Genomic DNA, 113,044 nt, shown 5'->3' with positions numbered 1-113,044 from the left:
ACGCAACAGGAGGCCGTCGCGCTCGACTACGCGGCGAACATCGCGGCCGGCGTGAACATCCTGATCGAGAAGTGGAACCAGACCCGTGCCGACGGGATCGTCATCAACGACGGCCACCCGAAGTACATCGAGAACTGGTTCGCGGCCCTCTGGTCGTACAACACCGGCTATCACCCGAAGTCGGAAGCGGGCAGCAACTCCGGCAAGTGGGGCCTGGGTTGGACGAACAACCCGGCCAACCCGCTGTGGAAGGAGAACCGCACTCCCTTCCTGGAGGACGCCGCCGGCGCCGACGACTACAGCCATGCCGCGCACCCGCAGGACTGGCCCTACCAGGAGAAGGTCATCGGCTGGTCCGCACGCCCCCTGTCGGCGATGTTCGCGCCCGGCGACTTCCAGGCGGGCTACCGCCAGGCGTGGTGGAACAGCAACGCCTATCGCACCGCGTCCAAGCCCCCGATCGGCCTGTTCTGCGACAGCAGCAACGACTGCGACCCGTCGAAGATCAGCACGGGTGCGAACAACAACACCGGCGGCGGCCCCTGCCTGCTGCCGGGCGACCCGAGCGAGTCGGATCCGCTGTACCTGAAGTGCTGGTACACGAAGGCGGCCACGTGGAAGAGCTGCACGACCGCCGCCCAGTGCGGCAACGCCATCCACCGGTTCGACGCGACCTATCCCGAGCAGGCGGACGCCAATTCCTACCCGCCGAAATGCTCGGCCGACTTGCCCTCGGGGACGTACATCGTCGATGACCTGGCCGATGGGACGGTGCCGGCCGGTTCCGATCTCCGCTCCTGCGGCAGCGTGTCCTCGGCGGGCTCGTTCGACCTGGACTTCGGTTCCGCCTCGGCACGTATCGACCTGCACCAGCTGGGTGCCGCCTACGACAACCACTTCTGGTTCACCCACACCAACAAGGAAGGCACCACCGACGGCAGCCGTCTGAAGACCACCGGCACATGGACCCTGAACAAGTCGGACCGGGGCTGGATGCGTGTCTGGGTGCACCTGCCCGACCATGGCGCGCACACCCGCCAGGCCATGTACAAGGTCGGCGGTACGAACTCCACGAGCCCGAACCGCGCGCTGCCGCAGCGGGTGGGGGCCAACACCTGGGTGCCGATCGGCGTCTTCAACTTCACCGGCACGCCCACCGTTTCCCTGTCGAACGCGACGGCCGACGGCACGGGCACCGAGGACGTCGCATGGGACTCGGTCGGGTTCCAGCCGATGTCGGGCAAGCCGCAGAACCAGGTGGTCGCCATGGGCGACTCCTACTCCTCGGGTGAGGGCGCGTCGACGAACGGCGGCGACGACTACTACCCGGAGTCCGACTTCTACGACTCGACCCAGCCCGACACCGAGAACAAGTGCCACCGTTCGAAGTTCGCCTGGGCGCGTCAGGCCACGCTGCCGGGCGGGTCGAAGTCGATGGGAGCACTGGCGGACAGCCGCGACTCCGACATGGACTTCCAGTTCATCGCATGCGGGGGTGCCCGCTACTTCCAGGTCCTGTGCAACACCCAGTACGGCGAACTCGCCCAGCTGGACAAGGGGTACCTCGACCAGAACACCACCCTGGTCACCCTGTCGGTCGGTGGCAACGACATGCGGTTCACCGACGTCTTCCGGAACTGCATCCTGGGCGTGACGGGGTTATGCAACGACGACTCCCTCCCCAACGAGAATCCGGACACCGGGGAAGCGGCCAGCGGGGAGACAGGTCCGGTCGACCAGTGGGCGCCGGTGTGGGCGCGCGACACGGTCAGGCCGCGTCTGGTCACCACGCTCAACGAGATCCACAAGCGGGCGCCCAACGCGAAGATCGTGCTCATGGGCTATCCGAGGCTGCTGGACGGCAACGGCCAGTGCATCCCCGGTATCGGGACCCTCGGAGGCTCCCTGGCTGAACGAGATGGCCGACGACGTGGCCGCGGAGATGGGGAACGCGGTCGACGACGCCAACAGCCGGTACAGCGCGAACGCCGTATTCAGCGACCCGCGTGACGAGTTCGCCGGCAAGGCGATCTGCGGTGATCCCGAATCGATCCACGGCATCGTGCTGTCCGGGCACTCAAGGGCGGACAACCGCGACGTGAAGTGGCTGCCGGGCAACGTGGCACCCTCCATGAAGTCGTTCCATCCGAAGGTGGCCGGGGCCAGGCTGTTCGCCGACTCCCTGGAGCACACGCTCGCCGGGAACTGACCGATCGCGCAATGCTCTGAGGACGCGGGCCCGAGTAGTCGTACTCGGGCCCGCGTCCGCTCCCTGTGAAACGGTGAGGCCATGACGAAGGCCAGGGTCTTCCGCGGGGTGAAAGGCACACTCGTGTCGGCACTGGCGGCTGCCGTCTGCTACTGGATGTGGACCTCTCTCTGGGAGTGGTCGGACGACGTGTCCCGGGCCAGCGGCGACGCCATGGGCGCGGGGTGGCTGGAGGGCCTGCTGGCGGGTCTTCTCGGTCTGCTGTCGATGCCGGTACTGCTGTGGGCGGGCATGCGGCTGCTGAGGGAACGCGGCAACCATCTGCTCGTCGTGGCCGGCTTCGTGGCCTGGTGGATCATCGGCGGCAAAATCGTCGAGGAAGGCAACGTCGGCGACATGGCCACGGGCTTGTACATTGCCCTGTTCGCGGGGCTGGGCGGTTTGGCTTCCCTCGCCGAGATGCCGAAGACGCGTTCCTGACGTGCGCTAAAATGCGCTTCCTGGCAGTTCGCGGAGAAGAGGGCATTGTGAAGATAGTGCGTATATGTCTCGCGGTGGTGGCATGTGCCTTTATGGCCACCTCCTGCGGGGGAGGTGACACGTCTGTCGACACATCCCGTCTGACGGGCCATGAAAAGGAATGGATCGAGTTCTCCTACGCGCACGAGAAGAGCGACGAGGTCAAGCGGTCGCTGGAAGAGCTGACCGCTGAAGGCGTCAAGTCCTACCTTGATCGGCAGCGTCTCCGCCTGTGCGGCGACACAGTGTCACTGATGCAGAGCCTCAAGGAAGCGAACTACACGGCGGACGAGATGCAGGAGTACAAGGAGAAGTCCGATGAGCTCATGTGCTGACTCCGGTGGAGCACGCACGGAGTGAAGGTCCCCGCTGACGAAAGCGGGGACCTTCGCATTCCGGGGCAAGGTGACGCTTTACGTGACCGCGCCTCCGAGAATTCTCAGTGAATACTTGTCGTACGCCCGGTGCAGAACCATCGTCACCGGCCCTGAGACGAATACGCCGCTGACAATGTACTCCTTCTTGTTACCCGTTTTGGCGACCTCCTTTTCGTACAGGGCATCGGTCTCCTTCTTCGCCTGCTTGAGCCACGAAGAGGCCTTGCCGTGGTCGACTCCCGTCACATCGATTCCCGTACAGGAAGCGAGGAAGTCAAAGCCACCGGACTGCTTTGTTCCGGTTCTGCACAGAAGAGATGACATGTCCTTGTGATCGGCGTATCCGGCCGAAACCGTCAGCCCGTTCGCGCCGCGTCCGTGGACATACGTCCTTTTCTTCCCGTCGGGCATTTCCTGCTCGACGGGCTTGTCCAGTTTCAGTTTCCAGTCCTTCGACAGACCGGCGAGGAAGTCCTTGCCTGTGTAGCCGGTGGTCATCGTGTCGGCCGCGCCGAAGCTGGGCCGCTTGTCTCCGGGCACCGCGTGCTTCGGCAGATCGGAGGCGCGGGGCACAGCCGGTGTCGTGGACGGCTGAGGACGGGACGCCGCGGTCTTCGAACGGGAGGGCGCTGCCGCCCCGGGGTCGCTCCGGCTGCAGGAGACGGCTCCTGCCGAGCCGATGACGACAGTCATCAGCAGGGCGGGAACGCGGATGGCGGCGCGTGTCACAGGCCACCGTCGTTGAGGTTGCAGGCGCCGGGATCGGAGGAGCTGAACGGCACGAAGGCGATGGCGTCGAACACCACGTTGTCGTCTCCGGTGCCGGCGTCGTGGAGGTTGTCCGCCTCGATCCGGCCGCCCTTCCAGAAGGAGAAGGTGCCCATCTCGAACCAGGTGTCCTTGCCGGCGCTGCGGGTTCCCTGGTTGACCCGGCAGTAGTCGGATTCGGCGCCGGCCACGTTGTCGCCCGGGATGAAGTTGTACCGGACGATCGCTTCCGCGCCATGGCTGGGCAGGTGGATGTAGACCTTGTAACGCTCGCCGCCGATGTCGTCTCCGGAGGGGAGCTTTTCCTGGTTGACCTGCCAACGGCCGGTGACCTTGTGGAAGTAGTCGGTGTCCGGGTAGTTGTGGGTGAAGTAGACGTGGTGGTCGTACCCGGCGCCGAGCTGGTGAAGGTCGATGGGCGCGATGTAGGGCGTCGCGCGGAACGTGCCGTCGTCCCTCAGTGTGGTGATGTTGTCACCGGTCTGGAGGGTGAACTTGCCGTCATCGGCGGCCTCGAAGTCCCCGCAGCCGTAGGTGTTCTCGTGCTGACCGAGGTCGTCGACGATGATGGCGTTGGTGTAGACGCTCGGATGGTCGATGCACGGGCCGTGACCGTACTTGCTCTTCAGCTCCGGCTCTCCCGAGCCGAGCGAGTAGTTGAGCTTCTCGGTGCTGGAGTTCCCGGTGCTCTGCGAGCCCATCCAGTCCACGCTGCCGCTCCAGTAGCAGCTCGCGTCCCAGCTCGGGCACGGGTCGGCCGCGTCCGGGTTGCACGCGTTGGACGAGTTGCAGAACAGGTCGCGCGGGGCGGCCTTGACACCGCCGAGCGGCATGTCCGGCTCGGAATACGACTCTTCTCCGTCCCAGGTCATCTGCGGGACCTCGGCCCAGCCGAGGATCTTCTCCGGGTAGTTCCAGTCGCCGGGGTGGGAGGCGTCGTCGTAGCTGTAGCGCAGGAACGGCTGCCGGTCGGCGGGGTAGCGCGGGTTGATCGGGTTGTTGAAGAAGCCCAGGCCGACCGAACCAGAGGTGTAGACACCGGAGTTGTAGCCCCAGAGCGCCGTGTACCAGTTCTCGATGTAGGCCGGGTTGCCGCCGTTGGTGTTCATGCCCAGCGCTTTGAGCTGGTTCCACTTCTCGGCCAGGATGCTGAGACCGGAGGCGATGTTCGCCGCGTAGTCGGTGGTGACGGCTCCCGCGCGCAGGGTGTCGAGTCGCGGGGAGTCCTTCTCGGACATGCCGGTCGTGACCTGGGCGATGCCGTAGCCGCAGTCGGCCTTCTCCCGGTTGGGGTAGCCGTGGATGCCGTTCTCGTTGCCGTACCAGTCCGACTTGGTGACGTTGCCCGAGTCGCCGTTCACGGAGTGCCAGGACGCCTGCTTGAAGTTGGACTCCTGGGCGAGGATACCCAGCATGACCTGAGCGGGAATGTCGCCTCCGCCGTTCAGCCCCGGCTTGGGGAACAGACCCTGCGGGGTGTACGCGGCGAGGCCGGTGGAGTGCCAGTCCTGCGGGCGGGACACCTTCAGTTCGCCGTGCACGGCCTGGTCGACCGCCCACTCGACCATGTTCGCGCTGGGCTGGAGCGCCTGGCGCTTGGGGTCGTTGCGCTTGACTATGCAGGGAGTTTCCATCGTCCCGACCTTGCCCCAGACGGGAGCGCCGGACCCGGACAGGCACTGCGATTCCGGCCCGCCCTCACCGCAGGTGAGAGGGTCCTCGTCATCGCCTCCGGCCAGCACGAAAGCGGCCGGGTCCATCGACCTCGAGGAATCCGACGTCGAGGAATCCGACGTCGAGGAATCCGACGTCGGCTCCGGCCGCTTGCGGTCGGCGTCCACGAGCGTGGTGGCCTTCGCGCCGGTCTTCAGCGCGGTCGCCTTGACGGTCAGAGTTCCGGCGTCCTTGTCCGAGGACGCGCCGATACGGGTGGTGATGCCCTTCATCTGCTCGGAGAACACCGAGTTGGTCACCAGGTGACCCTGGCGGGAGATCCCGGCCACGCGGCCGTCCACCGCGTGCTCGGAAAGCCCCGGGGCGTCGCTGGTGTCGATTCCCGTCACGTCGCCGACGACCGCGGCGCCGCCGGCGACGGGAAGCAGTTTGACCTTCCCCTTCGGGGCGCGGCCCAGTTCGGTGAAGCCCTTGCCGTCGAAGCGGGAGATGACGCTGCTCTTGCCGTCGACCGTACCGACGTCCACGGTGCCGTTCTTACCGGCGGTCAGCGCGAACATCGGGCCGGGCACGGCGGCGAGCTTGCGGGCGGACAGCTTCTTGCCGCTGTCCTTGAGGTCGACGAGGTTTCCGCCGAGCACGCCGACGGTGCCCTGCTGGGTGGGGGTGACGTGCGTCAGGTAGCCGTCGACCGTGCGGCGGGAGGACACCGATCCCGTGGGCGCGTCGACCGAGGTCACCGTCGTCGCGCCGGCGGACTTGTCGGTGGCCGTACTGGAGGTGAACGCCACCTCGTCGCCCGTTCCACAGCCCGGCGTGAAGTACGCGAGTTGTACGCGGTCGGGAACCTCGGTGACCTTGCCGTCGGAGAGCCGGATCACCGCGGCGAAGGCACCGTTCTCGTACGCGCCGGGCTGGTTGGACCAGGTCGACGGCGCGTAGACCGCTGCCGCGTAGTTCCCTGATCCCGTGGTGCAGACGTAGCCGGTCCACGGGCCGACTTCGGAGAGGTCCTTGCGGTTGAGGCGGGCGATCTCGTAGAAGGAGAACCCGTCGTCCTCCTTCGCCGCGAGGATGTGAAGTCCCTCGGCATCACCGGTGGCCTGCACGATCGCGTCCGACGACGAGGTGTAGTCCGATCCCAGATCCTTGCCGGGCGCGGAGAACAGGCGGGGTGTCGTACCGTCCGCGGCGGTGGCGGCCGTCTGCACCGCGTTGTCCGGAGAAGCGAGCGGGACCAGAGCGGCGGAGGCCGCCACCACGCTCATGACTAACAGTGGGTTCGCGGAGAAATATCTCCTGAGACCTCTTCTGCGCATTGTCTTCCTTACATCCAGTCCGTACAAAGACCGTGCACGAGCGGGAGACTCGCGTTGTTGTTGTTCTTGATGTATTGCAGCGGCGCAGGGTCGTACTGGGCGTTGACGTCGTTCCAACACGCTTTCGCGGTCGTGGCCTTCCAGTTCTGCATCTTGGTGTAGGCGCCTGCGACACCGTCGGTGAGAAGTCCCGTGGTGTCGTAGTCCTGGACGCCACCGTCGGGATCACGTGTTGTCCACAGCGTTCCGAACACGTAGTCGGGGGACGTGTCGAGATCGCGTGAGAGCTTCAGCCACACGCTCTGGCAATCCGGTGACCACATCAGCCGCACCGCGACCGATTCATCGGCCTCGGTCACCTGTTGAAGAATTTCGGCGTCGTCGTCGCATCCCGTCTGAATGGGATCCTTGCCCGAACAAGTGGCTCGCCAGCAGTCGGCTGGGGCTGCCGGGGAGGCCCCAATTCCCTGTAAGGCTCCGGCCAGCAGTGTTATTGCGGCCACCGCCGGCCCGTATCTGCGTACACGATGCACGCACATCACCTCAGATCTTTCGTTCGCCGTACCGCGTCGAACGCGGCATATATGACCGCGGTCATCCCTGTTGTCCCTTTCCGACTCGGGCGTCGGAAAGAACGCACGCAGTTTACGTGAACACGACAGCCGTGCAAGGGGGTTATATGCGGCTTACATGCACCTGATCCGGGCTGGGTGCGTACGGCACGCACTTCCGCGTCGCCACTGTCGAGGAGGGCATGGACGCGCTGGTCATCGCCGCGAGGAGGTCGCGCGAGAAGGTGCCGGGCTTTGGCGGAGTTCGGCCACGTGCCGGGGAATCCGTGGCCTGAAATCGCACCCGCCGCCGGTCGCCTCGTACGGCACGGGTTTCCGTGTCCCGGCGATCTGGGACGCCGTCTTAAAACCTATGAAGCAAAAGCTTTGGGAAGGAATTGCATCGGCACCGGCACCGGCATCGGGTGGGAGCCCGGGAGCTGCCGACGGGTATCGCACCAAACCGGCCGATCCCGCCGACAGCACACCTTGCCGACGGGTGCCCCGCCCGCGGACGCCCGGTCGTTGGGCGCCCGCCCTCGGACGTCCGGCCCTCAGATGTTCGGCCTTGGACGTCCGGCCCTCAGGTGTTGGCCCTCAGATGTCCCGGAAGAGACCAGCGAGCGCGGTGACCTGCCGCGATGAGTGGCTGATGGTGGCTGACCTGTGCGAATGACCTTTCAGCTGTTTCACGTTCGTGCCGTTTGATGGGGCCGGAAGTCCCAGAAAAGTCCCAGAGGGCTCCCACTGCTGACGGGCGTCTTTCGGCTTTATACGGCAGTACGGGCTCGTCCAACGCCCCGTGGGTTCCTGATGATCGACGACGACTGTGCGGTCGTCGATAGCACTGAGGATGTTCCACCGTACTGGGAGTGCGGCGGCATCTTGAAGGTGGGTGGTTCGGACAGGCGTTCTCAGCGAGGCGGTAGCGATCACCAAGGGGTGCCAGGTCTTCATCGTGATCGGCAACAGCCTCCAGGCGCAGCCCGCTGGCAGTGTGGCCGTCGACCGCGGTGCACGGCTGTCAGCGTCAACGTCAAGGCGACGCCATACGATGATCGGGCCGACAGAGTGATGGGGGAGCCGATCGGCACGGCGCTGCCGGAGCTGTCGCGGTGAGTGCAGGTGTCGTTCGCCGCGGGCTCATCCCGTCGCGCTGCCGGGATTGTCTGATTCATCGCGCTCGATTCGGAGCGATATCTGTGGGCGGCGATGCACGTAGCCGTAACGTCGAGGATCTTCATAGAGGGCTTCGGCCAAAGCCGGAAGGAGGAGCAGGAGACCCTCGATCTCGCTTTCCAAGGCTCCATGCCGACGCTCGAAGTCGGCGGGCCGCCTCTTGCCCGGGTTGCATTCGTACAGCTCCAAAACCTCGATCAGTCGACCCATGGCCTCACGGGCACTTCGCAGGTTCTTGGTGACCCCAGCGACGAGACTACGGAGCGCGTCGTCCTCGGGCTTCTTCTCCTGGCGCGATAACTCACCTGACAGTCTGCCCTTGCACGCCGTTGCCGAATTTCGTACAGAACCCGATGAACGGCCTTCATTGGAGGGGACTGTCGGTCGCCCGACGCCTTGCCGCTGTCAGGCCCGCCTGGACGTGGCCCTCACATGTACGCCTCCTCCGGCTGTGTGTACGGCCCGCCATGCATTCGGCGGAGGAGCGGCGTTCGACGGGCAACTGCAATGCAGCGGGGCTACGTCAGGGTGGCGAGTGAGTGTCACTGTCTGTGATGTGCCTCAGGAGTGGCGACGCCACACGGGTAGCGCCGAACAGGAAGCCAGTCGGGCTCCTTGTGGGCGGCGTAAGGCATGGGCTGCCATTCGTTTCCCCCCCCGGATTCTCCCCAGCCTTCGCTCACGCCCAAAGCGCCTGGTCAGGGGGTCGTCGGAGGCAGGACGAGGAGATCACCCGCATCACTTCTCCCCAGAGACTCCCCACGGCCGATTCTGACTCGAACCGTGAATGATGCGAGGGCAAAGAGCGAAGAGCGACGGATCGTGGTGCGACGAGTTCAGAGCCAGTCCCGCCGCTTGAAAATCACGTACAGACTCGCGCAGACAACCCCCATCAGGCCCATCGCGAAGGGGTACCCGAAGCTCCAGCCCAGCTCCGGCATGTCCTCGAAGTTCATGCCGTAGATCGTCCCGACGAGGGTCGGGGCGAACAGAATCGCCGCCCACGACGAGATCTTCTTGATCTCCTCGTTCTGTTCGAAGCCCGCCTCGGCCAGGGCCCGCATCTCCGCGTTCTGCTGCTGGGTGACCAGGGTCGCGTTCACCGTGAGGATGTCCGTGAGGGCCTGGCGGAAGCCGTCCACGCGTTCGCTGGTGTGGGTGACGTGGTCGGCGACGTCGCGGAGGTAGCGCTGGAGTTCCTCGTCGGTGCCGTACTTGGCGAAGCCGGCCATCAGGCCGTGCAGCATGCCGACCAGGGGGCGGGTGGCGCGTTGGAACTCGACCATCTCGCGGGAGAGTTCGTAGATACGGCGGGACACCCAGGGGTCGCCGCCGAATACCTCGGTCTCGATCTCGTCGATGTCGTTCTGGACACCGGAGACGACTGGGGCGTAACCGTCCACGACGGCGTCGAGGATCGCGTACAGGACCGCCTCGGGGCCGAGTTTCAGCAGCTCCGGCGTCTCCTCCATGCGGCGGCGCACGGCCGACAGGTCGGGGGCGGCGCCGTGCCGGACCGTGATCAGGAAGTCGGGGCCGATGAAGACGTGCAGCTCCCCGAAGTCGACCTCCTCCGACGCGTCGAGGTACCGGGCGGCGCGCAGCACTACGAAGAGCGTCTCGCCGTAGCGCTCCAGCTTCGGCCGCTGATGGGCCTCCATCGCGTCCTCGACCGCGAGCGGGTGGAGGTCGAACTCGGCCGCCAGGGAGAGGATCTCCTCCTCCGTCGGACGAGCCAGGCCGATCCATGCCATGCCGTCCGGCTGCTCCCGCAGCTCACGGAACGTGTCCGCGAGGGTGGCGGGGTTCGCGACCCGCGTCCCGTCGCGGTAGAGCGCCGCCTGTACGACGCTGCCGACCTCCGCGGGAGCCGCCGGCTCGGCCGGGGCCTGACGCGGCGCCGGAGGATCCGCGGGCGGTGGCGTCGCCTCAGGTACGGCACGCCGCCACACCGGCTTCCGGCCGCCACCCGAAGGCGGCACGGGGCGGCGGGCTCGGCGGTCTGACATCGCGGCAGCCTCCCAGTTGATGTGTCGCGTCTGCCGAGCATGTCGAACGAGTCGAGCATGTCGAACGTGCGTCCAGGCGATCACCGAGCAGGATATACGGGTCAAATGGCGTGAGCGGGTGCGCGGGGTAGTGGATCGGCAAGGGTTGCGGACAGAACTTGTCCGCAAGCCCCGCTAACGTGCGGAGCATGACGAAGACGACCTCGACCGCCCCCGTGCTGAGCGCCCGTGAGCTGAACCGCGCGACCCTGGACCGGCAGCTGCTCCTGCGCCGGGCCACCCTGTCCGCGACGGACGCCGTCGAACACCTCGTCGGCCTCCAGGCGCAGAACGTGAAGCCCCCGTACCACGCCCTCGCCGCCCGCCTGGAGGGATTCGCGCCCGAGGAACTCTCGGCCGCCATGGAGAAGCGCGAGGTCGTGCGCATCGTGACCATGCGCTCCACCATCCACACCCACACCGCCGACGACTGCCTCACCCTGCGGCCACTCGTGCAGGCCGCGCGCGAGCGGGAGCTGTACGGCTTCCGCCACGGGCTCGCCGGTGTGGACCTCGACCGGCTCACCGCGATCAGCCGGGAACTCGTCGAGACCGAGCCGCGCACCCTGAAGCAGCTGCGCGAGGCACTGCTCCTCGAATGGCCGGACGCCGACCCGCTCGCCCTCGCCATCGCGGCCCGCTGCCGGCTGCCCCTCGTCCAGGTCACCCCGCGCGGCCTGTGGGGCCGCAGCGGACAGGTCGCGCTCACCACCGCCGAGCACTGGCTCGGCCGGGCCTCAGAACCCGCGCCCGCCCCCGACGCCACCGTCCTGCGCTATCTCGCCGCCTTCGGCCCCGCCTCCGTCAAGGACATGCAGACCTGGGCCGGTCTCACCCGGCTGCGCGAGGTCTTCGAACGGCTGCGGCCCCAGCTGGTCACCTTCCGCGACGAGCACGGCGTCGAGCTCTTCGACCTGCCGGACGCGCCCCGCCCGGACGCGGACACACCGGCCCCGCCGCGGCTGCTGCCCGAGTTCGACAACCTGCTCCTCTCGCACGCCGACCGTTCCAGGGTCGTGTCCCCCGACTACAAGGGCCGCTCCTGGCAGGGCAACCAGGCCTACTGCACGCTCCTCGTCGACGGCTTCCTGGAGGGTGTTTGGCGGCTGGAGGAGTCCCCCGACGAGGCCGTGATCACCATCGAGTCCTTCGGCACTCTCAGCAGGAGGCAGCGCGACGAAGTGACCGAGGAAGCGACACGGATGCTGTCGGTGCTGAGCACGTCGTCCTCGTACGACATCCGGTTCGGGACCGTCGTACGGGGCTGACCGCGGAGACGGGACCGAACTGGACGAGACCGGTGCGGGGAGGGAGCGCTCGGCGGTGTCAGTCCGCGCGGCCCGTTGTCGCGACCGTCACGCCGAGGCCGACCATCGTGAGGCCGCCCGCACCGCCGATCATCGACAGGCGGCGGTCCGAGCGGGCGAACCAGCCGCGGGCGGTGGCCGCGGTCAGACCCCACAAGGTGTCCGTGACCAGGCCGATGGTTATCGGGATCAGGCCCAACAGCAGCATCTGCAGGGGCACTTGACCGGCCGAGTGGTCGACGAACTGGGGGAGCACCGCGGCGAAGAAGACGATGCCCTTCGGGTTGGTGACGCCGACGAGGGCGCCGTCCAGGACCGTCCGCAGATCGCCTCGGGCGGGCGCGTTGGCCCGCTCCGCGATGTCCGAGGCCCGCATCTCCTTGCGGTGCCGGAACGCCTGGACGCCGAGGAAGACCAGATAGGCGGCCCCCGCCAGCTTCACCGCCAGGTAGACGGTGACCGATCGCTCCACTATCGAGCCGACGCCCACGGCGACCGCCACGACCAGCAGATACGAACCGAGGACGTTCCCCAGCGCCGTCGCCACCGCCGTGCGCCGGCCGTGGGCGAGCGCCCTGCCGATCACGAACAGCACGCTCGGCCCCGGAATCATGACCACCAGCAGCGACATCGCCGCGAAGGCCAGGAACCGATCCGTCGACACCATGCCCGTCACCCCCACCTCACCTGTCACCACGCCCGTCACCGGCCACGGTCGCCACCCGCACCGAAATCCATTGAAACAGGCGCTACTGACAACGCACCCCGGACCGGTCCGGGCGCAGGAACAGGCACATGGAAAGGGGGCGTTGCGGGCCGCTCGTGGAGGCCCGCAACGCCCCCTGGCTCAACCTGAGTCGTGCTCAGGAAGTCATCGGGACGGCACCGCGTGAGTGCGACGGCACTGCGTGAGTACTAGGAGTTGACCTGCGTCGTCACCAGGCTGGAGAACGTGGTCAGGCGGGTGTAGACGCCGGGGTAGGCGGCGTCGGCGCAGCCGTAGCCCCACGAGGTGATGCCGGCGAGCTTGCCGCCGATGATCAGCGGGCCGCCGCTGTCGCCCTGGCAGGTGTCCACGCCACCGGAGGTGTAGCCGGCGCAGACCATGTCGGAGGAGATGTAGGACGAGCCGTACGCCGAGGAGCAGGTGGCGTTCGAGACGGTCGGGACCGTGGCGGTGCGCAGCTGGTTGGAGGAGGAGCCGCCCGAGCTGGTGGTGCCCCAGCCGAGGATGCGGGCGGTGGCGCCGGCCGCGTACACGCTGGTCTCGGAGGAGGAGACGTAGCTGATGGGCGTGTACGGCATGGAGGTCGACAGGGTCAGGACGGCGACGTCGTCACCCTGCTCGGCGTCCACGTAGCTCGGGTGGATCCATATGTTGCTGACCCGGCTGACCGTGCCGTTGGTGCCGTTGCGGTAGGTGCGGCCGCCGACGACTCTGACGCTGCTCGTGGTCTCGTCGACCATGCAGTGCGCGGCGGTGACGACCTTGGTCGCCGACACCAGGGTGCCGCCGCAGAACTGGTTCTGCGAGGAGTCGGTGATCTGCATGACGTACGGGTACGTGGCCGCCGTGGTGGTCGAGCCGCCGACGATGGGCTGGGGAGCGGCGCTCGCTGTGGTCGCGCCGAGCAGACAGGTCGTCGCGGCGGCGGCGACCGCCGCGGTGACGGCGGCGGCCTTCTTGGCAAGGGTGAGCCCGAACATGGTTCTCCTCAGGAGTGCCGGTGGGGGGTGCACTGTGGGGGTGGAGCGACAGCCTGCGGGGCGGGTCCCACGCTAGAAGCGGACCGGCTCTCTCCCCAATGAGGGAACTCCCTGCGGGAGTTGACGAGGGAAAACCCTCGGTCACGACCTGGCCCGCCCCTCCGGGCCGAGGATCGGGGGCAGTTGGCGGGGTCCGGGTGCGCCGACGAAGCGCGACGGTGGCCGTCCGGCACCCGCCCCCCGCACGCTCGCCGCGTACACACCCGCCCACACCCGGCAGGCACCGCTTCCCGGCGACCGCCCACACCCCGGCGACCGCCCACACCCCAGTGGCCATCCGGCCCGGCTCAGGCCATCAGCCTCAACCCCCGTACACGAACAGCGAGTTCACTCCCCCCGCCGCTGCCCCGCAGCCAACCGCACGATGTCGACCCGTGACCGGATACCCAACTTCCGGTACACCCGGGTGAGTGTCGCCTCGACCGTCTTCACGCTGATGAACAGGTGGGCGGCGATCTCGCGGTTCGTGGCGCCCTCCAGGACGAGTCCCGCGACCTGGCGTTCCGTGGAGGCCAGTCGGTCGAGGTGTGGCAGGAGGGACTCGGGGGCCACCGCCGAGGCGTCGGCGGGAGGGTCGGCGGCCACGGAGGCCGTCTCCAACTGTCTGAGCCAGGGCACCGCCTTGCAGCGTCGGAACAGCCGCGCCGCCTCGTCGTACGAGCCGTGCCCCGACTGCTCCGCCCGCAGCCGGGCCAGCGCCAGGGCGGCCCGGGCCTCCTCCAACCCGTATCCCAGCTGGGCCAGTCGGTCCTGTGCCGAGGTCAACTGCTGTGCGGCAGCCTCGTATTGACCGGCCGCGGCCTTCACCAGGGCCTCGGCCCGGTCCAGTACGGCGAGGACGCCCGCCCGCCGGAGCCGTACCGCGTGTTCGCGTGTGGCGGTGATGACGTCCTGGGCCTCCGCCGGTTCGCCGATCAGGACGAGCGCCTCGGCGAGGTCGCCGTGCCAGCGGCCCCGCGCGGGGTCGAAGATGCCGAGCCCCTGCTCCAACTCCCGTGCCCTGCGCAGGGACTGGACCGTCCCGGCGGCGTCGCCGGCCACGAGCTGGGCGTGCCCGAGCGCGCCCAGCGCACGCGAGAGGTAGATCAGGTCGCCGTCGTCCTCGGCGCGGCGCACCGCGTCGCCGGCGAGTACGAGTGCCCGGTGTACGTCGCCGCCCGCGGCCTCGGCGAGCGAGGTGAACATGTTGCCCGCGGCCTCGCCGATACCGGTGTCCCGGGCGAGCCGCAGGCTCTCGTGGGCGAGGTCCAGGGCGCGGGCGCAGTGCCCGGAGCGCAGTTCGGTCTCGGCGAGTCCGCGCAGGAAGTGCACCTCGCTCTCGACCATGCCGCGCCGCCGAACCTCGCCGAGGAGCCGGGTGATCGTCGTACGGGCTTCGGTGAGCTGGTCGCTCATGATCTGCCAGCGGAACCGGGTGGCGCCGGCGCCGTTGTGGTCGCAGGCCACCCGAAGGTCCTGCGGTTCCGCGAGGGCCTTCTCCAGGGTCGCCGGAGCCGCGGGGTGACCCATCAGGGTCTCCATCTGGGCCTGGAAGGACAGGGCCATCAGCTCGGTGCTCCGGTCACCGGCGACGGCCGCGAGCCGGGCCGCGTGCGCGGCCTCCTCGCGGCCCTTGGCCGTCTCGCCCTCCACGAGCAGCGCCCGCCACGCCAGTTGGTAGCGGACCAGGGCGAGCAGCCGCGGGTCCTCGCCCGCGTCCGCGAGGGCCTGCGGGAACACGGCCTCGACGTCGGCCATCGCCTGCCCCGCCGAGTCGATCACCACCATCCAGGCCCGTACCCGGACCGCCGCGTCGGTCGCCCGGTCCAGGATGTCGCGGGCCACCTCGCGGGCGAGGTCGATCTCGCCCGAGGTCAGCGCGTCCTCGGCGGACTTCAGGCGCCGTTCGTCCGCGCCCGGCCCGCCGTCCGGCGGGGTGTGCCGGGCGGCGAGCAGCCCGAGCTGGGCCGCGACCGAGGGCGCGCCGCGGTCCCGGGCGAGCGCGGCCGCCTCGGAGAGCCGCGCGGCGACCCGCTCGTCGGTGCCGGTGGTGGCCAGCGCGAGATGGCGGGCCCGCTCGATCGGGTCGGAGGCCACCGTGGACAGCGCGGCGTGGGCGGCCCGTCGCTCCTGGGGGGTCGCCTGCGCGTACAGCGCGGCCGAGACGAGCGGGTGCGCGAATCGGACCGCGCCCTCCTGCCCGTCCGGGCCCTGGGTGTCGGGACCTGGGGCCGCCACCAGACCGAGCGAGGCCGCGAGGGCGACCTCCGCCTCCGCGTTCGTACGGCCCGCGGACCCGAGCAGAGTCTGTGTGGGGCGGGCTCCCGCGCTCGCGACCAGCAGTGTCTGCCGGGCCTCGGTGGACAGCAGCTCCAGGCGGCTGAGGACGAGGGCACGCAGCGAGGTCGGCACCGGCAGCGGCTCGCCGGGGCGGGGCGGTGTCGGGCTCTCGGCCAGGGCGCGGGCGAGCTCCAGCGCGAACAGCGGGTTGCCGCCGCTGGTGTGGTGGATGTCCCGCAGTGTCGACCGGCGCAGACCGGTGTAACCGCGTACGACCAGCAGCTCGGACACCTGCGGCCGGGACAGCGGGGTCAGCCGCAGGGCCAGCGCCTCCGGCGGATACGCGCGTAGATACGGGTCGTGTTCTTGCTCCTTCGGTTCGGTGCCGGTACGCACCGCGCCGAGCATCCGCACCGGCATCCCGCCGAGACGGCGGGCCGCGAAACCGAGCAGTTCGGCGCTGGGCGCGTCCAGCCACTGCAGGTCGTCGGCGACGAGGAGGACGGGGCCCTTGGCCGCCAGGGCGCGCAGCACCGACAGCACCGCGAGCCGCAGCGCGAGACCGTCCTGGTGCAGGGACGATTCGGCGCGGCCGGTGAGCGCCGCTTCGAGCGCCGCCTGCTGTGGGGCGGGCAGCGCGTTCGCGACCTCGTCCGCGACCAGACCGAGCAGATCGACCAGGGCGAGGAACGGGAGATGGGATTCCGACTCGGTTGCCGAACAGCGCAACACAGTTCGGGCTGATTCGGCATATTCCGCTGCCATTGCCCGCAGGACGGTCGACTTTCCTATTCCGGGCGGACCGTGCAAGAGAAGGCTGCCCCCTCGGGAGAGCTGCTCACGGGCTCGCCTGAGCAGCTCGTCCCGCCCGACGACCTGCTCGGAACGGGGTCTGACAGGCTCCTCGAAATCCCGTCGCACGCGCACCGCTCCCCTCAGTCGTGTTCGGCTCAATATTAAGCAAAGAGCCCTTGAATTTCGGAGGGTTGCGCCGTGAGGGAAATAACAGAGATCCGGTATACGGGATTTCAGCGTGACCGTGCATGTATAGAGCGCGCCGGGAGGTACGGACCTTCGGGCGGTGGTCCGGGGAGGTACGGACCTTCGAGGCGGCAGGCAAGGGCGGATCTCAGGGCAGCAGCCCCGCCCGCCGGGCCGCCACCACCGCCTCCAGCCGCGTGTGCGCGCCCAGCTTTCGCATCGCGGAGCGCAGATAGGCCTTCACCGTCTCCGGACGCAGCCCGAGCCGTTCCCCGGCGGCCGCGTTGGTCGTACCGGTCGACACACAGGCAAGAACGTCCAGCTCACGCGGGGTGAGCCGGACCCGCCGGGCCGTCGGCACCGGGCCGGGCGAGGCGGCCAGCGTGGCGCAGACCGCCAGCAGCTCCGCCCGCAGCGCCGGGTCCACGACGCGCGGGGCCAGCGCGCGCAGCGCCCCGTGCGCCTCCCGGACCCGCTCCCACGCCGCGCCCCCGGTGACGTCCCGCGTCACCTCCGACTCGCGCACCGCCGTCAGCAGGCCCCGCGCCTCGTCCCGTACGACCAGGGACTGCTCCACGTCCCGCGCCGCCTCCACCGCCGCGGCCAGCGTCCGGTCGCCGAGGGGCTGGGCCGTGCGCAGAGCGCCGTACAGGACACCGCGCACCCGGCGGCGTACGACGACCGGCACCGCGAGGATGGCCCGCAGGCCCTCCGCGGCGACCGCGGCGTCGTACTCGTGGCTGATCCGCCGGGAGGAGGAGTAGTCCAGGACGGCGCACGGCCGGGCGAGGGCGACCGCCTTGCCGCCGAGGCCGTTGCCCGACGACACCGCGAGCGCGCTGAGCGCCGCCGTCGCCGTACCGTTGAGCTCGCTGATCCGCACCTGATGGCGGCCCGGCTCGACCAGGCCGCCGAAGGCCACGGGCAGCCCCGTCGTCCGGCGCAGCCGCATCAGCGCGCCGCGCAGCTCCACCGCTTCGGTCGCGCCAGTTGCCACGTGCTCGTCCCTTCACCGCGGCGCACCCCCCGTTCGGGGGTAGTGAGACCCGCATCACGGATTACACGATGTGAGTGAGCCGCCCGGCAATGGTCCGGGTCCGAGGAGGACAGATGACTACGACGCCGACGGAGCACTTCCGCAGCGCGCGGGACTTCCTGCTGGAGCACCGCGAGGACTACGCCACGGCCTACGAGGGCTTCGTCTGGCCCCGCCCCGAACACTTCAACTGGGCCCTCGACTGGTTCGACCACATCGCCCACGGCAACGCCAGGACCGCGCTGCACATCGTCGAGGAGGACGGCCGCGAGACCAAGCTGTCCTTCGGGGAGCTGTCCGTACGCTCCGACGACGTCGCCGGCTGGCTGCGCGAGCTGGGCGTACGCGCCGGGGACCGCATCCTCGTCATGCTCGGCAACCAGGCCGAGCTGTGGGTGACCGCGCTCGCCGCGATGAAGCTGCGCGCCGTGGTCATTCCGGCCACCCCGCTGCTCGGCCCCGCCGACCTGCGCGACCGCGTCGAGCGGGGCCGCGTCCGGCACGTGATCGTGCGCGCCGAGGACACCGGCAAGTTCGACGAGGTGCCCGGCGACTACACCCGCGTCGTGGTCGGCGGCGAGCACACGGGCTGGCGGTCGTACGAGGACGTGTACGACCGCGAGTCCGGCCTCTTCCTGCCCGACGGACCGACCCGGGCCGACGACCCGCTGATGCTCTACTTCACCTCGGGCACCACCGCCCGCCCCAAGCTCGTCGAGCACACCCACACGTCGTACCCGATCGGCCACCTGGCGACCATGTACTGGATCGGCCTCAAGCCGGGTGACGTGCACCTGAACATCTCCTCACCCGGCTGGGCCAAGCACGCCTGGTCGAACCTCTTCGCGCCCTGGAACGCCGAGGCGACCGTCTTCCTGCACAACTACACGCGCTTCGACGCGGCCCGCCTGATGGCCGAGATGGACCGCGCGGGAGTGACGACCTTCTGTGCCCCGCCCACCGTCTGGCGCATGCTCATCCAGGCCGACCTGACCCAGCTGCGTACGCCCCCGCGCGAGGCCGTCGCCGCGGGTGAGCCGCTGAATCCCGAGGTCATCGAGCAGGTGCGGCGCGCTTGGGGCGTCACGATCCGCGACGGCTTCGGGCAGACCGAGACGGCCGTGCAGGTGTCCAACAGCCCGGGCCAGCCGCTGAAGACGGGCTCCATGGGGCGGCCGAGCCCCGGCTTCGAGGTCGAACTGCTCGACCCGGTCACGGGCACGCCCGGCGCCACGGAGGGCGAGATCGCGCTCGACCTGTCGGCCCGCCCCGTCGGCCTGATGACCGGCTACCACGGCGACCCCGACCGTACGGCCGAGGCGATGGCGGACGGCTACTACCGCACCGGCGACATCGGTTCGCGCGACGCCGAGGGCTACATCACGTACGTGGGCCGCAGCGACGACGTCTTCAAGGCCAGCGACTACAAGATCAGCCCCTTCGAGCTGGAGAGCGCGCTCCTGGAGCACGAGGCCGTCGCCGAGGCGGCCGTCGTGCCCGCCCCGGACGAACTGCGGCTCGCGGTCCCGAAGGCGTACGTCGTGCTGGCGGACGGCTGGGAGCCGGGACCCGACACGGCGAAGGTCCTCTTCGAGCACTCGCGCACGGCCCTCGCCCCGTACAAGCGCATCCGCCGCCTGGAGTTCGGCGACCTGCCCAAGACGGTGTCCGGCAAGATCCGCCGGATCGAGCTGCGCGAGGCGACGGCCGCGGGGTCGGACGCCGAGTACCGCGAGGAGGACTTCCGGTGAGCGAGGTGACTGAGGTGGGCGGGACAGGCGAGCTGTCGTACGCGCACGGGACGAGCGGGACGTCGCTGGTCGACGACACCATCGGCGCCAACCTGGACCGGGCCGTCGCGGCCTGGCCGGACCGCGAGGCGCTCGTCGACGTACCGTCCGGACGGCGCTGGACGTACGCCCAATTCGCCGCGGACGCCGACCGGTTGGCCCGCGCGCTGCTCGCCGACGGGGTCGCCAAGGGCGACCGGGTGGGCATCTGGGCGGTCAACTGCCCGGAGTGGGTGCTCGTCCAGTACGCCACCGCCCGCATCGGCGCGGTCATGGTGAACATCAACCCGGCCTACCGCACCCACGAGGTCGAGTACGTCCTCAAACAGGCGGGCATCTCAGTCCTGTTCGCCTCGCTCAGTCACAGGACGAGCGACTACCGGGCCATGGTCGAGCAAGTGCACGGCAAATGCCCGCAGTTGAGGGAGACCGTCTACATCGGCGACCCGAGCTGGGACGCGCTGATCGCCCGGGGCACCCCCGACCTGGACGAGGAGTTCCGGACGCGCCGGAGCGAGCTGTCCTGCGACGACCCGGTCAACATCCAGTACACCTCGGGCACCACGGGATTCCCCAAGGGCGCGACCCTCTCCCACCACAACATCCTCAACAACGGCTATTTCGTGGGGGAGTTGATCGCCTACACCGAGCAGGACCGGGTCTGTGTCCCCGTGCCCTTCTACCACTGCTTCGGCATGGTGATGGGCAACCTCGCCGCCACCTCGCACGGCGCGTGCGTCGTGATCCCGGCCCCGTCCTTCGACCCGACGGCGACCCTGCGCGCGGTCCAGGACGAGCGCTGCACGTCCCTCTACGGCGTACCGACCATGTTCATCGCGGAGTTGAACCTCCCCGACTTCGCGACGTACGACCTGTCCTCCCTGCGGACCGGCATCATGGCGGGCTCGCCCTGCCCGGTCGAGGTGATGAAGCGGGTGGTCTCCGAGATACACATGGCGGAGGTCTCCATCTGCTACGGCATGACCGAGACCTCGCCCGTGTCCCTCCAGACCCGCCGCGACGACGACCTGGAGCACCGCACCGGCACGGTCGGTCGCGTCCTGCCGCACATCGAGGTCAAGGTCGTCGACCCGGCGACCGGCACGACCCTGCCGCGCGGTTCGGCGGGCGAGCTGTGCACCCGCGGTTACAGCGTGATGCTCGGCTACTGGGACGAGCCCGAGCGGACCGCCGAGGCCGTCGACGCCGGGCGGTGGATGCACACCGGGGACCTGGCCGTGATGCTCGACGACGGGTACGTGCAGATCGTCGGCCGGATCAAGGACATGATCATCCGGGGTGGCGAGAACATCTACCCGCGCGAGATCGAGGAGTTCCTGTACGCGCACCCGAAGATCGCCGACGTGCAGGTGGTGGGTGTGCCGCACGAACGGTACGGCGAGGAGGTGCTCGCCTGTGTCATTCCGCGCGACGCCGGGGATCCGCCGACGTTGGGGGACGTGCGGGCCTTCTGTGAGGGGCGGCTGGCGCACTACAAGGTGCCGAGCCGGGTGCGGATCATGGATGCCTTCCCGATGACGGTGTCCGGGAAGGTGCGGAAGGTCGAGCTGCGGGAGCGGTTCTCCGGGAGCGTGTGACGACCGCGGGCCGGTCCCGCCCACGTGGCGGAGCCGCACATGTCACAGCCCCGCGCTCCTTCGGGACGCTCAGGCCGTGGCCCTGTGCATGCAGACGCGCGGCCAGCGGTCGAGGCCGTGCTCGGCCTCCGAGGCGCGGATCTTGCGCAGGCCCGGGGTGAGTTCGGGATCGGTCAGGGCGCGGAAGCCGATGCGCTCGTAGTAGGGCGCGTTCCAGGGGACCTCCGTGAAGGTGGTCAGTGTGAGACCGGTCAGGCCCTGGTCGCGTGCGCGGTCGGCGGCGTACGCGATCAGGGCCCGGCCCACGCCCCGGTGTGAGGCGTCCGGGTGGACGGAGACCTGCTCGATGTGGAAGGCGCCGTCCACGAGCTCGCCGATCAGATACGCGACGGGCCGGCCGTCAGCGCCGTCGCCCTCGGCCTCGTCGCCTTCGGCGATCCAGGCGTGGCCCGCCTCCCGGAAGCGCTCCAGCAGTTCCAGCGCGGGTGGTTCGTCGTCGGCGATCTCCTTCATGCCCAGGGTGCGGAAGGGCTCGCCCGCGGCCCGCTCGATGTCCTGCAGCAGCGGGAGGTCGGCGGGAGTCGCCGGTCGGATGCGCATGACGTCAAGTATGCGTTCGTTTCCGGGAGTCGGGCCACTCAGTCTCCCGTGGCGATCAGGTCGTCGGCGAGGCTGTTCACCGGCTGTGGGGTGCCGGTGAGGTCCAGTACGAACAGCGGGATGCCGAGGGAGTCGGCGCAGACGCGGGCGTCCTCCTCGTAGCCGGCCAGCGAGAAGTACACGCAGCCCGCCGACTCCGTCATCGCCGTCAGCCACAGGCACTCCACGTCCCGCAGTGAGGCCGGTCGCACGGTCGGGTCGACCTGGGCCAGGATCCCGCGGGCCGCCAGACCTATCCCGGAGGGCGGCCGCTGGTCGGCCCGCCGGATGTCCCGGTACCCGAGCCAGCGCAGATACAGCGCGGCGGCGGTCACCGCGTCCCGCGCCGTGCGGATGACCACCGGCTGGAACGCGGGGCGGGGCGACGTGGCGGTACGGGGGAGCGGGATGGCGGCGGCGGGGAGACGGCTTGCCCGGCCGGTCCCGTCGGCCCGGGATTTCCGGGGCGGGCGGCCGGAGTGCTCGCGTGAGCCCTCGTACGACCCTTCGTGCGAGCTCTCATGGGAGCCACCCTCGGGGCTCTCGCAGGTGTCCGTGCCCGAGGAGTGCGCCGCGTCGGCGCCCGGGGCTCCCGCCTCGCCCTCGGCACCCGGCCCCGTCACCGGTACCCGTAACACCACCCCGCAGGGGCACCCCAGCTCCGGCCGGGGCCAGTGGTCCGCCCGCCCGCAGGCCTCGCAGCGGATCGTCACCCAGCCCTCGTCCCAGGTGTGGTGCGTGACGGGCTCCGGGGGCGCGCTCCGGTCGAGGACGGGCGCGACAGGCGCTCCGCACACACACGGGTACGACGGCGCCGCATAGACATGCTCGCGCCGACAGGCCGGACACCTCACCGGCACGCTCTCGGACATAGCCCTCTCCAGAACACCGCGACACCACATCGGCACATCGCCGTATCGAACACATCGCCACAACGCCCCATCGGGACAGCAACCTCCATCGTGCTCCGGAACCCCCGCTTCCGGCAGCGAAACGATCCGACGTCCCGTGATTCCGCGCCGACCGACCGCCGGCCGACCACCTGTCGACGGGTCGGCTCCTGTCCGCCGACCGGCCTCCGGCTGCCCGCCGAACCCTTGACGCCTCCTGGCCGCCCATCTACATTGTTTCCAGATAGCAGAAGTTAGTTTCCGTAATACGGAATTTGAAGCTCTCCGCGGGGCGCGACGGGAGCCCGAATCCGACAGCCGAAGCAGGAGTACGCAATGGCTCGTATGACCGCTGCCCGCGCGGCAGTTGAGATCCTCAAGCGTGAGGGCGTCACCAGCGCGTTCGGTGTCCCGGGCGCGGCGATCAACCCCTTCTACGCGGCGCTCAAGGCCTCCGGCGGAATCAGCCACACCCTCGCCCGCCATGTCGAGGGCGCCTCCCACATGGCGGAGGGCTACACCCGCACCGCACCCGGCAACATCGGCGTCTGCATCGGTACGTCAGGGCCCGCGGGCACCGACATGATCACCGGTCTGTACTCCGCGACCGGCGACTCCATCCCGATCCTGTGCATCACGGGCCAGGCCCCGACCGCCGTGATCCACAAGGAGGACTTCCAGGCCGTCGACATCGCCTCGATCGCCAAGCCGGTCGCCAAGATGGCGGTCACCGTGCTGGAGGCCGCCCAGGTCCCGGGCGTCTTCCAGCAGGCCTTCCACCTGATGCGCTCGGCCCGCCCGGGGCCGGTCCTCATCGACCTCCCCATCGACGTCCAGCTGACGGAGATCGAGTTCGACCCCGAGACGTACGAGCCGCTGCCGGTCTACAAGCCGTCCGCGACCCGCGCCCAGGTCGAGAAGGCGATCACGCTCCTGAACGAGTCGGAGCGCCCGCTGATCGTCGCGGGCGGAGGCGTCATCAACGCCGACGCCTCCGAACTCCTCGTGGAGTTCGCCGAGTTGACCGGTACGCCCGTCGTCCCCACCCTCATGGGCTGGGGCATCCTGCCCGACGACCACGAGCTGAACGCCGGCATGGTCGGCCTGCAGACCTCGCACCGCTACGGCAACGCGACCTTCCTGGAGTCCGACTTCGTCCTCGGCATCGGCAACCGCTGGGCCAACCGCCACACCGGCAAGCTGGACGTCTACACGGCGGGCCGGAAGTTCGTGCACGTCGACATCGAGCCCACCCAGATCGGCAAGATCTTCGCCCCGGACTACGGAATCGCCTCCGACGCGAAGGCCGCCCTTGAGCTGTTCGTCGAGGTGGCACGGGAGTTGAAGGCCGCGGGCAGGCTGCCCGACCGCTCCGCGTGGGCCCAGGCCGCGCAGGACAAGAAGGCGACCCTCCAGCGCCGTACGCACTTCGACGACATCCCCATCAAGCCGCAGCGCGTCTACGAGGAGATGAACAAGGCCTTCGGCCCCGAGACCCGGTACGTCACCACCATCGGCCTCTCGCAGATCGCCGGCGCCCAGATGCTGCACGTCTACCGGCCGCGGCACTGGATCAACTGCGGTCAGGCGGGCCCCCTCGGCTGGACCGTCCCGGCCGCGCTGGGTGTGGCCAAGGCCGACCCGGAGGCGCAGGTGGTCGCGCTCTCCGGCGACTACGACTTCCAGTTCATGATCGAGGAGCTGGCCGTCGGGGCCCAGCACCGGATCCCGTACGTCCATGTGCTCGTGAACAACGCCTACTTGGGCCTCATCCGGCAGGCCCAGCGAGGGTTCGACATCGACTTCCAGGTCAACCTGGAGTTCGAGAACCTCAACTCGCCCGAGCTGGGCGTCTACGGCGTCGACCACGTCAAGGTCGTCGAGGGCCTCGGCTGCAAGGCGATCCGCGTCACCGACCCGAACGAGTTGGGTGCCGCCCTCGAACAGGCGAAGAAGCTCGCCGTCGAGTTCCGGGTCCCGGTCGTCGTCGAGGCGATCCTGGAGCGCGTCACCAACATCTCGATGTCCACGACCAACGACATCAGCAACATAGTGGAGTTCGAGGAGATCGCGACCGAGCCGGGCCACGCGCCCACGTCCATCAAGACCCTCAAGGTCTGACCGACCCCTGGGAGAGAGCGGCTCAAGGGGAAGAACCGAGGCCCCCGTCCTGAGGATCCAGGACGGGGGCCTCTCGGCGTGTTCAGTTCGAGCAGCCCCCGCCGCCGCCCGAACGGAATCCGCCGCCCCCGTGCTTCCCCCCGTCTCCGGACGCCCCCGACGTCCGAAGTGCCGTGCGGGACCGGCCGGACCGGGCGACGCCCCGGAGCGGCATCAACGCGAACTTTTCTCGCCCACGCGTTGAAATCAACGTGCTCATACGTCTCACCCCCGTCTCAGGCCAGGCCCGCTGTTCTCCGTACGGGGCCCGCCGCCCCCGTGCCGGCGGGCCCCATGTGCTGAGAATGTGCCCTGAAGCACAGTGAGTTGAAGCCCCCGGAGGCATATTCAGAGGTTGATTTGAGGGTTCCGTATCCGATGTACGCACACAGACGTACACACGCGGACGTTTGTACGGACGTCAGTCGGCCCCGTGGTGCTCCGACAGACCCGGCCAGTCGTCGGGACCCCCGCCCTGCCAGTCGATGATGTCGCTCTCCTCCACCTCGATCTCGTCCAGGTCGGCGAGGCGCAGGATCTCGACGACGTCGTCGAGGTGGTAGGCGACGCCGAGGGTCTCGCTGCCCGCGGTGACCCGGCGCGAGCCGTCCAGCGCCGGAGGGTGCACGACGATGCTGGGAAGGTCCATGCCTCCAGGCTGCTGCGCGGCCGGGGAATCCGCACCCCGAAGGCGACGGGTGTTTCCGCGGACGGCGAAGACTGCCGGGCACGGACGGTCAAGCGCGCCGGGCGCAGACAGAGGACAGCGTGGGTCACGGACGGCGAAGAGCGCCGGGTACGGGACCGTCCGTACCCGGCGCTCTACGCCGTGTGTCTTCGCCGTGTCGAGGTGTTGTCCGGGACCGCGGCGGTCGTGACGGGCCGGGGCCTTCCTTCCCTCAGGTCGGGAAGGGGGCTCCGGGACCTTCACCACCGCACTGGCTCACGTACCGCCGCGGTCCTCGGTCCGCCCGCTCCGCCCGTTGGCAACCCCTCATCCGGGTCCACGGGCTTCGCGGGCGACGCGCCTGGGGTCCGACTCTCCGTCAGACCCGGGGCGCAGCTCGGGAGTTGAACTGGGTGTGGTTCCGGGCGGCGCCACCGCTTGGGCGCGACAGGACAGGTGTCAGCGGTGGCGCCGCCCGGAGGTCTTTGTGGGGCCGGGCGGTCAGACCTGCGCGCCGGAGAGGCGCTCGACCGCGCGCAGCAGCGCGGAGTGGTCCAGGCCGCCGTCGCCCTGGGTCCGCAGCGAGGCGACGAGCTGGGCGACCACGGCACCGACGGGCAGCGCGGCACCGACGTTGCGGGCGGCGTCCGTGACGATGCCCATGTCCTTGTGGTGCAGGTCGATGCGGAAGCCCGGCTTGAAGTCGCGGTTCAGGAAGTTGTCCTTCTTGCGCGTCAGGACGGTGGAGCCGGCGAGGCCGCCGTTCAGGACGTCGAGGGCCGCCTTCAGGTCGACGCCCGACTTCTCCAGGAAGACCACGGCCTCGGCGCACGCCTGGATGTTCACGGCGACGATCAGCTGGTTCGCGGCCTTCACGGTCTGGCCGGAGCCGTGCGGGCCGCACAGCACGATGGTCTTACCGAGCGCTTCGAAGATCGGCTCGGCCTGGTCGAAGTCGGAGTGTTCGCCGCCGACCATGATGGAGAGCACGGCCTCGACCGCCCCGGCCTCACCGCCGGACACCGGTGCGTCCAGGACCCGTATGCCCTTGTCCTTCGCGGCCTTCGCCAGGTCCACGGAGGTCTGCGGGGTGATGGAGGACATGTCGATCAGGAGCGCGCCGGACCTCGCGTTCTCCAGGATCCCGTCGGGCCCGTACGCGATGGCCTCGACCTGCGGGGAGGCGGGCACCATCGTGACCACCACGTCGGCGTCCCGCGCGGCCTCGGCGATCGAGCCGGCCGCGGTGCCGCCGGCGGCGGTGAGCCGGTCCAGCTTGTCCTGCTCCAGGGTGAACCCGGTGACGTCGTAACCGGCCTTGATCAGGTTCTCGGACATGGGGGAGCCCATGATGCCGAGGCCGACCCAGGCGACCTTGGGGAGTGTGCTGCTCATGCGGGTGCCTCTCTGAAAGCTCTTGGTACGTCGATGAGTTGGCGCTCAGCGCGCCGCGCGGGCCTCGGCGGGCAGCCACTCGAAGGCCTCGGCGCTCGGGCGGTCGCCCGGCTTGTACTCCAGGCCGACCCAGCCCTCGTACCCCTGCTTGCGGAGCCGTCCGAGCAGCTCCTCCAGGGGGAGCGAGCCGGTGCCCGGGGCGCCGCGGCCCGGGTTGTCGGCGATCTGGACGTGGCCGGTCTTCGCCGCGTACCGGTCGATCACCGACGGCAGGTCCTCGCCGTTCATCGACAGGTGGTAAAGGTCCATCAGGAACTTGGCGTTGCCGAGCCCGGTCGCCTCGTTGACCTTGTCGACGACGGCGACTCCGGCCGGGGCGGTCACCAGCGGATAGAGCGGCGACTCCGGCTTGTTCAGGGTCTCGATCAGCAGGACCGCGCCGACGCGGTCGGCCGCGCGGGCCGCCAACACCAGGTTCTCCAGGGCGAGTTCGTCCTGCACGGCCGGGTCCACGCCGTCGACGCGGTTGCCGTACAGCGCGTTGAGCGCCTTGCAGCCCAGCGACCGCGCGAAGTCCGCGGCCACGTCGATGTTCGCGCGGAACCGCTCGGACTCCTCGCCGGGGATCGACAGCGCGCCCCGGTCCGGGCCCGGCAGCTGCCCCGCGTAGAAGTTCAGGCCCGTGAGCTGTACGCCCGCGTCCTCGATCGCCTTCTTCAGGGCGTCGAGCTCGGCGCGCTCGGGGGTGGGGGAGTCGACCCAGGGCCACCACAGCTCGACCGCGGTGAAGCCCGCCGCGGCCGCGGCCGCGGGGCGCTCCAGGAGCGGGAGCTCGGTGAAGAGGATCGACAGGTTGACGTTGAAGCGCTGCTCAGCGGCTGCATCCATCGAGAAACCGGGCATGTGGGTCGGCGCTCCCTTCCGTGTCCGAGTAGTTCCGTAATGCGGAAGTTAGTTTCTGCTTTATGGAAAGGCTGCCTGGATCCGGGGGCCTTGTCAAGAGGTGCCGCCGGGAAAAGCGCCCGGACGCGAGGAGGGCCCCGGGCGAATCCGCCCGGGGCCCTCCTCGCGGTGGCGCGGCTGTCAGCCGACGTTCACCGAGTAACTGCTGGAGCTCAGCTTGCCCTTGCCCGTGAACACCTCGGTACCCGCCTCGACGCTGGTCAGGTAGTCGGTGTTCGCCATGAGCCTGCGCTGCACCAGGGCGTTCGCCAGCCCGGTGAGGTCGGTCGAGGCCGCGTTGGTGTTGGTGGCCCGGACGAACGAGAAGACGTTCCAGCTGCTCGTCACCTTGCCGCTGCCGTCCTTGTTGACGATCTTCCCGACGTACAGGTCCCAGGCCGTGCCGCCGACCGTCAGGCGCTCACGCTTGGTGCCCAGCGGCCCGGCGCCGTTCTGCCGGTTGAGCCAGACCATCATCTCGTCGTGCGGCTGGTCCTTCCAGTCGGGGTTGGGCTTCTGGTGGAACCAGAGGTCGTACGAGACGTTCATGACCGTCGGGGTGTTCTGGGTGATGGTGAAGTTCCAGTCCGACGTCACCTTGCGACCGCTGTTGAGCCGGACCGGGAGCCTGGTCTTCGTGTCCTTCCAGCCCCAGTGCCAGCCGAGCACGGCGCTGCCGTACGCCTTGACGCTGGTCCTGTCGCCGGTCCAGTCGAAGGAAGTCTCCCAGTTGACCTTGCCGTTCCGGTAGGAGTTGAGCCAGGTGCACTGCTTGCCGGAGGCGTTCTTCGCGCCCCAGACGTTGTTGTTGAGGTAGTACGGCGAAATGGCGACCGTGTTGAAGGCCGTGCAGGAGTCCGCGGCGCGGGCGGTGGCCGACGGGCGGGCGGTGGTCTCAGGGCGGGCGGTGGCCGCCGGGGCCGTGAGCAGCGGGACCGTCATTGCGGCCGCTCCCGCCAGCGCGACGAGCGGTGTGCGGTACCGGCGTTCGAGTCCGAGCACTGTCTCTCTCCCTTACCTGTAAGTGACGTCGGACGTCCGGTAGATGCAGCTCCTGCCGTCCGGCCCCGAGCCGATCTTGGCCGGCTCCCCGGAGGTCACCCCGCGGAACTTCTGGCAGACCACGATCTTGCGCCCCGGGTCACCCTGGACGGTGATCCGAGTGAGCCGGGCCGTGTCCCCGTACGGGGTGGGGTTGATGCCGACCACGTCCAGGCCGGGGGCCGTGATGGTGACGTTGTCCAGGACGACGTGGCGCTGGTACTGGGTCTTGCAGTTGCCGCAGGAGCGGTAGAGCTTGCCGAAGTTCTCGACCTTGAAGTTGCGGATGACGAACGTGCCGGGGCCGTTGTGCTGGAACACCTTGTCGGCCGCCCTGCGGGCGCCGCCCCCGTCGATCGTCATCGTCTGCGAGCCCTTGGTGCCCTTGAAAGTGGCCGCGTCCTCGCCGACGTCCTCCCACCACACGTTCTTGAGCGTGCAGGTGCCCCGGCAGTGGATGCCGTCGGCGGCCGGGGTGCCGATGATGACGTTGGAGATCGTGGCCCCGTCGGCCAGCTCCAGGACGGGCGGCTGGTTCTCGGCCTGGTCGCCGCCGGCGAGGGCGCCGGTGCCCACGAAGCGCGTGAAGTCGTAGTCCTTGCTGCCGGCGGGGACCTTGATCGTGGCGGGCACCCGCTGGACGCGCTTGGCGGCGGGCCAGTCGGCCGCCGCGGCCGGGGAGGGCCCCGCGACCAGGGTGACGGTGTTCAGTGCGGCGGCCAGCGCGAGGGCGGCGCCGAGCAGGGGGCGGAGTCGTCCCATGGCGCTCTTCACCGTCCCTTCCCTGTGACGTGGAGGGACGCCGGGGCTGACGCGGCCGGGCCGTTCGGCGGCACAAGGGTGCCTGTGCGGAGAATGCGGAGATTCATGGACGAATCGTTATGTGAAGCCGGTCGTCCGCGCACGGCCAGGAGGCCGAACGTGTGTCCCGTGGATCGTCCGGACATTCGACCGGATGTGCCGCGTGGACCGAGTGCGGGTCGGCTAGGGTCGCTTGCGCGCCCACGCTGCCCCCGGATCAGGTGGGCCGGGGAAACGTACAGGCCGGAGCCGATGCCATGGGGGCACAGTGCGACTGAGAGTGGAGTTCACGACCGAGCCCTTCGACCTCGACGAGGCACCGCGGCACGCGCTGGTCGCCCGCGAGGTCATCGAGGCGGCCGAGCTGGACGCCGTGGACGTCGGCCCGTTCGGCAACACCGCGGAGGGCGGCGCGGACTCGGTGCTCACCGCGGTCGACGCGCTGCTGCGCCAGGCCCTGGAGGCCGGCGCCACCCGGGTCTCGCTCCAGGTCAACGTGATCGGGGAGGGGGGCGAGTGACCGGTACCGGGGACGACCCCTTCGTCACGGCCGTGAAGCCACTGGTCGACGCCATGGGCGGCGAGATGCTGCCGCCCGGCCAGGCCGGACCCGACGACGTCGTGCTCTCCTGGGAGGGCGCCGACGTCGTCGCCGTACGGCTGCCCCAGCTCGCCGACTCGCTGGACCACATCCTGGCCGCCCTGGAGCGCAAGCGCGGCAAGCCGCTGGCCGAGCTGGACCGCAAGGCCAAGCAGGAGGTCGTACGGATACTCGAGGCGCGCGGCGCCTTCTCCGTGCGGCACGGCGTGGAGACCGTCGCGAGCGCGCTCGGCGTCAGCCGGTTCACCGTCTACAACTACCTGAACCGCGACAAGGGCGCCTGAGGCGGACGCCAGGGGCGGGAGTCGGGCGCCCGAAGGGAGAGCGGGGCGTCTGACTCGTCATCTGTCGGTGGCGCGCTGTCGATGAGCCTCTGACCTGGTGTGACGTGGTCACGGGCAACCGCCGGGGGTGTCGGCGGAGCACGGCTCGGAGCCCCCTGCTCTCCGCCGCTGTCCGGCATGCGGGCGGCGGTTTCCGCTTCCCGGATTTGTTACCCGGATTTTTCAACAAAGTGTTGACGTAAAGTTTCCGAGGGCGTTAGCTGATCCGCAGCCCGTCCAGCACAAGGCCACGGAGGCTTCCCGTGACTTCGAGTACGACATCCGGCGGCCTCGCCCGTTTCAACGCCCTTGAGGAGCACGCCGCCTACGCCGCCCTCCACGAGGTCTGCGCCTCGGCGGCCTGGGCGCACCGGCTGCTCAGCCGCCGCCCATACAGCACCACCGACCACCTCTTCGTGGAGAGCGACGCCGCCACGGCCGGCCTGACCGACCCGGACCTCGACGAGGCGATGGCGGGCCACCCGCCGATCGGACGCCCGAAGCCCGGGGACCCGACCTCCTCGCGCGAACAGCGCGGCATGGCCGGCGCCTCCGAGGAACTGAAGGCGGAGATGCTCGAACTGAACCTGGCCTACCAGGAGAAGTTCGGCCATGTCTTCCTGATCTGCGCGACCGGCCGCACCGGCGAGCAGATGCGCGACGCGGTCAGGGAACGGATCGGCAACGCGCCCGGGCGGGAGCGCGAGATCGTGCGCACCGAACTGGGAAAGATCAACCGCATCCGGCTCGCCCGACTCGTCGAAGAGGACGCCTGACCATGAGCACGAGCACCACCGCTTCCGTGTCCACGCACATCCTGGACACCAGCGTCGGCCGCCCCGCCGAGGGTGTCGCCGTCCAGCTGGCGGCCCGCACCGGCCGGTCCGGCCACTACGGACAAGGGGGCGACTGGCAGGCGCTCGGCGGCTCCGCGACCGACGCGGACGGCCGGTGCAAGGACCTGCCGGCGCTGCCGGAGGGCACCACACACGTACGGCTCGACTTCGCGGTCGAGGCGTATTTCCTGAAATTCGAGAAGCAGCAAGCCGATGCGCAGCAGGACGCCCCCGCGAACCGGGACAGCGGCAGCGTGGGAGCGTTCTTCCCGGAGGTGGCGATCACGTTCGCCGTCGTGCCGGGCGAGCACTTCCACGTACCGCTGCTGCTCAACCCGTTCGGCTACTCCGTATACCGAGGGAGCTAGCAGACAATGGCAGACAATTCCCGCCCGGCCCGCCCTGTGATGCTGGGACAGAACCAGTACGGCAAGGCCGAGAACCGAGTCGTCAAGATCACGCGGGACGGCGCCACCCACCACATCAAGGACCTGAACGTCTCCGTCGCGCTCTCCGGCGACATGGACGAGGTCCACCTCTCCGGCTCGAACGCCAACGTGCTGCCGACGGACACCACCAAGAACACGGTGTACGCGTTCGCCAAGGAACACGGCATCGAGTCCGCCGAGCAGTTCGGCATCCACCTCGCCCGGCACTTCGTGACGAGCCAGGAGCCGATCAGGACGGCCCGGATCCGCATCGAGGAGTACGCCTGGGAGCGGATCGGGACCTCGGACGCCGACTCCGAGGCCGGCGGCGCCGACGAGGCCAAGCACTCCTTCGTCCGCCAGGGCCAGGAGACCCGCGTCACGCAGATCACGTACGACGGTTCGTCGTGGGAGGTCGTCTCCGGCCTCAAGGACCTGGTCGTGATGAACTCGACCGACTCCGAGTTCTGGGGCTACGTCAAGGACAAGTACACGACGCTCCCCGAGGCGTACGACCGCATCCTGGCCACCCAGGTCTCCGCCCGCTGGCGCTTCAACTGGACCGACGACGAGCAGCGGACGCCCGACTGGGAGAAGTCATACGAGCAGGTGAAGAAGCACATGCTCCAGGCCTTCGCCGAGACGTACTCGCTGTCGCTCCAGCAGACCCTGTACCAGATGGGTGCGCGGATCATCGAGAACCGCAGCGAGATCGACGAGGTCCGTTTCTCCCTCCCCAACAAGCACCATTTCCTTGTGGACCTGGAGCCGTTCGGGCTGAAGAACGAGAACGAGGTGTACTTCGCCGCCGACCGGCCCTACGGGCTGATCGAGGCGACGATCCTGCGGGACGGCTGCGAGCCGAAGATCCCGGTGGACCTCACCAACCTCTGAGCAACTCCCTTTGCGGCACCCGTGGTCCGCCCTCCGGCGCGGGCCACGGTACTCAAATCCCGGGGTCCTGCCGTGCCCATTCCACACAGCGAACAGGACGAACCATGGCAGCAACTCAGCGCATCGTCATCGAGAACTGTTCGATCGCGACCGTCGACGCCGACGACACCGAGTACGCCACGGGTCACCTCGTCGTCGCCGGCAACCGCATCGAGTCGCTCGGCGCGGGCCGGGCCCCCGAGGGCCTGGAGAACGTCGTACGCCGCATCGACGCCTCCGGCCACCTCGTGACCCCCGGCCTCGTCAACACCCACCACCACTTCTACCAGTGGATCACCAGGGGCCTGGCCACCGACCACAACCTCTTCGACTGGCTCGTCGCCCTGTACCCGACCTGGGCGCGCATCGACGAACGCATGACGTACGCGGCCGCCCAGGGCTCGCTCGGCATGATGGCCCGCGGCGGAGTCACCACCGCCATGGACCACCACTACGTCTTCCCGCAGGGTTCCGGCGACCTGTCCGGCTCGATCATCCGGGCCGCGCGCGAGATGGGCGTCCGCTTCACCCTCGCCCGCGGTTCGATGGACCGCAGCGAGAAGGACGGCGGGCTGCCCCCGGACTTCGCCGTCGAGACCCTCGAAGGGGCCCTCGCCGCCACCGAGGCGACGGTCGACGAACACCACGACGCGTCCTTCGGCGCGATGACACAGGTGGCGGTGGCCCCCTGCTCGCCCTTCTCGGTGTCGACCGAACTCCTCAGGCAGGGCGCCGAGTTGGCCCGTCGCAAGGGCGTACGCCTGCACACCCACGGCTCGGAGACGGTCGAGGAGGAGCAGTTCTGCAAGGAGCTGTTCGGGATGGGCCCGACCGACTACTTCGAGTCGACCGGCTGGCTCGGCGAGGACGTGTGGATGGCGCACTGCGTCCACATGAACGACTCCGACATCGCCGCCTTCGCCCGTACGAAGACCGGGGTGGCCCACTGCCCGTCCTCCAACGCCCGTCTGGCGGCCGGGATCGCACGCGTCCCCGACATGCTGGCGGCCGGCGTCCCGGTCGGCCTCGGCGTCGACGGCACCGCGTCGAACGAGTCGGGCGAACTCCACACCGAACTGCGCAACGCCCTGCTGATCAACCGCCTCGGCGCCCACCGCGAGGCCGCGCTCAACGCCCGGCAGGCGCTGCGGCTCGGCACGTACGGCGGCGCCCAAGTCCTGGGCAGGGCAGGGGAGATCGGCTCCCTCGAGGCCGGCAAGCTGGCCGACCTCGTGCTGTGGAACCTGGACACCCTGGCCCACGCGTCGATCGCCGACCCCGTCACCGCCCTCGTCTTCGGCGCCGCGGCGCCGGTCACCGCCTCCTTCGTCAACGGCGAGCAGATCGTGGAGAACAACCGACTGCTGCACGTCGACGAGGACGCCATCGCCCGCTCCACGCGGGCCGAGGCCCAGCGCCTCGCGCGAATCGCCGCGCAGGCCTGACAACCGGCCCGACAGCCGGCCCGACATCTGAAGATCTCCGGTTGAGGGGGACGGCCCTCGGCCGGTGGCCGTGGACCCGAGCGGGGCCCACGGCGACCGTCTCCGGGGCACGCGCATGGACGTGCGCGCGCCCCGGAACGGTCCCCCGCCACGCCCCCGTGACGGGCATCGTCCCGGTCCCTCCCCCACTCTCGGCTTGCCTAATTTTCCTCCCCGGGGGGTACGCTGGTGACGCAGGACCACCACGTCACCAGGGGGGACCATGGCCACCGCAACCGCCACACTCACCGCCCGCGAGATCCTGAGGGTCAGCCAGGACAAGTCCGGTACCGAGCGCAGCATCGACGAGCAGCACGAGGCGAACGGGGCCGCGCTTACCGTCCACGGCATCGCCCTGACGGGCACGCCGTACAGCGACGTAGGCAGCGCGTCCGACTACGCCGGGAAGGCCCGCGACGGCTTCGGGCAGCTTCTGGCCGACCTGGAGTCCGGCGCGTTCGGTGCGGACTGCCTCGCCATGTGGGAGAACTCGCGGGCCTCCCGGCAACCCCGAGAGTGGGTCAAGGTTGCCGACGCATGCCGTGACCGGGGCATCCTGATCTTCATCACCACGCAGCGGCGCAACCCGATGTTCGACCCCCGGGACCCGCGCGACTACGCGGACTTGATCGAAGAAAGCCTGAAGGCCATGCGCGCTTCGGCCGAGACCAGCGAAAGGGTGCTGAGGGCGTTGAACGCGAACCTCAACGACAAGGACGGCGCCAAGCCCCAGGGGCAGATCCCGTTCGGGTACGAGCGCAAGTACGCGATGACCAAGGTCAACGGCAAGACCGCCATGCGGCCGACCGGCCAGAAGTCGGACCCCGAGAAGGCCGCGCTCGTCATCGAGCTGTTCCAGCGGCTCCGGCGGGGGCATGCGTTCCTGGCCATCGCGAGGGACTGGAAGGAGCGCGGCATCAAGAGCCGTCGCGGCAACTTCCTGTCGGCGCAGAACCTCCGCGCGGTGGCCGCGCGGAAGGCGTACATCGGCATCAGGGTCCACGGGGGCGAGGAGTTCCGCGCCGCGTGGCCGAGCATCGCGGACTACCCGGACAGCCCGATGACGCCGGACGAGTTCGAGACGCTCTTCAAGGAGGTTCAGGTCATCCTGGCGGACCCGGGTCGCCAGACCCGGAAGCCGGGCGCCGGACAGCACGCGTACACCGGAACCCTGGTGTGCGATCCCTGCTCGGGACCGCTGAAGGTGGTCAAGGCGGTCAGCTACGAGTGCCGGAACAAGGGCTGCGTGTCCATCAGCAAGGACGACGTGGACCGCTTCCTGACCCGCTTCATCGTCGGTGCCCTCGCCCTGCCGGACACGTACGAGGGACTCTCCCCCGCCGACACCGCAGACGAGGGGCTGAAGGGGGTACGCGGCCAACTGAGCGCGAAGCGGGCGGCCCTGGCGACGTGGGAGGCGGAGGACCCGGAGACCCCCGCAGAGGCACGGCTGATCGGCCGGAAGATCACGAAGCTGGAAGGCGAGATCAAGGTCTTGGAGGTGGAGGAGTCCACGATGGTCCGCCCGAACCCGCTCAGCTCGATGTTCCCGGCGGGGCCGGACGTCGAGGCACGGTGGGCCGCCGCCGACGTGGCCGTCAAGCGGCAGGTGGCCGCGCTGCTGTTGGTCCCCGAGCGGCTCGGAGAGATCCGCGTCCAGCGGAGTCCCAGGCCCGGAGAGAAGGTGCCCGCAGCGGAGCGGCTGACGAGGCGGATGGCCTGACAGGAAAGTTTGTAGGAATACACAAGGGAATTCCACCCCCGATCGGGGGAGAAACGATCAAATTCACCTCTGTGCCACACGTACAGTGGAGTGAAGACCGGCACCCGGACCGCTTATGCGGCTCCGGGTTCCGTGCTTTAGGCCACCTTTTACAAATCAGCAAAGGAGCGGGTGATGGCTAAGAGGCCCATCAGCCTGAAGGACGCCGAATTGCAGCGCCTCCGCGCGGCGGTCGCGCGGAAGGACTGCCCGGAGACGCGGGCCGCGTACCTGCGGGGCCTGGCGGTCCACGCACGGCGCGAGGCCGACCGGCTCGACCGCGAGGCGGATGAATTGCAGCCTGCCTGACACACCCGCGTGGAAGAGGGGCCGGGGGGCCTCATTACCTCGTCCGCGCGGTGCACAACCAACCGAAGAAAAAGGAAGACCACCATGACGCGAGAGATCCGGCATGGACCGAAAGAAAGTCCGCCCCGTGACCAGCGAGGCGGACCAGAAAGCCGAACATGAACCGTACGACCAGAATAGCGCGGAGGCGCGGAAGCTGGCCGAATGGCTGGCCGACACACGGCCGCTCGACGGCGCGACCCTGGCGAAGCTGCGGGCGCTGCTCCCTCGGGAGCGGCGATGACCGCCGAGGGTGCGCCCCTGAAGGGCGCTCTGTGGGCCGCCGAGCGGGGCATGTACGTCCACCCGCTCGACCACCCCGACACTCCTGAGTGCACCGGTGCCCACTCGGAGAAGTTCCCGTGCGACGGACAGCGGGGCAAGCACCCCCGGACCAGGTGGAAGGACGCCTCCACCACGGACCCCGAGCAGATCAAAGCGTGGGCCGCCGACGGGCCGACCAACTTCGGTATCGACACCGGCAAGTCCGGCAAGACCGTGTTCGACGAGGACAAGGCCGGTGAGCTTCAGCGGTACATCGAGGATCATCCCGAGGGCTTCGCGGACGTGTCCTGGGGCTCGCTCCTGGTGAAGACCGGCAAGGGCACGCACCTCTACTACAACGGCAACGGGCTCAAGAACCGGGCCCGCATTCCCGGCTACGAGATCGACGTACGCGGCACCGGCGGGTACGTGGTGTGCCCTGGGTCCAAGCACGCGTCCGGCGTCACGTACGAGCTGCTGAACCCCACGCAGGCGATCCGCCCCGTCCCGGCGGCGTTCGTCAAGGCCGCGCTCAGCAAGGCCGAGGACAAGGCCCCCGGCGACTTCCTCATGCGGGGCGGGGACGGCTTCAACTGGAACACCGTGCTCGAAGACGCGGCGCAGGCCGGGAAGCCCGGCACGGAGGGCAGTCAGCGGGAGTTCCTGATCTCCGCGCTCGGGTCCATGTGGGAGCGCGGCACCCCGTGGGAGATCGGGCGCGTGGTGGCGCAGGAGATCGCCGCGCGGTTCGTCCAGTACAAGGACACCGAGTGGTCCGAGGATCTTGTCGACGGAATCGTCAGTGAGACCTACGACAAGTGGTCCACGGGCGACGAGGAGACCACCGAGGACACGGCTGTCGACGCGATGGTGGCCAAGCTCCTGGACTCCAAGGGGCTCGACGATCTTCCGCTGCCCAGCTACCTGATCAAGGGGTGGCTGACCGAGCGGATGTCCAACCGGCTCAACGGACAGCCCAACACCGGCAAATCACTGGTCGCCCTGGACTGGGCGGGGTGCATCGGCACCGGGACCCCGTGGTACGGCCACAGCGTCCGCCAGGGGCTCGTCATCTACGTCATCGCGGAGGGTGCGGAGGGCTTCAAGAAGCGGAAAAAGGCGTGGGAACTCCACTACGGCAAGGACATGACCGGCGTCATGTTCTACCCGGAGCCGATCCAGGTGCTTGGCCGGTCGAACGGCGATCTGGCCGCGAGCAAGGAGTGGAAGGTCTTCCGCGAGGTGTGCCGTCGGCTGAGCCCTGCCCTGGTGGTGCTCGACACCCAACGCCGCGTCCTGGTGGCCGCCAAGGAGAACGAGAACAGCGACCTGACCAAGGCGGTCGATGTGCTGGACGAGTTGCGCCGGACGTTCAAGCTGGCGTACTTGCTCGTTCACCACCCACCGAAGAACGGCAACGGAGGGTCTGGCGGGGGCGCCATGTGGGGCGCGGTGAACACCGAGTTCGAGACCTCGAAGAAAGGGCGCGGCCTGAGCGCTGAGTTCGCCCTGGAGAACACCAAGGAGAAGGACGACGAGGACGGCGCCGGGATGGCGTTCTGCCTACGGCAGTACGACACCGGATGGGTGGACGAGGACCTGAAGCCCTTCACGTCCGTGGTCCTCGTGCCCGCCGAGGAGACCGGACTCATGGCGCCTACCAAGGAGTCCAACGTCCAGCGGGTCATCCGTGAGCTGGACGAGGCCGGAGCCCCCGCCGACAGCATCCGGGGCACCAAGGCGTGGCTGGCCGTCCACGAGGTGGAGATCAAATGCAAGACCGATGACTTCGGTACGGCCGTCAAGGCACGAAAGCTGAGAGTGAACCCCCCTGCACCCCTCCTAAAGGAGAGGGGTGCAGGGGTTCAGGGGGGGGTGTACCCCTGGTGAACCCCTGGAGGGGTGCAGCTAAGCCGCAGGTCAGGCAGGGGGTGAACCCCTCTGCACCCCGAACCCCTCACGGTCAGGGGTTCACCCCCGAAAACCAAGATCAGGGGTTCACCCTGAGAGAGGTCTCGATCATGGGACGCGAGAAGCCCAACAAGCCCCGCCGACAGCGCAGCCCGGCGGAGATCGCCGCCGCGTACGCCTCCGCGTACCGCTGCTCGGACTGTCACGCCGTCACGACCGTGAGCGCCGTGGAGGGGCGCACGGCGGTTCTGGACACGGTGCACGAACCCGGCTGTCCCGCGCTCGACGGCGTCACGGACATGTGGCCGGACACCCTCGCCGCCATCGGCCGCGTCGCCTCGTGATCAAACCCCGCCGGCATCAACCGCCCCAGGAGACAACATGACCACGCCCATCGACCCCGCCGACGTCGTCGCGAAGGTCATCGCCAACATCCGCGAGGAGCAGGACAAGTTCTTCGCCGCGCTTGCCAAGGACGTGGACGCGCCCGCGTACGTACGCAACTGGCTGGACGGCCAGACCGCGATCGTCACCTCAGTCGATCACATCCGGATCTTGCCGTTCACAGATTGCGGTCCCGATCCCGACGACCCCGACGAGCCGGACGACACCGGCACCGGCCACTACCTCTGAAGAACGCCCGGGGGCGCCCTTCCCCCGGCGGCGGGACACCGGGACTCACACCCGGTGCCCGCCTAGGACAACGGTCACGAAGGGACCGCATCCATGATCACGACTCTAGCCCTGGCCGCCCTCACGGTGGCCGTGCTGTACGCCCGTTACCGGTGGCGGCTCTGGGTCCTCGTCCGCGCGGAGCGCCGGAGAATCGCCGCCGCCGTGGCCGCGCGGTCCCAGTCGGCCCGTAGGCGCCCATGGGCGCAGCGACTGCATGGCCGTATGCCCGAAGCGCTCCTGTGTCGCCTCATGGCCCGTACAGGACCGCCCCGGGGGCGCCTGGTCCGCATCGCGCGGCGCGGCCCCGGTTACGGCCGATTCGAGAAGATCAACCCGGCTCAGCACATCCTCTGTGTCGGCATGACCGGAAGCGGCAAAAGCTCGACCCTCCGCACCCTCGGTGCATGGGCACTCGCCCGCCCGGACTGGGTGGTCGAGATCCTCGACGGAAAGTACGGCGCGTCCGGCGCTCCGTACCTCCGGCACGCCCGGGTGTACGAGGACATCGCGGAGATAGAGGACCGGCTCCGCGATCTTGTCGAGCGCGAACTCCCCGCCCGAGCCCGGATGGCCGACCGGCCGCACCGCGCGGTGATCATCGACGAGTCGCGGATCTTCAATTCCCTCTCCGCGTCCGCCCTCCGCGACCTCGTGACCCTTGTCCAGGAGGGCCGAGAGCTGGGCGTCCATGTGTGGGCTGGGTTGCAAGATCCGAAGACGTCCAGCGTCCCGTCCGAGATCAGGGACCAGTTCTCGTGCCGGTTGGTCCACGCGTTGCAGACCCAGGAAGCGACCGGCGTCGCCCTGAAGGAACTGGCGACCGCCGGTTACGCGGCCCACCGGCTCGACCGCGCCGGACAGCTCTTCGTCCACGAGAAGGGCCGCCGACACCCGGTCCGGCCCGTGTTCGGGCTGTGGCTCGCCCCGGCGGTGCTCGCGTCCACCCCCGGACGCGTGTGCCTGGTCAAGGTGCCGCCGCGCATAGGTGTTGCCCCCGTTGCCCGCGTCCCTGACCTGGGGCAACGCACGCAACGGGCAACGGGCAACACCCCCGTTCCGGACGCGCTCGGCGAGGCGGTCGAGTGCGCGCTGCTCGACGGACCGGCCGGTATACGCGAGATCGCCCGCCGGTCCGGCTGCAACCCCGGATCGGTCTACCGCAAGATCGCTCAACTCACCGCGCGCGGCGTGGTCGAGCCCACGGGCGACGGAACGTACGCCCTCACCACCCCGGAGGAAATGTCATGACGTTCGCCGCCGTACTCGCACTCGCCGTTGTGCTCGCCATCGGACGGCAGCACCGGCTACCGGCCGCCATCGCCGCCGGGTGTGTCCTCGTCATCATGGGCACGCCTCAGGAGTTCATCAATGCGGTCCTGGCCGCCGTGCCGGGCATCACGGGCGTCTGATCTGACGTGCCCCGATGCCGCACACGGAACGACCAGGGCCGTCCTGGGGTGGCTGGGTCCGGCCGCGCGCCCCGTACGTCCCTGGGGTCCGTTGCCGGAATCGCTGTATCGTCTTCTGTAGCAGCCAGTCACGGCCGCGCGTCCGCCCCTGGGGGGCCGTCGGGCACCGTGGCTCCGGCCGGACGAACACCGATGAAGCCCGGGTAGGGCATCGGATCTCCACCGGGATGCGGCGAGACACCACTACGCCAACTCCGGAGACACCCATGTCTGCACCCCCGTTCGACCCCTGGACCGCTTCCGTCGAGCAGATCGACGCCCACATCGCCGCCGCGTCCACTCCCGAGCTGATGGACGACATGCGCGAGATCGACAACCGCTCCGGTGGCACCGACCTCGCGGGCTCCGTGTCGGTGTTCTACAACCGTGCTCACGACAAGGTCATGCAGGACCTCAACCGGCTTCAGCGGCGCGCTCGTGAGGGCGTGGCGGAGGCCGGTACCCCTTTCGGCGGGGGTACCTCTGACCGCCCCTGGCAGGCCCGGGGCCAGGGGTACGACCGCGCCATGAGGACCGTCGAGGCTGCCACCCGGCGCGGCCTCCCGGCGTACAGCGCGGAACGCGTCGAGACTCTCCTGAACACCGGCCGACCGCAGGAACGCAACCTCGCGGGCCGGTGGGCCGTGGCCGCCGGTGACGCCGCGTACGAGTCCGCGTTCGCCCGTCTCCTCGCGGACCCTCAGCGTGGCCACATGCTCTGGACGCCGGAGGAGCACAACGCCTTCCAGCGGGCTTCCGGGGTGCACGACGAGCTGCGTGCGCTCAGCACGGCCGATGCAGGGGGCGGGTACATGATCCCCCTGACGCTCGACCCCGCGATCATCCTCACGAACGACGGGTCGACCAACCCGCTGAGGGCAATCTCCCGGGTGGTGCAGACGACCACGAACGCCTGGAAGGGCGTGACGAGCGCCGGAACGACCGCAGAATGGAAAGCCGAGGCTGCGGAAGCAGCGGAGCCCGCGCTCACGGTGGGTCAGCCGGACATCCCGGTGCACTTCGGGGACGTGTTCTCCCGGTACTCCTTCGAGGTGGGCATGGACGCTGTGGATCTCCTGGGTCAGCTCCGGGTGGTCCTGGCCGACGCTGCCGGGCAGCTCATGAACACCGCGTACACAACTGGTCCTGGGACCACGGCCCCCAAGGGACTCGTCACGGCTCTCGCGGGTACCGCATCGGAGATCAACACGACCGGCACGGAAGCCATCGTGGCGAGTGACGCGTACGCGTTGCAGAACGCGCTAGGCGCTCGATTTCAAGCGAAGGCCCAATGGATGGCTCACCTCTCGACCATCAACGTCTTCAGGCAGTTCGAGACTGGTTCGGGTGCGCTGAAGTTCCCTGACCTGCACGGCAATCCGCCGCGTCTGCTCGGACGGACCATGAACGAAAACAGCAACATGGACGGCTCGATCAACGCTGCGGCCACGGCCAACAACTACGTGTTGATCTACGGACAGTTCGATCAATTCGTGATCGTGGACCGTATCGGATCTTCCGTGGAACTGATCCAGAACCTCCTCGGATCAAACCGCAGGCCGACGGCTGAGCGTGGAGTGTTCCTGTACTTCCGCACAGGCAGTGACGTCACCAACGCTGCGGCCTTCCGGATGCTCGATGTGCCCACCACCGCATGATCGCTAGGCCACTGGCCTAGCGATCAAGAGACGCCGACGATCACCGCGCTGAGGATGCCTTCTGGGGACGCGGTGATCGTCGGTCTTTGCTGTGCAAATTGCAGATGAACCATGCTGCTGTTTGATCATGCGTTTTGCTTCAGCAAAGTCAGGCCGGAGATCATCTTTACATGATCGCGGGGTGAGCTGGGCGGATAGTCGCAGGTCAGGGGACCGGGTGGGGGGCACGGGTGATCACGTACCGCGAGGCCCACCCACCCCAGACGCACCTACCGGCCGCATAACCCTCCGAAGTTGCAGGAGGCTTCGCATAAAGAATCATGCCAAACATGCAGGTCAGGGACATGATCAAAGCATCTGGGATCAGCGGTGAGCAAATTACTGCAAATCGTGATCAAGGCTCCGAGGTGGTGCAAAGACTGCAAATCGATCAAGGCTACGCTGGCCGTGGCGAGATCCGTTCTGGCGGGTCCGGATCTCCGGTGCCGTTCCGGGGTCGAGCCCTCTGATCTGCTCCCCCGGGACGGCGTTCCATATGTCCCCTGGTTCGTAGCACTTGTCCAGGACAAGGTGCCCCTTGGAGAGGACAAGTGCTACGAACCCCCGGACGCATACGGAGTGACGCGTTCCGGTCGGGGACATTGCCTGGTCAGCGGCGGTGACACTCGCAGGTGCAGCGCCGGACGAGCAGGATCCCGAACGAGTGCGGCAGCGGGACATCCTCGGTCTGGCGGCACCAGCGGTGAAGGACCTTGTGGTCCGGCCGCTGCGCGACCGCACACTCGGGGGACATGGTCTCCGTGTCCCGCACGGGGACGCTCACCGCACGGCCACCTTCGCGCCCCGGTGCTCGGGACACCGGCAGGGCGGATATGCGATCACGCTGTCCTGGAGCCGCTCGGGATCCCCGGCGCCGACCTCGTACCGGGGGACAAGATCCGTCCGCCGCCCGTCCCGGTCGATCTTGTACACCTCGATGGTCATCACGAGCGCCCCGCTTCCCTCGCCCCGCTCATTGGTTACACAATGTCGCCGGAATGTCGCCCTGCGCGGCGGCAAAGAGGGCGTCATTTAGGCGTTATTCGAGGCGACATTTCGGCGTCATGGCGCGTACGGTGAACCGTATGAGCACTCCGAACAGCGCACTGCGAGCGGTCCGTATGGGGCTGCTCATGTCTCAGGACGACTTCGCCCGCGCGATCCGGGAAGCCGGAACCCGCGCAGGCCAGCCCAACGATGCGAACAAGCGGCTCGTTCAGCGGTGGGAGGCCGGAACCACGGCCGCACCGCGACCGGTCTACGCCCGCGCTCTGGAAGCCGTCACCGGCCTGCCGATCGAGTCCCTCGGCTTCGCCCCCGTGCCCATGGCGCGCGTGTCCGACGACGGGCACGGCGGTCACGACCTGGTGGACAGCCCGACCGGTGTCCCCGTGGCCAACGGCGCCCCTGCACCCCAGACGGCCCCGCGCGGGAACCACACCGGGGTGTGGCTGTCCCGGTACGAGTTCGTCTCGTCCGGCCGGGGCAACGACGTGTTCGTGGGGCTGCATCACGTGGTGCTGCTCCAGCACGGCAACCGGCTGACCGGCCGCAGTCTGCCGAACGCGTCGGTGAACCCGGACTCGCCGCTGACCCTTGATCTCCAGATCGAGGGCAACGTGGTCACCGGCACGTGGACCGAGCAGACCGCGACCGAGGGCTACTACCGGGGAGCGCGGTACTTCGGGGCGCTCCAGATGATCGTGGAGCCGACCGGCCGCCGCATGGCCGGGAAGTGGGCCGGATTCGGCAAGGACCACGACGTGAACACCGGCCCGTGGGAGCTGCGGTTCCTGGACGCCGACACCGGCAAGGCCACGCTCGACCGGTACAACCGGCCGCCGGAGGCGTGATCAGGTAACGGTCCCCCCACAGAAGGCAAATCACCTTCGCTCGAGCGGGGGGACCCCCATGACCGCGCCCCACCTCCCTGAAACCCACGTCAACGCCGACGTGCAACCGACCGGAGGAGCCGCCGTGGCCGCCCAGCCCACGTCAAGCAGTACGGACGCAGTTCCAACTCACGCACACAAACACCCAGTTGACGAGATACTTCCCGCGCTGAAGATGGCGACCAGTGGTCTGCAGCACGTGGCCGCCATGTACGCGGGCGTCGTCGCCCCGCCCCTGATCGTCGGCGCGGCCGTGGGCCTGACCGCGACCGAACTGACCTTCCTCACCGGCGCCTGCCTGTTCACCGCGGGCCTCGCCACCTTCCTCCAGACCCTCGGGATCTGGAGGATCGGCGCCCGGCTGCCGTTCGTCAACGGAGTCACCTTCGCCGGAGTCGCCCCGATGATCGCCGTCGTCAACTCCACCGACGACAAGAGCGACGCGCTGCCGGTCATCTTCGGCGCGGTCATCGTCGCCGGTGTACTCGGCTTCTTCGCCGCCCCGTTCTTCAGCAAGGCGGTCCGCTTCTTCCCGCCCGTCGTCACCGGCACGGTCATCACGCTCATCGGCATATCCCTGATGCCGGTCGCCTTCGGCTGGGCGCAGGGCCCCAACCCCGTTGCGGACGACTACGGTTCGATGACCAACCTGGGCCTGGCGGGCGCGACCCTCGTCATCGTCCTGCTCCTGCGCCGCTTCACCCGCGGCTTCGTCAAACAGATCGCCGTGCTGCTCGGCCTGGTCGTCGGCACGCTCGTCGCCATCCCCTTCGGCGCCACCGACTTCGGCCCGGTGGCCGACGCGGCCGTCGTCGGCTTCCCCACGCCGTTCCACTTCGGTGCCCCGCAGTTCCAGCTCGCCGCGATCCTCTCGATGTGCGTGGTCATGGTGGTCTCGATGACCGAATCGACCGCGGACATGCTGGCGTTGGGGGAGATCGTTGAGCGCCCCGCCGACGAGAGGACCATCGCGGCGGGCCTGCGCGCCGACACCCTCGGCTCCGCCCTCAGCCCGCTCTTCAACGGCTTCATGTGCAGCGCCTTCGCCCAGAACATCGGCCTGGTCGCCATGACGAGGATCCGCAGCCGGTACGTCGTCGCCACGGGCGGCGGTTTCCTCGTCCTGATGGGCCTGTGCCCGATGGCCGCCTCGCTCATCGCCGTCGTACCCCGCCCCGTGCTCGGCGGCGCGGGCGTGGTGCTGTTCGGCTCGGTCGCCGCGAGCGGCATCCAGACCCTCGTCAAGGCGGGCCTGGAGAAGGACAACAACGTCCTGATCGTGGCGGTCTCGCTGGCCGTCGGCATCATCCCGATCACGGCGCCGGAGTTCTACCACGCGTTCCCGGAGACCGCGAAGATCATCTTGGACTCGGGGATCTCGACGGGGTGTGTGGCGGCGGTCGCCCTGAACCTCGTCTTCAACCACCTCGGCGGTGGACGCGCGGCAGACGACGAGGTGACGGCACCGATGGACCCGCAGCCGGCGTCGGTCCACTGACATCCGGACAGGCAGGGCGCGGCACGTCATGCGTGCCGCGCCCTTGGGTGTTTGGTCAGATGTTCAGCAGGTGGTGGATGCGTTCAGCCGGTGGGGTCAGCCGATGTGGTAGCTGTCCCCGTAGACCTGCCAGTCCAGGGGCGGATCCAGGTTCCGGTTCCGGTTCCTGAGGAAGACGCGCTGTGCGGTGTCCACCCGGCTGGTGTCCTCGTGGGCCTCCTCCTGCTTCATCGCCCACACCCGGGCGTCGAGGAAGGCGTTGAGGTACGTCACCTCGTCGCCGCCCTGCGCCGGGGGCCTGGCCCGGCCGAGCGCCCGCCTGCGGATGCTGCTGAAACTCGTACTGTCGCCGCCGTCGCCGTGCATCACGATGGCGTCGTAGTACGCGAACTGGCCGAGCGTGCCGATGCCGTCGGCCTTGCCCCGCCCGACCGCGGGGTTGAAGTAGACCCGGTCACGCTCGTCGTTCTGGGCCTGGCGGAACGCCTCGTCCTGGGCGGCCCGGCGCCAGGCGTCCGGGTATCCGGGGTCGAGGCCCTCGTGGGAGTCGGTGCCGTCCACGCGACGCAGGGCCGGCAGGTACCCGGCCAGCACGTTGCCCGGCCTGCGCCGCGCGTACAGCTCGACGAGGTCGAGCATGTCGCCCGTACCGGAGCAGAAACCGATGATCCCGGCCGTGTAGCCGCGGCCGTCGCCGATGTCCTCGATGTACTTGTACTGCGCCTTCCAGTCCAGCGAGGAGTTCTCCGCGCTGGAGACCAGTTTCATGGCGATCTCCTTCTTCGCCGGGTCGTCGAGGCCGGCCGGCGCGGCACTCGCGGACTTGGTGGCGATGACGGGACCTGCCACCAGGGATGCTCCGATCAGCGCGAGAAGAGTTCGTCGCGAGGAGCGTATGTGGGGGGTGTGCACGGGGACCTCCAGTGGGGGTGGGAGTCGTTCGTCCGTACTGTTAGGAAAGTTTCCTACCAGAGATTCGGAGTGACGTATACCCGTCAAGGAGGTGTCGGTTGTGGAGGAGCCGAGGTCGTACCGCGGGGCCGGGCGGCGGCGCGGGACCGGTCAGCGGGTCGTGGCCAGCAGTTCTCGTACGTGGACGGCGGCTGAGTACGTGTCACCGGTGGGCCGGGTGGCGAGGTGCCCCGGCCGGCGTGTCCAGCTCTCCTCCAGGGCGAACCAGTCGACGGCCTCCGGCGCGCGGCCCTCCGCCATCGCGGCCCGCAGCTCCTGGAAGTACGTCGACCACCGCAGCCGGTAGAGCCCGCCGACCAGACCCGCCCACTCGCGGTTGGCGTAGTCGCGCAGTCCGGCGTCCGCGCCCTGCCGGGTGCCCCACACGGTCAGCAGCGACAGATTGTCGTACGCGAGCCGGTCCCGCTCCGCCGCGTCAGCGCCCCAGGCCCGCGCGTCGGCGACCCAACGCCCCAGCAGATGTTGGGAATCGGTGGCCAGCAGGGTCTCCAGTACGTCCATCAGGGCGAGCCAGTCGCCGGTCAGCCGGTCGAAGCAGGGCGCGTCCTCGGCCTCGTACGCCTTCCTGACGCGGGGGAGGAGAACGCGGCTGCGGTTGGAGACGGCCTGGCGGGCCACGTCGAGGAGGTCGCGGCGGTACGCGGAGGAGTTCCGGAGGTCCGCGCGCACCCGGAGCAGTTCGCCGAGTGCAGGCTCGAACTCGGCTGAGTCGTACCGGAGTTGCTTGGGCGACCACTTGGCGGCGGACTTCGCCGTGAGTGAGGGGCGGGCGCCGAACAGCCCGTCGGCACCCTCGCTCCACGAGTCGGCGCGTGTCGTGCCGTACGCGGTGCGGCGCAGAATGTCCCAGGCGGCCTCGGCGTGCGGATCGCGGGCTCCGTAGCGGGCGAGGGCCCACTCCCTGAACCACACCGTGAGGTCCAACTCGCCGGTCTCCCAGGCGAGTTCGGAGAAGAGGTCGAAGGCGGCGGGGTTGTTGTCGGCCGCCTCGGGCAGCAGGGCGACACCTCGCAGGGTGCTGCCCTGCTTGGTGTGCCACTTGTTGAACAGGGCTGCCCAGTCGGGGGTGTTGGCGCCCAGGGTCGTATGGCCGCCGAAGTTCCAGATGGAGCCGAAGGCGTACGGGGTGTCGCCCCAGTCGGCCTCGCGGTCCGTCACCTTCGGGAAGCGGTCGGAGAGGCCGTCGATGACGAGCATGTGGGACTTGGCGACGGCGTCGACGATCGCCCGCGGCGGGTTGCGCTGCCAGCCGAGGATGACCCAGATCGCGTCCGGGTGGGCGGTGAGCAGGGCTTTCTCGACGCCCTTCGCCGCGTCGGCGACCGGAACGTCGCCCGGGTCGCCGCCCTCGTGCAGCAGGTCCATCTTGTAGAGAGTCGAAGGGCCGCCGAACATCTCGTCCTGGGTCCGGTAGAAGGCCGCCGCGACGCGCGCGAAGTGTTCGGTGCGCGGGTCCAGCCAGTCGGGACGCCGCAGTCCCATCCAGGTGCCCTGGGGGACGGTGCGCGCCCCGTCGTTCCGGTCGGCGAAGCCCGGCGGGACCGTGCCGAAGTAGCCCGGGAACACCGGTGTCATGCCCAACTCCCGTACCCGGTCGGTGATTCGGCGCCCGAGCGTGGCGCGGGCGTCGAGGAGCTGCCGTGACACGGGATCCGGGAAGGCGGCGAGATTCTGCATCAGCCACCACGGCTGGTGGGCGGGCCCCGCGATCCACTGCCGCAGTTCCTCGTCCGTGTACCCGAACCCGCGGAAGACGCGGTGGTACAGCGCGTCCGCGCCCGCGTACACCAGCACCTCGTTGTAGCCGTGCAGCGCCAGCACGTCCAGCTCGCGCTCCCAGTACGCCCAGTCGTTGTACGCGCCCGTGTAGCCGTCGTTCGTGTCGTTGAGGGCGAAGCGGTGCGGGACGTTGGCCGTCCGGGTGACCGTGCCGGGGGGGCCGGGCAGATCTGCCGGGAGGTCCAGCTGCTCGCCCGCCCAGCTGATGTTGGCGTGGGTGACGTGCTTCAAGTACCAGCGGAGGCCGGTGAGTTGGGTGGCCGCGGTGTCGCCGGTGATCGTGATGCGGCCGGTTTCGCCGGAGACCCTGAACGCGTCCGTCCCGGCGCCCTTCGCCTCGAATCGCAACTGCCGCCAGTGGTGGGGGAGGAGCCGCCGGGCCGCCCTGGTCGCCGCTGCTGTCGCCGCCTCGGTCACGGGTGCCTCCTTGGCCGGTCTGCCGTCCGAGTGTGCGGGTGCGTGAGAACAAGCAACGGTACCGGCCGCGCCGGCTACGGCGGTCAGGAACGCGCGACGGGCTAGCGGCATGGGTGGGTCTCCGGGGTCGCGGTGCGAGGCTGGGAGTGGGGTGCCGTGGGATGGGTACCCCCGGTGGGGTACCTGGGCACGGCGGCTGGGCCACTTGGGGGAGAACCCGTGGTGAACTGGCCGACGGTTCTTCCTCGCCCTCGCCGCCCCTGCCCATTCCCGTCACTCGGGGCTCCGCACCCGAACCGCCGCTCCTCAAACGCCGGAGGGGCTGGATTTCAGCCCCTCCTCCTGCGGCAGTCGCCTCAGCCGGACACCTCCGCACGTTCCGTGGCCTCGGAACCGGCTCCGGAATCGGCCTCGGCCTTCGCCGGTGCGGTGGACGACTCGCGACCCGGCCGCAGCATCCCCGCCGCCAGTGCCAGGCCCGCCAGCGCGATCCCCGTACCGACCGCGAACGCCAGTCGGTATCCGTCCGCGGTCGCCGTGGCGAGCGCGGTGCCGCTGTCCACGAGGTCGTCGGTGCGGCTCGCCGCGAGGGTCGTGAGGGTGGCGAGGCCCAGGGAACCGCCCACCACCTGAGTGGTGCTGAAGAGGCCGGACGCCAGGCCGGCGTCCTGCTCCAGGGTGCCGGACATCGCGAGCCCGGTCACCGCGGGCAACGCCGCCGCGAACCCGGCGGAGATCAGCAGCAGCGCGGGCAGCACGTCGGCGGCGTACGAACCGTCGGCCGGCACCCGGGCCAGGAGCGCCATCCCGGCCGTGATGAGTACGAGCCCGGCGAGCAGCACGCGGTACGGGCCGAAGCGGCCGATCGTGCGCGCGGACAGGCCCAGCATCAGCACCCCGATCAGGACGGGCGCGGGCAGGAACGCCGTGCCGGTCATCAACTCGCTGAAGCCCAGGACACGTTGGAGGTAGAGCGCCCCGATGTACTGGAAGCCGTACATCGCCGCGACCATCAGGATCTGCACCCCGTTCGCGCCGGTGAGCAGGCGTGAGCGGAACAGCCGGAGTCGGAGCAGCGGACGGGTGGCCCGTGCCTGCCGCAGGGTGAAGGCGACGAAGAGGGCGGCGGAGACCGCCCCCAGCACGAGCGTGGCGCCGAGCCCGCGTTCGCCGGCGCCCACGATCGTGTACACCGTGAGCATCAGTGCGCCGGTGACCAGCGCGGCACCCGGGTAGTCGGCGCCCTTGCCGAGCCCGGCGCCGCGGTCGGGGGCGAGGACGCGCAGAGCGGCGATCCAGGCCACGATCCCGATCGGCAGGTTGATCAGGAAGATCCAGTGCCAGTTGAGCGTCTGGGTCAGGGCCCCGCCGAGGAAGGTGCCGAGCGCGCCGCCCGCCGCGCCGACCGCGCTGAACACGGCGATCGCCTTGGTCTGTTCGCGCGGCTCGGGGAAGAGCGCGATCAGCATGCCCAGCACCACGGCCGAGGTCATCGCCCCGCCGACGCCCTGCAGCGCCCGCGCCGCGATCAGCGTGCCCTGACTCGTGGCGACCCCGCACAGCACGGACGCCACGGTGAACACGACGAGCCCCGCCACGAACATCCGCTTCCGGCCGACCAGATCACCGAGCCGCCCCACGAGCAGCAACAGCCCGCCGAACGGGATCAGGTACGCGTTCACGACCCACGCGAGTCCCGGGGCGGAGAAGCCGAGATCGCCCTGGATCGCGGGCATCGCGACGGTCACGATATTGCCGTCCAGGATCGTCATCAGCGTGCCCGCGCAGAGCACTACGAGAGACGCCCAACGGGAGTACGTTCGCTGTGCCGGACTCTGTTCCGGGCGCGGTGTGGGTCGCTCTGTGGGCGACCCGTTCCGGGACGACATGGCTTTGGCCCTCCGTATCGCTGCAGGTTGTTCCATAGGTGCACGACTTGTAACGGGGGACATCGTGGGTGACCATGGAGACCGGCGTAAGGAGGCACTTCAATGTCCCAGGGGAACACCGGTGTTACTCCGCAGGTGGTGCACGCGGAGGGCTGCCCGGTCCGGGAAGTTCTTGACAGGGTCGCGGGCAAATGGAGCGTGATGATCATCGTGGCCGCCGCTCACGGCCCGATCCGCTTCACCGAGCTGGAGCGCAGCGTCGAGGGCATCAGCCGCCGCATGCTCACGCTGACCCTGCGCAATCTGGAGCGCGACGGACTCCTCACGCGCACCGTCCACCCGACGGTCCCGCCGAAGGTGGAGTACGAACTCACGCCGGTGGCACGTGAGTTGCATGCCAGCCTGCTCGGTCTGACCGACTGGGCGGAACGGCATCGCGTCACGATCGCCGAGTCGCGTGCGGCGTACGACGCCAAGCACCGACCCGAACTGCTCGACGCGTGAGCGCTCCGCCGCGAGCCGGGTACGTGGTGTGTGTGGTGCGTCGGCTGCGGGTGCGTCGTGGCTTGTCGCGCGGTTCCCGGCGCCCCTGAGGGGTGCGCCCCTCAGTTGCTCAGAGGTCGAATCGCCCCGGATCCGAGGCCAGTGCGCGGAAGTAGTCCCTCGGGTCCGCCACCAGCTTGCGCTCCTTGAGGTCCATCAGGCCGCCGACCCCCGTGACCTCGGCGGCGACGGTGCCGTCGGACTTGCGGATCGTCTGCTCGACCCGGAACGTCTTGCCCTCGCCCCAGATGAAGTCGCAGGTCACCTCCACCTCGTCGCCGGCCCGCAGCTCCCGCCGGTAGCGGACGGTCATCTCCAGCGACACCGGGCCCACGCCCTTGGCCGCCAGACCGGCCTGGCTGATACCGGCCGCCTGCAGTAACGACCAGCGGGCGTGCTCCGCGTAGTTCACATACACGGCCTGGTTCAGATGCCCCTGGACATCGGTCTCGTACCCACGCACGGTCACCGGGACGGAAAACGGTTCGGCCATGACTTCTCCCTCAGCGGCTTCAACGGTATCGATGGCAAACAGAATGGGCGCAAGCGTACTGAGCGGTTGCTCGCAGCCGTCAACCATTCAATGACGTACGGCATTCAGGGGTCGTCACGTCCGCCGCGGCGAGGCCAGCAGATACCGCGCGCCCGTACGCGGCTCCGTGTGCTCGCCGACCTGCCAGCCTGCCTGCTCCAGCGTCGCCGCGCACTCACGCAGGGCCCCGGCGTCCGGCCCGCGCACGGCGACGGCCTCCGGCTGGGGCGTCGCCCGCACCCTGTACCCCTCGGTGTCCGCGTCCGCCGGCCGGTGCCCGGCGGCCTCCAGCGCGAGCGCGGCGGACTGCACCAGATGCGTACGTTCCCAGGCGCACGGCCGGTCCACGACGCCGTGGGGATTGGTCATGCGGCGCAGCTCCAGCAGCCCCTGCCAGGCGCTGTGCACCTCACGTATGCGCGACGGACCGGCGTCGACGCCCTCCTCGCCGCCGACCCGGGCGGCGAACACCCCGGAGGACTCCCGGGCGGGCTCGGCGGCCTCCGGAACGCTCGTCGCCGGGGTGGCCGTGGCCGTCTCCTCGCGGACCCGATGCCCGGCGGGCGTCAGGAAGTGATCGTGCGGCGGACGCGGATGCCGGAACGCGAGCTCTCGCCTCACCAGCGCCGCGAGCTGGCTCTCCGTACCCCTGAGCCGTCCGGTCACGGGATCGGCGGCGTCGATGACGCGCCGCTGCGCGGCGGTAGGCGGTCGTGTCATGGCGCGCTCCTTCCCGGTCCGTCGACGAGGGGGCCCACGCGAGGATCCAGGCGATCGGCGGGCCCATTCGAAGGCTACGACCCGGGTCTGACATCGCCCCGTCACGGGCCCGGGAAGCGCACCGTCCGCCGGACCTCCTCCTACTGCCGGTAGCCGCTCAGGAACCGGCCGATCCGGCTGATCGCCGCGTCCAGGTCGTCGGCGTGCGGGAGGGTGAGGATGCGGAAGTGGTCGGGGGTGGGCCAGTTGAAGCCGGTGCCCTGGACGACCTGGATCTTCTCCCGGAGCAGCAGGTCCAGGACGAACTTCTCGTCGTCGTGGATCTTGTGGACCTTGGGGTCCAGGCGCGGGAACGCGTACAGCGAGCCCTTCGGCTTCACGCAGGACACGCCGGGGATCTCGTTGAGTTTCTCCCAGGCCACGGTGCGCTGTTCGTGCAGACGCCCGCCGGGAGCGGTGAGCTCGTGGATGGACTGCCGGCCACCGAGCGCGGCCTGGATGGCGTACTGCGCGGGGGCGTTGGCGCACAGCCGCATGGAGGCCAGCATGGTCAGGCCCTCGATGTAGTTCTTCGCGTGCTGCTTCGGACCGGTGATCACCAGCCAGCCCGAGCGGAAGCCGGCCACCCGGTACGTCTTCGACAGGCCGCAGAAGGTGAGGACGACCAGGTCGGGGGCGAGCGCGGCGACCGAGTGGTGCACGGCGTCGTCGTACAGGATCTGGTCGTAGATCTCGTCGGCGAAGACCATCAGGCCGTGCCGGCGGGCGAGGTCGAGGATGCCCTCGATGATCTCCTTCGGGTAGACCGCGCCGGTGGGATTGTTCGGGTTGATGATGACCACGGCCTTGGTGCGGTCCGTGATCTTCGACGCCATGTCGTCCAGGTCCGGGTACCAGTCGGCCTGTTCGTCGCAGAGGTAGTGGACGGCCTTGCCGCCCGCGAGGGTCGTGACGGCCGTCCAGAGGGGGAAGTCGGGGGCGGGGATGAGGATTTCGTCGCCGTCCTCGACCAGTGCCTGTACGGACATCGAGATCAGCTCGGAGATGCCGTTGCCGAGGAAGACGTCGTCGACGCCGACCTCCAGGCCCAGCGTCTGATAGCGCCCCGCCACGGCCCGGCGGGCCGAGAGGATCCCGCGCGAGTCGGTGTACCCGTGCGCCTGGGGCAGCATCCGGATCATGTCCTGGAGGATCTCCTCCGGCGCCTCGAAGCCGAAGAGCGCGGGGTTGCCGGTGTTCAGGCGCAGCACGCTGTGGCCCGCCGCCTCCAGTGCGTCGGCGTGCTCGATGACAGGGCCGCGGATCTCGTAACAGACCTCGCTCAGCTTGTTCGACTGCCGGAACTCCATGCGCGCTCGCCCCTCCGGTTTCGTGTGTTGCTTGGTTTTACCAAGTTCGAGCTTGGAAAGTCCAACAAGTTGTCTATGCTGCGTCGCATGTCACCTCGCCGAAGCTACGACCAGTACTGTTCCGCTGCCCGGGCCCTCGATTCCCTCGGTGACCGCTGGACCCTTCTGATCGTCCGCGAGCTGCTGGCCGGTCCGCGCCGCTACACCGACCTGCACGCGGATCTGCCCGGTGTGAGCACGGACGTACTCGCCTCCCGGCTCAAGGGCATGGAGCGGGACGGCCTGGCGACCCGACGACGGCTGCCGCCGCCGGGAGCGGTGAACGTGTACGAACTCACCGCCCGTGGGCGCGAGTTGCTGCCCCTCCTCCAAGCGCTCGGCGAGTGGGGCGCGCCGCTGCTGGCGGAACGGCGCCCCACCGACGCGGTACGCGCCCACTGGTTCGCGCTGCCGCTGCTGCGTTCCCTGGAGGGACTTGGCGACGGTGTCGTCCAAGTCCGGCTGGAAGAAGGGGAGTTCTACGTACGACTGGGTGCGCAGGACGGCCAGGTCTACGGGGAGGGCCCGGCCCCCGAGGAACCCGACGCCGGCCTCTCTCTCGACGCCGAGGCATGCACGGCACTCGCGAGAGGTGACCTGGCACTCCTCGACGCGGTACGGGACGGCCGCATCACCGTGACGGGCGAAAGCCTCCTGGCGAAGACACTCCGGGAGGCGTGACCCTGTACCCCCGGGACATCAAGAGGCCCGCCGCACCATGGAGTTGGTGCGACGGGCCTGTCCGCGACCGTCAGGGGCACGGGGCTGTGACATCATGCGGCTCCGCCGCGTGGGCGCGACCCCCCACCGGCCCGCAGACAAGAGCCGGCCGTCCAGCGGAGCGCTACGGCGTAGGTCGCCCCCGAGTCAGCGAGTACCCGCCAACCCCCGCGAGCGCCGCCAGCACGCCGCCCACCGCCGTCCACACCCAGCGGTCGGACCACCAGCCGGAGGCCCAGCCGTCATCGGGCTCGATGCTGGACAGCACGGCGACCGAGGTCTCGGAATCCTCGTCGCTGTCGCCGCCCTTGGCCGCCACGGCGACCCCGGGCACGAGCGGCTCGGCCAGCGAGCCGTCCACCGCGGCGGCCCCGCCGACGTCCTTCGAGTCGACCTGGACCTCGGCGCTCACCGGCAGCCCGAGGTCGGCCGCCTTGAGGCCGACAGTGGTAAGCCGGACGTAGTACGTGCCCGGCAACGGGTCGTCGGCCCACGGCTCGGACCAGGCACGGACCGTACGCAGCGTGCAGGACAGCTCCACGGAGGCCGCGTCCTGGGAGGCCGTCCGCGTCTGCGCCCCGTACTGGCACGCCTGGCGGCGCCGCAGCCCGTCGTACACGTCGACCTGCCAGGTCGCCGAGGCATGCGCGTCGGGCAGCTTCACCGTCGCCTTCACGGTGGGCCGCTGCCCGGCGTCGGCCGGGAACGACCAGTACAGGTAGTCGCCCATGGACGCGCTCGCCGTGGCCCGCTGCCCCTGGTCGACCTCGGTCGCCGTACGGAACGACGTACCGGCCGACGTGGGCGCGGAGTCGTCGTCCGACGGGCTCGCGGAGGGGGAGGAGTCGGCGACCGCGGGGGACACGGCGGCCCCCAGCACCAGCAGGCCCGCCCCCAGGCCACGAACGACACTCGACACACGGATGCTGCTCAACACGCGAGAAATACGCATCAGTTGGTCCTCCAGACCGCGACCCGCCAGCGTGAGACCCAACCCCACAGCACACCGGCGAGGAAGCCGGTGAGCACCAGGGCGGCCAGGAGCCACCAGCCGCGGCCGAGGCCGAAGGAGGCCACGTCGCTCGACGTGTCGGGACCGTCGACGACGTCCACGGTCAGTTCGAGCGGCAGTCCGGGCGTGGTCTTGACGCCGGAGGCCGCCGAGAAGGAGTTGGCGACCTGGAGGCACACGGCCTCGGCCGCGGGCTTGCTGTCGGAATCGTCGTCCTCGCTCTCCGCCTTGGGATAGCGCAGACCGGCGGACATGACGTCGGTCCGGCCGGAGCCGGTCGACTCGCCGCGCACGATCTCGCGCCCGCTCGCGGTCACCGCCCGCAGAGACACCCCGTAGTCGCGGTCGACCTGGCGGTCGGCCGCCACGCTCACCGACGCGCGCAGCTCGAAGCCCGCCGGGACGTCCACGCGGTACCAGCGGTGCTGCCCGAACTCCTCGCGGTCGGTGTAGAGCCCGGACTTGAGCGTGCGTGCCCGCGCGCACGAGTCCGCGCCGTCCACGGCGACCGGCGTGACCACCGGGTCGGCGGCCCGGTCCACCAACTGGTTGACCTTGTCGGTGAGTTCGTCGGTGTGCTCGATCGAGGTGTACGTTCCGCCGGTGGCCTCCGCGATACAGCTCAGCTGCTGCCGCAGTTTGGTGTTCGGCACCAGGCCGAGCGTGTCGATGGTGAGGCCGATCCCCTTGGCGGCGATCTCCCGCGCCACCTCGCACGGGTCCAGCGGGGCACAGGTGTCCTCGCCGTCGCTGATGAGGACGATACGGCGGGAGCCCTCGCCGCCCTCCAGGTCGTCGGCCGCCTTGAGGAGCGCCGGGCCGATCGGGGTCCAGCCGGTGGGCGCGAGGGTCGCGACGGCGGTCTTCGCCTCTGTGCGGTCCAACGGGCCTACGGGGTAGAGCTGTTCGGTGTCCTTGCAGCCTGTCTTGCGGTCGTCGCCGGGGTAGTTGGCGCCGAGTGTCCGTATGCCGAGCTGGACCTCCTCGGGGGTCGCGTCGAGGACCTCGTTGAAGGCCTGCTTCGCCGCGGCCATCCGAGTCTTTCCGTCGATGTCCCGCGCGCGCATCGAACCGCTGACGTCGAGGACGAGGTCGACCTTGGGTGCTGCGTCACCCGTGGGTTCGCCGGCGACGGCTCCGGCCGGGAGGGCGATCCCGGCCGTCAGGGCGGCGAGCAGGGCGCAGGCGCCCACCGCCAGCCGTTGTCTTGTGATCATCGCCGGATCCTATTGATCAATGGCGTCGCGCATCAAAACGAGTGGCGGGGCAGGCCGACTTCCGGGTCGACGAGCGGGTTCGGCAGCCGCGCCCAGCTGTCCCCCGGCCGCTCCGGCGACAGCCGCATCGTCGTCAACGCCTTGGCGGGCAGCGGCTCTTCGAGCAGTGCCGTGAGATCCGGGGTGCGCGGCAGCTCCCGTACGGCCGCAGACAGCGCCTCTCGCAGCGCGGTCGTCGAACCCGCCGTCGCCGCCAGTGCGCCCGCGACGAGCGAGCCGAAGAGCTTGCTGCGCAGGACGGACTCGTCGTCCGTGACGATACGGCCCGTCAGTTCCGGTGCCGGAACGCCGTGGCGGGCCAGCCGTGCCGGGCTGATCCGGATGTCGGCCAGGTCGCGGTAGACGAGCCGCAGCGGGGCGCCCGCGGGCGAGAGCACCACCAGCAGGTTCTGGCCGTGCGCCTCCAGCGCCACGCCCAGGTCGAGCAGCCGCAGCCCGACGGCGAGCGCGAGCCGGCTGAACTCGGCCAGCCAGGCCGGGGACTGGGGCAGCACGGTCGAGGCGAGGGCGGCGACCGGGACGACCCGCTCGCCCGTCCCCGCGTACACGTCCGGGGACTCGCGCAACACCGCTGCCAGATCAGGGGTGTTGGCGGTGACCGCGCCGAGGGTCCGGGTGATGTGGAGCATCCCGTCCATGCGCCCGGCCATCGCCTCCATGAACGCCGAGACGGCCGACGCCGACTCGATCGAGTACACCGAGATGTCCCGCACGGAGGAGGTCAGCCGGGCGCTGAGCGCCGTCTTGACGTGCGGTCCGTCCGGGAGGGCCAGGGTGCGCAGGGACATCAGGGGATGCGCGGCCAGGCTCTCCCCGGCGACGTCTTCCCCGACCGCCCTCTCGTCCTTCAGCACATGCCGCGCCTGCCACGGATGTACGGGGATCAGCACGCGCCCGGCCTCCCGGTACGGCCACTCCCCGCCCGCCAGGCAGGCGCCCTCCGGCACGGCCACAAGACCCAGCTCGACGTCCGCCCGGTGCTCCGGCGCGTACGCCAGCTGCTCGGCCACCGAAAAGCCGGGCCGGGAACGGCAGTTGGGATGGAACGGATGCCCGTCCACGACCCGCTGCTCCCACCCCCAGGACGTGAAAGGGGAACTCTTCGCGGGCTGGTTGGCGCGGGAGAGGGCCAACGAGGCGACGCTGTGGCCGAGTTCGACGGCGAAGGCGTGCCCGTGCGGCAGCCCGAGTGCCGTCATGAGCGCGGCCGGGTGGCGGTACGCCGTCCCGTCCAGCTCGACCTCCCTGACGGTGGCGGCCGTCGTGTACGCGTCCGAGACCGGGCCGTACAGACGACGCCCGTCCGCCAGCCGGAGCACCAACCCGTCCTGCCCCGCCGCCTCCCGGCGCGCGACCCACGGCAGCGGCTCATGGACGAGCCCGCGCCACAGCCGGGTCAGCACGGCCGCGCGGGCACCGGGGAGTTCGACCGCGTACGGGGACAGCAGGGCGGGGCGTACGGTGCGCAGCTCGGCGGCGAGAACGGCCTCGGTCTCGGCCGGGGTCCGGGGAGGGTGCACAGAGGGCTCCTAGGGTGTGGGGACGGCGTCGCGGCCGGGTACAACGCCGGACATACTGAGCGCCAGGGCACCGTACGCAACGAACGGATCGCGTGGACCTCATGCACCCCATGCCACCCATGCACCCCATGCCCTCCGGGGACGGCATCGGCGAAGCGGCCGATGCGTACGCGGCGGCACCGCTGCTCAACTGTCTGCTGCGGGAACTCGGCGAGCCCGCTCCGGGGCCCGGGGAGTCCGGGGACCGGCGCGTGTACCGGCTGCCGGCCGGGGGACGGCTCCTGCGGGTGCGCGACGGACGCCGTCCCGCCGAGCCGGAGGTGTACGCCGCCGGTGCCTGGCAGCGCATCAGCCACGCCGAACTGGTCAAGCTCACCGCCGAGGTCCTCCGCGGGCACACCGGCCTGTCGAACCCCGAACTGCCCATCGAGATGATCGACAGCCGGGACGCGGTGGCGGCGATCCTGACCGCCCGGGAGGGGGTGACCCCGCCCGACGACCTGTACCGGCGTTCCGAACAGTCCCTGATCACCGGACATCCCTACCATCCCGCGCCCAAGGCCCGCGGCGGAGGCCCGGTCACCGGCTGGATTCCGTACGCCCCCGAGGCGTACACCCGCTTCCCGCTGGTGCTTCTGGGGCTGCGGGAGGACGTGTGCGTCGAGGACGGTGACACGGGCGCGCTCGACGCGCTGGGCGAGGCCCCGCCCGGCTATCGCCTCCTGCCCGTCCACCCCTGGCAGCTCGACCTCGTCGGCGCCCGCCCGGAGATCCGCGAGGCCCTCGCGGACGGCCGCCTCGTACGACTGGGCCCCTCACCGTGGACTGCCTGGCCGACGGCGGCCGTCCGCACTCTGTACGTCCCCGACACCGACCTCTTCCTCAAGTTCAGCCTCGACGTCCGCATCACCAACGACATCCGCCGTCTCTGGAGGCACGACCTCCTCCGGCTGCGCCGCACGGACGCGGCGGTGACCTCGGCCTTCGCGGCCACGGGCACCCCCGCGGCCTGGCTGAGCGACCGCGGCTACCGCACCGCGGACTTCGCCTTCGAGGAGCTCGCCGTCCTCGTACGCGACGGGCTCCGCACCCATGTGACCCCCGGCGCGACGCCGGTCCTGGCGGCCGCGCTGACGGAGAGGACGCGGGGCGCGGAGGGTTCGCACGGTCCGCATGCCCAGGCCTTCGCGGGCAACCCCCTCGAAGGCCTCGCCGACCCGGCCGCCTGGTGGACGGCGTATCTGCGTCAAGTCGTACCGCCCGCCCTGGAGTTGTTCGCCCGGCACGGGGTCGTACTCGAAGCGCACCTGCAGAACACGGTGATCGCCGTGGACGCCGACGGGATGCCGGCGCAGGCGCTGTTCCGTGACGCGGAAGGCGTGAAACTGCTGTCCGAGGTGACGCGCGCGGCCGGGTGGGAGCGGCTGGTGTACTGCCTCGTCGTCAACAACCTCCTGGAGATCGCGGAGGCACTGGGGGAGAGGTACCCGGGCGTGCGGCTCCGGGCTGCAGTGCGACGCGAGCTGACGCGGTGCGGCGGGGAGCTGCCCGAGGCGGCCGAACTGCTCCGGGCACCGACCCTGCCCGGCAAGACCAATCTGCTGCTGCGCTGGACCGGCGCGGACGGCGCCGACGCACGCTATCTGCCCGTCCCGAACCCCTTGAGTACGCCGGACGCGGCGGGCAGCGGGCAGTGGACGCCGGTCGGCCGCCTGAGCGACTGAATGTCAGTGGCCGGTGTGCTGCGAGGGACAGGAGCCGAGCTCACCTGTGTCAGTCCTGGTTGTTGTGGGTGAGGGCGCTGGGGATGGGACGTTGCCGGGGCGAAACAAGAGGGCGGTTGCGTCGTTTGTCTCTGTAATTCGTCGAACGCTCGGTGCGCCGCTCCGTGGCGCACCCGGGAGGGACAGGTCCATGGTGAACGAAGTCCTACGTCGTTGTCTGCGCCGAGTTGTGGTGTTCGCAGCCGTGGCTGCGGTCTGCTTCTCGCCCGCACACGCTGGGCCGGCTGGCCCAGCTGGAAGCGGGCCGGTCCTTGACATGAACTTTCCTGATCCGGACGTGGTGAGGGCGGGAGGTGTGTTCCACGCGTATGCCACGAGTGGGAACGGCAAGAACGTGCAGCGGGCCACGTCGAGGGATCTGGTGCGCTGGTCGGCCGCCACGCGTGACGTCCTGCCGGTGCTGGGGGAGTGGGTCGATCCTGTTGAGCCGCGGGTATGGGCGCCGGAGGTGTTCGACAACGGCCGTGGTTTCACCCTGTACTACACCGCGCATGACCGGGCCGGTGGACGGCAGTGCATCGGTGTCGCCCTGTCGGTCTCGCCGCAGGGGCCGTTCCGTCCGGTGGGAGAGGGCCCGCTGATCTGTCCCGCTGACCAGGGAGGCGCTATCGACGCGGCCAGTTACAGCGAAGACGGGCGTCGGTATGTCGTGTGGAAGAACGACGGGAACTGCTGCGGCATGCGAACCTGGCTGCATGTGCAGTCCGTTTCTGAGGACGGCACGCGTCTTCTGGGCGAGCCGGTAAGGCTGTTGACGCAGGACCGTGAGTGGGAGGGCGAAGTGGTCGAGGCGCCCACACTGATCAAACGCGGTCGACAGTATGTGCTGCTTTACTCGGGCGGGCCGTACCGCACGGATGCCTACGGCGTCGGGTACGCGGTGGCGGACCGTCTCACGGGCCCCTACGTCAAGGCGGACGCACCGTTGATGACGACGAACACCTTCGCGGGGAGAGTACGTGGTCCGGGTGGCCAGGACGTGGTGGCTGGTGCGGACGGCCGGGACCGGATCGTGTTCCACGGCTGGAACGCTGACCGCTCCTGGCGAATGATGTACGCGGCGGATCTGTCCTTCAGCGGCGGTCGGTTGACCGTCAGCGCAGGTTCGACATCGCGGTGAAGCCGGTAATGAGCCGTCAACACTGACTTGCGATGAGCCGTCGACACCGACTTGCGCGGGTCGTCGGCGCGACTGGCTCGGGTCGGGCTTCGGTCCTCGCCGCGTAGGTACCACTATCCCCACTTGTGTCGGTTTGTGTCCTTGCACCGAGTGGCGCGAAGCCCGGAGGTGCTGTCCTCCAAACAGGCATCCGTCGCCTCGTTGGAGAGTGTTGTCGACTCGTCGGTCCAGGTCCTGACATTCCACTTGCCCGATGTCGCGGTGGCACACGCGCCCATACGTACCTTGGTGCCTTGATCGTGCAGGCAGGCTCCGGTGGCATGGTTTCTCAGGTAGTGGGTGCCATCGGGCAGGGCGTGCACCGTCCACCGCTGATAGCTCAGTCCGTTGCACGCGTAGGTGCGCAGTCCGTGATCCAGGCTGTGGTCCAGGCAGCGGCCGGTGGTCCTGTTGATGAAGGGCTGGACGGTGTCCGACCGGCCGGGCCTGTTCCCAGGGCCCAGCAGCGCAGCCCCGGACGGTTGTTGTGCGGGCGCCGGCCCAGGGATCGCGACGAGCGCGGTGAGCAGTGCGCCGGTGACGCCGCCTACCAGTACGCCCGCCAGGGCGAAGGCCCAGCGGCTGCGCATCCACTCCCGCGCCTCGCGGATCCAGTACACGTCTTCGACGGTTGGTGCCGGCTTCGGAGCCGGCACGGATGCCGCCCTGGCGGCGGGCTCTGGCGCCCCCGCGGATGTCGCCTCAGCGGGAGCCGGTGTCTCTGTGAATGGAGTTGTGGCGCCGGACGTGGGCTGGCATCGGTCAGCGGCCTCCCACAGCGCCCGGTACTCGATCGGGTCCACTCCCAGTGCTTCGCACAGCTGGGCAACGGTGGCCCACGGCGGCACCGTGATCCCTTGGAAGTAGCGCGACAGCGACGAGTCGCTGATGCGGACCTGAGTCTCCAGGCTGCGCAGTGTGCGCCCCGATTGCTGCTGCAGGCTCCGCAGCGCGTCTCCCAGCTTCCGTGCTGCCGCACGATGGCCTGGTCGTTGGCCGGTCATCGAGAAGAGGGCCTTTCCGCAGGGGGAGCGACGGCGTCCCGCCGGCTGTCCCATGTCCCGGGACGGATACGTCCCAGCAGGTCAGGACTGTATTTATCCCGACATCGGTGAAGCAAGCGGGATCCGGTTGTGACGGTGCGTAATTCTGCGCAAACTCGGCGTACCGGCTGAGCGGATCACCCCCGAGGGTGAGCGTGCCGGTGGTCGTGGCTGTGTCGGCGGATTCCGCACGGGCCCGACTTCGAACCCCTCTGAAAGGACTTTCACCATGCGTGTACGCACTGCGCTGTCCGCCTTCGCGGCGATCACAGTGGTCGGGCTCGGTCTGGGCTGGGCGGCGCCTGCCGTCGCGGCACCGGTCGCGGCATCCCACCAGGTGGCCGCGGTCCAGGCGGCCGACGGCCTCGACGTCCACCGCGGCAAGTACATGACCTTGGGCGGCTGCCAGACGGCCGGCCAGCAGGGCATCGACCGTGGGCACTGGGACAACTACCAGTGCGCCGAGGGCTCCATGTGGCCCTGGGTGTGGAACCTGTGGACCAACCGCTGAGAACCAACCGCTGAGAACCAACCACTGACAACCCGGCGCTGTCGGTGGCCTCCTCTCAAGCAGGAGGAGGCCACCGGCGGCCGGTAGCGGCCCAAACCTCAGACAGACAGACAGAGACAGACTGTCCGGTCGCTCCTCGCAGGACACCGTCACGCGTTCTGGCCGGGCGGCAACTCTGCGGCGCCGACGGCCCGGACAGCCCTGCGCACGGCTCCCGTTCCTTGGCGGCGGCAAACTGCGCCACTGGGCCGAGGACACGCTCGTACACGATGCGGCCGTCCCAGGGCAGAACTGCCAGAGCCCTCTGGACGTCCACCAGCGCGCCCTGCGCCCAGGGCCCGTTCGGCAGGAACTCATGCCGCCTGCGGCACTCGCCGCAACGGGGACGCCCGGCGCCGACCACAGAAGCGTACGACCACGCCTTCGTCGACCCGGCCGACCCATCAGGACCATCCACCAACATTCCGGATTCCGGAGAAAGAGGATTCCCATGTCCATCCGCCCCCACCGCACCCCTCTGTTCGGCGTCCCACGCCCCGCTGCGCTGCTGCGCCGGCTCCTGCCGACGCTCGCCCTGACCTGCCTTGCCGCAAGCGGCCTCGCGACGCCCGCCGACGCGTCGACCACGGCGGCGGCTCCCGCACACGTCGGCACGACGGGGGTTCGGCCCGCCGCCGCGCAGGCCGCCGCCTCCTTCCCCACCTGGGGAACACGCTGGGTCGTGCACGCAACGCAGGACATCAACTCGCCCTCCGTGGGAATGATCAACCAGACCTCCCCCGGCCAGGACCGCATCACGGCCGACTACCAGGTCGACACCGGCCGCAGGGTGTGCGAGGGCAGCGCCTGCTCAACCTTCATGGCCCACATCACCCAGCCCGTCACCGGCTTCCTCACCGTTGTCGCGGTGGACATCCCCGAAGACCGGCTGCCGGGCGTCCCCGTGAAGGAAGTGCCGCCCACCCAGCAGCCCGGCTCGCGGCAGCAGACCCTGCAGCGCGCCGCGGCCTGGCTCACTGCCAACAACGGACGCCCGGTGCCCTACAACCAGGGCTTGTACTGGCAGAACGGCTACCGGCAGGACTGCTCCGGCTACGCCTCCATGGCGCTCGGCCTGCCCACACCCGGCACCAACACCGTGGGGCTGGCCAACCGCAATCTCACGCGCCCGATTCCCATGAGCGAGCTCCAGCCCGGTGACCTCGTCATCGACGCCATCGGCAACAACAACACGCGCCACGTCGTCATCTTCGAGAAGTGGAACGACGCTGACCACCGCTCGTACACGGCCTACGAACAGCGGAGCGTGTACGGCACCAGTCACCGATCGCTGACCTACGGGCTGACAGCCGGCAGCGAGTACAAGGCCCACCGCCCACTCCAGTACGGAAACTGACGTGGCGTAATAACGGTGCGTGCCCCGCGCTTCTCGCGGGGCACGCACCGCTGGCCGCCCGCGGTGCCATGCCGTCGAAGCAGTGGTAGGCACCGGGCCGTACGTGCGGTTCGGCGGGTCGGTCATCGACCTGTCGGTCCGCTACGGCCGGAGAACAGGAACTCCAGACCGACGACGCCCGCCCGCAACTCCTCGGCGAGTACGGCGAGTTCGATGGCGCGGCCGAGCCGTTCGTGCGCAGCGTCAAGTGGACGTGGGCCGCGTGGGCGGCGGGTCAGTGGTGAACTGCTGGTGCCCTATGACCGAGAGCAGTTGGAGTTTCCCGTGGCTTGCCGTGCCGGGACGCGTGGTCATCACGAGCAGGGTCTGTGCGCGGTTGTCGGTGAACAGGACCTGGCAGTCGACGTCGATACGGCCCAGCTCGGGGTGAACGAGGGTTTTGTGGTCCTCGAACCGCTTGGCGACCTCGTGCCGATCCCACACGCGGACGAATTCAGGGCTGCGCTCGCGTAGTTCGGCGACGATCTGCGCGGCTCTGGGGTCGCTGCGGTCGTCGGTCAGCGCCGCCCGCAGGGCGGCCGCCTGAATCCGGCTCTGCCTCGGGTGGTCTTCTTCCGGGTAGTGGGTCCGCTCGGCCGGATCGGTGAACCAGCGGTAGTAGGCGCTGCGTGCCAGACCGGTGTGGCGGGTCTGGTCGCCGAGCAGCGCGATCGCGAGCGGGTTCTGCACCAGGGTGTCGGCGAGATCGGACAGCACCAGGGCCGGGGTGTCGTCGAGGCGGTCCAGGACCCGCATCAGAGCCGGGTCCACGTGCTCGGAGCGAAGGAAGCGCGCTGGGGCGTTGTGCCCGACGAGGCGGAAGAGGTGGTCGCGTTCGTCCAGGGTCAGGCGCAGGGCGCGGGCGAGGGCGGCTGCCATCTGCTCGGAGGGCTGCGGGCCGCGCCGCTGTTCGAGTCGGGCGTAGTAGTCGGTGGACATGCCGGCGAGCTGGGCGACCTCTTCTCGGCGCAGTCCCCGGGTGCGCCGGCGCGGGCCGTCGATCAGTCCGACATCGCCGGGCCGCAGCGTCTCACGCCGCCGACGCAGGAACTCCGACAGTCCTTCTCTGTCCATGCCCTCCATGGTGGCCGCTGCCTGCCCATTCATCCAGGGACCGCCGATCCGCGGCTCAGCCCCTCTGGCGGGCGGAGCCGGCCGGCGGCGGCCCTCGGACGGGGAGCGCCGGTCCCTGGGACAAGCGCTCCTCTCCCACCCAGCCGCAGGCGCGGCCAGGGTGGGTGGCGCGGGGCGCACCGGCTCCCGCCGCGAAGGAGGGAACACTTCCATGAAGACGACGGGCAACACGATTCTGATCACGGGCGGCACCTCGGGCATCGGGCTCGGCCTGGCCCTGCGCTTCCTTCAGGCAGGCAACGAGGTGATCGTCGCCGGCCGGCGCAAGGGTCTGCTCGACCAGATCACGACCGACCACCCAGGCATCGAGACGATCGTCCTCGACGTCACCGACCTCACGTCGATCGTCCACGCCCGCGAGACGGTGACCAGCACCTGTCCGGAGGCGAACGTCCTGGTCAATCAACGTCAGCTCCGGGCCGGCGTTCGTACCGCTGCCGGTCACGCCGACCTGCAACGCCACCAAAGCCGCGGTCCACCCCTTCAGCGAGAGCCTGCGCGTCCAGCTCGCCGGAACCTCCGTCAGGGTCGTCGAACTGGTCCCGCCGGCCGTGCGGACCACCTTGATGGGGCAGCAGGACAGTGCGCAGACCATGCCGCTGGAGGACTTCCTCTCCGAAGTCATGACCCTCCTGCGCACGCGGCCCGACGCCAGGGAAATCCTCGTCGAGAACGTCAAGCCCCTGCGCCATGCCGAGGCCAACGGCGCCTATGACAGCGTCCTGGCCATGCTCAGCGGCCACTGACCCGAAGTGTGCGCGAAGGCGGGACAGCCCACACCGGCCGCACCGGCGTCGGATCGGCGTGATCACCCCTGGTTACTATGCTCACTTCATGCCGGAAGCCGGAAACAAGGGGCGGACGGCCATTGACGGACTGTGAAGTGGGTGGCCCGGGAAAATGCTGAGAGAGGTTACCGCGACCCGTTACATCGAACCCTTGCGGGCAGGCGGTTCCGTGCCCGGAGTCGTCGAGGCCGACGACCTGGGCACCTACGTCGTGAAGTTCACGGGCTCGGCGCAGGGGCGCAAGGCGCTGGTCGCCGAGGTGATCGTGGGGGAGCTGGCGCGAGCCCTCGGGCTGCGGTTCCCCGAGCTGGTGCTGGTGCACTTCGACCCGGCGATCGGCGCGCACGAGCCGCACCAGGAGGTCCAGGACCTGCTCCGGGCCAGCGCGGGCCTGAATCTCGGCATGGACTACCTGTCCGGCGCCAAGGACTTCACGCCGGAGGTCGCGGAGACGTTCCCCGTGGACCCGCTGGAGGCGGGCAGGATCATCTGGCTGGACGCCCTCACGGTCAACGTGGACCGTACGACGCACAGTTCGAACCTGATGGTCTGGCCCACGCTCGGCGTCGCGCCCCCACGGCTGTGGCTGATCGACCACGGCGCGGCCCTGGTCTTCCACCACCGCTGGGACGCCTCCGAGCCGGAGAAGGCGTACGACTTCCGGCGGCACGCGCTCGGCGGGCACACCCCCGACACCCGCGCGGCGGACGCCGAGCTCGCGTCGAAGGTGACGGAGCAACTGCTGCGCGCGATCACGGCGGAGGTGCCCGACGCCTGGCTCGACGGCGAGCCCGGTTTCGCGACCCCGGACGAGGCCCGTGAGGCGTACGTCGGCTACCTCCTCGCCCGTGCCAGGTCCTCCGCGGCCTGGCTCCCCACGGACTTCCCCACCCGCGAGCAGCTGGCCGCCGAGGACGCGGACCGTGCGGCGAAGACCCGGCGGGGGCGGCCGAACTGGCTCCAGCAGGTCCCCGACCTGCACGGCAAGCCGGCGGCGGAACAGGATTGGTCGGTGCACCTCGGATGACCGCCGAGAATGCTGGTGTGACTGCTGAGAACACGACCACCGAGAACATGCCGGCCGAGAACACGCACCGCGTCCAGATCGAGTACTGCACCCAGTGCCGCTGGCTGCCCCGCGCCGCCTGGCTCGCCCAGGAACTCCTCACCACCTTCGAGCAGGAGCTGACGGAGCTCGCGCTCAAGCCGGGCACGGGTGGCGTCTTCGTCGTACGGGTCGACGACGAGGTGATCTGGGACCGCCGCGAGCAGGGCTTCCCGGAGCCGACGGCGGTCAAGCGCCTCGTACGCGACCGAGTGGCCCCGGAAAAGTCCCTGGGCCACTCGGAGAAGTGAGACGCGTGCGGTTCGGCCGGTTCAGCCGGCCAGCTGCTCGTAGGCGGGCAGGGTCAGGAAGTCCGCGTAGTCCTCGTCGAGCGCGACCGTGAGCAGCAGGTCGTGGGCCCGCTGCCAGTTGCCGGCCGCGAAGGCCTCCTCGCCGATCTCGGCGCGGATGTTGGCGAGTTCCTCGGCGGCGACCTCGCGGGCCAGCTCCGGGGTCGCCTTCACCACGTTTCCGTCGTGCTCGAACTCGACGCCCGCGTTGATCCACTGCCAGATCTGCGAGCGGGAGATCTCGGCCGTCGCCGCGTCCTCCATGAGGTTGAAGATCGCGACCGCGCCGAGACCGCGCAGCCAGGCCTCGATGTAACGGACGCCCACCTGGACGGCGTTGACGAGTCCGTCGTATGTGGGCCTCGCGTCGAGCGAGTCGACGGCGATGAGGTCGGCCGCCTTCACGTCGACGTCCTCGCGCAGCCGGTCCTTCTGGTTCGGCCGGTCGCCGAGCACGGCGTCGAAGGACGCCATCGCGATCGGCACGAGGTCCGGGTGGGCCACCCACGATCCGTCGAAGCCGTCGCCCGCCTCACGGTCCTTGTCGGCCTTGACCTTCTCGAAGGCGACCTTGTTGACCTCCTCGTCGCGCCGCGACGGGATGAACGCCGCCATGCCGCCGATCGCGTGCGCGCCGCGCTTGTGGCAGGTGCGGACGAGGAGTTCGGTGTACGCGCGCATGAACGGGGCTGTCATCGTCACCGCGTTGCGGTCCGGGAGGACGAACTTCTGCCCGCCGTCACGGAAGTTCTTGACGATGGAGAAGAGGTAGTCCCAGCGGCCCGCGTTCAACCCCGAGGCGTGGTCGCGGAGTTCGTAGAGGATCTCCTCCATCTCGTACGCCGCCGTGATCGTCTCGATCAGGACGGTCGCGCGGACGGTGCCCTGCGGGATGCCGACGTAGTCCTGCGCGAAGACGAACACCTCGTTCCAGAGGCGGGCCTCCAGATACGACTCCGTCTTCGGGAGATAGAAGTACGGGCCCTTGCCGAGGTCCAGCAGCCGCTGGGCGTTGTGGAAGAAGTACAGCCCGAAGTCCACGAGCGCGCCCGGGACCGGGGTGCCCTCGGCGTCGACGAGGTGACGCTCGTTGAGGTGCCAGCCGCGCGGGCGCATGACGACGGTCGCCAGCTCCTCGGGGGCCTTCAGGGCGTACGACTTGCCGGTGCGCTCGTCGGTGAAGTCGATGCTGCGGGTGTACGCGGCGGCCATGTTCACCTGGCCCGTGACCACGTTCTCCCAGGTGGGCGCGGAGGCGTCCTCGAAGTCCGCGAGCCACACCTTGGCGCCCGAGTTGAGGGCGTTGATGGTCATCTTGCGGTCGGTGGGGCCGGTGATCTCGACGCGGCGGTCGTTCAGGGCCTCGGGCGACGGGGCCACCTTCCAGGAGTCGTCCGCGCGGATCGCGGCGGTCTCCGGAAGGAAGTCGAGGGTGGAGGTGCGGGCGATCTCGGCGCGGCGCTCGGCACGGCGGGCGAGGAGCTCGTCACGCCGGGGCGTGAACCGCCGGTGCAGCTCCGCCACGAAGGCGAGGGCCGCGTCGGTGAGGACCTCCTCCTGCCGGGGCAGGGGCTCGGCGTCGACGATGGCCAGCGGGGACGGCGCTGGTGCGGACATGAACTGTCACTTCCTTCAGCGAGCTGACGTGAGTACGCCGCGGCACCGGGTGCCAGCGGAACCTGAAGCGGCCGACGGGACCCGGAGGAGAGTCGAACGCTTCTGAACAGTGGATAGTAGTTTCCTCATGGTGGAAGTTCAATAATCTGTTGACGTCGAGATTCTCCGCTTCGAGGGAATGTGGCGCTGGGTGCCACCCCGTTCACTCAAGGTGGACCAGGTCGCTCTCCGTGTCGATGTCGTACGGCTGTGCCACGTCCCCGCACTCGACGAGCACGATCTCGTCCTCGTGTGCCCCCAGATAGGCGCGCGCACCCCGGTCCCCGGTCGCGGTGGCGGCGATCCCCGCCCAGTGACGGGCGCCGAACAACACCGGATGCCCTCTCTTCCCGTCGTACGAGGCCGCCGCGAGCGTCTCGTCCGACGTGTACGCGGCGTGCACGCGGGCCACGGCCTCCGGCCCGATCCCCGGCTGGTCCACCAGTGACACCAGTACGGCCCGGACGCCCGTACCGGCCAGCGAGTCCAGGCCGGCCCGCAGTGAGGAGCCCATGCCCTGCGCCCATTCGGGGTTGTCCACGAGCACGCAGCCGGGCAGCACGGCCCGCTCGCGCACGGTGTCCGCCCCGGCGCCGAGCACCACATGGACCCGGGCGCAGCCGCCCGCCCGCAGTGTTCCGACCGCGTGTTCGACGAGGGGGTGTCCTCGGTGGGTCAGCAGCGCCTTGGGGCGCCCGCCGAGACGCCGCCCCCCGCCGGCGGCCAGCAGCAGCCCGGCGACCTGCTCGTTGTTCTCCGTCATTCCCCCTGCATACCGGACCGGGGGCGGACATGCCCCGAAGCCCGTGCGGGCCTCGCGGTGTCCGGGGACTGAATTTCGGTCATGTTGGTGGCGCCCACCGCATCGGGTGGCGTTTACTGTCCCGCGTCCCTGGGCGTCTGACCAACGCTGCGGGACGGTTTCGGGCGGGGCGGCGCGGAGCGTGCACGACGTATCGCGCACAAAGACGTGCGAGGGGGGGAGAGCTGTGTTGCGGAGCTTGGGGCAGAGGCCAGTGACCGGCAGCGACGAGGATCCGAGAGTGGCGGAGTTGCGGACCGCGGTGTCCAGGCTGCGCCGCGAACTCGCCGCGCATCCGGCCGAGTTCCCCGACCGCGGCATCGCGGAGGACGAGCTCGCGGCGCTCGCCGCGATGGCCGTCACCGGGATGCCGGAGGTGCCCCGCCTGCGCCGCTCACTGCTCCTGATCGCCGGTTCCATCGGCTCGGTCAGCGCACTGGCCACCGGGCTCGCGGGCGTACGCAGCGCGGTGGAGCTCTTCGGCGAGCCACCGCGACGCTGAGACCGGCCAGGCGGCCGACCCCGAACCGGCGTTCAGGCCGCTGATCCCGAACTGGCGCTCAGGTGGCCGATCCCGAACCGGCGTTCAGGTGGCCGATCCCGAACTGGCCAGGGCCGCCGACAGTTCCACCGCCACCTGCTGGAGTACCGGCACGATCCGCTCCGTCGCCGTCTCGGTGACACGGCCGGCCGGACCGGAGATCGAAATCGCCGCGGCGGTGGGGGAGTTGGGTACGGAGACGGCGAGGCAGCGGACCCCGATCTCCTGCTCGTTGTCGTCCACCGCGTACCCGGCGCTCCGTACCTCTTCGAGCGCGCTGAGGAACCCGTCCGGGGTCGTGATCGTCTTCTCCGTCGCCGCGGGCATGCCCGTACGGGACAGCAGGGCGCGCACCTCGTCCGCCGGGACGTGCGCGAGCAGGGCCTTGCCGACGCCCGTGGAGTGCGGCAGCACCCGGCGGCCCACCTCGGTGAACATCCGCATCGAGTGCTTGGACGGCACCTGCGCCACGTACACGATCTCGTCGCCGTCGAGCAGTGCCATGTTCGCCGTCTCGCCGGTCTCCTCGACCAGGCGTGCCAGATAGGGGCGGGCCCAGGTGCCGAGCAGCCGGGACGCGGACTCGCCGAGCCGGATCAGCCGCGGGCCGAGCGCATAACGCCGGTTGGCCTGCTGGCGTACGTAACCGCAGGCCACGAGCGTGCGCATGAGACGGTGGATGGTGGGCAGCGGCAGCCCGCTGCTCGCGGACAACTCGCTCAGCCCGACCTCACCGCCCGCGTCCGCCATCCTCTCCAGCAGATCGAAGGCGCGCTCAAGAGACTGGACGCCACCGGAGGCGGCGGCTGGCTTGGCGTCGGTGGTGCTGGCGCTGGACGTCGGCACGGGCGCGGTCCTTTCAGGCGGGCAGGGAGGCAGCCTACCCGGCAGTTGGTTGACTGCACGGCTCGGTGTGGTTACGTTCTGCGTGGTGGAAGTCTAATTCCGCTTTGTGGAAACGTCCAGGGTTTTCACCTGTGGCGGCCGGTCGAGAAGCCGACTCTTGACGGCTTGGAGCGTGCAGTGAAGACTCCTTCAACAGAACGTTGAATTCCGTTACGTGGAAGTAAACGGCGGAAGGCGACGGGCGGCACAGAGACATGTGCGGCGTGGAGAGACGTGCGGCATGGAGAGGAGTCCGGGTGTCCGACGACGGATGGGGCGAATTGATCCTGCGCTCGACGCGCGTGATCACCCCCGAAGGGACGCGCGCCGCCTCGGTCGCCGTCTCCGGGGGGAAGATCACGGCCGTGCTCGCGCACGACGCCGAGGTGCCGGCCGGGGCACGGCTGGAGGACTTCGGTGACGACGTCCTGCTGCCCGGCCTCGTCGACACCCACGTGCACGTCAACGACCCGGGCCGCACGGAGTGGGAGGGCTTCTGGACCGCCACGCGCGCCGCGGCGGCCGGCGGCATCACGACCCTGGTCGACATGCCCCTCAACTCCCTGCCGCCGACCACGACGGTCGACCACCTGCGCACCAAGAAGGACGTCGCCCGCTCCAAGGCGCACATCGACGTCGGCTTCTGGGGCGGCGCCCTGCCCGACAACGTCAAGGACCTGCGGCCGCTGCACGACGCGGGCGTCTTCGGCTTCAAGGCGTTCCTGTCGCCCTCCGGGGTCGACGAGTTCCCCGAGCTGGACCAGGATCAACTCGCCCTGTCCCTAGCGGAGATCGCCGGATTCGACGGGCTGCTCATCGTGCACGCCGAGGACCCGCACCACCTCGCGGCGGCCCCGCAGAAGAGCGGCCAGCGGTACGCCGACTTCCTCGCCTCGCGACCGCGCGACGCCGAGGACACCGCCATCGCCAACCTCATCGGCCAGGCCAAGCGGCTCAACGCGCGCGTCCACGTGCTGCATCTGTCGTCCAGCGACGCGCTGCCGCTGATCGCCGCCGCCAAGGCCGAGGGCGTCCGCGTCACGGCCGAGACCTGCCCCCACTACCTCACCCTGACCGCCGAGGAAGTCCCGGACGGGGCAAGCGAGTTCAAGTGCTGCCCGCCCATCCGCGAGGCCGCCAACCAGGACCTGCTGTGGCAGGCACTGGCCGACGGCACGATCGACTGCGTGGTCACGGACCACTCCCCGTCGACTGCCGACCTCAAGACCGAGGACTTCGCGACCGCGTGGGGCGGCATCTCCGGCCTCCAGCTCAGCCTGTCCGCCGTCTGGACCGAGGCCCGCAGGCGCGGGTACGGCCTGGAGGACGTGGTCCGCTGGATGTCCTCGCGCACGGCCCAACTGGTCGGCCTCGACGACCGCAAGGGCGCCATCGCGGTCGGCCTCGACGCCGACTTCGCGGTCCTCGCGCCCGACGAGACCTTCACCGTCGACCCCGCCGCGCTCCAGCACCGCAACCGGGTCACCGCGTACGCGGGCCGGACCCTGCACGGAGTCGTGAGGTCCACCTGGCTGCGAGGCGAACGCATCGTGGCGGACGGAGAGTTCGCCGAGCCGAGGGGCCAACTCCTGTCCAGACGCCCGTAGGCCCACCCAAGAAGACAGAAGAGCAGGTATCCGTACCCGCGATTCGCGCACGACCCGCACCCGCAGCGGCCGACTCCCGAAAGGCAGACCTGATCACTGTGACGGCGCAGCACCAATCCCCCCTGGCCCGTTTCACCGGCGACGCGAACCCCTACGGAGGCGGCGACCCGTACGCGGACCACCGCGGCGCCGACTTCCCCTTCACCCAGTACGCCAACCTCGCCGACCGGCAGCTCGGCGCCGGGGTCATCGCCGCCAACGACGAGTTCTTCGCCCAGCGCGAGAACCTGCTCCTGCCCGAACCTGCCGAGTTCGACCCCGAGCACTTCGGGCACAAGGGCAAGATCATGGACGGCTGGGAGACCCGGCGCCGACGCGGTGCCTCCGCCGAGCACCCGTGGCCCACGGCCGACGACCACGACTGGGCGCTCGTACGCCTCGGGGCGCCCGGTGTCGTCCGGGGCATCGTCATCGACACCGCCCACTTCCGCGGCAACTACCCGCAGGCGGTGTCCGTCGAGGGCACCTCGGTCCCCGGCTCCCCGTCCCCCGAGGACCTCCTCGCGGACGACGTGAAGTGGACAACTCTCGTACCCCGTACGGCGGTCGGCGGCCACGCGGCCAACGGCTTCGCCGTCGACGTGGAGCAGCGCATCACCCACCTCCGTGTCAACCAGCATCCGGACGGTGGCATCGCACGCCTTCGGGTGTACGGCGAGGTCGTGCCGGACCCGCGGTGGCTGTCGGTCCTCGGCACCTTCGACGTCGTCGCCCTGGAGAACGGCGGGCAGGTCGAGGACGCGTCCAACCGCTTCTACTCGCCCCCCACCAACACCATCCAGCCGGGGCGTTCCCGCAAGATGGACGACGGCTGGGAGACACGGCGGCGGCGGGACCAGGGGAACGACTGGATCCGCTACCAGCTGGTCGCGCGGTCGGAGATCCGGGCGGTCGAGATCGACACGGCGTACCTGAAGGGCAACTCGGCCGGGTGGGCGTCCGTTTCCGTGCGGGACGGTGTGGACGGGGAGTGGGTCGAGGTGCTGCCCCGCACCCGCCTCCAGCCCGACACGAACCACCGGTTCGTCCTCACCGGCCCGGCCGTCGGCACGCACGCGCGCGTCGACATCTTCCCTGACGGGGGCATCTCGCGCTTGCGACTCTTCGGCTCCCTGACGGAGGAGGGTGCGACGCGATTGGCCGCGCGCCACCAGGAACTCGGCGGCTGATCCCGGGAGTTCTCAAACGCCGGAGGGGCTGGTAGTCAGCCCCTCCGGCGTTTGAGGAGCGGGGGTTCGGGGGCGGAGCCCCCGAGTAGTGACGGGAATGGGTAGGGGCGGCGGGGGCGAGAAAACGCCCCCGCCGGAGTCAGGCCGCGTGACCCCCGTCCACCGAGAACTCCGCCCCCGTGACGTACCCCGCCTCCACCCCCGCCAGATACGCCACCGCGGAGGCGACTTCCTCGACCGTCCCGAACCGCCCCACCGCGGTCATCGCGGCCTGGCCTCCCGCATACGGCCCACTCGCCGGATTCATATCCGTATCGATCGGCCCAGGATGCACGATGTTCGCCGTGATCCCCCGCTCGCCCAACTCCCTGGCCAACGCCTTGGTCAGCCCGACCAGGGCGGACTTCCCGGTGGCGTACAGCGTGCCACCGGGCCCAGGCACCCGCTGCGTCATACACGTACCGATGGTGATGATCCGCCCGCCACGCTCCATACGCGCGGCAGCCGCCTGCGAGGCGAGGAAGACACCGCGCACGTTCACGGCGAGGACCCGGTCGACGTCCGCGAGGGAGAGGCTGTCGAGGGGCCCGAGGACCCCGATGCCCGCGTTGTTCACGAGGACGTCGAGACGCCCGAGCCCTTCCGCGGCGCGCTCCACGGCACCGGCGGCCTCCTCCGCGTCGGCGGCGTCCGCGTGGAGGGCGAGCGCCCGCCGCCCCAGCGCCCGGATCCGGTCCACGACGTCGCACGCGGCCTCCTTGTCGCGTACGTAGGTCAGGGCGACATCCGCGCCCTCCCGGGCGAGCCGCACGGCGGTCGCGGCACCGATCCCGCGGCTGCCGCCGGTCACGAGGGCCACTGTTCCGTTCATGGTTGCTTGTGAGGTCATGGGTCCATCCCAGCGGCCGGCCCGGGGGAGTGCTGGCGGCGAACGGACATCAAGGTCGCGAGAGCAGGAACACCCAGGTCACCCGGGCCGAGTCAGGACGTCACCGAACCGGCGGGGCGGCGACCGATGAGTTGCGGGTGCCCGGAGGGTCTGAGCTGATGAAAGGACACCCCGCTTCGGAAGAAGGCACGTCATGGGCAAGCTGACCCTCACCGCTTTCGTCACCCTCGACGGCGTCCACCAGGCCCCGGGCGGCCGGGACGAGGACCGCCGTGACGGGTTCGAGCACGGCGGCTGGAGTTTCCCGTACGACGACGAGGACTTCGGGCAGTTCATCACCGAGGTCTTCGGCCGCGCGGGCGCCTTCCTGCTCGGCCGCCACACGTACGAGATCTTCGCCGGGTTCTGGCCGAAGGTGACCGACCCGGCCGACCCGGTCGCGGGGAAGCTCAACTCCCTGCCGAAGTACGTCGCCTCGTCGAGCATCACGCGGCCCGAATGGGCCGGCACGACGGTGATCAGTGGCGATCTCGCCGAGGAGGTCACCGCGATCAAGGAGAACACCGAGGGGGAGCTCCAGGTCCACGGCAGCGCCGCCCTCGCCCAGTCCCTCCTCGCACTGGACCTCGTCGACACCGTGCACCTGCTGTCCTTCCCGGTGGTACTCGGCACGGGCCGCCGTCTCTTCGCCGAGGGCGGCGTGCCGACCGCGTTCCGGCACACCGGCGCGCGGCTCACCAGCAAGGGCGTCGCGATCCACTCGTACGACCTGGCCGGACGCCCGGAGTACGGCACGTACGAACTGCCGGAGGGAAACGCGTAGAAGCCGGCGGCGCTCCGGCGCGGGGGTCACGTGCCGCACGTCAACTCCCGGGAAACTCAGGTGACTTGTGGGTGGAACTCAGCCCAGTCCGCAGCGTTCGAGCGCGGCCCGGACATGGTTGAGCCCCTCCACTCTCAAGTGGCCCCGGTCGGGCATCTGGTCGTCCCGGCGCCAGCGCCAGGCGGAGAACATCGCCCAGTTCAGGGCGCGGCACCGGTGGATCAGGTCGTGGTCGGCTCCCGCATAGTGCTTTGCCACTTCTTCGGGCGTAAGGGCGAGGTCGAACTCGATTGGTCCGCGGCAGCACGTGGCGAGGTCGATGAAAAGCGGCCCTCTCCTCGTGTTGAGGAGGTTGCCCGGATGCGGCTCGCCGTGCAGCAGCTGGTCTCGGGCATTCTCGGCGCTGATCGCGGCACTGAGTCCACCGAGTGTGTCGATGAGGAGTTCCCGGTCGGAATCGGGCAGCTCGGGGGACTTCTCCCGGTCGCTCACCTCTCCTTGCGCCACGGCGACTCGATCGGTGAAATGCGGTGCGTCCAGATCGATCCGGCGCAGGGCGGCATGCTGGCGCAGGAGTACGTCCGCGTAGTCGGCCGGTGCGATCTCCGTTCCGACAGGTTCGTAGTAGGTCCAGAGCGAGATGGCGAAGTCATCACGCACATGGACTCGGGGCTCGACCCGGGGGTCGAGCTCGGCCACCGGAGCGTCGATGTCGGTGAGCCGGCGGGCCACCTCCACTTCGAACTCCGAATCGGCCAGATGCCCCGAGGGCGCGACCCGAACCAGGACATCGCAAGGGACCAGGCGCAGCGCGACGCGGTCCGAGTTGTGGATGACGACCACGTCGTCGACCTGAAGGCCCAGCTCCGACGCGGTCGCCCGGCCGGCCTCAACTGCGCGACGGAGTTCCAAAGGCTCCATACAGTCCCCCCTCATTGCAGAGTGCGCACGCACCTCCGGCGACAACAGTGACGCCTCCGATGTCTTCGCCAACATCATTCGGCACCAAACCCGGACCCGGAGGACAAGCACGCCGGCCAGGACCTGTACCGGCCGTGCCAACTCCCGCTCGACATCAACGTAGTTGACGTCCTGCGGCGGGTTCATGCCCGCCGCGCGGCGCACGGCGCCGCCGCGGTCCTCACCACGCGGCCCGTCCGACCGCGACGTCATCCGGACGTACCTCGCCCCGCGGCCGATGGTGTGGGGGGTCCGCGGGGCGAGGGTCCTTGTGCGAAGCAGGTGCTGGAGCCGCTCGGGGTGATCACCCTCGTTCAGGGCGTGGGACGAGCACGAACCGGGCGTCCGGGCGACTGCGCGTCCGTGGATCGCTCGTACGTGCCGGTCAGCAGCTGTAGTTGACCAGCTTGAACGAGGCGTAGTGGTCGGAGGTGTAGTAGTCCTCCCGGGTTTCCTCGCCCGTGACGATGCGCCGTGCACCGCGGGTGGAGGAACCGGGCGTGATCACCGTGTACTCGTGGTAGTAGCCAGTGGACTGACTGGGCAGGATGCCTTCCCGGTTCTGGAAGACGCTGCCGTCCTGCGAGTAGGGGTAGGGGCCGCCCTGCTCGATGAGGTCGAGCGTGTCGTGTGCCTGGGACGGCAGACTGCCGTAGCAGATGCTGCCGACTGCCGCGGCGGACGTGTCCGCGGCGTTGGCGGTGACGGTGCCGCCCACAAGGAGGGCGGACAGGACGGCGGCTGCGGCGCCGATACGAGTGATTCGTGGGGGGAATCTCATGCCTTCATGATGACGCGCGTAGACAGTGGCATGTCAATGTCAAGTTCGAAGATTCTCCCGTCAAGTCCGATGAATTTTCCGGAAGTTAACTTCGAGGCGGAGCCGGCCCGACGTGTTGGTCATCGGGCTCACATGAACATCGGCCGAGGGCGGCCTGAACTGTGTGTTTGTTGTGGTGATGGTCTAGGGTCGCGCAATTCTCTGGGGAGGGGATGACGCATGGTGCGTGGGGGTCGGCTGGCTGTGCTGTGCTGTGCGTGGCGGTGCTGGTGCTGGCGGGGTGTGGGCAGCGGGCGGTCTGTAGAAGATCTACGACGACCCCGAGCAGTGGGCAGACTTCGCGTTCGGGACACCGGCACGCTCGTGGCGCCGTCGTGCTCGGGCTGCGTCCCGCGAGGACGTGGAAGCCGCCCGGACCCGCCAAACCACGAGTGGTGTCCGGCTCCGACCTCCAGTCGGTGCCGGCGAAGCCACCAGGACTGCCGCAATTGCCGTCCTGGAGACAGCCGTACGGCTGGCCCGAGTGGACGCAGGCGTCCCCGTCACGGCTCGACCACACCCCCGGCCGCTACGCCTCGTCCGAGCCGGTCGACGACAGTTGCCGGCCGGGACGAGCCGGTCGCCGGAAGCCCGGTCCCCGCTCGTCAGTGCTTCCGGCTCTCGGCCGCCGCGAACAGTGCGAACGCCAGTACCAGCAGTGCGACGCTCCCGTAGATCTCGCGGCCGTCGAGGAAGTCGAGCCGTTGTACGAGGCCCCAGCCGCGCAGCCGGCCGGTGAACTCGTACACCAGGCCCGCCACGCCCTGAACGAGGGCGATCACACCGAGAAACTCCAGCACCTGCTTCATACGAGGATCCTCGCCCCGCGGACCCTCCGCCCTCATCGGCCGCGGGGCGAGGTACGCCCGACGGAAGTCCCCGACCGGGGCGCGCGGCTGCGTCCAAAGTCTGCCGTGCGACGACTTTGGTCGGTGATCAGGTGGCAGGGGCGGTGCGAACGGACAACGATGCGTAGATTTGTCGACCGTGAGTGAGATCGCGCCGCTGCCGAAGCCTCCGCCCGTCCCGGGGCGCCGGTGGTTTCTGCCGTCGGCCGTCACCGCCGAACTCGACTCCGAACCCGGCTCCGACCTCGACCGGTCCGGCCGGAAGAGGCGCCCCAAGCGCACCGCGCGCGACTGGCTCGTCGACTTCGCCTGCTTCCTGATCGCCGTCGTGGTGGGCCTGATCGGCGCGGACGAGATGTCCGGCGACCCCGACGTCCCGTCCGCCCTGCAAGCCGTGGACCAGTGGTTCGGCGCGCTCGCCTGCGCGGCGGTCTGGCTCCGGCGGCGCTGGCCGGTCGGCCTGGCCGTGGCGATGGTCCCGGTCTGCTTCATCTCGAACACCGCGGGCGGCGCGGGCCTGGTCGCCCTGTTCACGGTCGCCGTGCACCGGCCTTTCAAGTACGCCGCCTGGACGGGCGGCGCCTCCGCCGCCCTGCTTCCCCTCTTCTACTGGCTGCGCCCCGATCCCGAGGTCCCGTACGTCCTGATCATCGCCCTCGGCTGGCTGCTGACCGCCACCGTGGTCGGCTGGGGCACGCTCGCTCGCTCCAAGCGTCAGCTCATGCTGAGCCTCCGGGACCGGGCGCGGCGGGCCGAGACCGAGTCGGCGCTGCGGGCCGAGCAGGCCCAGCGGCTGGCCCGGGAGGCGATCGCGCGTGAGATGCACGACGTCCTGGCGCATCGGCTCACCCTGCTCAGCGTGCACGCCGGGGCGCTGGAGTTCCGCCCGGACGCCCCCCGGGCCGAGGTGGCGCGGGCCGCCGGGGTCATCCGGGAGAGCGCGCACGAGGCTTTGCAGGATCTGCGGGAGATCATCGGCGTACTGCGGGCCGCCGGCGACGGCGCGGAGGAGTCCGGGCGGCCGCAGCCGACCCTCGGGGCCTTGGACGGGCTGGTCTCCGAGAGCCGTGAGGCCGGCATGAAGGTCACCCTGGACAACCGCGTCACGGACGCCGGCACGGTCCCCGCCTCCGTCGGCCGCACCGCCTACCGCATCGCCCAGGAGGGCCTGACCAACGCCCGCAAGCACGCCCCGGGCGCGGAGGTCACGGTCACGGTGGCCGGGGTGCAGGGCGACGGTCTCACCGTCTCCGTACGCAATCCGCCGCCGCCCGGCGACGTGCCGCATGTCCCCGGTTCCGGCCAGGGGCTCATCGGCCTCACCGAACGTGCCACGCTCGCGGGCGGGCGCTTCGAGCACGGGCCCGGGGAGGACGGCGGCTTCCAGGTGAGCGCGTGGCTGCCCTGGGGCTGAGCGCGCTCTCGGTCCGCGCCGGAGCGCGAGCCGGGTGCGCGGCCATGACGACCGAGTGAGGGGGCACATCCGCGGATGAGCTGGGGAAAAGCAGAAGGTCAGACGGGGAACGGTCACTACGGTGAGCCCATGACTCCGATCCGTCTGCTCCTCGTCGACGACGACCCACTGGTCAGGGCCGGCCTCTCCTTCATGATGGGCGGCGCCGACGACCTCGAGATCGTGGGCGAGGCCGCCGACGGCAGCGAGGTCGAGGCACTGGTCGACCGCACGCACCCCGACGTGGTCCTCATGGACATCCGCATGCCCACGGTGGACGGCCTCGCGGCCACCGAACGGCTCAGGAGCCGCAAGGACGCCCCGCAGATCATCGTCCTGACCACCTTTCACGCCGACGACCAGGTGCTGCGGGCGCTGCGCGCGGGCGCGGCCGGCTTCGTCCTCAAGGACACCCCGCCCGCGGAGATCCTCGACGCGGTACGCCGGGTCGCGGCCGGTGATCCAGTCCTCTCACCCACTGTGACGCGGCAGTTGATGGCCCACGCCGCGGGCACCTCCGCCGACACCCGGCGCACGAGTGCTCGTACGCGCGTCGCCACGCTCAACGACCGTGAGCGCGAGGTCGCCGTCGCCGTCGGCCAGGGCCGTTCGAACGCCGAGATCGCGACCCAGCTGTTCATGAGCGTCGCCACCGTCAAGACGCACGTCTCCCGCATGCTCGCCAAGCTCGACCTCAACAACCGAGTGCAGATCGCCCTGTTGACGTACGACGCCGGACTCCTGGAGGAGGACGGGCACTAGCCGCCGGCCGCGGGCGTTGGACTGGACGGAGGGGGAAGCACATGGTGGACGTGATCGATCTGGGGAAGTACGGGCCGGCTTTCACGGAGGACCCGCATCCGGTGTACGCGGAACTGCGCGAGCTCGGACCGGTCCACCGGGTGCGACTGCCGGCACCCGACGCGCACCACGAGACCTGGCTGATCGTCGGGTACGAGGAGGCACGGGCCGCGCTCGCCGACCCCCGCCTCGCCAAGGACGGCCAGAAGATCGGTGTGACGTTCCTCGACGAGCAGCTGATCGGGAAGTACCTGCTGGTCGCCGACCCGCCGCAGCACACCCGGCTGCGGTCCCTCATCGCCCGTGAGTTCACCGGGCGCCGGGTGGAGAAGCTCAGGCCGCGCGTCCAGGAGATCACGGACACCCTGCTCGACGAGATGCTGCCGCGTGGCCGCGCCGACTTCGTGGAGTCCTTCGCCTACCCGCTGCCCCTCACCGTCATCTGCGAACTGCTCGGGGTGCCGGAGATCGACCGGGCGGCGTTCCGCGCGATCTCGTCGGAGGCCGTCGCGCCGACCAGCGGGGAGAGCGAGCACGAGGCGTTCGTCCAGCTCGCCGCGTATCTCAACGACCTGATCGAGTACAAGCAGAGCGCCGGGCCCGCCGACGACCTGCTCAGCAGCCTCATCCGCACGACCGCCGAGGACGGCGACCGGCTCTCGCCGCAGGAACTGCGCGGCATGGCCTTCGTGCTGCTCATCGCCGGCCACGAGACGACGGTCAACCTCCTCGCCGGGGGCGTCCGAGCGCTGCTCACCCATCCCGACCAACTCGCCGCGCTGCGGGCCGACATGACGCTGCTCGACGGTGCCGTGGAGGAGATGCTGCGGTACGAGGGACCGGTGGAGAACGCGACGTTCCGGTACGCGGCGGAGGCGCTGGAGATCGCCGGTACGGCCGTCGGGGCGGGGGAGGCGGTGATGGTCGGCCTCACCGCGGCCGATCGCGACGGGGTCCGCTTCCCGGCCCCCGACCGCTTCGACATCCGCCGCGACGCCCGCGGCCACGTCGCCTTCGGGCACGGCATCCACTACTGCCTGGGCGCTCCACTGGCCCGCCTCGAAGCGCGGGTGGCGCTCCGCACCCTCCTCGACCGCTGCCCCGACCTGTCCCTCGACGGCCCGGCGGGCGGCTGGCTCCCGGGGATGCTGATGCGGGGGGTACGGAGCCTTCCGGTGCGCTGGGGGCTCCGCCCCCAGACCCCCGCATCGCGCTGACGCGCTCGTCCTCAAACTCCGGACGGGCTGAATACGTCGGCCCGGCCGCGAAATCTTTAGCCTCTCCGGCGTTTGAGGAGCGGGGGTTCGGGGGCCGGCCCCCGAAAAGGGACGGGTAGGGGCGGCGGGGGCGAAACCCCTCAGTCCCGCGCCCCCGCGATCTCCCCCAACCGCACCACTCGGCGCTCACGCCGAGACAACTCGCACGCCTCGGCGATCCGCAGCGCCTGCAACGCCTCACGCCCGTCACACGGATTGGCCCGCTCCCCGCGCACGACCTCGACGAACGCATGCAGCTCGGCCTCGTACGCGGGCCCGAACCGCTCAAGGAACCCGGTCCACGGCTTCGTCGCGGCAGGCGGCCCGGCCGGTTCCGTGGAGGCGATCGGCGTACGGTCGTCGAGCCCGACCCCGATCTGGTCCAGCTCACCGGCCAGCTCCATGCGTACGTCGTATCCGGCGCCGTTCAGCCGGGTCGCCGTAGCCGAGGCGAGCGTGCCGTCGTCCAGGGTGAGGACGGCCGCGGCCGTGTCGATGTCGCCCGCGTCGCGGAACATCGAGGGCCCCGCGTCCGAGCCCATCGCGCACACCTCGGTGACCTCGCGGCCCGTCACCCAGCGCACCATGTCGAAGTCGTGCACCAGCGTGTCCCGGTACAGCCCGCCGGACAGTGGCAGGTAGGCGACCGACGGCGGCGACTGGTCGGACGTCATGGCGCGCACGGTGTGCAGCCGCCCGAGCGAGCCGGAGCGCACGGCCTCCCGCGCGGCCGTGTACCCGGCGTCGAAACGTCGCTGGAACCCCATCTGCAGGATCGTTCCGGCAGTCTCGACCTCCGTGATGGCCGTTAAGGTGCCTTGCAGGTCGAGGGCGATCGGCTTCTCGCAGAACACCGGAAGCCCGGCCCGTGCTGCCCGACCGATCAGTTCGCCGTGTGCCGAGGTGGCGGCCGTGATGACCACGGCGTCCACGCCCCAGGTGAAGATCTCGTCCACGCCGGGCGCAGCCGTGGCGCCCAGGCGGTCCGCGAGCCTACGGGCGCGTGCGGTGTCCGCGTCCGTGACGATGAGAGAGCCGCCGACCTCGCGGTGCCGGCTGAGGGCGGTCGCGTGAAATGTACCAATACGACCCGTCCCGATGAGTCCGATGCGCATGGGACCAAACTGAGGGCGGACCCTACACCCTGTCAACGCTTTGTCCGGACAATCGAACCTCACAACTTCCCGTCATCACCCCCCGGAGCTACGCTCGGCCCCGTGCCCAAACCAGACGTGGACCCGACCGTGCCGCTTCAGCTCAGCGTCGACCGGAACAGCCCGGTGCCGCTGTACTTCCAGCTCGCCCAGCAGCTCGAAGCGGCGATCGAGCACGGCGCCCTGACTCCGGGCAGTCTGCTGGGCAACGAGATAGAGCTCGCCGGACGCCTCGGCCTGTCCCGGCCCACGGTCCGCCAGGCCATCCAGTCACTGGTGGACAAGGGCCTGCTCGTACGCCGTCGAGGCGTCGGCACCCAGGTCGTGCACAGCCAGGTCAAACGGCCACTGGAACTGAGCAGCCTCTACGACGACCTGGAGGCGGCCGGTCAGCGCCCGGCGACCCGCGTCCTCGTCAACACCGTCGTCCCGGCGTCGGCCGAGATCGCCGCCGCCCTCTCGGTGGCCGAGGACAGCGACGTACACAGGGTGGAACGGCTGCGCCTGGCCCACGGCGAGCCGATGGCGTACCTCTGCAACTACCTGCCGCCCGGACTCCTCGACCTGGACAGCTCACAGCTGGAGGCCACCGGTCTGTACCGGCTGATGCGCGCAGCGGGCATCACCCTGCACAGCGCCCGCCAGTCCGTCGGCGCCCGCGCCGCCACGGCGCTGGAGGCCGAGCGCCTCGGCGAGCCCGAGGGGGCCCCGCTGCTCACCATGCAGCGCACCACCTTCGACGACACGGGCCGAGCCGTCGAGTTCGGCACCCACACGTACCGCGCCTCGCGCTACTCCTTCGAGTTCCAGCTGCTCGTACGCCCCTGACCTCGTACGCCCCTGACCGTACGACTCGGTGTGCGCCGCGGGCGCGTCGCGGGTCGCCGGGATGTGCTCGCGGCGGTACCCGCCGTCCGAACGGTCCTCACATGTGTGGCCGCCGCACGCGACGCGGGCCTGGGCGATGTCTTGATCACCCACAACCCGCATCACGCCCACCTCGTGGGCAACCGGCTCGTCCTCCTCACGCGCGGCACGATGACCGGGAGTCACACGCGCGACGAGATCACCCTCTGGACGAACTGACCCGCCAAATGGCGGGAGGCACGGAGCTGGACGACCTGCGCCACGAGCCGGCGGGCGGCACCCCGTGACGAGCGCGGGTCCGTCTCGGTGTGCGGCTCTGCCGCGTGGGCACGACCAGGCACGACGAACCGCGGCTCACGGCAACGGCGGCTTCCCGGGGGCGGCCCGGGATACGGCGAGTGACACGGCGAGGGACGCCGCCGTGCGGCCAAACCCCCACGTGCGGCAGAATCGGCGCGATGAGCACCTACCGCGACCTCGCACTCCCCAGGGCGCTCGGCTCCGCCAGAGCCGCGGGCGCCCCCATCGGCTCCCGCCGGGCCACCGTCCTGCGCACCGTGGGCACCCGCGAGCGCCGTTCGCACCTGACGGCGCCGCGCGTCCCGACCGTCGGCATCGACATCGGCGGTACGAAGGTGATGGCGGGAGTCGTCGACGCGGACGGCAACATCCTGGAGAAGGTCCGCACCGAGACCCCCGACAAGTCCAAGAGCCCCAGGGTCGTCGAAGACACCATCGTCGAGCTGGTCCTGGACCTCTCCGACCGGCACGACGTGCACGCGGTCGGCATCGGCGCGGCCGGCTGGGTCGACGCGGACCGCAACCGCGTGCTGTTCGCGCCCCACCTGTCGTGGCGCAACGAGCCCCTCCGGGACCGCATCTCGGGCCGCCTCGCCGTGCCCGTCCTGGTGGACAACGACGCCAACACCGCCGCCTGGGCCGAGTGGCGCTTCGGCGCCGGCCGCGGCGAGGACCACCTCGTCATGATCACGCTGGGCACCGGCATCGGCGGCGCGATCCTGGAGGACGGCCAGGTCAAGCGCGGCAAGTTCGGCGTCGCCGGCGAGTTCGGCCATATGCAGGTCGTCCCCGGCGGCCACCGCTGCCCCTGCGGCAACCGCGGCTGCTGGGAGCAGTACAGCTCCGGCAACGCGCTGGTCCGCGAGGCCCGCGAGCTCGCCGCCGCCGACTCCCCGGTGGCGTACGGGATCATCGAGCACGTCAAGGGCGACATCTCCGAGATCACCGGCCCGATGATCACCGAGCTGGCCCGCGAGGGCGACGCCATGTGCATCGAGCTCCTCCAGGACATCGGCCAGTGGCTCGGCGTCGGCATCGCGAACCTCGCCGCGGCCCTCGACCCCTCCTGCTTCGTCATCGGCGGCGGCGTCAGCGCGGCCGACGACCTGCTGATCGGCCCGGCCCGCGACGCCTTCCGACGGCACCTGACCGGCCGCGGCTACCGCCCCGAGGCCCGGATCGCGCGCGCCCAGCTCGGCCCCGAGGCGGGCATGGTCGGCGCCGCGGACCTCGCCCGGCTCGTCGCGCGCCGCTTCCGCCGCGCCAACCGTCGCCGGGTGGAGCGCTACGAGCGGTACGAGCGCTACGCCGAGTCGCGCCGCTCCGCACAGGACTCGCTGTGACGGCCTCGCTGCCGCGCCAGGCCTCGCCCCCGGACGAGCCACCGCGGCCGCCCGAGGACCGCGGCCACATGATCCGCCGCCGCTCCCTGACCCTGCTGATCATCGTGCTGCTCATCGGTGTCCCGGCCGGCTACCTGGTGATCTCCGCCAACCAGAGCCGCGACAGCGGCAAGGACAAGGAGGAGAAGTACTCGGCGACCGGCCTCACCCCGGGCTGGCCCTCACGCGTCCAGCGCCGCCTCTACCGGATCCCCATCCCGGGGTCCTCGGCCGAGGTCGCGTACTACGAGACGAACAACTGGAAGACCAGCCGCCTGTACGTCCAGTTCCTCACCAGTGACGAGGGCCTCGACAAGTTCCTCAAGACCATCGGCACCAGCCGTGCCGCCCTGAAGAAGAACGACGTCGCCATCGGCGCCCGCGACCGGCGGGTCGTCGGCTGGGAGTTCACCGGCCCCGGCCCCTGGTCGGGTCTGACCCACGCGCACAAGAACCCGACGCCCACCCAGGACATCGTCGTGGACTGGGCGAAGCCCGGCCATCCCATGGTCTACGTGGTCTCCAGAACGACACCCTGACCCTCCCCGCACCGCCGCCGAGCCGCACTGTCAGACCCGGCCCGTAGAGTCGAAGACGAGCGATCCGACCAGGGCGGGTCGTCGAGTCGGACCGGGGTGAGGGAGGTGGCCGGGAGCATGAGCGTGGCGGAAACGCGTGCCGTTGTCGGCACCGAGCCCGAGGTGTCCGTGCGGCTGGCTGCCGTCTTCCTGCCCGCCGCCCTGCCGCGCGACGGCCGGATCGCCTTCTGGGACCCGGAGGGGGACGCACCGCTCCCGGGCCCGGACACCGAGCTCACGGTCGTACGGAGGCACGGCACGGGCGTCCGAAGGGCATCGGTGCCCGCGCTGACGTTGCCGGTCGCCGAAGCGCTGCCACTGCTGGTGCGGGCCAGACGGGACCCCGCCGCGCACCCCGCCACGGCCTGCTGGGGCGCCGCCGCGCTGCACGCCCTGCGCCTCGTCGCGCGCGGCCGGCTGCTGCCCGGCCTCACGCCCGACGGATTCGACGCGTGGCGGGCCGGCCCCCTGGACCCGGACGACATCGCCCACCTGAGGGCGGTGGCGGCCTCACTTCCGTACGAGGGACACGCCGTACCGCTGCCGGGCCGGGGCCCGCTCCAGTTGCCCGACCGGGAAGCGCTGATGCGCGCCTTCGTCGACGCGGTCGCGGACGCCCTGCCCCGCACCGCGGCCGCGCCGTACGCCACCGGGAAACCCTTCGCCGCCGCCGGGCCCCAGCGGCTGCCGGGCGCCCAGGACTGGGCGGCGGAGGTCGCAGCCGGCATGGACGCGGGGGTGCGGATCTCGCTGCGCCTGGACCTGTCCGCGTACGAACTCTTCGACGACAGCGAGGGCGCGCGGCGCGCGGGCGCGGCCGTTGTCCAGGTGCACAGCCTCGCCGACCCCACCCTGGTGGTCGACGCCGCGGCACTGTGGGCGGGCTCCGCCGACACGGCGTTCGGGCCGCGCGCCCGGGTCGACGCCGCTCTGGCCGTGCGCCGCGCGGCCCGCGTCTGGCCGCCCCTGGACCGCCTGTCCGCACGGGACGTGCCGGACGTACTGGCGCTGTCCGAGGACGAGGTGTCGGACCTGCTGGGCGTCGCCGCGACCCGTCTCGGCGCGGCCGGGGTCGCCGTGCACTGGCCCCGTGACCTCGCCCAGGACCTGAGCGCGGCGGCGGTCGTCCGCTCCGCGCCGGGCTCGGCCACGGACGGCACGGGCTTCTTCGAGAGCGAGGAACTGCTCCAGTTCCGCTGGCAGTTGGCGCTCGGCGGCGACCCGCTCTCCGAGGCCGAGATGGACGCGCTCGCCGAGGCGCACCGCCCCGTCGTGCGGCTGAGGGACCAGTGGGTGCTCGTCGACCCGGCCCTCGTCCGCAAGGCGCGCAAGCGCGAACTGGGCCTGCTCGACCCGGTCGACGCCCTCTCCGTGGCACTCACCGGCAGCGCGGAGGTCGACGGCGAGACGGTCGAGGCGGTGCCGGTCGGCGCGCTGGCCGCACTGCGCGACCGGCTGACGGCCGGACTGCGGCCCGCCGAACCGCCCCCCGCCCTCAACGCCACCCTCCGGGACTACCAACTCCGCGGACTGGCCTGGCTCGACCTCATGACCTCGCTCGGCCTCGGCGGCTGCCTCGCCGACGACATGGGGCTCGGCAAGACCGTCACCCTCATCGCGCTGCACCTGAAGCGGGCGCGCACCGAACCGACCCTCGTCGTCTGCCCCGCCTCGCTGCTCGGCAACTGGCAGCGCGAGATCGAGCGGTTCGCCCCGGGCGTGCCCGTGCGCCGCTACCACGGTCCTGGCCGTTCCCTGGAGTCCCCGGAAAGCATGGACGGCGGGTTCGTCCTCACCACGTACGGGACGATGCGGTCGACGGCACCCCAGCTCTCCCGCCAGAAGTGGGGCATGGTCGTCGCGGACGAGGCCCAGCACGTCAAGAACCCGTACTCGGCGACGGCCAAGGCCCTGCGGACGATCGGCGCACCGGCCAGGGTCGCCCTGAGCGGCACCCCCGTGGAGAACAACCTCTCCGAACTGTGGGCCCTGCTCGACTGGACGACCCCGGGACTGCTCGGCCCCCTGAAGTCCTTCCGCGCCCGGCACGCGCGCGCGGTGGAGAACGGCGAGGACGAGGAGGCCGTGACCCGCCTCGCCCGGCTGATCCGGCCCTTCCTCCTCCGCCGCAGGAAGTCCGACCCCGGCATCGTTCCCGAGCTGCCGCCCAAGACGGAGACGGACCACCCCGTCCCCCTCACCCGCGAACAGGCCTCCCTGTACGAAGCCGTGGTCCGCGAGTCGATGCTGGCGATCGAGAGTGTCGACGGCATCGCCCGGCGCGGCCTGGTCCTCAAGCTCCTCACCGCGCTCAAGCAGATCTGCGACCACCCCGCGCTGTACCTGAAGGAGGACCCGGGCGAGCACCCCGGCGGCGGAGGGACCGCCCGTCAGGCCGCCCGCTCCGGCAAACTCGCCCTCCTGGACGAGCTGTTGGACACGCTGCTCGCCGAGGACGGCTCGGCGCTCGTCTTCACGCAGTACGTGGGGATGGCCAAGCTGATCACCCACCACCTCGCGGCGCGCGCGGTCCCTGTCGAACTCCTTCACGGGGGTACGCCGGTGGCCGAGCGCGAGCACATGGTCGACCGATTCCAGAGTGGAGCGACGCCGATCCTGATCCTCTCCCTCAAGGCGGCCGGCACGGGCCTCAACCTCACGCGCGCGGGCCATGTCGTCCACTTCGACCGCTGGTGGAACCCCGCCGTGGAGGAGCAGGCCACCGACCGCGCCTACCGCATCGGCCAGACCCAGCCCGTCCAGGTCCACCGCCTCATCACCGAGGGCACCGTCGAGGACCGCATCGCCGAGATGCTCGCCTCCAAGAGGGCCCTGGCCGACGCGATCCTCGGCTCCGGCGAGGCATCCCTGACAGAACTGACCGACCGCGAGCTGTCCGACCTGGTCTCGCTGAGGAGGTCGACGTGACGTCTTCGACGGATCGGCCGGACCAGCCGGGTCGGCAGGATCAGCGAGATCGGCCGGACCAGCCGGACCAGCCGGATCGGTCGGGCCAGCCGGACGAGCCCGACCAACTGGACCAGTGGGATCGGTCGGGTCAGCGGGATCAACTGGATCGGGCCGATCAGCGGGATCGGCCGGATCAGGGGGATTCGCCGGGCACCGAGGTGTCTCCGGCCGGTGAGACGGCGTTGGCCGGTGAGTTGTCCCCGGCCGGTGAGTCCCGGCCCGCCGACGCGGCTCGGCGTGCCTTGCGGGCGGCTCGGCGGGGGGAGACCGGCGGGCCGACGGCCGGTGTGGGGGAGGGGCTCCCCACGAACGCGGACGCGCGCCCTGCTGAGCCCAGAAGGGCAAGGGGTGCCGCCGAGGGGACCGCGTCGCCGGGGCCCCGGCCGGGCGACAAGGCACGCGAGGCGCTGCGGCTTGCGGCCGCTCGCACGGGTGGGGCTGCTGCCCCGCGGGCGGAGGAGGCTGAGGGGGCGCCGGGCAGGCTGGATGGGCCAGACGGGCAGGGGGCGGCACACGGGCAGGGAACACCGGACACTCAGTTGCCCTCGAACGTGCGAGGGGCGCCTGACGCGCATGGGGCACCGGACGCCGGTGGCGGCGAGGGTCCCGGGCCGGACGTCGAGTCGTCGCAGTCCGGTCGACCGGACGCGGCTCCGGGAACCCCACGCCCCGGTGACGTGGCCCGCGAGGCGTTGCGTGCCGCGCGTATCCAGGCGGAGCGGGAGCGAACCGCCGCCCGGGACAAGGGAGTCGAGGGCCGGAGGCGGCGTGGAGGTGCCGAGTCCAGCACTCCCACACCTCGTCCGACCATGGCGAACCGCCGCGCCGCGGCACAGGTCCGGGAGCTGGCCGACCGGTTGGGCGACGCCTTCGACCTGACGGCCCGGCTGGAGAGGGAGGAGTCCGAAGACCGACCGTCGCGACCAGGCGCCGCGCCGGGCAGCGCTTCCTCGGTGGAGGTTCCCACCCCCGAAGAGCGGCCTGCTGGCCCGCCCGCGGGTCGGCCGACCCCAGCCGTCACAGGGGCCATGGACACGGACACCGCCACCACGGCGCCCGCCACCACCCACGCCTCGGCCGACGACCAGCCACCGTCCCCGGAGCCGGAGTTGGAGCCCAAGAGCGAGCCCGCGCCGACGCCCGCACCCCCCTCCGACACGGCAGCGGCACCCCGCGGCGGTTCGATCGCCGACGCAGTGCGAGCCGCCATGGCCAAGGCAGTCCGCGGCTCTCACCCCGAAACCGACCCCAGCACCACCCAGGCACTCAACTCCGGCGTCACCCACACCCCCGCACCCCACCCCGGTGTCCCCGCCCAACTCCCCATCACGGCGCCCCCGCGCTCCATGGCCGCCCCGGGCCGTGACGGCGAGCTGCGGCGGACCTTCCCCGCGCTGCTCGCGCGACCGCAGGGGACGGCCGGGTTCGCCGAGACGTGGTGGGGGAACGCGTGGGTGGCCGCGCTGGAGGAGATGGCGTTGGACGCGGCACGGCTCGGGAGGGGGAAGGCGTACGCGAGGGCGGGGCACGTGGACGCCATCACCGTCACACCCGGGCTCGTACTCGCCTATGTGCACGGCAGCAGGCCGCGGCCGTACCGCGTGCAGATCCGGATGCGTACGCTCTCGGACGAGGACTGGGAGCGGTTCCTGGACGCCGCGGCCGAACGGCCGGGGCACATCGCGGCGTTGCTCGACAAGGACCTGCCCCAGTCGCTCGCCGACAGCGGAGTGGGCCTCCTCCCGGGCCCAGGCGACCTCGTACCGCTGTGCAGTTGCCCCGACTCCGGCCACCCCTGCAAACACGCGGCCGCGCTCTGCTACCAGACGGCACGGCTGCTGGACGAAGACCCCTTCGTCCTCCTCCTGTCGCGCGGCCGGGGCGAACGCGAGCTGCTGGACGCGTTGTCCCGCCGCAGCGCCACCCTGGCCGCGCGCTCGGCCCGCGCCGAGCGGGAACCGGCACTTCCCGGCGTACGGGCCGCCGACACCCTCGCGCCCCGCACACTGCCGCCGCTCCCGGCCCCGCTGCCGCCGCCCGCGCATCCCGAGCAGCCTCCGGCCTATCCGGCGTCGCCGGGCGGCCCGGACCCGTTCGCGCTGGACCAGTTGGCCACCGACGCGGCCGCCCGCGCGCACGCGTTGCTCACGACGGGCCGTGACCCCGTGGCGGAGCTGACCCTCTGGCAGGACGCCGTCCGTCTCGCGGCCACCCGCCCCGGCTCCGGCCTCACCGCCACGACCCGTGCCCTGTACGCGTCCCTGGCCACCGCCGCCGGCCGCACCCCGGCGGACCTGGCGCGGGCGGTCGCCGCCTGGCGGCAGGGCGGACTGGAGGGGCTCGCCGTCCTCGAAGAGCCCTGGGACCCGCCGGCGGGCCGGTTCGACCGGGCCCGCCCGCTCCTCCTGGCCGCCGACTTCCCCGCCTTCCGCCCCTGGCACAACCACCTCACCCACCCCCGCGGCCACATACAGCTCAGGCTGGGCCACGACGGCCTCTGGTACGCCTACGAGTCGGAACCGGGCCACGACGACTGGTGGCCCAGGGGCACCCCCGACCTCGACCCGGTCGGCGCCCTCACGGGCCTGGGCTCCCCGACAGACCTGTGAGCGCGCCCCCGTGCGCCCCGCCCGCCTCCAATTTCTTTCCGAGGCCCCGGAGGGCGGCGACGCTCCACTGACCTGCCCTCCGGCCCGCCGCGCGACATGTGGCGGCTCCGTGCAGGCCGCGTGGACAAATCGGGCTCGTTTCCGAGACCACAGGTGCGGAAGTTAGCGTGGAGCGGTGAGTGAAATGAAGTCCCCAGCCCTCCAGTACCGCTTCGACGGCCCGGAAGACGCCCCCGTGCTCATCCTCGGTCCCTCGCTCGGTACGACCTGGCACATGTGGGACCGGCAGGTCCCCGAGCTGGCCAAGCAATGGCGGGTCTTCCGCTTCGACCTGCCCGGCCACGGCGGCGCGCCCGCCTACCCGGCCGGTTCCGTCACCGAGCTCGCCGAGCGGCTGCTCGTCACGCTCGACGGGCTCGGCGTCCAGCGGTTCGGGTACGCGGGCTGCGCGCTCGGTGGTGCCGTCGGAGCCGAGCTGGCGCTGCGCCACCCGGAGCGCCTCGCCTCGCTCACGCTGATCGCGGCCTCACCGCGCTTCGGCACGGCCGACGAGTTCCGGCAGCGCGGCGTGATCGTACGGACGAACGGACTGGACCCGATCGCGCGGACGTCCCCGGAACGCTGGTTCACCCAGGGCTTCGCCGCGGCGCAGCCCGCGATCACCGAGTGGGCCGTGCAGATGGTCCGCACCACGGACCCGGGCTGCTACATCGCCGCGTGCGAGGCGCTGGCCTCGTTCGACATCCACGCCGAGCTGGGCCGGATCGGGGTGCCGACGCTCGTCCTGGTCGGCTCCGACGACCAGGTCACCGGCCCCGCCGAGGCCCGCACCCTGGTCGCCGGGATACCGGACGCCCGCCTCGCCGTCGTACCCGGCGCCTCGCACCTGGTCCCCGTGGAACAGCCCGCCGCGGTCACGGACCTTCTCGTACGGCACTTCTCCACCGCCTGGCAGCAGCCCGCCTACGACTCGTCCACCGGACAGATGGCGGTCGTGGTGCCGCAGGCGAGCCCGGTCCTGGCCGCGCCGCAGCAGCTGTCGCCCGTCGCCGAGATCGCCCCCGCCGCGCAGCCCGAGGCGGTCCTGGGCAGACCCGACCCGTACGACGCGGGCATCAAGGTCCGCCGGGAGGTGCTCGGGGACGCGCACGTGGACCGTGCGCTGGCCCAGGCCGACGAGTTCTCCGGGGACTTCCAGGAGTTCATCACCCGCTACGCCTGGGGCGAGATCTGGGACCGGCCCGGCCTCGACCGGCGCTCGCGCAGCTGCGTCACGCTCACCGCCCTGGTCGCGGGCGGCCATCTCGACGAGCTCGCCTTCCACACCCGGGCCGCCCTCCGTAACGGCCTCACCCCGGTCGAGATCAAGGAGGTGCTCCTCCAGGCGGCCGTCTACTGCGGCGTACCGGCCGCGAACAGCGCCTTCAAGGTGGCCCAGCAGGTCATCCGCGAGGAGACCACACCGCAGGAGTGAGTACGAGGAGCGGGCGCCGGGGACGGGCGTTCGGAGAGAGCGCCGGGAGCGGGCACCCGGGATGAGAAGCAGGTGTGAGAATCCGGGAGCGCGCCCCCTGGGGTGAGTCCGCGCCCCCGCCCGGAGGCAGGATGGGAAGCATGAAGCTCACCAAGAAGTCGCATGCCTGCGTCCGCCTGGAGAAGGACGGCCGCACGCTCGTCATCGATCCCGGCGTCTTCAGCGAGGAGGACGCCGCGGTCGGCGTGGACGCGATCCTGATCACGCACGAGCACGCCGACCACTTCAGCGAGGGGCACCTGCGCGCCGGTCTGGAGGCCAACCCCGGCGCGGAGATCTGGACCCTGAAGTCCGTCGCCGACCAGCTCTCGGCCGCGTTCCCGGGCCGCGTCCACACCGTCGGCCACGGCGACACGTTCACTGCCGCGGGCTTCGACGTACGGGTGCACGGTGAGCTGCACGCCGTGATCCACCCGGACATCCCGCGCATCACGAACGTCGGCTACCTCGTCGACGGCGGACGCGTCTTCCACCCCGGCGACGCCCTCACCGTCCCCGACCACCCCGTCGAGACGCTGATGCTCCCCGTCATGGCCCCCTGGAGCAAGATCTCAGAGGTCATCGACTACGTCCGCGAGGTCAAACCGCAGCGCGCGTACGACATCCACGACGCCCTGCTCACCGACCTCGCGCTGCCCATCTACGGCCGTCAGATCGGCGCCCTGGGCGGCTCCGAGCACCTGCGGCTGGCACCGGGGGAGACCGCCGACCTCTGAGTGTCGGAGGGGCCCGGTAGGTTGTGTGGCATGCGTATCGCGACCTGGAACGTGAACTCGATCACCGCCCGTCTCCCGAGGCTGCTGGCCTGGCTGGAGAGCAGCGGCACGGACGTGCTGTGCCTCCAGGAGGCCAAGGTCGCCGCCGAGAAGTTCCCGGTCACCGAGCTGCGCGAGCTGGGCTACGAGGCGGCGGTCCACGCGACCGGCCGGTGGAACGGAGTGGCGGTGATCTCCCGCGTAGGCCTCGAAGACATCGTCAAGGGCCTGCCCGGTGACCCCGGATACGACGGCGCCCAGGAGCCCCGAGCCGTCTCCGCGACCTGCGGCCCGGTCCGCGTCTGGTCGGTCTACGTGCCGAACGGCCGCGAGGTGGACCACGCCCACTACGCGTACAAGCTCCAGTGGTTCGAGGCCCTGAAGGCGGCGGTCGCGGGTGACGCGACCGGCAGCCGCCCGTTCGCGGTGCTGGGCGACTACAACGTGGCACCGACGGACGACGACGTCTACGACGTGGCCGCCTTCGAGGGCCTCACCCACGTCACCCCGGCCGAGCGCGCCGCTCTCACCTCCCTGCGCGAGGCCGGCCTCTCGGACGTCGTCCCGCGCCCCCTCAAGTACGACCACCCGTACACGTACTGGGACTACCGCCAGCTCGCCTTCCCCAAGAACCGCGGCATGCGCATCGACCTCGTCTACGGCAACGAGCCGTTCGCTAAGGCCGTCACCGACTCCTACGTGGACCGGGAGGAGCGCAAGGGCAAGGGCGCCTCGGACCACGCCCCGGTAGTGGTCGACCTGGACGTCTAGCCCCTCCAGGGGCGCGGACCCCACCAGGAAGAGCCCGCGGCTACAACAGCCGTAGGTCCACCGACTCGGCCAGCGCGGCGAGCCCCGCTTCCCCCGGATGCAGATGATCCCCGCTGTCGTAGGCGGGGAGAATCCGCGCCGGGTGCGCCGGGTCCCGCAACACCGCGTCGAAGTCGAGCACCCCGTCGAACCCGGCACCGGCACCAGAACCGGCCCCGGACCGGATCCACTGGTTCACGGCGACCCGCTCGGCGTCGACCGCGGCCGTGCACCGCGCCTCCCCCTCGCAGGGCGCGATCGTCGCGACCAGCACCCGCAGCCCGCGCCCACGTGCCCGGTCGGCGATCTCCCGCAGCCCGGCGACGACCTGCTCCGCACTCGCTCCCCAGCGGACGTCGTTGACCCCCTGGAAGACGACGACGGTACGCGCCGACGTCTGGGCGAGGACGTCCCGGTCCAGGCGGTGCAGCGCGCTCACGCCGCCCGTGTCCGTGGAGACACCGTCGCCGGTGTAGCGGTCGCTCGCCACACGGTTCGCCGAGATCCCATGATTGAGGACCCCATAGCGCGGGACCACATTCTGGTTCAGCAAGCGCCCGGCGAGCACATCGGGCCAGCGCCGGTTCGCGTCCCGCGTCGACTTCTCGCCGTCCGTGATCGAGTCGCCGAGCAGCACGACGGACCCGGGCCCGCCGCCCACGTCGACACCGGTCAGCAGCGGCCAGGTGGTGATCGTCGAGGTGTAAGCGTCCGCGGCGCCGTCCCCGGCATGGTCGCCCGGCGTGCTGACGTACGACGTCTGGACGGCCAGGCTGTGCACGGGTGCCGCCGTCACCGTCCCGGGCAGATGGAAGCTCACGAGCAGATTGGCGTCCGCGGGCACGTCGAAGGCCAGCGGATCGCTGAACGCCTGTGCCCCCGCAGGGATTTCGGTGTCCGCCGCACCCCGGAACGACAGCGGCACGGGCGCGCTCCGCGGACTCGCGCCGGACGCCTGCACCGCCACCGTCGCGCCGCCGATCCGTACGGGTGCGGCGGCGAAGGTGTTGTCGAGCCGGATCCGTACCCGCGGTCCGCCCGCCGAGGTGTGCACCACGAGCCGCAGCGTTCGGTCCGTCCACGGCCCGACCGCCGTGTAGCCGGAGGCCGACGCGGCCCAACTCCCGGTCCAGCCACGGGAGTCGGCGCGCACCGACAGGGCGAACACGTGCAGGTCGGGGTTGCGTGGCAGCTCCACCGACGCCACCTCACGCCCCTGGACGAGCGGCACGGTCACGACGTACAGCCGTGCCTTCTCGGCGAGTTGGCCGCCGGGCGTGTTGATGTGCGGCAGGGCCACGGCCTTGGTGGCGAGCGGGCCGCCGCGCCAGTCGGACGCGCTCAGCCGGTACGAGGAGCGCGAGCCGTTCGCGTACCGCACCACCCCCGTGGCGCTCTGCTCGCCACCGCCGGTGCCCGCCACCAGGAAGGCGAGCGCGTCACCGCGGCCGCCGACCCGGACGGACTGGCCGTCGGCGCGTACGTTGTCGGGCTCGCCCGCGGCCCGGCGGGGCCAGGTCAGCCGGGCGCCCTGGACCGTCAGCGAGCGCCCGGGCGTCCAGCCCGCGGCGGTCAGGTCCTGCGCCGACAGAGAGCCGCCCGAGCCGTCGAAGTCCGCCTCGCCGGGCCGCGAGTCGTCGCTGACGGCGGTGTTGTCGAAGAGCCGCTCCAGCGGCAGCGGCCTCTCCTTGGCGGGGATCGAGGGCACCGAAGGCAACGCGGACACCTCGGACACCGTAGGCGACTCAGCCGTGGCGGCCGTCGCCGGGACCGTCACCACCGCCGAGAGCAGAGCGAGAACGACGGCCGTACCCCAGACACGTCGGCGCACACCGACTCCTCCCACTTACGACTCACGGACCAACGGCTGACGAACCGCTCGGGCACGGTTCACGGACGAGGTGACAGGTGCACCGTGAAGCTAAGGAGGCAGCAGGGACTCGTCAATGATCCGGGCGCGAACTCGGCGCGAACTCCCTGGGAACAGGCGTTCCGCGTGCCCTGTGGTGCGCCGGGCGACAGAGATGACAGGCTGGGTGTATGAACATCCCTTTCCTGGGCAACTGGCGCAAGAAGCGGGGCCCCGACGGAGGAGTCGCGGTCTTCTCCGACAGTGAGAGCGACCGCGAGGGGGTGGTCGAACTGCTCTCCGAGTGCGAACTGCTGCGCTCCCAGGCACATCAGGCGGGGGTCGAACTCGACGACTCCGCGGCCTCGTTGGAGGCGCTGGACCAGTTGGTGCCGCGCTGGCGGGACGACGAGGAGAGTCTGCCCTGGCTGGGGAACGACGCCGGCCTCTATCTCGGCACGGTCATCGTGCGCACGGTCCCCGGCGCCGTCTGGGACATCTGGCCGGGCGGCCAGCCGGTCGTACGACTGGCCTCCGGCCGTGAGTTCGACGTGGTGGCCGTCGGTCACGAGTGGGCGGCAAGCGGTGCCCCCGAACTCTCACAGCTGTACGCGGAGGTCGCGGAAGCGTAAGGTTCTGCCCCTGGCTACCGCCTTAAATACGGCTAATGCCCGAAAAGTGCGTGTCGGGTATTAACTCCACTCTTGTGTGGATAGCTTGCGGGAATCGCGACACAGCTGAGAGTGGGTAGGGCTGAGGATGGCCGTCGATCCGTTGATCGAGCTGCGTGACGTCAACAAGTACTTCGGGGAGCTGCATGTCCTACAGGACATCAACCTCACCGTCGGCAAGGGGGAGGTGGTCGTGGTCATCGGCCCTTCGGGGTCGGGGAAATCGACTCTGTGCAGGGCCATCAACAGGCTGGAGACGATCCGTTCCGGGGAGATCAGGCTCGACGGGAAGCTGCTGCCGGAAGAGGGCAAGGCTCTCGCCACGCTCCGTGCCGAGGTCGGGATGGTCTTCCAGGCTTTCAACCTCTTCGCGCACAAGACCGTCCTGCAGAACGTCTCGCTCGGTCAGATCAAGGTGCGCGGCCGTAAGAAGGCCGACGCCGACAAGCGCTCGCTCGAACTCCTCGACCGCGTGGGCCTCGTCTCGCAGGCGCCGAAGTACCCCGCCCAGCTCTCCGGCGGCCAGCAGCAGCGCGTGGCCATCGCCCGCGCCCTCGCCATGGACCCCAAGGCACTCCTCTTCGACGAGCCGACCTCGGCACTCGACCCGGAGATGATCAACGAGGTCCTGGAGGTCATGCAGGCACTCGCGCGCGAGGGCATGACCATGGTGGTCGTCACCCACGAGATGGGCTTCGCCCGCTCGGCCGCGAACCGTGTCGTCTTCATGTCCGACGGCCGCATCGTCGAGGACCGCACCCCCGAGGAGTTCTTCACCAACCCGCGCAGCGACCGCGCCAAGGACTTCCTCTCGAAGATCCTCAAGCACTGAGCGGGGGAGCGAGATCATGATCACATTCCCGCCGCCACTCTCGTTCCCGTCCCAACTCCACGCCCACGGAACGGAGTTGATTCCGGTGCCTCGTTCCCTCGCGGAGTCGCTCCGGGCCGACGGGCCGACCGCGCCGAACCTCGACTACGATATGCCGTTCACTCCCGTGGTGATGGGGACAGAGGCCGTGGACACCACCCCGGCCGAACCAGGGACGCTGCTGCCGGGCACGCGGTAGCGAGGGGCAATGACCCGCCCGGCAGCAGCCGGAGATCACTGCTCGCGCAGCGGTACCGACACGTACGACTGGTCGGCCGCGGGCGAGGAGAAGGTCAGCTGCGAGCCGGTCGGGTTGTGCTCGATGTAGAGCGGGTCGACCGTGTCGACAACCAGGGCGAGTCGATGCCCTGCCGGGACGTCGTAGGCCGTGGAGAACAACTCCAGGTCGACGCCGAACGGCTTGCCGGGCGTCTGCCCGTGGAAGGTGTACGGCGCGTTGCTGACCAGCTTGCCGAGGCCGAGCGGGCCCACGTCGTAGAGGTACGCGACGAGGGTGCCGCTCTCCTTGGTGCTCGTGAGGGTTGTGTGCAACTTCGTGGTGCCGCGCACCCGTTGGGCACTCGCGGACTTCTCCGACTGCCAGACCGCGGCGTACCGGCGCGGCAGCAGCGGGATCGACGCCACCGGCGGCAGCCGGCCGAGCTGGTCGAGGATGCTGGAGAGGAAGATGATCCCGCCGTCCGCGCCCGAGTTGACGTTCGCGCGGATCGTGGTGGAGCCCGAGAGGGCGATCTTCTCGCGCGTCGCGCCCACCGACTTCCAGTCCGGGTAGCCCTCGTAGCCGCCGGTGGAACGGGACTTGAGCTGGACCGGCTGCTCGCGGTCGATGCCGTTGTCCACGCCCTTGAGGTAGTGGTCGAACCAGCGGCTCGTGTCCGTCCACACGTCGTTAGGGAGCCCGAAGAGGCCGGTCACCTCGGCGGTGGCGTGGTCGCCGGGCCGGTACTCCAGCCGCTTCGGGCCGGTCAACTGCTCGTAGAAATCGGCGTACTGGTTGGGCGGGAAGATCGTGTCGCCCCAGCCGTTGGCGAGCAGGATCGCCGCGCCGTTCTTGTTGAGCTGGTCGACATAGGTTGAGGGGGAACGCTTCTTCCCCCAGGCGATCAGCTCCTGCTCCTTGTCGAGGTTGGAGGCGAGGAAGTCCTTGAAGATCTGCTGGAGTTCGGCGCTGGGGCGGCCGGTGATCTGGCCCGCGCCGTTCAGCAGGGCGGCGGCCTGGGAGTGCTGGGTGCGGCCCGAGTAGATCGAGTCGATGAGGTCGGCCCAGCCGCTGAGGGACGCGACGGCCTTGACGCGCTTGTCGTGCGCGGCGGCGAGCAGGCTGATGCCGGCGCCGTACGAGACGCCCGCCATGCCGATGTGCCGGGCGTCGGACGGGGTGTTGGCGAGGGCCCAGTCGATGACCTTGGAGGCGTCGGCTATGTCGGGTGGGCCCGCCACTTCTATCTCCCCGCCCGACTGCCAGAAGCCGCGGACGTTGTAACTGACCACGACATAGCCGGAGTCGGCGAGTTTCTGGGCCTGGGCGAGATACTCGACCTGGGGCAGGCCCCAGCTCGTGGGCAGCACGATGAGCGGGTAGTCGCGGGAGGCGTCGGCGTTCGCGGGCATGACGACATTGGCCTTGAGGACGGTGCCGCCGTCCCCGGTGATGTCGACGAACCGGACGGGGGCGGACGCCGCCTGCGCGGCGGGGGCGAGCCCGAGAGCCGTACCGGCGATCAGGGTCGCCGAGACGGCACCGACGGCGGTGGTACGCAGGGCCTTGCGCGGGTGTCCCACAAGTCACTCCTCACACGTGTAAGTGCCAAAGTGACCCGACGGTAACCGCGCTCTCTTACCGTAGGTAACCCGTCGGTAAGTTACGCACGAGTAACGATTGTTGAAATGTGCTGGAACCTAGGAGGCGCGGTGAGTGCTCCGTGCGGGAACCGCAGGCAGCGGGGTCTGTGAGGCGCGAGTGACGTCCGCGACGAGCTCGACGACATCCGGCCCGTACGCCTGGGAGTTCACGACCTTCAGGAGGATCACGAAGGAGTTGTTGCCGTGCTTGCGGGCCAGCCGTTCGTGGTTGCGGGCGACATAGCGGGTCGCGGCCTGGTTGGTGATCGCGCGCTGGCCGCAGAAGAGGAAGACGGGCCGTGCCGTGTTGCCCGCCGTGAGCCGGGCGAGGATCACGTACTCGCCCTTGCCGGGCTCCAGCCGGTAGCGCTCGCTGCCGATCTGGAACGCACCGCGGTCCGGGCCCGGTTCGGGGTCGACGTTGACGCGGATGCCCGGCAGCAGCGAGTGCAGATGCGCGGCCATGCGCCGGTTCGACGAAGGCCCGCCCACGCAGAACTCCGTGCGCTCCCCGAAGCCCTGCTGCGCCGCGTCGTGGGCGATGACCTGGGCGTGGGCGCCGCAGTCCTTGATCAGGGCGGAGAGTTCGAGCAGCGCGAAGACGTCATGGCGCATCACCGAGAGTTCCTGGCCGCCGGCCTCGCGGTTGACCACCAGGAGCGACTCGGAATTGTTGGGCAGGCCGAAGAAGGCCTGCTTGCGGCGCAGCTTGCGCTTCCACAGGTACGTACGGGCGAGCCAGCCCAGCGCGGCGCTGAGGCCGGCCGCGACCACGCCGAGGACGATGTTGCGGACGTCGTCATTCATGGGCGCGCATGCTAGCGGGCACCTGCACCGGTGTTCGAGAGGGACCTGACGCGGCCATGCCCAGGAGTTACGCTGCGCAGACGGTCGTTAACTGGAGGTACGGATGGGGCGCTCGGGCGCGCGGAGTCTGGCTGTGGTGGCGGTTTCGGCCGCGGTGATGTCGGTGGGGGCGGCGCCGCCCTCCTCAGGGTCCTCCGGGGGCGGCTCAAGCCCGGCGGAGAAGGTGCCGGTCGCCGTCGGGTACGGCGGGGCCGTCGCGAGCGTGGACGCCGACGCCTCGGCCGCCGGGATCGAGATCCTCCGCAAGGGCGGCAACGCGGTGGACGCGGCCGTCGCCACGGCGGCCGCGCTCGGCGTCACCGAGCCGTACTCCTCGGGCATCGGCGGGGGCGGCTACTTCGTCTACTACGACGCCAAGTCCCGTACGGTGCGGACGATCGACGGCCGTGAGACGGCGCCCCTGACGGCCGACTCGGGGCTCTTCCTGGAGAACGGCCGGCCGATCCCGTTCGCCGACGCCGTGACCAGCGGTCTGGGTGTGGGCACGCCCGGGACGCCCGCCACCTGGCAGAAGGCGCTGGCCAGCTGGGGCAGCAAGCGGCTCGGATCGCTGCTGAAGCCCGCGGAGCGGCTCGCGCGCGACGGGTTCACCGTCGACGCCACGTTCCGCTCGCAGACCGAGTCCAACGAGGCGCGGTTCCGGAACTTCCCCGACACGGCCGAGCTGTTCCTGCCGGGCGGTTCGCTGCCGGTGGTCGGCTCGACGTTCAAGAACCCCGATCTGGCGCGTACGTACGAGGAGTTGGGCCGCAAGGGCGTGGGCGCGCTCTATCGCGGCCGGCTGGCCAAGGACATCGTCGCCACGGTGAACAAGCCGCCGGTGGACCCGGGTTCGGGATACGACGCGCGGCCCGGCGAGCTGTCCCTGAGGGACCTGGCGAAGTACGAGGCGAAGCGGCAGGCGCCCACGAAGACCTCGTACCGCGGACTGGGCGTCTACTCGATCGCGCCCTCGTCCTCCGGTGGCACCACGGTCGGTGAGGCCCTCAACATCCTTGAGAACACAGACCTTTCGAAGGCCACGGACGTCCAGTACCTGCACCGCTACATCGAGGCGAGCCGGATCGCCTTCGCGGACCGGGGGCGCTGGGTGGGGGACCCGGCCTTCGAGGACGTACCGACGAAGGAACTCCTCTCGCAGAAGTACGCCGACTCGCGCGAGTGCCTCATCAAGGACGACGCGGTGCTGACGAGCCCGCTGGCGCCCGGCGACCCGCGCGATCCGGCGGCGTGCGAGGCCGGGGGCACGGCCGCGCCGACAACCTACGAGGGCGAGAACACGACCCACCTCACGGCGGCCGACAAGTGGGGCAACGTCGTCGCGTACACCCTCACCATCGAGCAGACCGGCGGCAGCGGGATCACCGTCCCCGACCGGGGGTTCATCCTCAACAACGAGCTGACGGACTTCTCCTTCGCGCCGGCGAGCCCGGCCGTGCACGACCCGAACCTGCCGGGTCCGGGCAAGCGTCCGCGCTCGTCGATCTCGCCGACGATCGTGCTCGACGCGCACGCCAAGCCGGTGGTGGCGCTGGGCTCGCCCGGCGGCGCGACCATCGTCACGACGGTCCTGCAGACGCTGACCGGGTTCGTGGACCGGGGCCTCCCGCTCGTCGACGCGATCGCCGCCCCGCGTGCCAGCCAGCGCAACCAGACGACCACCGAGCTCGAACCGGGCCTGTGGAACAGCCCGTTGAGGGCTCAGCTGGAGTCCATCGGCCACGGCTTCCGGCAGAACCCGGAGATCGGCGCGGCGACCGGCGTCCAACGTCTGCCGAACGGCAAGTGGCTGGCGGCGGCCGAGACCGTACGCCGGGGCGGCGGCTCGGCGATGGTGGTGCGGCCCGCGCCGTAGGCCGGGAGCTGTCGGCTCCGTGGGAGGGCGGCCGACGGGGTGGTCAGCGGGCCGTCAGGATGCGCGGCCCCGCGTCCGTGATGGCCACCGTGTGTTCCGCGTGGGCCGCTCGGGTGCCGTCGTTCGTGCGGAGGGTCCAGCCGTCGGCGGCGGCGTGGTACTCGTCGGTGCCGCCGGCGATGAGCATGGGCTCGATGGCGAGGGCCATGCCGTGCCGCAGCGGCAGGCCGCGGCCGGGCCGCCCCTCGTTCGGGACACCTGGGTCCTCGTGCATACGGCGGCCTATTCCGTGGCCGCCGAAGCCGTCCGGGATGCCGTACCCCGCCGCGCGGCACACCGTGCCGATCGCGTGCGCGATGTCGCCGATGCGGTTGCCGACGACGGCCGCCTCGATGCCCGCCGCGAGGGCCCGCTCGGCGGTCTCGACGAGGCGCAGGTCGGCGGGGCGCGGTGTGCCGACCACGAAGCTGATCGCGGAGTCGCCCACCCAGCCGCCGAGTTCGGCGCCGAAGTCGATCGAGACCAGGTCGCCGTCGCGCAGCCGGTAGCCGGTCGGGATGCCGTGCACGATCGCGTCGTTCACGGAGGCGCAGATGACGGCCGGGAAGGGCACGGGAGCGAAGGAGGGCCGATAGCCGAGGAACGGGGAGCCCGCGCCCGCGTCCCGCAGGACCTGGTGCGCGACCTCGTCCAGCTCCAGGAGCGAGACGCCCACGCCGGCGGCCTCCCGCACCGCTGTGAGGGCCCGGGCCACGACCTGGCCCGCTTCGTGCATCGCGTCGATGGACGTGTCCGTCTTCAGTTCCACCATGCCAATTACTATACCGGTCGAGGTGTGTGGGGGTGGCCTTGATCCGCCTATTCGAATAACGGTCGCCGGTACTAGGGTGGGCGCATGGTGCGAACCCCGCTGACCCCCGAAGAGCACGAGCGCGGCGAGCGGCTCGGCAAGCTGCTCCGCGAGGCCCGCGGCGGCCGCAGCATGGTGGAGATCGCCGCGAGCGCGGGCATCTCCGCCGAGACCCTCCGCAAGATCGAGACCGGCCGCGCGCCGACCCCCGCCTTCTTCACCGTGGCGGCCCTGGCGCGGGTGCTGGGCCTCTCGATGGACGAGATCGCGGGCAGTTGTGCGCTCGCCCCGGCATGACGCGCAGGTGACACCCCGTCGGGGCCGTCAGGTCCGGGGCCCTCACGTCACGTTCCGGGGCGGTAACCGCACTCCGCGTCCGGGTCGAAAACTCGTTGTAGCCATTCCGTAACACGAACGGTGTTTTCTATCGAACCGGAGTACTCCAGTCTGGCGTGGGGTGAAGGTAATGGCGGTGGAACAACTCCCGGGCCAGGTGCGGGAGTTCGCGCAATATCTCAATGACCTGCTGACCCGGCTCGACCAGGGCGGCGGGTGGTGCGGCGTGTTCTGGCAGCGCGACCCCGAGGGGATGCGGGCCTGTCTGGACGGCGCGGAGGTGCCGCCCTGGGACGTCGTACAGGCGCTCCTCCAGGACGTCGCCGCGGAGTACGGCGACCGGGCCGCCGCCCAGGAGTCCGACCGGGCGCGGGCGCTGCACGGCGCCTCGCTCGCCGCGTACGACGCGCGGCCCGGTGGCCGCGACGCCCTCGGAGACCGCCTCGACGTCATGCTCCGCGAACAGCGCTACGCCGCCGAACGGCTCTCGGAGCTCGGCCGCTCGCTCCGTACGGCCACCGGCCGGGAAGAGGCCGAGTCCTGCCGCGTCGACCTGGCCTGGGCCCGCGACGATCACGACCGCGCGACGGCCCGCTGCTCCGAACTCCGCTCCCGCATGGACGAGTTGGACCGGCGTGCGATCGGCGGCCGGGTGCAGGGGGCACTGAGCATCCCGCCCGGCGAGATCGGCACCGATGTCTTCTGGGACGAGCGGCCCCGGAACGACCGGAGCGGTGCCGGGGCCGGCGGGCCGTCCACGGGGCGCGGGGGCCCGCAACGCCCCGCGCCGGACGAGGACGACTGGCCGGACCTCTGGCGCGACGCGTCGGCGGAACGGGCCGCCGGTCAGGCCGCCGGGCGAGCGGCCGAACAGAACGCCTGGCAGGCCGCGGCACCCGCCCCCGAGGCCTCCCCGCGCCCCACGGCCGCCCAGGAGGACGAGGCGGCGGCCCCTGAGCCTCCCGAGCCCGCCAGGGGCCGCGCCCCCAAACAGCGCTCGAAGCGCCGTGCGCGCGGCAGCGCCCGGTTCGCCGGGATGATGGAAGAGGACGCCGCGGCGGCCGCCGCACCGGCCATGCCGGTGCCGCCCACCGCCGAGCCCACGCTGCGCGGGGCCCGCTTCGCCGGAGCCGCCGAGGAGCCCGCGCGGCCGAAGGCGCGGCGCGAGCCCCTGGACGACGAGGAGCGCCGGACCACCGTCCAGACCGTCGAGCGGCTCGTCCGGCTGCGGCGCGAGGGCCACAGCGGCGAGGCGCACGCCCTGCTCGTCGAGGCCGCGTACTGGCCCGCCGCCCGTTTCCCGCTCCTCGCCGCCGAACTCCACCGCGCGGGCCTGGGCGCCGACTGGGCCACCCTCCTCTGGGAGGCCGCCTCGCTGCCCGCCGACCGCCTCGTCGCCGCCGCCGACGCGCTCGCGGTGGCGGGGCGCACCGCGGACGGCGACCAGATGCTCCGCCAGGGCGTCGTGCGCCCCGCCCCGGAGATGGGCGAGGCCGTACTGAACCTGGTCGGGGAGGACCGCCACCGCGAGGTCCGGTCCCTCCTCGACGCGTACGTTCGCATCCGCACCCCCGAAGAGGCCGCCCGCAGTGTCGAGACCGACCCGCCCCGCCTCATCCCCCTCCTCCTCGAAGCGGCCCGCCACGTCTCACAACAACGCCACTGGGACCTGATCCACGCCCTGAGAGTCGCGGGCTACACGGCCTGACGGCACCTGATCGCAGCCGGGCCCACCTACAAGCGGCGCGGGGCCGTGAACCGCCGGAGGCTAACCCACAGGGGTAGGAAACAAGATCGACTCAGCCGGTTAACGACGATGGTCTTGCCCAGCGCAGCGCCTCCGCCTACTTTCGGGGCTCTACGCCCACCATCTACGGGCGTAGAAGCTCTCTGACGTCCCGTCGAAGGAGCAGCAGCTCATGGCCAACGTCGTACGCGCCGCTCTGGTCCAGGCCACCTGGACCGGCGACACCGCATCCATGGTCGCCAAGCACGAGGAGCACGCCCGCGAGGCGGCCCGTCAGGGCGCGAAGATCATCGGATTCCAGGAAGTCTTCAACGCCCCCTACTTCTGCCAGGTCCAGGAACCGGAGCACTACCGCTGGGCGGAACCGGTCCCGGACGGCCCCACCGTCACCCGTATGAAGGAACTCGCCCGCGAGACCGGCATGGTCGTCGTGGTCCCGGTCTTCGAGGTCGAGCAGTCCGGCTTCTACTTCAACACGGCCGCGGTGATCGACGCCGACGGCACCTACCTCGGGAAGTACCGCAAGCACCACATCCCCCAGGTCAAGGGCTTCTGGGAGAAGTACTACTTCAAACCGGGCAACCTCGGCTGGCCCGTCTTCGACACCGCGGTCGGCAAGGTCGGCGTCTACATCTGCTACGACCGGCACTTCCCGGAGGGCTGGCGCCAGCTCGGCCTGAACGGCGCCCAGCTCGTGTACAACCCGTCGGCGACCTCCCGCGGCCTGTCCTCCCACCTCTGGCAGCTGGAGCAGCCCGCCGCGGCCGTCGCCAACGAGTACTACATCGCCGCGATCAACCGTGTCGGCGAGGAGGAGTACGGGGACAACGACTTCTACGGGACGTCGTACTTCGTCGACCCGCGCGGCCAGTTCGTCGGCGAGAGGGCGAGCGACAAGAACGAGGAACTCGTCGTCCGCGACCTCGACTTCGACCTGATCGAGGAGGTCCGCCAGCAGTGGGCCTTCTACCGGGACCGTCGCCCCGACGCCTACGAAGGGCTGGTGCAGCCGTGACGACAGACGCATCCCAGGGCCAGGCCCACGGCTCGGCCAAGCACCTGTACCAGCGCCACCAGTCGGTCCTCCCCGACTGGCTGGCCGTCTACTACGCCGATCCCATCGAGCTCACCCACGGCGAGGGCCGCCACGTCTGGGACGCCGAGGGCAACAAGTACCTCGACTTCTTCGGCGGCATCCTCACCACGATGACCGCGCACGCCCTGCCCGAGGCGACGAAGGCGGTCAGCGAGCAGGCCGGCCGGATCATCCACTCCTCCACGCTGTACCTCAACCGGCCGATGGTCGACCTGGCCGAGCGGATCGCCAAGCTGTCGGGAATCCCGGACGCGCGCGTGTTCTTCACGACCTCGGGCACGGAGGCCAACGACACGGCCCTGCTGCTGGCCACCGCGTACCGCCGCAGCAACCAGATCCTGGCGATGCGCAACAGCTACCACGGCCGTTCCTTCACCTCGGTCGGCATCACCGGCAACAAGGGCTGGTCGCCGACCAGCCTCTCGCCCCTCCAGACGCTCTACGTGCACGGCGGCGTCCGCACCCGCGGCCCGTACGCCGATCTCGACGACGCCGGCTTCATCGCGGCCTGCGTCGCCGACCTGGAGGACCTGCTCGGCCACGTCCGTCCGCCCGCGGCCCTGATCGCCGAGCCCATCCAGGGGGTCGGCGGCTTCACCGCACCGCCGGACGGCCTGTACGCGGCGTTCCGCGAGGTCCTCCAGGAGCGCGGCATCCTCTGGATCGCCGACGAGGTGCAGACCGGCTGGGGCAGGACCGGCGACAACTTCTGGGGCTGGCAGGCACACGGCCAGAGCGGTCCGCCGGACATGCTGACCTTCGCCAAGGGCATCGGCAACGGCATGTCCATCGGCGGTGTCGTCGCCCGCGCCGAGGTCATGAACTGTCTGGACTCCAACTCCATCTCGACGTTCGGCGGCACCCAGATCACCATGGCCGCGGGCCTCGCCAACCTCACGTACCTCCTGGAACACGATCTCCAGGGCAACGCCCGCCGCGTCGGCGGCCTGCTCATCGAGCGGCTGCGGGCCGTCGCGGCACAACTGCCGGGCGTACGCGAGGTCCGGGGCCGGGGTCTCATGATCGGCATCGAGCTGGTGAAGCCGGGCACCGACCAGGCCGACCCGGACGAGGCCGCCGCCGTGCTCGAAGCGGCCCGCGAGGGAGGCCTGTTGATCGGCAAGGGCGGGGGCCACAACACCAGCGTCCTGCGCATCGCCCCACCGCTGTCGCTCACCGTCGCGGAGGCCGAGGAGGGCGCCGCGATCCTGGAGCGCGCCCTGCGGAGCACTCAGTTCTGAGGGGCGCTCGGTTCTGACGATCGGTCAGTTGTGTTGAGCAGTCGGTTCCGAGGAGCGTTCAGCAACGCCAGATTGAAGGTTCGCCGCATGACCACCGCCTTGGAACCCGCCCTGTCGGTCCGTCAGGTCCTCGCCCTGGAACGGGTGCTGGCCGGGGAACCCGAGGTGGTGGCCGGCGCGAGCCAGCTCGACCGGCCCGTGCGCTGGGTGCACGTCGCCGAGGCCGCCGACGTCGGAGTGATGCTCAGCGGCGGCGAGATGGTCCTCACCACCGGGGTGCTGCTCGCGGGTGACCCTGAGGCCCAGGCCGAGTACATCCGCTCACTGCACCGCGCGGAGGCCTCGGCCGTCGTCCTCGGACTCGGCCGGGCCTTCCCGACCCCGCCCGAGGTGATGCGCCGGGCGGCCGAGCGGTGCGGGCTGCCGATGGTGGTCCTGCACCGCCCGTTCCCCTTCGCGGAGTTGACCGAAGAGGTCCAATCCAGGCTCGTACGACGGAAGTTCGCGGCCGTGAGCCTGTCGGAGTCCGTCCGGACGGCGCTGACCGGGCTCATCACGGCGGGCGCCCCGCTGCAGCGGATGCTCGACGAGATCGCCTCGCACAGCGCGTGCCCCGTCGTCGTCACCAACCTCGCCCACCGCGTCCTCGCCACGGCGGGGGAGCGGTCCGCGGTCGACGACGTACTGCGCGACTGGGAACGCATCGCACGGCAGGCCGGCGGCAGCGAGGGGGACGGCTGGGTCCGTGCCGAACTGGGCGGACGCGGCGAGCGCTGGGGCCGCATCGTGCTGTGCGGCTACCGCGGCGACGCCGCCACCGGACGGCTGCTCGCCGACCGCGGGGCCGAGGCCCTGGTCCTGCACCGCATGCTCGGCGGCACCGTGCACTCCTGGGAGGAGCAGTCCGCCGAGAGCCTGCTCACCGACCTCGTCTCCGGAGTCGTACCGGCCCGCCAACTGCTGCCCCGGGCCCGCGCGGCCGGACTGCCGGTCAACCGCCGGACGTTCGTGCCCCTGGTCGTACGGGACACGGAGGCGGCCCAACTCGACCGCGTACTGCGCCTGTTGGGGCTCTCCGGACTCGTCGCCGAGCTGGCCGACGGGGTGGTCGCCGTACTGCTGAGCCTGGCCAGGGACCAGGACGCCGAGGCCCTCGCCGCCCACTTCGCCACCCGGCTGCGTACGGAGGCGGGCGGTGGTGCGGCCGGTGACGGCAAGGCGGTCGTCGTCGCGGCGGCCGACCCGCGGACCGGGTGGGACGACGTGCCCGCCGGGCTGCGGGAGGCCCGGCATGTGGCCGACGCCGTCGCCGAGAGCCCCGCCGGACTCGACCTGCCGGTCGTGGTGCGGCTGAGGGACGTCCATCTGCGCGGGCTGGTCCGGCTGCTGCGGGACGACCCGCACGTCCAGTCCTTCGCCGAGCGGGAACTGGACGGGCTGCTCTGCGGCGCGGACGCGGAGTCGGAGCTGCTGCCGGTGCTGCGGACGTATCTCGCCACCGGCCGCAACAAGTCGCGCACCGCACAGCTCCACCATGTCTCACGACCCGCGCTGTACCGGCGGCTGGAGGCGATAGAGGCCCGGCTGCGGGTCGATCTCGACGACTTCGAGCAGGCGGCCTCCGTGCACATCGCCCTCCTCGCGCACGACGCGCAACAAGGCTGAGGCGCTCGACGCGCAACAGCTCCGAAACACAGGAAGACCTGGGAAAACGGTGGTGAAACATGGGCCTTGGCAAGGGTGACACCGTGGAACGCCACACGCCCTCAGACGTGACACGCTGCAACTCAAAGCCGCTCTTCGGACTTCCTAGGCTCGCCGCACACCGAGCGACCGGAGGTCCCGATGAGCAGAGTGATCCGCGCCGCCGTCTTCCAGACCGCATGGACGGGCGACAAGGAATCGATGATCCAGGTCCACGAGCAGGCGGCCCGCGACGCGGCCGCACAGGGTGCTCAGGTCCTGTGCTTCCAGGAACTGTTCTACGGGCCCTATTTCTGCCAGGTCCAGGACAAGGCGTTCTACGAGTACGCCGAACAGATCCCCGAGGGCCCGATCGTCCAGCGCTTCCAGGCACTCGCCAGGGAACTGGGCATCGTCCTCGTCCTGCCGATGTACGAGGAGGAGCAGCCCGGCGTCCTCTACAACACCGCGGCGGTGATCGACGCCGACGGCTCGTACCTCGGCAAGTACCGCAAGCACCACATCCCGCAGGTCGAGGGCTTCTGGGAGAAGTTCTACTTCCGCCCCGGCAACGCCGGTTGGCCGATCTTCGACACGGCGGTCGGCAAGATCGGCGTCTACATCTGCTACGACCGGCACTTCCCGGAGGGCTGGCGCGCGCTGGGTCTCGCCGGGGCCGAGATCGTCTTCAACCCGTCCGCCACCTCGCGCGGACTGTCCGCCTACCTCTGGCAGTTGGAGCAGCCGGCCGCGGCCGTGGCCAACGAGTACTTCGTGGGCGCCATCAACCGCGTGGGAGTGGAGGAGCTGGGCTCCAACGACTTCTACGGCACCTCGTACTTCGTGGACCCGGAGGCCCAGTTCGTCGGGGAGGTGGCGAGCGACAAGGAGACCGAGCTCGTCGTCCGCGACCTGGACATGGCCAAGCTCCGCGCGGTACGCGACCGCTGGCAGTTCTACCGCGACCGCCGCCCGGAGGCGTACGAGCCGCTGACCGCTCCCTGAGCGACTCCCCGGCGGGGGCTCTGACGGGGCCTCGGCCGAGGCTCGGTCGGGGACAGCGGCGGCCCGCGCCCCAGGCTTTTCAGGGGCGCGGGGCTGCGACCAGCCACGACGCACCCGCACGTACCCACCGCCGCATTCCACCGGGGTGCCCACGACAGGAGAGGAAACCATGAGCAGCCGTACAGTCATCCGCGGTGGCCTAGTGATCACCGCGTCGGACGAACTCCACGCGGACGTCCTGGTGGAGGACGGCCGTATCGCCGCCCTCGCCGCGAGCGGCACCCCCGCCGCCGAGGCATGGACGGCCGAGCGGACCATCGACGCCACCGGGAAGTACGTGATCCCGGGTGGCGTCGACGCCCACACCCACATGGAACTGCCGTTCGGCGGCACCTTCGCCTCCGACTCCTTCGAGACGGGCACCCGGGCCGCCGCCTGGGGCGGCACGACCACGATCGTCGACTTCGCGGTGCAGAGCGTCGGCCACTCGCTGCGGGAGGGCCTCGACGCCTGGAACGCCAAGGCCGACGGCAAGTGCGCCATCGACTACGCCTTCCACATGATCGTCTCCGACGTGAACCAGGACACGCTCAAGGAGATGGACCTGCTGGTCGAGGAGGGCGTCACCTCCTTCAAGCAGTTCATGGCCTACCCCGGCGTCTTCTACAGCGACGACGGCCAGATCCTGCGTGCCATGCAGCGCTCCGCCGAGAACGGCGGCCTGATCATGATGCACGCGGAGAACGGCATCGCGATCGACGTACTGGTGGAGCAGGCGCTGGCGCGGGGAGAGACCGACCCGCGCTATCACGGCGAGGTCCGCAAGGCCCTCCTCGAAGCCGAGGCCACCCACCGCGCCATCAAGCTCGCCCAGGTCGCGGGAGCCCCGCTCTACGTCGTGCACGTCTCGGCGACGGAGGCGGTCGCCGAGCTGGCACGGGCGCGCGACGAAGGACTGAACGTCTTCGGCGAGACCTGCCCGCAGTACCTGTTCCTGTCGACCGACAACCTCGCGGAGCCCGACTTCGAGGGCGCCAAGTACGTGTGCTCGACGCCGCTGCGGCCCAAGGAGCACCAGGCCGCCCTGTGGCGGGGCCTGCGGACCAACGACCTCCAGGTCGTCTCCACCGACCACTGCCCCTTCTGCTTCGTCGGCCAGAAGGAGCTGGGCCGCGGCAACTTCTCGAAGATCCCCAACGGGCTCCCGGGCGTCGAGAACCGCATGGACCTGCTCCACCAGGCCGTCGTCGACGGACACATCACGCGCCGCCGCTGGATCGAGATCGCCTGCGCCACCCCGGCCCGGATGTTCGGCCTGTACCCGAAGAAGGGCACGATCGCGCCGGGCGCCGACGCGGACGTCGTCATCTACGACCCGCACGCCGAGCAGGTCATGTCCGCCGAGACGCACCACATGAACGTCGACTACTCGGCGTACGAGGGCAGGCGCACCACCGGCCGCGTCGAGACGGTCCTCTCGCGGGGCGAACTCGTCATTACGGAGCGGGAGTTCACCGGGCGCGCCGGGCACGGCGTCTACACCCCC

The 113,044-nt window shown here is 70.3% G+C and carries 101 protein-coding genes and 3 pseudogenes (2 of these 104 cut by a window edge); 63 read left to right on the top strand and 41 right to left on the bottom strand.

Annotated features, from left to right (window positions below; translation table 11 throughout):
• The 4 genes from ACH4YP_RS05050 to ACH4YP_RS05035 all read left to right on the top strand — a co-directional run.
• Positions 1–2,010, top strand: the 3' portion of a protein-coding gene (locus ACH4YP_RS05050; protein ID WP_398489401.1) for a hypothetical protein. It extends 180 nt beyond the left edge of the window; 2,010 of the gene's 2,190 nt are visible here — the last part of the coding sequence; its start codon lies beyond the left edge, outside the window; it ends in the stop codon at positions 2,008–2,010.
• Positions 1,919–2,209, top strand: coding sequence for a hypothetical protein (locus tag ACH4YP_RS05045; RefSeq protein WP_398489399.1), 291 nt, complete (start codon positions 1,919–1,921; stop codon positions 2,207–2,209). Before ACH4YP_RS05050 ends, ACH4YP_RS05045 begins: the two co-directional genes overlap by 92 nt.
• Before the next feature lie 81 nt (positions 2,210–2,290).
• Positions 2,291–2,689, top strand: coding sequence for a hypothetical protein (locus ACH4YP_RS05040; protein ID WP_361066011.1), 399 nt, complete (start codon positions 2,291–2,293; stop codon positions 2,687–2,689).
• An 11-nt stretch (positions 2,690–2,700) separates the two neighbouring features.
• On the top strand, positions 2,701–3,063 hold the full coding sequence (locus ACH4YP_RS05035) for a hypothetical protein (RefSeq protein WP_398489398.1): 363 nt from the start codon (positions 2,701–2,703) through the stop codon (positions 3,061–3,063).
• A gap of 78 nt (positions 3,064–3,141) precedes the next feature.
• On the opposite strand, the gene ACH4YP_RS05030 is transcribed toward ACH4YP_RS05035, so the two are convergent.
• From ACH4YP_RS05030 to ACH4YP_RS05020, 3 genes are read right to left on the bottom strand one after another with little or no spacing between them, the layout of a single operon-like run.
• Entirely contained in the window at positions 3,142–3,798 is a 657-nt protein-coding gene (locus tag ACH4YP_RS05030) for a hypothetical protein (RefSeq protein ID WP_398489397.1), read from the bottom strand.
• Between the two features lie 32 nt (positions 3,799–3,830).
• Positions 3,831–6,815, bottom strand: coding sequence for a hypothetical protein (locus ACH4YP_RS05025; RefSeq protein ID WP_398489396.1), 2,985 nt, complete (start codon positions 6,813–6,815; stop codon positions 3,831–3,833).
• A gap of 59 nt (positions 6,816–6,874) precedes the next feature.
• Entirely contained in the window at positions 6,875–7,405 is a 531-nt protein-coding gene (locus ACH4YP_RS05020; RefSeq protein WP_398489395.1) for a DUF2690 domain-containing protein, read from the bottom strand.
• A gap of 834 nt (positions 7,406–8,239) precedes the next feature.
• Here ACH4YP_RS05020 and ACH4YP_RS05015 point away from each other — a divergent pair.
• Positions 8,240–8,536: pseudogene (locus tag ACH4YP_RS05015) on the top strand (NAD-dependent deacetylase); the annotation flags it as partial.
• A 24-nt stretch (positions 8,537–8,560) separates the two neighbouring features.
• Here the strand turns inward: ACH4YP_RS05015 and ACH4YP_RS05010 are convergent.
• On the bottom strand, positions 8,561–8,806 hold the full coding sequence (locus ACH4YP_RS05010) for a hypothetical protein (RefSeq protein WP_398489394.1): 246 nt from the start codon (positions 8,804–8,806) through the stop codon (positions 8,561–8,563).
• A gap of 626 nt (positions 8,807–9,432) precedes the next feature.
• Positions 9,433–10,605 (bottom strand): magnesium and cobalt transport protein CorA, encoded by a 1,173-nt coding sequence (locus ACH4YP_RS05005; protein WP_398489393.1) that lies wholly within the window; start codon positions 10,603–10,605, stop codon positions 9,433–9,435.
• Positions 10,606–10,793: 188 nt separating this feature from the next.
• On the opposite strand from ACH4YP_RS05005, the gene ACH4YP_RS05000 reads away from it, so the two are divergent.
• Positions 10,794–11,912: a winged helix DNA-binding domain-containing protein gene (locus ACH4YP_RS05000; RefSeq protein WP_398489392.1), complete on the top strand. Its 1,119-nt coding sequence runs from the start codon at positions 10,794–10,796 to the stop codon at positions 11,910–11,912.
• Positions 11,913–11,970: 58 nt separating this feature from the next.
• On the opposite strand, the gene ACH4YP_RS04995 is transcribed toward ACH4YP_RS05000, so the two are convergent.
• The 4 genes from ACH4YP_RS04995 to ACH4YP_RS04980 form a co-directional block, all read right to left on the bottom strand.
• Positions 11,971–12,618, bottom strand: a complete 648-nt coding sequence (locus ACH4YP_RS04995; RefSeq protein WP_398489391.1) for a LysE family translocator — start codon at positions 12,616–12,618, stop codon at positions 11,971–11,973.
• A 248-nt stretch (positions 12,619–12,866) separates the two neighbouring features.
• Entirely contained in the window at positions 12,867–13,658 is a 792-nt protein-coding gene (locus ACH4YP_RS04990; RefSeq protein WP_398489389.1) for a S1 family peptidase, read from the bottom strand.
• 387 nt (positions 13,659–14,045) lie between these two features.
• Positions 14,046–16,898, bottom strand: coding sequence for an AAA family ATPase (locus tag ACH4YP_RS04985; RefSeq protein WP_398489388.1), 2,853 nt, complete (start codon positions 16,896–16,898; stop codon positions 14,046–14,048).
• A 208-nt stretch (positions 16,899–17,106) separates the two neighbouring features.
• A complete protein-coding gene (locus ACH4YP_RS04980) occupies positions 17,107–17,910 on the bottom strand; it encodes a response regulator transcription factor (protein ID WP_398489480.1) in 804 nt (267 codons plus the stop codon).
• A gap of 158 nt (positions 17,911–18,068) precedes the next feature.
• On the opposite strand from ACH4YP_RS04980, the gene ACH4YP_RS04975 reads away from it, so the two are divergent.
• Positions 18,069–19,745 carry an AMP-binding protein gene (locus tag ACH4YP_RS04975; protein WP_361069895.1) on the top strand — a complete coding sequence of 559 codons (1,677 nt, stop codon included), beginning with the start codon at positions 18,069–18,071 and terminating at the stop codon, positions 19,743–19,745.
• Positions 19,742–21,382: an AMP-binding protein gene (locus tag ACH4YP_RS04970; RefSeq protein WP_398489387.1), complete on the top strand. Its 1,641-nt coding sequence runs from the start codon at positions 19,742–19,744 to the stop codon at positions 21,380–21,382. The genes ACH4YP_RS04975 and ACH4YP_RS04970 overlap by 4 nt, the downstream gene beginning before the upstream one ends.
• 69 nt (positions 21,383–21,451) lie before the next feature.
• Here ACH4YP_RS04970 and ACH4YP_RS04965 read toward each other — a convergent pair whose 3' ends face one another.
• Both ACH4YP_RS04965 and ACH4YP_RS04960 read right to left on the bottom strand, forming a co-directional pair.
• Complete coding sequence (locus tag ACH4YP_RS04965; protein ID WP_398489386.1) at positions 21,452–21,982, bottom strand: GNAT family N-acetyltransferase; 531 nt, start codon at positions 21,980–21,982, stop codon at positions 21,452–21,454.
• 38 nt (positions 21,983–22,020) lie between these two features.
• Entirely contained in the window at positions 22,021–22,893 is an 873-nt protein-coding gene (locus ACH4YP_RS04960; RefSeq protein WP_398489385.1) for a hypothetical protein, read from the bottom strand.
• A gap of 354 nt (positions 22,894–23,247) precedes the next feature.
• On the opposite strand from ACH4YP_RS04960, the gene gcl reads away from it, so the two are divergent.
• Entirely contained in the window at positions 23,248–25,032 is a 1,785-nt protein-coding gene (gcl, locus tag ACH4YP_RS04955; protein WP_361069906.1) for a glyoxylate carboligase, read from the top strand.
• 460 nt (positions 25,033–25,492) lie between these two features.
• On the opposite strand, the gene ACH4YP_RS04950 is transcribed toward gcl, so the two are convergent.
• From ACH4YP_RS04950 to ACH4YP_RS04930, 5 genes are all read right to left on the bottom strand, one after another.
• Positions 25,493–25,720, bottom strand: coding sequence for a hypothetical protein (locus ACH4YP_RS04950; protein ID WP_398489384.1), 228 nt, complete (start codon positions 25,718–25,720; stop codon positions 25,493–25,495).
• Between the two features lie 519 nt (positions 25,721–26,239).
• Positions 26,240–27,133: a 2-hydroxy-3-oxopropionate reductase gene (locus ACH4YP_RS04945; RefSeq protein ID WP_398489383.1), complete on the bottom strand. Its 894-nt coding sequence runs from the start codon at positions 27,131–27,133 to the stop codon at positions 26,240–26,242.
• 45 nt (positions 27,134–27,178) lie between these two features.
• Complete coding sequence (locus ACH4YP_RS04940) at positions 27,179–28,036, bottom strand: TIM barrel protein (protein ID WP_361069916.1); 858 nt, start codon at positions 28,034–28,036, stop codon at positions 27,179–27,181.
• A gap of 180 nt (positions 28,037–28,216) precedes the next feature.
• A complete protein-coding gene (locus ACH4YP_RS04935; protein ID WP_398489382.1) occupies positions 28,217–29,077 on the bottom strand; it encodes an endo-1,4-beta-glucanase in 861 nt (286 codons plus the stop codon).
• 12 nt (positions 29,078–29,089) lie between these two features.
• A complete protein-coding gene (locus ACH4YP_RS04930; protein WP_361069922.1) occupies positions 29,090–29,878 on the bottom strand; it encodes a pectate lyase in 789 nt (262 codons plus the stop codon).
• Positions 29,879–30,185: 307 nt separating this feature from the next.
• On the opposite strand from ACH4YP_RS04930, the gene ACH4YP_RS04925 reads away from it, so the two are divergent.
• The 15 genes from ACH4YP_RS04925 (at position 30,186) to ACH4YP_RS04855 (ending at position 42,588) form a co-directional block, all read left to right on the top strand.
• Positions 30,186–30,437, top strand: a complete 252-nt coding sequence (locus ACH4YP_RS04925; protein WP_143641959.1) for a hypothetical protein — start codon at positions 30,186–30,188, stop codon at positions 30,435–30,437.
• Entirely contained in the window at positions 30,434–30,802 is a 369-nt protein-coding gene (locus ACH4YP_RS04920) for a helix-turn-helix domain-containing protein (protein ID WP_361069924.1), read from the top strand. Before ACH4YP_RS04925 ends, ACH4YP_RS04920 begins: the two co-directional genes overlap by 4 nt.
• A gap of 302 nt (positions 30,803–31,104) precedes the next feature.
• A complete protein-coding gene (gene uraD, locus ACH4YP_RS04915; protein WP_398489381.1) occupies positions 31,105–31,617 on the top strand; it encodes a 2-oxo-4-hydroxy-4-carboxy-5-ureidoimidazoline decarboxylase in 513 nt (170 codons plus the stop codon).
• 2 nt (positions 31,618–31,619) lie between these two features.
• The gene (uraH, locus tag ACH4YP_RS04910; protein ID WP_398489380.1) at positions 31,620–32,045 is read left to right on the top strand and encodes a hydroxyisourate hydrolase; all 426 of its coding nucleotides are present in this window, start codon (positions 31,620–31,622) and stop codon (positions 32,043–32,045) included.
• A 6-nt stretch (positions 32,046–32,051) separates the two neighbouring features.
• Positions 32,052–32,999, top strand: coding sequence for a factor-independent urate hydroxylase (gene pucL, locus ACH4YP_RS04905; RefSeq protein WP_398489379.1), 948 nt, complete (start codon positions 32,052–32,054; stop codon positions 32,997–32,999).
• A gap of 104 nt (positions 33,000–33,103) precedes the next feature.
• Entirely contained in the window at positions 33,104–34,483 is a 1,380-nt protein-coding gene (locus tag ACH4YP_RS04900) for an 8-oxoguanine deaminase (RefSeq protein ID WP_398489377.1), read from the top strand.
• A gap of 262 nt (positions 34,484–34,745) precedes the next feature.
• The gene (locus ACH4YP_RS04895) at positions 34,746–36,245 is read left to right on the top strand and encodes a recombinase family protein (protein WP_398489375.1); all 1,500 of its coding nucleotides are present in this window, start codon (positions 34,746–34,748) and stop codon (positions 36,243–36,245) included.
• A gap of 174 nt (positions 36,246–36,419) precedes the next feature.
• The gene (locus ACH4YP_RS04890) at positions 36,420–36,593 is read left to right on the top strand and encodes a hypothetical protein (RefSeq protein WP_398489373.1); all 174 of its coding nucleotides are present in this window, start codon (positions 36,420–36,422) and stop codon (positions 36,591–36,593) included.
• Between the two features lie 103 nt (positions 36,594–36,696).
• Positions 36,697–36,876, top strand: coding sequence for a hypothetical protein (locus tag ACH4YP_RS04885; protein WP_398489372.1), 180 nt, complete (start codon positions 36,697–36,699; stop codon positions 36,874–36,876).
• Positions 36,873–38,786 carry an AAA family ATPase gene (locus ACH4YP_RS04880; RefSeq protein WP_398489371.1) on the top strand — a complete coding sequence of 638 codons (1,914 nt, stop codon included), beginning with the start codon at positions 36,873–36,875 and terminating at the stop codon, positions 38,784–38,786. Before ACH4YP_RS04885 ends, ACH4YP_RS04880 begins: the two co-directional genes overlap by 4 nt.
• Before the next feature lie 131 nt (positions 38,787–38,917).
• Positions 38,918–39,151: a hypothetical protein gene (locus ACH4YP_RS04875; protein ID WP_398489370.1), complete on the top strand. Its 234-nt coding sequence runs from the start codon at positions 38,918–38,920 to the stop codon at positions 39,149–39,151.
• Between the two features lie 37 nt (positions 39,152–39,188).
• The gene (locus tag ACH4YP_RS04870) at positions 39,189–39,440 is read left to right on the top strand and encodes a hypothetical protein (protein WP_398489369.1); all 252 of its coding nucleotides are present in this window, start codon (positions 39,189–39,191) and stop codon (positions 39,438–39,440) included.
• Positions 39,441–39,533: 93 nt separating this feature from the next.
• Positions 39,534–40,730, top strand: a complete 1,197-nt coding sequence (locus tag ACH4YP_RS04865) for a hypothetical protein (protein WP_398489367.1) — start codon at positions 39,534–39,536, stop codon at positions 40,728–40,730.
• The gene (locus tag ACH4YP_RS04860; RefSeq protein ID WP_398489366.1) at positions 40,727–40,891 is read left to right on the top strand and encodes a hypothetical protein; all 165 of its coding nucleotides are present in this window, start codon (positions 40,727–40,729) and stop codon (positions 40,889–40,891) included. Before ACH4YP_RS04865 ends, ACH4YP_RS04860 begins: the two co-directional genes overlap by 4 nt.
• Before the next feature lie 266 nt (positions 40,892–41,157).
• Entirely contained in the window at positions 41,158–42,588 is a 1,431-nt protein-coding gene (locus ACH4YP_RS04855) for a phage major capsid protein (protein ID WP_398489364.1), read from the top strand.
• A gap of 649 nt (positions 42,589–43,237) precedes the next feature.
• Here the strand turns inward: ACH4YP_RS04855 and ACH4YP_RS04850 are convergent.
• A complete protein-coding gene (locus ACH4YP_RS04850; RefSeq protein WP_398489362.1) occupies positions 43,238–43,411 on the bottom strand; it encodes a hypothetical protein in 174 nt (57 codons plus the stop codon).
• Positions 43,408–43,572, bottom strand: coding sequence for a hypothetical protein (locus ACH4YP_RS04845; RefSeq protein ID WP_398489361.1), 165 nt, complete (start codon positions 43,570–43,572; stop codon positions 43,408–43,410). Before ACH4YP_RS04845 ends, ACH4YP_RS04850 begins: the two co-directional genes overlap by 4 nt.
• A 140-nt stretch (positions 43,573–43,712) precedes the next feature.
• On the opposite strand from ACH4YP_RS04845, the gene ACH4YP_RS04840 reads away from it, so the two are divergent.
• Both ACH4YP_RS04840 and ACH4YP_RS04835 read left to right on the top strand, forming a co-directional pair.
• On the top strand, positions 43,713–44,480 hold the full coding sequence (locus tag ACH4YP_RS04840) for an XRE family transcriptional regulator (protein ID WP_398489359.1): 768 nt from the start codon (positions 43,713–43,715) through the stop codon (positions 44,478–44,480).
• A 214-nt stretch (positions 44,481–44,694) separates the two neighbouring features.
• Positions 44,695–46,017 (top strand): nucleobase:cation symporter-2 family protein, encoded by a 1,323-nt coding sequence (locus ACH4YP_RS04835; RefSeq protein ID WP_398489358.1) that lies wholly within the window; start codon positions 44,695–44,697, stop codon positions 46,015–46,017.
• 96 nt (positions 46,018–46,113) lie between these two features.
• Here the strand turns inward: ACH4YP_RS04835 and ACH4YP_RS04830 are convergent, their stop codons facing one another.
• The 3 genes from ACH4YP_RS04830 to ACH4YP_RS04820 all read right to left on the bottom strand — a co-directional run bounded on the left by ACH4YP_RS04830 (position 46,114) and on the right by ACH4YP_RS04820 (position 50,957).
• Positions 46,114–46,929, bottom strand: coding sequence for a chitosanase (locus ACH4YP_RS04830; RefSeq protein WP_398489356.1), 816 nt, complete (start codon positions 46,927–46,929; stop codon positions 46,114–46,116).
• Between the two features lie 150 nt (positions 46,930–47,079).
• The gene (locus tag ACH4YP_RS04825; protein ID WP_398489355.1) at positions 47,080–49,296 is read right to left on the bottom strand and encodes an alpha-N-acetylglucosaminidase; all 2,217 of its coding nucleotides are present in this window, start codon (positions 49,294–49,296) and stop codon (positions 47,080–47,082) included.
• A 245-nt stretch (positions 49,297–49,541) separates the two neighbouring features.
• Positions 49,542–50,957 carry an MFS transporter gene (locus ACH4YP_RS04820; protein ID WP_398489353.1) on the bottom strand — a complete coding sequence of 472 codons (1,416 nt, stop codon included), beginning with the start codon at positions 50,955–50,957 and terminating at the stop codon, positions 49,542–49,544.
• Between the two features lie 219 nt (positions 50,958–51,176).
• Between ACH4YP_RS04820 and ACH4YP_RS04815 the strand changes: the two genes are divergently transcribed.
• Positions 51,177–51,578, top strand: a complete 402-nt coding sequence (locus ACH4YP_RS04815) for a winged helix-turn-helix transcriptional regulator (protein ID WP_398489352.1) — start codon at positions 51,177–51,179, stop codon at positions 51,576–51,578.
• A gap of 109 nt (positions 51,579–51,687) precedes the next feature.
• On the opposite strand, the gene ACH4YP_RS04810 is transcribed toward ACH4YP_RS04815, so the two are convergent.
• The 3 genes from ACH4YP_RS04810 to ACH4YP_RS04800 form a co-directional block, all read right to left on the bottom strand.
• Positions 51,688–52,110, bottom strand: coding sequence for an acyl-CoA thioesterase (locus tag ACH4YP_RS04810; RefSeq protein WP_398489351.1), 423 nt, complete (start codon positions 52,108–52,110; stop codon positions 51,688–51,690).
• Between the two features lie 114 nt (positions 52,111–52,224).
• Complete coding sequence (locus ACH4YP_RS04805) at positions 52,225–52,869, bottom strand: hypothetical protein (RefSeq protein WP_361067302.1); 645 nt, start codon at positions 52,867–52,869, stop codon at positions 52,225–52,227.
• Positions 52,870–53,009: 140 nt separating this feature from the next.
• Entirely contained in the window at positions 53,010–54,218 is a 1,209-nt protein-coding gene (locus ACH4YP_RS04800) for a pyridoxal phosphate-dependent aminotransferase (RefSeq protein ID WP_361067305.1), read from the bottom strand.
• An 87-nt stretch (positions 54,219–54,305) separates the two neighbouring features.
• On the opposite strand from ACH4YP_RS04800, the gene ACH4YP_RS04795 reads away from it, so the two are divergent.
• Complete coding sequence (locus ACH4YP_RS04795; protein WP_398489350.1) at positions 54,306–54,938, top strand: winged helix-turn-helix transcriptional regulator; 633 nt, start codon at positions 54,306–54,308, stop codon at positions 54,936–54,938.
• Positions 54,939–55,101: 163 nt separating this feature from the next.
• Here the strand turns inward: ACH4YP_RS04795 and ACH4YP_RS04790 are convergent, their stop codons facing one another.
• The 3 genes from ACH4YP_RS04790 to ACH4YP_RS04780 are packed head-to-tail and all read right to left on the bottom strand — an operon-like array spanning position 55,102 to position 58,786.
• Complete coding sequence (locus ACH4YP_RS04790) at positions 55,102–55,929, bottom strand: hypothetical protein (RefSeq protein WP_398489348.1); 828 nt, start codon at positions 55,927–55,929, stop codon at positions 55,102–55,104.
• The gene (locus ACH4YP_RS04785; protein ID WP_398489347.1) at positions 55,929–57,206 is read right to left on the bottom strand and encodes a VWA domain-containing protein; all 1,278 of its coding nucleotides are present in this window, start codon (positions 57,204–57,206) and stop codon (positions 55,929–55,931) included. Before ACH4YP_RS04785 ends, ACH4YP_RS04790 begins: the two co-directional genes overlap by 1 nt.
• A gap of 32 nt (positions 57,207–57,238) precedes the next feature.
• Entirely contained in the window at positions 57,239–58,786 is a 1,548-nt protein-coding gene (locus tag ACH4YP_RS04780; protein WP_398489346.1) for an IucA/IucC family protein, read from the bottom strand.
• Positions 58,787–58,905: 119 nt separating this feature from the next.
• Between ACH4YP_RS04780 and ACH4YP_RS04775 the strand changes: the two genes are divergently transcribed.
• The gene (locus ACH4YP_RS04775) at positions 58,906–60,510 is read left to right on the top strand and encodes an IucA/IucC family protein (protein WP_398489344.1); all 1,605 of its coding nucleotides are present in this window, start codon (positions 58,906–58,908) and stop codon (positions 60,508–60,510) included.
• A gap of 190 nt (positions 60,511–60,700) precedes the next feature.
• Entirely contained in the window at positions 60,701–61,690 is a 990-nt protein-coding gene (locus ACH4YP_RS04770) for a glycoside hydrolase family 43 protein (RefSeq protein WP_398489343.1), read from the top strand.
• Positions 61,691–61,803: 113 nt separating this feature from the next.
• Here ACH4YP_RS04770 and ACH4YP_RS04765 read toward each other — a convergent pair whose 3' ends face one another.
• Positions 61,804–62,733: a helix-turn-helix domain-containing protein gene (locus ACH4YP_RS04765; protein WP_398489341.1), complete on the bottom strand. Its 930-nt coding sequence runs from the start codon at positions 62,731–62,733 to the stop codon at positions 61,804–61,806.
• A gap of 268 nt (positions 62,734–63,001) precedes the next feature.
• On the opposite strand from ACH4YP_RS04765, the gene ACH4YP_RS04760 reads away from it, so the two are divergent.
• On the top strand, positions 63,002–63,283 hold the full coding sequence (locus ACH4YP_RS04760; protein WP_361067327.1) for a hypothetical protein: 282 nt from the start codon (positions 63,002–63,004) through the stop codon (positions 63,281–63,283).
• Between the two features lie 490 nt (positions 63,284–63,773).
• Positions 63,774–64,679, top strand: a complete 906-nt coding sequence (locus ACH4YP_RS04755; protein ID WP_398489340.1) for a hypothetical protein — start codon at positions 63,774–63,776, stop codon at positions 64,677–64,679.
• Between the two features lie 243 nt (positions 64,680–64,922).
• On the opposite strand, the gene ACH4YP_RS04750 is transcribed toward ACH4YP_RS04755, so the two are convergent.
• Entirely contained in the window at positions 64,923–65,792 is an 870-nt protein-coding gene (locus ACH4YP_RS04750; RefSeq protein ID WP_398489338.1) for a helix-turn-helix domain-containing protein, read from the bottom strand.
• Here ACH4YP_RS04750 and ACH4YP_RS04745 point away from each other — a divergent pair.
• From ACH4YP_RS04745 to ACH4YP_RS04730, 4 genes and pseudogenes are all read left to right on the top strand, one after another.
• A pseudogene (locus tag ACH4YP_RS04745) lies at positions 65,791–66,376 on the top strand (SDR family NAD(P)-dependent oxidoreductase); the annotation flags it as partial. The gene ACH4YP_RS04750 and the pseudogene ACH4YP_RS04745 sit on opposite strands and share 2 nt — an antisense overlap.
• A 42-nt stretch (positions 66,377–66,418) precedes the next feature.
• The gene (locus ACH4YP_RS04740; RefSeq protein ID WP_361067364.1) at positions 66,419–66,598 is read left to right on the top strand and encodes a hypothetical protein; all 180 of its coding nucleotides are present in this window, start codon (positions 66,419–66,421) and stop codon (positions 66,596–66,598) included.
• A 154-nt stretch (positions 66,599–66,752) separates the two neighbouring features.
• On the top strand, positions 66,753–67,667 hold the full coding sequence (locus ACH4YP_RS04735; RefSeq protein WP_398489337.1) for a HipA family kinase: 915 nt from the start codon (positions 66,753–66,755) through the stop codon (positions 67,665–67,667).
• A gap of 47 nt (positions 67,668–67,714) precedes the next feature.
• Complete coding sequence (locus ACH4YP_RS04730; protein WP_361067361.1) at positions 67,715–67,996, top strand: SelT/SelW/SelH family protein; 282 nt, start codon at positions 67,715–67,717, stop codon at positions 67,994–67,996.
• Between the two features lie 21 nt (positions 67,997–68,017).
• Here the strand turns inward: ACH4YP_RS04730 and aceB are convergent, their stop codons facing one another.
• On the bottom strand, positions 68,018–69,652 hold the full coding sequence (aceB, locus tag ACH4YP_RS04725) for a malate synthase A (RefSeq protein ID WP_398489336.1): 1,635 nt from the start codon (positions 69,650–69,652) through the stop codon (positions 68,018–68,020).
• Positions 69,653–69,854: 202 nt separating this feature from the next.
• Positions 69,855–70,454, bottom strand: coding sequence for an NTP transferase domain-containing protein (locus ACH4YP_RS04720; protein WP_398489334.1), 600 nt, complete (start codon positions 70,452–70,454; stop codon positions 69,855–69,857).
• Between the two features lie 226 nt (positions 70,455–70,680).
• On the opposite strand from ACH4YP_RS04720, the gene ACH4YP_RS04715 reads away from it, so the two are divergent.
• Positions 70,681–70,995, top strand: a complete 315-nt coding sequence (locus ACH4YP_RS04715) for a DUF5955 family protein (RefSeq protein ID WP_361067343.1) — start codon at positions 70,681–70,683, stop codon at positions 70,993–70,995.
• 84 nt (positions 70,996–71,079) lie between these two features.
• On the opposite strand, the gene ACH4YP_RS04710 is transcribed toward ACH4YP_RS04715, so the two are convergent.
• Positions 71,080–71,880: an IclR family transcriptional regulator gene (locus ACH4YP_RS04710; RefSeq protein ID WP_398489332.1), complete on the bottom strand. Its 801-nt coding sequence runs from the start codon at positions 71,878–71,880 to the stop codon at positions 71,080–71,082.
• Positions 71,881–72,176: 296 nt separating this feature from the next.
• On the opposite strand from ACH4YP_RS04710, the gene allB reads away from it, so the two are divergent.
• Positions 72,177–73,526: an allantoinase AllB gene (gene allB, locus ACH4YP_RS04705; protein WP_398489330.1), complete on the top strand. Its 1,350-nt coding sequence runs from the start codon at positions 72,177–72,179 to the stop codon at positions 73,524–73,526.
• 98 nt (positions 73,527–73,624) lie between these two features.
• Positions 73,625–74,755 carry an allantoicase gene (gene alc, locus ACH4YP_RS04700; RefSeq protein ID WP_361067351.1) on the top strand — a complete coding sequence of 377 codons (1,131 nt, stop codon included), beginning with the start codon at positions 73,625–73,627 and terminating at the stop codon, positions 74,753–74,755.
• A gap of 139 nt (positions 74,756–74,894) precedes the next feature.
• Here alc and ACH4YP_RS04695 read toward each other — a convergent pair whose 3' ends face one another.
• Complete coding sequence (locus ACH4YP_RS04695) at positions 74,895–75,644, bottom strand: SDR family oxidoreductase (protein ID WP_361072674.1); 750 nt, start codon at positions 75,642–75,644, stop codon at positions 74,895–74,897.
• 193 nt (positions 75,645–75,837) lie between these two features.
• Between ACH4YP_RS04695 and ACH4YP_RS04690 the strand changes: the two genes are divergently transcribed.
• Positions 75,838–76,467, top strand: coding sequence for a dihydrofolate reductase family protein (locus tag ACH4YP_RS04690; RefSeq protein WP_398489328.1), 630 nt, complete (start codon positions 75,838–75,840; stop codon positions 76,465–76,467).
• A 78-nt stretch (positions 76,468–76,545) separates the two neighbouring features.
• On the opposite strand, the gene ACH4YP_RS04685 is transcribed toward ACH4YP_RS04690, so the two are convergent.
• The 3 genes from ACH4YP_RS04685 to ACH4YP_RS04675 form a co-directional block, all read right to left on the bottom strand.
• On the bottom strand, positions 76,546–77,388 hold the full coding sequence (locus ACH4YP_RS04685; protein WP_398489479.1) for a phosphotransferase family protein: 843 nt from the start codon (positions 77,386–77,388) through the stop codon (positions 76,546–76,548).
• 424 nt (positions 77,389–77,812) lie between these two features.
• Positions 77,813–78,208 (bottom strand): ribonuclease domain-containing protein, encoded by a 396-nt coding sequence (locus tag ACH4YP_RS04680; RefSeq protein ID WP_398489326.1) that lies wholly within the window; start codon positions 78,206–78,208, stop codon positions 77,813–77,815.
• Positions 78,209–78,852: 644 nt separating this feature from the next.
• Positions 78,853–79,056 (bottom strand): hypothetical protein, encoded by a 204-nt coding sequence (locus tag ACH4YP_RS04675; protein ID WP_361072686.1) that lies wholly within the window; start codon positions 79,054–79,056, stop codon positions 78,853–78,855.
• A 178-nt stretch (positions 79,057–79,234) separates the two neighbouring features.
• Between ACH4YP_RS04675 and ACH4YP_RS04670 the strand changes: the two genes are divergently transcribed.
• The 3 genes from ACH4YP_RS04670 to ACH4YP_RS04660 all read left to right on the top strand — a co-directional run bounded on the left by ACH4YP_RS04670 (position 79,235) and on the right by ACH4YP_RS04660 (position 82,566).
• Entirely contained in the window at positions 79,235–80,509 is a 1,275-nt protein-coding gene (locus ACH4YP_RS04670; protein WP_398489325.1) for a sensor histidine kinase, read from the top strand.
• Between the two features lie 129 nt (positions 80,510–80,638).
• Positions 80,639–81,310: a response regulator gene (locus ACH4YP_RS04665; protein WP_398489324.1), complete on the top strand. Its 672-nt coding sequence runs from the start codon at positions 80,639–80,641 to the stop codon at positions 81,308–81,310.
• 41 nt (positions 81,311–81,351) lie between these two features.
• Positions 81,352–82,566 carry a cytochrome P450 gene (locus tag ACH4YP_RS04660; RefSeq protein ID WP_398489322.1) on the top strand — a complete coding sequence of 405 codons (1,215 nt, stop codon included), beginning with the start codon at positions 81,352–81,354 and terminating at the stop codon, positions 82,564–82,566.
• 140 nt (positions 82,567–82,706) lie between these two features.
• Here ACH4YP_RS04660 and ACH4YP_RS04655 read toward each other — a convergent pair whose 3' ends face one another.
• Positions 82,707–83,720 (bottom strand): Gfo/Idh/MocA family oxidoreductase, encoded by a 1,014-nt coding sequence (locus ACH4YP_RS04655; protein ID WP_361056233.1) that lies wholly within the window; start codon positions 83,718–83,720, stop codon positions 82,707–82,709.
• Between the two features lie 129 nt (positions 83,721–83,849).
• Here ACH4YP_RS04655 and ACH4YP_RS04650 point away from each other — a divergent pair, with 129 nt between their 5' ends.
• From ACH4YP_RS04650 to ACH4YP_RS04610, 9 genes and pseudogenes are all read left to right on the top strand, one after another.
• A complete protein-coding gene (locus tag ACH4YP_RS04650) occupies positions 83,850–84,587 on the top strand; it encodes a GntR family transcriptional regulator (RefSeq protein ID WP_361056362.1) in 738 nt (245 codons plus the stop codon).
• A gap of 93 nt (positions 84,588–84,680) precedes the next feature.
• A pseudogene (locus ACH4YP_RS04645) lies at positions 84,681–84,913 on the top strand (sugar ABC transporter ATP-binding protein); the annotation flags it as partial.
• 171 nt (positions 84,914–85,084) lie between these two features.
• Entirely contained in the window at positions 85,085–86,269 is a 1,185-nt protein-coding gene (locus ACH4YP_RS04640; RefSeq protein ID WP_143641028.1) for an ROK family glucokinase, read from the top strand.
• Positions 86,266–86,847 (top strand): sugar kinase, encoded by a 582-nt coding sequence (locus ACH4YP_RS04635; RefSeq protein WP_398489321.1) that lies wholly within the window; start codon positions 86,266–86,268, stop codon positions 86,845–86,847. Before ACH4YP_RS04640 ends, ACH4YP_RS04635 begins: the two co-directional genes overlap by 4 nt.
• Before the next feature lie 117 nt (positions 86,848–86,964).
• A complete protein-coding gene (locus ACH4YP_RS04630) occupies positions 86,965–89,814 on the top strand; it encodes an SNF2-related protein (protein WP_398489319.1) in 2,850 nt (949 codons plus the stop codon).
• A gap of 236 nt (positions 89,815–90,050) precedes the next feature.
• Positions 90,051–92,465 carry an SWIM zinc finger family protein gene (locus tag ACH4YP_RS04625; RefSeq protein WP_398489478.1) on the top strand — a complete coding sequence of 805 codons (2,415 nt, stop codon included), beginning with the start codon at positions 90,051–90,053 and terminating at the stop codon, positions 92,463–92,465.
• 184 nt (positions 92,466–92,649) lie between these two features.
• Positions 92,650–93,939 (top strand): 4-carboxymuconolactone decarboxylase, encoded by a 1,290-nt coding sequence (gene pcaC / locus ACH4YP_RS04620; RefSeq protein ID WP_361056359.1) that lies wholly within the window; start codon positions 92,650–92,652, stop codon positions 93,937–93,939.
• A 140-nt stretch (positions 93,940–94,079) separates the two neighbouring features.
• Complete coding sequence (locus ACH4YP_RS04615; RefSeq protein ID WP_361056220.1) at positions 94,080–94,715, top strand: MBL fold metallo-hydrolase; 636 nt, start codon at positions 94,080–94,082, stop codon at positions 94,713–94,715.
• Between the two features lie 30 nt (positions 94,716–94,745).
• A complete protein-coding gene (locus ACH4YP_RS04610) occupies positions 94,746–95,525 on the top strand; it encodes an exodeoxyribonuclease III (protein ID WP_361056217.1) in 780 nt (259 codons plus the stop codon).
• A gap of 40 nt (positions 95,526–95,565) precedes the next feature.
• Here ACH4YP_RS04610 and ACH4YP_RS04605 read toward each other — a convergent pair whose 3' ends face one another.
• Positions 95,566–97,395 carry an SGNH/GDSL hydrolase family protein gene (locus ACH4YP_RS04605; RefSeq protein WP_398489317.1) on the bottom strand — a complete coding sequence of 610 codons (1,830 nt, stop codon included), beginning with the start codon at positions 97,393–97,395 and terminating at the stop codon, positions 95,566–95,568.
• 209 nt (positions 97,396–97,604) lie between these two features.
• Here ACH4YP_RS04605 and ACH4YP_RS04600 point away from each other — a divergent pair, with 209 nt between their 5' ends.
• From ACH4YP_RS04600 to ACH4YP_RS04590, 3 genes are all read left to right on the top strand, one after another.
• A complete protein-coding gene (locus ACH4YP_RS04600) occupies positions 97,605–98,045 on the top strand; it encodes a DUF6278 family protein (protein ID WP_361056212.1) in 441 nt (146 codons plus the stop codon).
• A gap of 127 nt (positions 98,046–98,172) precedes the next feature.
• Positions 98,173–98,916: an amino acid ABC transporter ATP-binding protein gene (locus tag ACH4YP_RS04595; RefSeq protein WP_361056209.1), complete on the top strand. Its 744-nt coding sequence runs from the start codon at positions 98,173–98,175 to the stop codon at positions 98,914–98,916.
• A 16-nt stretch (positions 98,917–98,932) separates the two neighbouring features.
• Positions 98,933–99,154, top strand: coding sequence for a hypothetical protein (locus tag ACH4YP_RS04590; RefSeq protein ID WP_361056206.1), 222 nt, complete (start codon positions 98,933–98,935; stop codon positions 99,152–99,154).
• A gap of 35 nt (positions 99,155–99,189) precedes the next feature.
• Here the strand turns inward: ACH4YP_RS04590 and ACH4YP_RS04585 are convergent, their stop codons facing one another.
• Together ACH4YP_RS04585 and ACH4YP_RS04580 are read right to left on the bottom strand one after the other, a co-directional pair.
• The gene (locus ACH4YP_RS04585) at positions 99,190–100,758 is read right to left on the bottom strand and encodes an alpha/beta fold hydrolase (RefSeq protein ID WP_398489314.1); all 1,569 of its coding nucleotides are present in this window, start codon (positions 100,756–100,758) and stop codon (positions 99,190–99,192) included.
• Between the two features lie 117 nt (positions 100,759–100,875).
• Positions 100,876–101,625 (bottom strand): hypothetical protein, encoded by a 750-nt coding sequence (locus ACH4YP_RS04580; protein ID WP_398489312.1) that lies wholly within the window; start codon positions 101,623–101,625, stop codon positions 100,876–100,878.
• Between the two features lie 103 nt (positions 101,626–101,728).
• Between ACH4YP_RS04580 and ggt the strand changes: the two genes are divergently transcribed.
• A complete protein-coding gene (ggt, locus tag ACH4YP_RS04575) occupies positions 101,729–103,540 on the top strand; it encodes a gamma-glutamyltransferase (RefSeq protein ID WP_398489310.1) in 1,812 nt (603 codons plus the stop codon).
• Positions 103,541–103,583: 43 nt separating this feature from the next.
• On the opposite strand, the gene map is transcribed toward ggt, so the two are convergent.
• A complete protein-coding gene (gene map, locus ACH4YP_RS04570) occupies positions 103,584–104,351 on the bottom strand; it encodes a type I methionyl aminopeptidase (RefSeq protein ID WP_398489308.1) in 768 nt (255 codons plus the stop codon).
• Between the two features lie 84 nt (positions 104,352–104,435).
• Here map and ACH4YP_RS04565 point away from each other — a divergent pair, with 84 nt between their 5' ends.
• The 7 genes from ACH4YP_RS04565 to hydA form a co-directional block, all read left to right on the top strand.
• Positions 104,436–104,687: a helix-turn-helix domain-containing protein gene (locus tag ACH4YP_RS04565; RefSeq protein WP_143641016.1), complete on the top strand. Its 252-nt coding sequence runs from the start codon at positions 104,436–104,438 to the stop codon at positions 104,685–104,687.
• A 169-nt stretch (positions 104,688–104,856) separates the two neighbouring features.
• Entirely contained in the window at positions 104,857–106,434 is a 1,578-nt protein-coding gene (locus ACH4YP_RS04560; RefSeq protein WP_398489306.1) for a hypothetical protein, read from the top strand.
• Positions 106,435–106,645: 211 nt separating this feature from the next.
• Positions 106,646–107,488 (top strand): nitrilase-related carbon-nitrogen hydrolase, encoded by an 843-nt coding sequence (locus tag ACH4YP_RS04555; protein WP_361065379.1) that lies wholly within the window; start codon positions 106,646–106,648, stop codon positions 107,486–107,488.
• Entirely contained in the window at positions 107,485–108,810 is a 1,326-nt protein-coding gene (locus tag ACH4YP_RS04550; RefSeq protein WP_398489305.1) for an aspartate aminotransferase family protein, read from the top strand. The genes ACH4YP_RS04555 and ACH4YP_RS04550 overlap by 4 nt, the downstream gene beginning before the upstream one ends.
• A gap of 87 nt (positions 108,811–108,897) precedes the next feature.
• Positions 108,898–110,475, top strand: a complete 1,578-nt coding sequence (locus tag ACH4YP_RS04545; protein WP_361065385.1) for a PucR family transcriptional regulator ligand-binding domain-containing protein — start codon at positions 108,898–108,900, stop codon at positions 110,473–110,475.
• 180 nt (positions 110,476–110,655) lie between these two features.
• A complete protein-coding gene (locus ACH4YP_RS04540) occupies positions 110,656–111,498 on the top strand; it encodes a nitrilase-related carbon-nitrogen hydrolase (protein WP_055614864.1) in 843 nt (280 codons plus the stop codon).
• 169 nt (positions 111,499–111,667) lie between these two features.
• Positions 111,668–113,044: the 5' portion of a dihydropyrimidinase gene (gene hydA / locus ACH4YP_RS04535; RefSeq protein WP_361065391.1), read on the top strand. Its footprint extends 27 nt past the window's final position; the window shows 1,377 of its 1,404 coding nt (coding positions 1–1,377); it begins with the start codon at positions 111,668–111,670; its stop codon lies off the right edge, out of view.

Source organism: Streptomyces sp. NPDC020747, assembly GCF_044334695.1.
In the GTDB taxonomy this organism is placed as follows: domain Bacteria; phylum Actinomycetota; class Actinomycetes; order Streptomycetales; family Streptomycetaceae; genus Streptomyces.
Note: the sequence above shows the minus strand (reverse complement) of the source record. Positions and strands in the feature narration are given on the sequence as shown.

What these genes read in the sequence shown, in the direction of transcription:
- ACH4YP_RS04665 (WP_398489324.1), top strand. Translation starts at nt 80,639, where the DNA reads ATGACTCCGATCCGTCTGCTCCTCGTCGACGACGACCCACTGGTCAGG.
- ACH4YP_RS04870 (WP_398489369.1), top strand. Translation starts at nt 39,189, where the DNA reads ATGACCACGCCCATCGACCCCGCCGACGTCGTCGCGAAGGTCATCGCC.
- ACH4YP_RS04835 (WP_398489358.1), top strand. Translation starts at nt 44,695, where the DNA reads ATGGCGACCAGTGGTCTGCAGCACGTGGCCGCCATGTACGCGGGCGTC.
- ACH4YP_RS04730 (WP_361067361.1), top strand. Translation starts at nt 67,715, where the DNA reads ATGCCGGCCGAGAACACGCACCGCGTCCAGATCGAGTACTGCACCCAG.
- ACH4YP_RS04695 (WP_361072674.1), bottom strand. Translation starts at nt 75,644, where the DNA reads ATGACCTCACAAGCAACCATGAACGGAACAGTGGCCCTCGTGACCGGC.
- ACH4YP_RS04690 (WP_398489328.1), top strand. Translation starts at nt 75,838, where the DNA reads ATGGGCAAGCTGACCCTCACCGCTTTCGTCACCCTCGACGGCGTCCAC.
- ACH4YP_RS04840 (WP_398489359.1), top strand. Translation starts at nt 43,713, where the DNA reads ATGAGCACTCCGAACAGCGCACTGCGAGCGGTCCGTATGGGGCTGCTC.
- ACH4YP_RS04750 (WP_398489338.1), bottom strand. Translation starts at nt 65,792, where the DNA reads ATGGACAGAGAAGGACTGTCGGAGTTCCTGCGTCGGCGGCGTGAGACG.
- ACH4YP_RS04660 (WP_398489322.1), top strand. Translation starts at nt 81,352, where the DNA reads ATGGTGGACGTGATCGATCTGGGGAAGTACGGGCCGGCTTTCACGGAG.
- pucL (WP_398489379.1), top strand. Translation starts at nt 32,052, where the DNA reads ATGGCAGACAATTCCCGCCCGGCCCGCCCTGTGATGCTGGGACAGAAC.
- ACH4YP_RS04975 (WP_361069895.1), top strand. Translation starts at nt 18,069, where the DNA reads ATGACTACGACGCCGACGGAGCACTTCCGCAGCGCGCGGGACTTCCTG.
- ACH4YP_RS04555 (WP_361065379.1), top strand. Translation starts at nt 106,646, where the DNA reads ATGGCCAACGTCGTACGCGCCGCTCTGGTCCAGGCCACCTGGACCGGC.
- ACH4YP_RS04875 (WP_398489370.1), top strand. Translation starts at nt 38,918, where the DNA reads ATGGGACGCGAGAAGCCCAACAAGCCCCGCCGACAGCGCAGCCCGGCG.
- map (WP_398489308.1), bottom strand. Translation starts at nt 104,351, where the DNA reads ATGGTGGAACTGAAGACGGACACGTCCATCGACGCGATGCACGAAGCG.
- ACH4YP_RS04785 (WP_398489347.1), bottom strand. Translation starts at nt 57,206, where the DNA reads ATGATCACAAGACAACGGCTGGCGGTGGGCGCCTGCGCCCTGCTCGCC.
- ACH4YP_RS04880 (WP_398489371.1), top strand. Translation starts at nt 36,873, where the DNA reads ATGACCGCCGAGGGTGCGCCCCTGAAGGGCGCTCTGTGGGCCGCCGAG.
- ACH4YP_RS04990 (WP_398489389.1), bottom strand. Translation starts at nt 13,658, where the DNA reads ATGTTCGGGCTCACCCTTGCCAAGAAGGCCGCCGCCGTCACCGCGGCG.
- ACH4YP_RS05000 (WP_398489392.1), top strand. Translation starts at nt 10,794, where the DNA reads ATGACGAAGACGACCTCGACCGCCCCCGTGCTGAGCGCCCGTGAGCTG.
- ACH4YP_RS04825 (WP_398489355.1), bottom strand. Translation starts at nt 49,296, where the DNA reads ATGCCGCTAGCCCGTCGCGCGTTCCTGACCGCCGTAGCCGGCGCGGCC.
- ACH4YP_RS04865 (WP_398489367.1), top strand. Translation starts at nt 39,534, where the DNA reads ATGATCACGACTCTAGCCCTGGCCGCCCTCACGGTGGCCGTGCTGTAC.
- ACH4YP_RS04815 (WP_398489352.1), top strand. Translation starts at nt 51,177, where the DNA reads ATGTCCCAGGGGAACACCGGTGTTACTCCGCAGGTGGTGCACGCGGAG.
- ACH4YP_RS05040 (WP_361066011.1), top strand. Translation starts at nt 2,291, where the DNA reads ATGACGAAGGCCAGGGTCTTCCGCGGGGTGAAAGGCACACTCGTGTCG.
- ACH4YP_RS04890 (WP_398489373.1), top strand. Translation starts at nt 36,420, where the DNA reads ATGGCTAAGAGGCCCATCAGCCTGAAGGACGCCGAATTGCAGCGCCTC.
- ACH4YP_RS04845 (WP_398489361.1), bottom strand. Translation starts at nt 43,572, where the DNA reads ATGACCATCGAGGTGTACAAGATCGACCGGGACGGGCGGCGGACGGAT.
- ACH4YP_RS05035 (WP_398489398.1), top strand. Translation starts at nt 2,701, where the DNA reads ATGCGCTTCCTGGCAGTTCGCGGAGAAGAGGGCATTGTGAAGATAGTG.
- ACH4YP_RS04600 (WP_361056212.1), top strand. Translation starts at nt 97,605, where the DNA reads ATGAACATCCCTTTCCTGGGCAACTGGCGCAAGAAGCGGGGCCCCGAC.
- ACH4YP_RS04995 (WP_398489391.1), bottom strand. Translation starts at nt 12,618, where the DNA reads ATGGTGTCGACGGATCGGTTCCTGGCCTTCGCGGCGATGTCGCTGCTG.
- ACH4YP_RS05045 (WP_398489399.1), top strand. Translation starts at nt 1,919, where the DNA reads ATGGCCGACGACGTGGCCGCGGAGATGGGGAACGCGGTCGACGACGCC.
- ACH4YP_RS04770 (WP_398489343.1), top strand. Translation starts at nt 60,701, where the DNA reads ATGGTGAACGAAGTCCTACGTCGTTGTCTGCGCCGAGTTGTGGTGTTC.
- ACH4YP_RS04960 (WP_398489385.1), bottom strand. Translation starts at nt 22,893, where the DNA reads ATGTCCGAGAGCGTGCCGGTGAGGTGTCCGGCCTGTCGGCGCGAGCAT.
- ACH4YP_RS04950 (WP_398489384.1), bottom strand. Translation starts at nt 25,720, where the DNA reads ATGGACCTTCCCAGCATCGTCGTGCACCCTCCGGCGCTGGACGGCTCG.
- ACH4YP_RS04720 (WP_398489334.1), bottom strand. Translation starts at nt 70,454, where the DNA reads ATGACGGAGAACAACGAGCAGGTCGCCGGGCTGCTGCTGGCCGCCGGC.
- ACH4YP_RS04795 (WP_398489350.1), top strand. Translation starts at nt 54,306, where the DNA reads ATGTCACCTCGCCGAAGCTACGACCAGTACTGTTCCGCTGCCCGGGCC.
- ACH4YP_RS04895 (WP_398489375.1), top strand. Translation starts at nt 34,746, where the DNA reads ATGGCCACCGCAACCGCCACACTCACCGCCCGCGAGATCCTGAGGGTC.
- ACH4YP_RS04540 (WP_055614864.1), top strand. Translation starts at nt 110,656, where the DNA reads ATGAGCAGAGTGATCCGCGCCGCCGTCTTCCAGACCGCATGGACGGGC.
- ACH4YP_RS04805 (WP_361067302.1), bottom strand. Translation starts at nt 52,869, where the DNA reads ATGACACGACCGCCTACCGCCGCGCAGCGGCGCGTCATCGACGCCGCC.
- aceB (WP_398489336.1), bottom strand. Translation starts at nt 69,652, where the DNA reads ATGTCCGCACCAGCGCCGTCCCCGCTGGCCATCGTCGACGCCGAGCCC.
- ACH4YP_RS04820 (WP_398489353.1), bottom strand. Translation starts at nt 50,957, where the DNA reads ATGACGATCCTGGACGGCAATATCGTGACCGTCGCGATGCCCGCGATC.
- ACH4YP_RS04685 (WP_398489479.1), bottom strand. Translation starts at nt 77,388, where the DNA reads ATGGAGCCTTTGGAACTCCGTCGCGCAGTTGAGGCCGGCCGGGCGACC.
- ACH4YP_RS05010 (WP_398489394.1), bottom strand. Translation starts at nt 8,806, where the DNA reads ATGGGTCGACTGATCGAGGTTTTGGAGCTGTACGAATGCAACCCGGGC.
- ACH4YP_RS04615 (WP_361056220.1), top strand. Translation starts at nt 94,080, where the DNA reads ATGAAGCTCACCAAGAAGTCGCATGCCTGCGTCCGCCTGGAGAAGGAC.
- ACH4YP_RS04590 (WP_361056206.1), top strand. Translation starts at nt 98,933, where the DNA reads ATGATCACATTCCCGCCGCCACTCTCGTTCCCGTCCCAACTCCACGCC.
- ACH4YP_RS04945 (WP_398489383.1), bottom strand. Translation starts at nt 27,133, where the DNA reads ATGAGCAGCACACTCCCCAAGGTCGCCTGGGTCGGCCTCGGCATCATG.
- ACH4YP_RS04980 (WP_398489480.1), bottom strand. Translation starts at nt 17,910, where the DNA reads ATGCGGCTGCGCCGGACGACGGGGCTGCCCGTGGCCTTCGGCGGCCTG.
- ACH4YP_RS04545 (WP_361065385.1), top strand. Translation starts at nt 108,898, where the DNA reads ATGACCACCGCCTTGGAACCCGCCCTGTCGGTCCGTCAGGTCCTCGCC.
- ACH4YP_RS04810 (WP_398489351.1), bottom strand. Translation starts at nt 52,110, where the DNA reads ATGGCCGAACCGTTTTCCGTCCCGGTGACCGTGCGTGGGTACGAGACC.
- ACH4YP_RS04860 (WP_398489366.1), top strand. Translation starts at nt 40,727, where the DNA reads ATGACGTTCGCCGCCGTACTCGCACTCGCCGTTGTGCTCGCCATCGGA.
- ACH4YP_RS04680 (WP_398489326.1), bottom strand. Translation starts at nt 78,208, where the DNA reads ATGAGATTCCCCCCACGAATCACTCGTATCGGCGCCGCAGCCGCCGTC.
- ACH4YP_RS04965 (WP_398489386.1), bottom strand. Translation starts at nt 21,982, where the DNA reads ATGCGCATCCGACCGGCGACTCCCGCCGACCTCCCGCTGCTGCAGGAC.
- ACH4YP_RS04930 (WP_361069922.1), bottom strand. Translation starts at nt 29,878, where the DNA reads ATGGGACGACTCCGCCCCCTGCTCGGCGCCGCCCTCGCGCTGGCCGCC.
- ACH4YP_RS04790 (WP_398489348.1), bottom strand. Translation starts at nt 55,929, where the DNA reads ATGCGTATTTCTCGCGTGTTGAGCAGCATCCGTGTGTCGAGTGTCGTT.
- ggt (WP_398489310.1), top strand. Translation starts at nt 101,729, where the DNA reads ATGGGGCGCTCGGGCGCGCGGAGTCTGGCTGTGGTGGCGGTTTCGGCC.
- ACH4YP_RS04565 (WP_143641016.1), top strand. Translation starts at nt 104,436, where the DNA reads ATGGTGCGAACCCCGCTGACCCCCGAAGAGCACGAGCGCGGCGAGCGG.
- ACH4YP_RS05005 (WP_398489393.1), bottom strand. Translation starts at nt 10,605, where the DNA reads ATGTCAGACCGCCGAGCCCGCCGCCCCGTGCCGCCTTCGGGTGGCGGC.
- ACH4YP_RS04940 (WP_361069916.1), bottom strand. Translation starts at nt 28,036, where the DNA reads ATGCCCGGTTTCTCGATGGATGCAGCCGCTGAGCAGCGCTTCAACGTC.
- ACH4YP_RS04740 (WP_361067364.1), top strand. Translation starts at nt 66,419, where the DNA reads ATGGGGCAGCAGGACAGTGCGCAGACCATGCCGCTGGAGGACTTCCTC.
- ACH4YP_RS04765 (WP_398489341.1), bottom strand. Translation starts at nt 62,733, where the DNA reads ATGACCGGCCAACGACCAGGCCATCGTGCGGCAGCACGGAAGCTGGGA.
- ACH4YP_RS04595 (WP_361056209.1), top strand. Translation starts at nt 98,173, where the DNA reads ATGGCCGTCGATCCGTTGATCGAGCTGCGTGACGTCAACAAGTACTTC.
- ACH4YP_RS04775 (WP_398489344.1), top strand. Translation starts at nt 58,906, where the DNA reads ATGCACCCCATGCCCTCCGGGGACGGCATCGGCGAAGCGGCCGATGCG.
- ACH4YP_RS04735 (WP_398489337.1), top strand. Translation starts at nt 66,753, where the DNA reads ATGCTGAGAGAGGTTACCGCGACCCGTTACATCGAACCCTTGCGGGCA.
- ACH4YP_RS04560 (WP_398489306.1), top strand. Translation starts at nt 104,857, where the DNA reads ATGGCGGTGGAACAACTCCCGGGCCAGGTGCGGGAGTTCGCGCAATAT.
- ACH4YP_RS05025 (WP_398489396.1), bottom strand. Translation starts at nt 6,815, where the DNA reads ATGAGCGTGGTGGCGGCCTCCGCCGCTCTGGTCCCGCTCGCTTCTCCG.
- ACH4YP_RS04760 (WP_361067327.1), top strand. Translation starts at nt 63,002, where the DNA reads ATGCGTGTACGCACTGCGCTGTCCGCCTTCGCGGCGATCACAGTGGTC.
- ACH4YP_RS04655 (WP_361056233.1), bottom strand. Translation starts at nt 83,720, where the DNA reads ATGCGCATCGGACTCATCGGGACGGGTCGTATTGGTACATTTCACGCG.
- ACH4YP_RS04855 (WP_398489364.1), top strand. Translation starts at nt 41,158, where the DNA reads ATGTCTGCACCCCCGTTCGACCCCTGGACCGCTTCCGTCGAGCAGATC.
- ACH4YP_RS05030 (WP_398489397.1), bottom strand. Translation starts at nt 3,798, where the DNA reads ATGACTGTCGTCATCGGCTCGGCAGGAGCCGTCTCCTGCAGCCGGAGC.
- ACH4YP_RS04580 (WP_398489312.1), bottom strand. Translation starts at nt 101,625, where the DNA reads ATGAATGACGACGTCCGCAACATCGTCCTCGGCGTGGTCGCGGCCGGC.
- ACH4YP_RS04900 (WP_398489377.1), top strand. Translation starts at nt 33,104, where the DNA reads ATGGCAGCAACTCAGCGCATCGTCATCGAGAACTGTTCGATCGCGACC.
- ACH4YP_RS04610 (WP_361056217.1), top strand. Translation starts at nt 94,746, where the DNA reads ATGCGTATCGCGACCTGGAACGTGAACTCGATCACCGCCCGTCTCCCG.
- ACH4YP_RS04675 (WP_361072686.1), bottom strand. Translation starts at nt 79,056, where the DNA reads ATGAAGCAGGTGCTGGAGTTTCTCGGTGTGATCGCCCTCGTTCAGGGC.
- ACH4YP_RS04640 (WP_143641028.1), top strand. Translation starts at nt 85,085, where the DNA reads ATGAGCACCTACCGCGACCTCGCACTCCCCAGGGCGCTCGGCTCCGCC.
- ACH4YP_RS04630 (WP_398489319.1), top strand. Translation starts at nt 86,965, where the DNA reads ATGAGCGTGGCGGAAACGCGTGCCGTTGTCGGCACCGAGCCCGAGGTG.
- pcaC (WP_361056359.1), top strand. Translation starts at nt 92,650, where the DNA reads ATGAAGTCCCCAGCCCTCCAGTACCGCTTCGACGGCCCGGAAGACGCC.
- ACH4YP_RS04885 (WP_398489372.1), top strand. Translation starts at nt 36,697, where the DNA reads ATGGACCGAAAGAAAGTCCGCCCCGTGACCAGCGAGGCGGACCAGAAA.
- ACH4YP_RS05020 (WP_398489395.1), bottom strand. Translation starts at nt 7,405, where the DNA reads ATGTGCGTGCATCGTGTACGCAGATACGGGCCGGCGGTGGCCGCAATA.
- ACH4YP_RS04800 (WP_361067305.1), bottom strand. Translation starts at nt 54,218, where the DNA reads ATGGAGTTCCGGCAGTCGAACAAGCTGAGCGAGGTCTGTTACGAGATC.
- uraH (WP_398489380.1), top strand. Translation starts at nt 31,620, where the DNA reads ATGAGCACGAGCACCACCGCTTCCGTGTCCACGCACATCCTGGACACC.
- gcl (WP_361069906.1), top strand. Translation starts at nt 23,248, where the DNA reads ATGGCTCGTATGACCGCTGCCCGCGCGGCAGTTGAGATCCTCAAGCGT.
- ACH4YP_RS04755 (WP_398489340.1), top strand. Translation starts at nt 63,774, where the DNA reads ATGTCCATCCGCCCCCACCGCACCCCTCTGTTCGGCGTCCCACGCCCC.